Origin of the sequence: Mesorhizobium sp. WSM3224 (genome assembly GCF_000427725.1) — a bacterium.
Classification (GTDB): domain Bacteria; phylum Pseudomonadota; class Alphaproteobacteria; order Rhizobiales; family Rhizobiaceae; genus Mesorhizobium.
Window position 1 is genome coordinate 567,590 of the sequence record NZ_ATYO01000001.1, and the last position, 114,223, is coordinate 681,812.

The 114,223-nt window shown below is 64.1% G+C and carries 99 protein-coding genes, 2 tRNA genes and 1 pseudogene (2 of these 102 cut by a window edge); 54 read left to right on the plus strand and 48 right to left on the minus strand.

The features are described 5' to 3' along the window. Together YU3_RS0102700 and YU3_RS0102710 are read right to left on the minus strand one after the other, a co-directional pair. Positions 1-246, minus strand: the beginning of a protein-coding gene (locus YU3_RS0102700; RefSeq protein ID WP_245273399.1) for a tyrosine-type recombinase/integrase. The gene continues 1,167 nt to the left of window position 1, outside the view; 246 of the gene's 1,413 nt are visible here — the first part of the coding sequence; its start codon is at positions 244-246; its stop codon lies beyond the left edge, outside the window. An 889-nt stretch (positions 247-1,135) separates the two neighbouring features. Further along, positions 1,136-1,212 (minus strand) — tRNA-Pro (locus YU3_RS0102710). A 190-nt stretch (positions 1,213-1,402) separates the two neighbouring features. Between YU3_RS0102710 and YU3_RS0102715 the strand changes: the two genes are divergently transcribed. Then, on the plus strand, positions 1,403-3,640 hold the full coding sequence (locus YU3_RS0102715) for an AGE family epimerase/isomerase (RefSeq protein WP_027164795.1): 2,238 nt from the start codon (positions 1,403-1,405) through the stop codon (positions 3,638-3,640). A gap of 68 nt (positions 3,641-3,708) precedes the next feature. Here YU3_RS0102715 and betB read toward each other — a convergent pair whose 3' ends face one another. From betB to betI, 5 genes are read right to left on the minus strand one after another with little or no spacing between them, the layout of a single operon-like run. Next, complete coding sequence (gene betB, locus YU3_RS0102720) at positions 3,709-5,172, minus strand: betaine-aldehyde dehydrogenase (protein WP_027164796.1); 1,464 nt, start codon at positions 5,170-5,172, stop codon at positions 3,709-3,711. A 48-nt stretch (positions 5,173-5,220) separates the two neighbouring features. Continuing rightward, positions 5,221-6,873 (minus strand): choline dehydrogenase, encoded by a 1,653-nt coding sequence (gene betA, locus YU3_RS0102725; RefSeq protein WP_027164797.1) that lies wholly within the window; start codon positions 6,871-6,873, stop codon positions 5,221-5,223. Next, on the minus strand, positions 6,866-7,870 hold the full coding sequence (locus YU3_RS0102730; RefSeq protein WP_036257709.1) for a threonine/serine dehydratase: 1,005 nt from the start codon (positions 7,868-7,870) through the stop codon (positions 6,866-6,868). Before YU3_RS0102730 ends, betA begins: the two co-directional genes overlap by 8 nt. After that, on the minus strand, positions 7,867-9,396 hold the full coding sequence (gene betC / locus YU3_RS0102735; RefSeq protein ID WP_027164799.1) for a choline-sulfatase: 1,530 nt from the start codon (positions 9,394-9,396) through the stop codon (positions 7,867-7,869). The genes YU3_RS0102730 and betC overlap by 4 nt, the downstream gene beginning before the upstream one ends. Continuing rightward, positions 9,393-9,983 carry a transcriptional regulator BetI gene (gene betI, locus YU3_RS0102740; RefSeq protein WP_027164800.1) on the minus strand — a complete coding sequence of 197 codons (591 nt, stop codon included), beginning with the start codon at positions 9,981-9,983 and terminating at the stop codon, positions 9,393-9,395. The genes betC and betI overlap by 4 nt, the downstream gene beginning before the upstream one ends. Positions 9,984-10,172: 189 nt before the next feature. Between betI and YU3_RS0102745 the strand changes: the two genes are divergently transcribed. The 3 genes from YU3_RS0102745 to YU3_RS0102755 all read left to right on the plus strand — a co-directional run bounded on the left by YU3_RS0102745 (position 10,173) and on the right by YU3_RS0102755 (position 13,323). Continuing rightward, on the plus strand, positions 10,173-11,339 hold the full coding sequence (locus tag YU3_RS0102745; protein WP_027164801.1) for an acetyl-CoA acetyltransferase: 1,167 nt from the start codon (positions 10,173-10,175) through the stop codon (positions 11,337-11,339). A 53-nt stretch (positions 11,340-11,392) separates the two neighbouring features. Continuing rightward, positions 11,393-12,397, plus strand: coding sequence for an asparaginase (locus YU3_RS0102750; protein ID WP_027164802.1), 1,005 nt, complete (start codon positions 11,393-11,395; stop codon positions 12,395-12,397). A gap of 113 nt (positions 12,398-12,510) precedes the next feature. Then, positions 12,511-13,323, plus strand: coding sequence for a methyltransferase domain-containing protein (locus YU3_RS0102755; RefSeq protein ID WP_027164803.1), 813 nt, complete (start codon positions 12,511-12,513; stop codon positions 13,321-13,323). Positions 13,324-13,422: 99 nt separating this feature from the next. On the opposite strand, the gene YU3_RS0102760 is transcribed toward YU3_RS0102755, so the two are convergent. Further along, positions 13,423-14,799 carry a TIGR03808 family TAT-translocated repetitive protein gene (locus YU3_RS0102760; protein WP_027164804.1) on the minus strand — a complete coding sequence of 459 codons (1,377 nt, stop codon included), beginning with the start codon at positions 14,797-14,799 and terminating at the stop codon, positions 13,423-13,425. A 106-nt stretch (positions 14,800-14,905) separates the two neighbouring features. Between YU3_RS0102760 and greA the strand changes: the two genes are divergently transcribed. Further along, a complete protein-coding gene (gene greA / locus YU3_RS0102765) occupies positions 14,906-15,388 on the plus strand; it encodes a transcription elongation factor GreA (RefSeq protein WP_027164805.1) in 483 nt (160 codons plus the stop codon). A gap of 6 nt (positions 15,389-15,394) precedes the next feature. Here greA and YU3_RS0102770 read toward each other — a convergent pair whose 3' ends face one another. The 3 genes from YU3_RS0102770 to YU3_RS0102780 are packed head-to-tail and all read right to left on the minus strand — an operon-like array spanning position 15,395 to position 19,244. Further along, entirely contained in the window at positions 15,395-15,622 is a 228-nt protein-coding gene (locus YU3_RS0102770) for an AbrB/MazE/SpoVT family DNA-binding domain-containing protein (RefSeq protein ID WP_036257713.1), read from the minus strand. A gap of 59 nt (positions 15,623-15,681) precedes the next feature. After that, on the minus strand, positions 15,682-17,805 hold the full coding sequence (gene scpA / locus YU3_RS0102775) for a methylmalonyl-CoA mutase (protein WP_027164807.1): 2,124 nt from the start codon (positions 17,803-17,805) through the stop codon (positions 15,682-15,684). After that, positions 17,802-19,244: a methylmalonyl-CoA mutase subunit beta gene (locus tag YU3_RS0102780; RefSeq protein ID WP_027164808.1), complete on the minus strand. Its 1,443-nt coding sequence runs from the start codon at positions 19,242-19,244 to the stop codon at positions 17,802-17,804. Before YU3_RS0102780 ends, scpA begins: the two co-directional genes overlap by 4 nt. A gap of 255 nt (positions 19,245-19,499) precedes the next feature. Between YU3_RS0102780 and YU3_RS0102785 the strand changes: the two genes are divergently transcribed. From YU3_RS0102785 to YU3_RS0102815, 7 genes are all read left to right on the plus strand, one after another. Continuing rightward, entirely contained in the window at positions 19,500-21,023 is a 1,524-nt protein-coding gene (locus YU3_RS0102785; protein WP_027164809.1) for a helicase HerA-like C-terminal domain-containing protein, read from the plus strand. A 398-nt stretch (positions 21,024-21,421) separates the two neighbouring features. Beyond that, positions 21,422-21,844, plus strand: a complete 423-nt coding sequence (locus tag YU3_RS35910; RefSeq protein ID WP_051333826.1) for an AraC family transcriptional regulator — start codon at positions 21,422-21,424, stop codon at positions 21,842-21,844. Positions 21,845-22,144: 300 nt separating this feature from the next. After that, positions 22,145-22,603, plus strand: a complete 459-nt coding sequence (locus YU3_RS0102795) for a hypothetical protein (protein ID WP_027164810.1) — start codon at positions 22,145-22,147, stop codon at positions 22,601-22,603. Next, entirely contained in the window at positions 22,600-27,159 is a 4,560-nt protein-coding gene (locus YU3_RS38550; RefSeq protein ID WP_027164811.1) for a YadA-like family protein, read from the plus strand. The genes YU3_RS0102795 and YU3_RS38550 overlap by 4 nt, the downstream gene beginning before the upstream one ends. Before the next feature lie 44 nt (positions 27,160-27,203). Further along, complete coding sequence (locus YU3_RS0102805; RefSeq protein ID WP_245273400.1) at positions 27,204-27,743, plus strand: invasion associated locus B family protein; 540 nt, start codon at positions 27,204-27,206, stop codon at positions 27,741-27,743. A 13-nt stretch (positions 27,744-27,756) separates the two neighbouring features. Continuing rightward, positions 27,757-28,482 (plus strand): hypothetical protein, encoded by a 726-nt coding sequence (locus YU3_RS0102810; protein ID WP_027164813.1) that lies wholly within the window; start codon positions 27,757-27,759, stop codon positions 28,480-28,482. Positions 28,483-28,516: 34 nt separating this feature from the next. Then, the gene (locus tag YU3_RS0102815) at positions 28,517-28,996 is read left to right on the plus strand and encodes a DUF4189 domain-containing protein (protein WP_156913296.1); all 480 of its coding nucleotides are present in this window, start codon (positions 28,517-28,519) and stop codon (positions 28,994-28,996) included. 91 nt (positions 28,997-29,087) lie between these two features. Here the strand turns inward: YU3_RS0102815 and YU3_RS0102820 are convergent, their stop codons facing one another. Both YU3_RS0102820 and YU3_RS0102825 read right to left on the minus strand, forming a co-directional pair. Next, positions 29,088-29,735 carry a LysE family translocator gene (locus YU3_RS0102820; RefSeq protein WP_027164815.1) on the minus strand — a complete coding sequence of 216 codons (648 nt, stop codon included), beginning with the start codon at positions 29,733-29,735 and terminating at the stop codon, positions 29,088-29,090. Between the two features lie 34 nt (positions 29,736-29,769). Beyond that, a complete protein-coding gene (locus YU3_RS0102825) occupies positions 29,770-30,393 on the minus strand; it encodes an FMN-binding negative transcriptional regulator (RefSeq protein ID WP_027164816.1) in 624 nt (207 codons plus the stop codon). A gap of 76 nt (positions 30,394-30,469) precedes the next feature. On the opposite strand from YU3_RS0102825, the gene YU3_RS0102830 reads away from it, so the two are divergent. After that, the gene (locus YU3_RS0102830) at positions 30,470-31,897 is read left to right on the plus strand and encodes a PLP-dependent aminotransferase family protein (protein WP_027164817.1); all 1,428 of its coding nucleotides are present in this window, start codon (positions 30,470-30,472) and stop codon (positions 31,895-31,897) included. Between the two features lie 5 nt (positions 31,898-31,902). Here the strand turns inward: YU3_RS0102830 and YU3_RS0102835 are convergent, their stop codons facing one another. Both YU3_RS0102835 and YU3_RS0102840 read right to left on the minus strand, forming a co-directional pair. Next, complete coding sequence (locus tag YU3_RS0102835; protein WP_027164818.1) at positions 31,903-32,724, minus strand: L,D-transpeptidase; 822 nt, start codon at positions 32,722-32,724, stop codon at positions 31,903-31,905. A 172-nt stretch (positions 32,725-32,896) separates the two neighbouring features. Beyond that, a complete protein-coding gene (locus tag YU3_RS0102840) occupies positions 32,897-33,559 on the minus strand; it encodes a haloacid dehalogenase type II (RefSeq protein WP_027164819.1) in 663 nt (220 codons plus the stop codon). A 253-nt stretch (positions 33,560-33,812) separates the two neighbouring features. Between YU3_RS0102840 and YU3_RS0102845 the strand changes: the two genes are divergently transcribed. From YU3_RS0102845 to YU3_RS0102860, 4 genes are all read left to right on the plus strand, one after another. Then, positions 33,813-34,691: a branched-chain amino acid aminotransferase gene (locus YU3_RS0102845; RefSeq protein WP_027164820.1), complete on the plus strand. Its 879-nt coding sequence runs from the start codon at positions 33,813-33,815 to the stop codon at positions 34,689-34,691. Between the two features lie 209 nt (positions 34,692-34,900). Continuing rightward, positions 34,901-35,503 carry a superoxide dismutase gene (locus YU3_RS0102850; RefSeq protein ID WP_027164821.1) on the plus strand — a complete coding sequence of 201 codons (603 nt, stop codon included), beginning with the start codon at positions 34,901-34,903 and terminating at the stop codon, positions 35,501-35,503. Between the two features lie 208 nt (positions 35,504-35,711). Further along, positions 35,712-36,149: a cytochrome c gene (locus tag YU3_RS0102855; protein ID WP_027164822.1), complete on the plus strand. Its 438-nt coding sequence runs from the start codon at positions 35,712-35,714 to the stop codon at positions 36,147-36,149. A 9-nt stretch (positions 36,150-36,158) separates the two neighbouring features. Beyond that, positions 36,159-37,103: a cytochrome c gene (locus YU3_RS0102860; RefSeq protein ID WP_027164823.1), complete on the plus strand. Its 945-nt coding sequence runs from the start codon at positions 36,159-36,161 to the stop codon at positions 37,101-37,103. Positions 37,104-37,125: 22 nt separating this feature from the next. On the opposite strand, the gene YU3_RS0102865 is transcribed toward YU3_RS0102860, so the two are convergent. Both YU3_RS0102865 and YU3_RS0102870 read right to left on the minus strand, forming a co-directional pair. Next, entirely contained in the window at positions 37,126-37,515 is a 390-nt protein-coding gene (locus YU3_RS0102865) for an SET domain-containing protein-lysine N-methyltransferase (protein ID WP_027164824.1), read from the minus strand. Between the two features lie 102 nt (positions 37,516-37,617). Then, positions 37,618-39,717 carry a S9 family peptidase gene (locus YU3_RS0102870; protein WP_027164825.1) on the minus strand — a complete coding sequence of 700 codons (2,100 nt, stop codon included), beginning with the start codon at positions 39,715-39,717 and terminating at the stop codon, positions 37,618-37,620. A gap of 109 nt (positions 39,718-39,826) precedes the next feature. Here YU3_RS0102870 and YU3_RS0102875 point away from each other — a divergent pair, with 109 nt between their 5' ends. Further along, a complete protein-coding gene (locus tag YU3_RS0102875; RefSeq protein WP_027164826.1) occupies positions 39,827-40,195 on the plus strand; it encodes a hypothetical protein in 369 nt (122 codons plus the stop codon). Between the two features lie 419 nt (positions 40,196-40,614). After that, positions 40,615-41,040 carry a MucR family transcriptional regulator gene (locus YU3_RS0102880; RefSeq protein WP_027164827.1) on the plus strand — a complete coding sequence of 142 codons (426 nt, stop codon included), beginning with the start codon at positions 40,615-40,617 and terminating at the stop codon, positions 41,038-41,040. Between the two features lie 60 nt (positions 41,041-41,100). On the opposite strand, the gene YU3_RS0102885 is transcribed toward YU3_RS0102880, so the two are convergent. Next, complete coding sequence (locus YU3_RS0102885; RefSeq protein ID WP_027164828.1) at positions 41,101-41,529, minus strand: SufE family protein; 429 nt, start codon at positions 41,527-41,529, stop codon at positions 41,101-41,103. A gap of 207 nt (positions 41,530-41,736) precedes the next feature. Further along, a complete protein-coding gene (locus YU3_RS0102890; protein ID WP_027164829.1) occupies positions 41,737-42,129 on the minus strand; it encodes a DUF5330 domain-containing protein in 393 nt (130 codons plus the stop codon). A 555-nt stretch (positions 42,130-42,684) separates the two neighbouring features. Here YU3_RS0102890 and YU3_RS0102895 point away from each other — a divergent pair. From YU3_RS0102895 to YU3_RS0102905, 3 genes are all read left to right on the plus strand, one after another. Beyond that, entirely contained in the window at positions 42,685-44,421 is a 1,737-nt protein-coding gene (locus tag YU3_RS0102895; protein ID WP_027164830.1) for a PAS domain-containing sensor histidine kinase, read from the plus strand. Next, the gene (locus YU3_RS0102900) at positions 44,396-45,187 is read left to right on the plus strand and encodes a peptidoglycan-binding protein (RefSeq protein ID WP_027164831.1); all 792 of its coding nucleotides are present in this window, start codon (positions 44,396-44,398) and stop codon (positions 45,185-45,187) included. The genes YU3_RS0102895 and YU3_RS0102900 overlap by 26 nt, the downstream gene beginning before the upstream one ends. 71 nt (positions 45,188-45,258) lie before the next feature. Continuing rightward, positions 45,259-45,606: a DUF1491 family protein gene (locus tag YU3_RS0102905; protein WP_027164832.1), complete on the plus strand. Its 348-nt coding sequence runs from the start codon at positions 45,259-45,261 to the stop codon at positions 45,604-45,606. Here YU3_RS0102905 and YU3_RS0102910 read toward each other — a convergent pair. The 5 genes from YU3_RS0102910 to YU3_RS0102930 form a co-directional block, all read right to left on the minus strand. Continuing rightward, entirely contained in the window at positions 45,603-46,616 is a 1,014-nt protein-coding gene (locus tag YU3_RS0102910) for a DUF2336 domain-containing protein (RefSeq protein ID WP_027164833.1), read from the minus strand. The genes YU3_RS0102905 and YU3_RS0102910 overlap by 4 nt on opposite strands. A gap of 459 nt (positions 46,617-47,075) precedes the next feature. Next, complete coding sequence (locus YU3_RS0102915) at positions 47,076-47,624, minus strand: DUF1254 domain-containing protein (protein ID WP_027164834.1); 549 nt, start codon at positions 47,622-47,624, stop codon at positions 47,076-47,078. Then, complete coding sequence (locus tag YU3_RS0102920; RefSeq protein ID WP_027164835.1) at positions 47,617-48,201, minus strand: DUF1214 domain-containing protein; 585 nt, start codon at positions 48,199-48,201, stop codon at positions 47,617-47,619. Before YU3_RS0102920 ends, YU3_RS0102915 begins: the two co-directional genes overlap by 8 nt. Before the next feature lie 78 nt (positions 48,202-48,279). Next, the gene (locus YU3_RS0102925; RefSeq protein WP_027164836.1) at positions 48,280-50,436 is read right to left on the minus strand and encodes a penicillin-binding protein 1A; all 2,157 of its coding nucleotides are present in this window, start codon (positions 50,434-50,436) and stop codon (positions 48,280-48,282) included. A gap of 159 nt (positions 50,437-50,595) precedes the next feature. Then, on the minus strand, positions 50,596-51,234 hold the full coding sequence (locus YU3_RS0102930; RefSeq protein ID WP_027164837.1) for a TetR/AcrR family transcriptional regulator: 639 nt from the start codon (positions 51,232-51,234) through the stop codon (positions 50,596-50,598). Positions 51,235-51,345: 111 nt separating this feature from the next. On the opposite strand from YU3_RS0102930, the gene YU3_RS0102935 reads away from it, so the two are divergent. Both YU3_RS0102935 and YU3_RS0102940 read left to right on the plus strand, forming a co-directional pair. Then, positions 51,346-53,754: an FAD-dependent oxidoreductase gene (locus YU3_RS0102935; protein ID WP_027164838.1), complete on the plus strand. Its 2,409-nt coding sequence runs from the start codon at positions 51,346-51,348 to the stop codon at positions 53,752-53,754. A gap of 12 nt (positions 53,755-53,766) precedes the next feature. Continuing rightward, entirely contained in the window at positions 53,767-55,320 is a 1,554-nt protein-coding gene (locus YU3_RS0102940; protein ID WP_027164839.1) for a trimethylamine methyltransferase family protein, read from the plus strand. Positions 55,321-55,336: 16 nt separating this feature from the next. Here the strand turns inward: YU3_RS0102940 and YU3_RS41160 are convergent, their stop codons facing one another. Next, a complete protein-coding gene (locus YU3_RS41160; protein ID WP_198021626.1) occupies positions 55,337-55,501 on the minus strand; it encodes a hypothetical protein in 165 nt (54 codons plus the stop codon). A 195-nt stretch (positions 55,502-55,696) separates the two neighbouring features. Beyond that, positions 55,697-57,322, minus strand: a complete 1,626-nt coding sequence (groL, locus tag YU3_RS0102950) for a chaperonin GroEL (protein ID WP_027164840.1) — start codon at positions 57,320-57,322, stop codon at positions 55,697-55,699. Positions 57,323-57,569: 247 nt separating this feature from the next. On the opposite strand from groL, the gene YU3_RS0102955 reads away from it, so the two are divergent. The 3 genes from YU3_RS0102955 (at position 57,570) to YU3_RS0102965 (ending at position 58,680) form a co-directional block, all read left to right on the plus strand. After that, positions 57,570-57,833: a hypothetical protein gene (locus YU3_RS0102955; RefSeq protein ID WP_027164841.1), complete on the plus strand. Its 264-nt coding sequence runs from the start codon at positions 57,570-57,572 to the stop codon at positions 57,831-57,833. Then, the gene (locus tag YU3_RS0102960) at positions 57,830-58,096 is read left to right on the plus strand and encodes a DUF1488 domain-containing protein (RefSeq protein WP_027164842.1); all 267 of its coding nucleotides are present in this window, start codon (positions 57,830-57,832) and stop codon (positions 58,094-58,096) included. The genes YU3_RS0102955 and YU3_RS0102960 overlap by 4 nt, the downstream gene beginning before the upstream one ends. Before the next feature lie 176 nt (positions 58,097-58,272). Then, entirely contained in the window at positions 58,273-58,680 is a 408-nt protein-coding gene (locus YU3_RS0102965) for a DUF3168 domain-containing protein (RefSeq protein WP_027164843.1), read from the plus strand. Between the two features lie 70 nt (positions 58,681-58,750). On the opposite strand, the gene YU3_RS0102970 is transcribed toward YU3_RS0102965, so the two are convergent. Continuing rightward, positions 58,751-59,137, minus strand: a complete 387-nt coding sequence (locus tag YU3_RS0102970) for an ester cyclase (protein WP_027164844.1) — start codon at positions 59,135-59,137, stop codon at positions 58,751-58,753. Positions 59,138-59,362: 225 nt separating this feature from the next. Here YU3_RS0102970 and YU3_RS0102975 point away from each other — a divergent pair, with 225 nt between their 5' ends. The 12 genes from YU3_RS0102975 (at position 59,363) to YU3_RS0103030 (ending at position 73,964) form a co-directional block, all read left to right on the plus strand. Next, complete coding sequence (locus YU3_RS0102975; RefSeq protein ID WP_027164845.1) at positions 59,363-59,662, plus strand: hypothetical protein; 300 nt, start codon at positions 59,363-59,365, stop codon at positions 59,660-59,662. Between the two features lie 62 nt (positions 59,663-59,724). Further along, positions 59,725-60,390: a response regulator transcription factor gene (locus tag YU3_RS0102980; protein WP_027164846.1), complete on the plus strand. Its 666-nt coding sequence runs from the start codon at positions 59,725-59,727 to the stop codon at positions 60,388-60,390. After that, positions 60,374-61,801: an ATP-binding protein gene (locus YU3_RS0102985; protein WP_027164847.1), complete on the plus strand. Its 1,428-nt coding sequence runs from the start codon at positions 60,374-60,376 to the stop codon at positions 61,799-61,801. The genes YU3_RS0102980 and YU3_RS0102985 overlap by 17 nt, the downstream gene beginning before the upstream one ends. A 137-nt stretch (positions 61,802-61,938) precedes the next feature. Then, positions 61,939-62,376 carry a hypothetical protein gene (locus YU3_RS0102990; RefSeq protein ID WP_027164848.1) on the plus strand — a complete coding sequence of 146 codons (438 nt, stop codon included), beginning with the start codon at positions 61,939-61,941 and terminating at the stop codon, positions 62,374-62,376. Positions 62,377-62,486: 110 nt separating this feature from the next. Then, positions 62,487-63,623, plus strand: a complete 1,137-nt coding sequence (gene ccmI / locus YU3_RS0102995) for a c-type cytochrome biogenesis protein CcmI (RefSeq protein ID WP_027164849.1) — start codon at positions 62,487-62,489, stop codon at positions 63,621-63,623. Positions 63,624-63,627: 4 nt separating this feature from the next. After that, positions 63,628-64,068 carry a cytochrome c maturation protein CcmE gene (gene ccmE, locus YU3_RS0103000; protein ID WP_027164850.1) on the plus strand — a complete coding sequence of 147 codons (441 nt, stop codon included), beginning with the start codon at positions 63,628-63,630 and terminating at the stop codon, positions 64,066-64,068. A gap of 2 nt (positions 64,069-64,070) precedes the next feature. Continuing rightward, positions 64,071-66,053, plus strand: a complete 1,983-nt coding sequence (locus YU3_RS0103005) for a heme lyase CcmF/NrfE family subunit (RefSeq protein WP_027164851.1) — start codon at positions 64,071-64,073, stop codon at positions 66,051-66,053. Then, the gene (locus YU3_RS0103010) at positions 66,050-66,517 is read left to right on the plus strand and encodes a cytochrome c-type biogenesis protein (protein ID WP_027164852.1); all 468 of its coding nucleotides are present in this window, start codon (positions 66,050-66,052) and stop codon (positions 66,515-66,517) included. The genes YU3_RS0103005 and YU3_RS0103010 overlap by 4 nt, the downstream gene beginning before the upstream one ends. Before the next feature lie 400 nt (positions 66,518-66,917). Then, a complete protein-coding gene (locus YU3_RS0103015) occupies positions 66,918-68,474 on the plus strand; it encodes a Do family serine endopeptidase (RefSeq protein WP_027164853.1) in 1,557 nt (518 codons plus the stop codon). Between the two features lie 365 nt (positions 68,475-68,839). Further along, positions 68,840-69,514, plus strand: a complete 675-nt coding sequence (locus YU3_RS0103020; protein ID WP_027164854.1) for a response regulator transcription factor — start codon at positions 68,840-68,842, stop codon at positions 69,512-69,514. A gap of 8 nt (positions 69,515-69,522) precedes the next feature. Beyond that, positions 69,523-70,992, plus strand: a complete 1,470-nt coding sequence (locus YU3_RS0103025; RefSeq protein ID WP_027164855.1) for a HAMP domain-containing sensor histidine kinase — start codon at positions 69,523-69,525, stop codon at positions 70,990-70,992. Continuing rightward, positions 70,992-73,964, plus strand: a complete 2,973-nt coding sequence (locus YU3_RS0103030; RefSeq protein WP_027164856.1) for a bifunctional [glutamine synthetase] adenylyltransferase/[glutamine synthetase]-adenylyl-L-tyrosine phosphorylase — start codon at positions 70,992-70,994, stop codon at positions 73,962-73,964. The genes YU3_RS0103025 and YU3_RS0103030 overlap by 1 nt, the downstream gene beginning before the upstream one ends. A 211-nt stretch (positions 73,965-74,175) precedes the next feature. On the opposite strand, the gene YU3_RS0103035 is transcribed toward YU3_RS0103030, so the two are convergent. Both YU3_RS0103035 and pepN read right to left on the minus strand, forming a co-directional pair. Beyond that, complete coding sequence (locus YU3_RS0103035; protein WP_027164857.1) at positions 74,176-76,497, minus strand: PAS domain-containing sensor histidine kinase; 2,322 nt, start codon at positions 76,495-76,497, stop codon at positions 74,176-74,178. A 300-nt stretch (positions 76,498-76,797) separates the two neighbouring features. Then, positions 76,798-79,443, minus strand: a complete 2,646-nt coding sequence (gene pepN, locus YU3_RS0103040; protein WP_027164858.1) for an aminopeptidase N — start codon at positions 79,441-79,443, stop codon at positions 76,798-76,800. Between the two features lie 153 nt (positions 79,444-79,596). Here pepN and YU3_RS0103045 point away from each other — a divergent pair, with 153 nt between their 5' ends. Continuing rightward, on the plus strand, positions 79,597-80,544 hold the full coding sequence (locus YU3_RS0103045) for a DMT family transporter (protein WP_027164859.1): 948 nt from the start codon (positions 79,597-79,599) through the stop codon (positions 80,542-80,544). A 61-nt stretch (positions 80,545-80,605) separates the two neighbouring features. Next, positions 80,606-81,046 carry a hypothetical protein gene (locus tag YU3_RS35920; protein WP_051333827.1) on the plus strand — a complete coding sequence of 147 codons (441 nt, stop codon included), beginning with the start codon at positions 80,606-80,608 and terminating at the stop codon, positions 81,044-81,046. 14 nt (positions 81,047-81,060) lie between these two features. On the opposite strand, the gene YU3_RS0103055 is transcribed toward YU3_RS35920, so the two are convergent. The 3 genes from YU3_RS0103055 to YU3_RS0103065 form a co-directional block, all read right to left on the minus strand. Beyond that, positions 81,061-81,879 (minus strand): helix-turn-helix transcriptional regulator, encoded by an 819-nt coding sequence (locus YU3_RS0103055; protein WP_027164860.1) that lies wholly within the window; start codon positions 81,877-81,879, stop codon positions 81,061-81,063. Between the two features lie 249 nt (positions 81,880-82,128). Continuing rightward, positions 82,129-83,052, minus strand: coding sequence for a uracil-DNA glycosylase (locus YU3_RS0103060; RefSeq protein ID WP_027164861.1), 924 nt, complete (start codon positions 83,050-83,052; stop codon positions 82,129-82,131). A gap of 46 nt (positions 83,053-83,098) precedes the next feature. Beyond that, positions 83,099-83,737 (minus strand): hypothetical protein, encoded by a 639-nt coding sequence (locus tag YU3_RS0103065; RefSeq protein WP_027164862.1) that lies wholly within the window; start codon positions 83,735-83,737, stop codon positions 83,099-83,101. A 252-nt stretch (positions 83,738-83,989) separates the two neighbouring features. Here YU3_RS0103065 and YU3_RS0103070 point away from each other — a divergent pair, with 252 nt between their 5' ends. Together YU3_RS0103070 and YU3_RS0103075 are read left to right on the plus strand one after the other, a co-directional pair. Beyond that, positions 83,990-85,669: an electron transfer flavoprotein-ubiquinone oxidoreductase gene (locus tag YU3_RS0103070; RefSeq protein WP_027164863.1), complete on the plus strand. Its 1,680-nt coding sequence runs from the start codon at positions 83,990-83,992 to the stop codon at positions 85,667-85,669. Between the two features lie 77 nt (positions 85,670-85,746). Next, on the plus strand, positions 85,747-86,343 hold the full coding sequence (locus tag YU3_RS0103075; RefSeq protein ID WP_027164864.1) for a DUF922 domain-containing protein: 597 nt from the start codon (positions 85,747-85,749) through the stop codon (positions 86,341-86,343). Positions 86,344-86,365: 22 nt separating this feature from the next. On the opposite strand, the gene YU3_RS0103080 is transcribed toward YU3_RS0103075, so the two are convergent. The 5 genes and pseudogenes from YU3_RS0103080 to YU3_RS0103105 form a co-directional block, all read right to left on the minus strand. Beyond that, positions 86,366-87,373, minus strand: coding sequence for an endonuclease/exonuclease/phosphatase family protein (locus tag YU3_RS0103080; RefSeq protein WP_027164865.1), 1,008 nt, complete (start codon positions 87,371-87,373; stop codon positions 86,366-86,368). A gap of 288 nt (positions 87,374-87,661) precedes the next feature. Beyond that, complete coding sequence (locus YU3_RS0103090; protein WP_245273409.1) at positions 87,662-89,119, minus strand: AMP nucleosidase; 1,458 nt, start codon at positions 89,117-89,119, stop codon at positions 87,662-87,664. 126 nt (positions 89,120-89,245) lie between these two features. After that, positions 89,246-89,439, minus strand: a pseudogene (locus tag YU3_RS35925) (hypothetical protein). A gap of 49 nt (positions 89,440-89,488) precedes the next feature. Next, positions 89,489-89,623 (minus strand): hypothetical protein, encoded by a 135-nt coding sequence (locus YU3_RS42075; protein WP_280794693.1) that lies wholly within the window; start codon positions 89,621-89,623, stop codon positions 89,489-89,491. 300 nt (positions 89,624-89,923) lie between these two features. Further along, positions 89,924-90,265: a DUF2147 domain-containing protein gene (locus YU3_RS0103105; protein WP_027164868.1), complete on the minus strand. Its 342-nt coding sequence runs from the start codon at positions 90,263-90,265 to the stop codon at positions 89,924-89,926. Positions 90,266-90,701: 436 nt separating this feature from the next. Between YU3_RS0103105 and YU3_RS0103110 the strand changes: the two genes are divergently transcribed. Further along, the gene (locus YU3_RS0103110) at positions 90,702-90,968 is read left to right on the plus strand and encodes a sel1 repeat family protein (RefSeq protein WP_027164869.1); all 267 of its coding nucleotides are present in this window, start codon (positions 90,702-90,704) and stop codon (positions 90,966-90,968) included. 370 nt (positions 90,969-91,338) lie between these two features. Then, positions 91,339-92,460, plus strand: coding sequence for an ABC transporter substrate-binding protein (locus tag YU3_RS0103115; protein WP_027164870.1), 1,122 nt, complete (start codon positions 91,339-91,341; stop codon positions 92,458-92,460). A 51-nt stretch (positions 92,461-92,511) separates the two neighbouring features. On the opposite strand, the gene YU3_RS0103120 is transcribed toward YU3_RS0103115, so the two are convergent. The 6 genes from YU3_RS0103120 to YU3_RS0103145 form a co-directional block, all read right to left on the minus strand. Further along, entirely contained in the window at positions 92,512-94,476 is a 1,965-nt protein-coding gene (locus YU3_RS0103120; RefSeq protein ID WP_027164871.1) for an acetyl/propionyl/methylcrotonyl-CoA carboxylase subunit alpha, read from the minus strand. A 165-nt stretch (positions 94,477-94,641) separates the two neighbouring features. After that, positions 94,642-95,172, minus strand: a complete 531-nt coding sequence (locus tag YU3_RS0103125) for an O-acetyl-ADP-ribose deacetylase (protein WP_027164872.1) — start codon at positions 95,170-95,172, stop codon at positions 94,642-94,644. Positions 95,173-95,174: 2 nt separating this feature from the next. After that, entirely contained in the window at positions 95,175-96,782 is a 1,608-nt protein-coding gene (locus tag YU3_RS0103130; RefSeq protein WP_027164873.1) for a carboxyl transferase domain-containing protein, read from the minus strand. 1 nt (position 96,783) lies between these two features. Continuing rightward, positions 96,784-97,947: an isovaleryl-CoA dehydrogenase gene (locus tag YU3_RS0103135; RefSeq protein WP_027164874.1), complete on the minus strand. Its 1,164-nt coding sequence runs from the start codon at positions 97,945-97,947 to the stop codon at positions 96,784-96,786. Positions 97,948-98,010: 63 nt separating this feature from the next. After that, on the minus strand, positions 98,011-98,661 hold the full coding sequence (locus YU3_RS0103140) for a TetR/AcrR family transcriptional regulator (protein ID WP_027164875.1): 651 nt from the start codon (positions 98,659-98,661) through the stop codon (positions 98,011-98,013). 92 nt (positions 98,662-98,753) lie between these two features. After that, entirely contained in the window at positions 98,754-99,035 is a 282-nt protein-coding gene (locus YU3_RS0103145; protein ID WP_027164876.1) for an acylphosphatase, read from the minus strand. Positions 99,036-99,185: 150 nt separating this feature from the next. Here YU3_RS0103145 and YU3_RS0103150 point away from each other — a divergent pair, with 150 nt between their 5' ends. Further along, positions 99,186-99,674, plus strand: a complete 489-nt coding sequence (locus YU3_RS0103150) for a MarR family winged helix-turn-helix transcriptional regulator (RefSeq protein ID WP_027164877.1) — start codon at positions 99,186-99,188, stop codon at positions 99,672-99,674. A 33-nt stretch (positions 99,675-99,707) separates the two neighbouring features. On the opposite strand, the gene YU3_RS0103155 is transcribed toward YU3_RS0103150, so the two are convergent. After that, positions 99,708-100,820 (minus strand): pyridoxal phosphate-dependent aminotransferase, encoded by a 1,113-nt coding sequence (locus YU3_RS0103155; protein ID WP_027164878.1) that lies wholly within the window; start codon positions 100,818-100,820, stop codon positions 99,708-99,710. Positions 100,821-100,934: 114 nt separating this feature from the next. Between YU3_RS0103155 and YU3_RS0103160 the strand changes: the two genes are divergently transcribed. Then, entirely contained in the window at positions 100,935-102,617 is a 1,683-nt protein-coding gene (locus YU3_RS0103160; RefSeq protein WP_027164879.1) for a sulfotransferase, read from the plus strand. A gap of 396 nt (positions 102,618-103,013) precedes the next feature. Here YU3_RS0103160 and YU3_RS0103165 read toward each other — a convergent pair whose 3' ends face one another. Beyond that, entirely contained in the window at positions 103,014-104,228 is a 1,215-nt protein-coding gene (locus YU3_RS0103165; RefSeq protein WP_027164880.1) for a porin, read from the minus strand. Between the two features lie 449 nt (positions 104,229-104,677). Between YU3_RS0103165 and YU3_RS0103170 the strand changes: the two genes are divergently transcribed. The 4 genes from YU3_RS0103170 to YU3_RS0103185 all read left to right on the plus strand — a co-directional run bounded on the left by YU3_RS0103170 (position 104,678) and on the right by YU3_RS0103185 (position 107,610). Then, a tRNA-Ser gene (locus YU3_RS0103170) sits at positions 104,678-104,768 on the plus strand. Positions 104,769-104,862: 94 nt separating this feature from the next. Beyond that, positions 104,863-105,114, plus strand: coding sequence for a GIY-YIG nuclease family protein (locus YU3_RS0103175; RefSeq protein ID WP_027164881.1), 252 nt, complete (start codon positions 104,863-104,865; stop codon positions 105,112-105,114). A 97-nt stretch (positions 105,115-105,211) separates the two neighbouring features. Next, complete coding sequence (locus YU3_RS0103180) at positions 105,212-106,291, plus strand: porin (protein ID WP_027164882.1); 1,080 nt, start codon at positions 105,212-105,214, stop codon at positions 106,289-106,291. Between the two features lie 242 nt (positions 106,292-106,533). Then, complete coding sequence (locus tag YU3_RS0103185; protein WP_027164883.1) at positions 106,534-107,610, plus strand: site-specific integrase; 1,077 nt, start codon at positions 106,534-106,536, stop codon at positions 107,608-107,610. A gap of 237 nt (positions 107,611-107,847) precedes the next feature. Here YU3_RS0103185 and YU3_RS0103190 read toward each other — a convergent pair whose 3' ends face one another. Further along, positions 107,848-108,747, minus strand: coding sequence for an alpha/beta hydrolase (locus tag YU3_RS0103190; RefSeq protein ID WP_027164884.1), 900 nt, complete (start codon positions 108,745-108,747; stop codon positions 107,848-107,850). Between the two features lie 299 nt (positions 108,748-109,046). Beyond that, positions 109,047-111,086 carry a lytic transglycosylase domain-containing protein gene (locus tag YU3_RS0103195; RefSeq protein ID WP_027164885.1) on the minus strand — a complete coding sequence of 680 codons (2,040 nt, stop codon included), beginning with the start codon at positions 111,084-111,086 and terminating at the stop codon, positions 109,047-109,049. Positions 111,087-111,440: 354 nt separating this feature from the next. Between YU3_RS0103195 and dapA the strand changes: the two genes are divergently transcribed. The 3 genes from dapA (at position 111,441) to YU3_RS0103210 (ending at position 113,632) form a co-directional block, all read left to right on the plus strand. Beyond that, complete coding sequence (dapA, locus tag YU3_RS0103200; protein ID WP_027164886.1) at positions 111,441-112,322, plus strand: 4-hydroxy-tetrahydrodipicolinate synthase; 882 nt, start codon at positions 111,441-111,443, stop codon at positions 112,320-112,322. 25 nt (positions 112,323-112,347) lie between these two features. Beyond that, on the plus strand, positions 112,348-112,827 hold the full coding sequence (smpB, locus tag YU3_RS0103205) for an SsrA-binding protein SmpB (protein ID WP_027164887.1): 480 nt from the start codon (positions 112,348-112,350) through the stop codon (positions 112,825-112,827). Between the two features lie 136 nt (positions 112,828-112,963). Continuing rightward, positions 112,964-113,632: a glycoside hydrolase family 25 protein gene (locus YU3_RS0103210; protein ID WP_245273410.1), complete on the plus strand. Its 669-nt coding sequence runs from the start codon at positions 112,964-112,966 to the stop codon at positions 113,630-113,632. A gap of 62 nt (positions 113,633-113,694) precedes the next feature. Here the strand turns inward: YU3_RS0103210 and YU3_RS0103215 are convergent, their stop codons facing one another. Next, positions 113,695-114,223, minus strand: partial view of a DMT family transporter gene (locus YU3_RS0103215; protein ID WP_027164889.1) — the 3' portion only. 401 nt of this gene lie beyond the right edge of the window; the window shows 529 of its 930 coding nt (coding positions 402-930); its start codon lies beyond the right edge, outside the window — the gene reads right to left on this strand; the stop codon is at positions 113,695-113,697.

Here is a 114,223-nt window from a genome sequence, read left to right on the forward strand (position 1 = left end):
CTTTTCAGCGCGTTCGCGGTCGCCGGTGCCGCCGCAAGCGCTGATGAAGGTTGTGCCGTCGCGGATGAACCAGCCGGCCCGGCTGCGCAAGGCTCCGTTGTGCTTTCTGCTTTCATCGCGCCAGACAAGACGTGTCCCTTTCGAAGTCCTCGACATCTTTTCCTCATATTGGCATTCTTTTCCAGCCATCATTTCGGTGACCAGTCGTCCCGCATCCCGTTCCTTGCGCAGGCCAGGTGCGCCCATGCTTGAGAGCGCGGAAATCCTCCTCGTTGTAGTGCAGGTCCAACTCCGAAAGGGCATCCCTCGGCACGTTCGCCGTTGTCTGGCCGATAGTCACGTCGTGGGTTTCCCGGTAATTTTTAGTGAAAGTGGATAAATGCCTAACTCAAATTATACTCACTAAGATAGAAGCGAACAAGTTTAACTCAACAGATAACACGAGATTTTTTTGGAAAAATATACTTCCTAGGTCGGATATCTAAGCGAATAGCGCAATGGGTCGCATGAGATGTTTGGCGCAGAATATTGGGATGACGGAGGCCGAGGGGAACGGCTGGTCTGCGGGCTCCTCAAGGCCAAGTTGAAGCTGCAGAGCCTGAGCTATGCCGATCTGGCTGATAGCTGGCCGCAATTGAGGCCGAGGAAAAGGACATCAACAACAAGCTTTCGCACGGCCGCCGTATTCTTCGTCCTGCGCCTCAAGGCGATAGGGTCACAGAGACTGAAGTTCGACAAGTTTTGCGAGAAGGTCGCGCCTGCGCCTCGTCGACGCTGCGACGCTGAAGAAGGGGCCGCACGCCACCAGCACTTTTCCGATCGGGTTCGGCTCGCCTTGTCGCGAACGCCGGATCGATCGTGCTGATCGGCTTGGCTGTTTTTTCCCCTCTGAGCTTCGAAATCCAGGAGCTTGCGAACCGAAACATAGTTCTGGCCGTCGAACTGGTAGGGCTGCAGGGCCTCAATCGGGAAAAATGTCGGAGCCGGCTTTGGCCTTAAGTTTCCCCAGCGGCAGGGGTTGTCCCGCTCCTGCCGTTTGCGTGCTGGAGGCAGACCGGGCGGCTGACTGGTTTTTATTTCTGTGGGGAAATCTGTGGGGTAGCGAAAGTCGGTGTCGCTAACCCATTGTTTTTTCTGGTCGGAGTGGCAGGATTTGAACCTGCGACCCCCTCGTCCCGAACGAGGTGCGCTACCAGGCTGCGCTACACTCCGTGACCAGACCGCGGGCTTATAGCTGCCGCTTTCCGATCCTGCAAGCGGCAATGGCAGTCCTTCTGTCGCATTTCCTTTCTTTCGCGAAGCTTGCCTGAATGGCATAGGATTTGGCTGTCGGCTAAAGGGGGACTTAAAGGCTTTATCATAAGTCCGACCCCATCGGAGCCGGATTTTGACAGGGTCGTTCATGAGCCAGCGCATCGTCAGTTTCGTCATGAGTGGCGGCGTCGGTTCGCGGCTGTGGCCGCTGTCGCGCGAGGACAATCCCAAGCAGTTCCATGACTTCTCGGGCGATGGCTCGATGCTGGCCAGGACCTTGCGCCGGCTGGCGGCGCGGTCCCAGGGCGAGACACCGATCTTCCTGATCGCTTCGGAACGCCACGCCGAGCGCGTCCATGCCGACCTTGCCGGCCTCGATCTTGCCGGCGGCGGGCCGCTGTTCGAGCCGACGGGCCGCAATACCGCGGCCGCCGTGGCGCTTGCCAGCCTGCGCACGCTCTCCGAACATGGCGACGAGCTGGTGCTGGCCGTGCCGTCCGACCACGAGATCTCGACGCCTGGTCAGTTCTGGCAAAGCATCGAGGCGGGCGCGGCCGCTGCAAATGCCGGCCGCCTCGTGGTGTTCGGCCTCAAGCCTACTCAACCCGAGACCGGCTATGGCTATATCGAGGTCGGGGCCGACAGGGACGGCGTCTTCGATGTCTCGCGCTTCGTCGAGAAACCCGATCTCGCCACCGCGCAGTCCTATCTCGAGGCCGGCAGTTTCTACTGGAACACCGGCATCTTCCTGTTTCGCGCCGGCGCCATGCGCGATGCCTTCGCTGCCCTCGCGCCGGAGATCTGGCAAGCGACGGAAGCCGCCTACAAGGCGGCGACCAGCGATCTTTCCGGTCTCTATATGCCGCTGGAATTTTACTCGGCCATCCCCTCGACCTCGATCGACTACGCCATCATGGAGCGTGCGAAGGACATCGCCATGGTGCCAGCCGGCTTCCGCTGGAACGATCTCGGCTCCTGGCAGTCGCTGCTGGATGTCGGCCCGTCCGACGGGCAGGGCAACGTCATCGTCGGCGACGTCGTCGCCATCGATTGCGAGAACTCCTATATCCGCGGCGACGGCCGCCTGCTTTCGGCGATCGGCATGAAGGACGTCGCGATCGTTTCGACAGCCGATGCCACGTTCGTCGCGCCGGTCAGCCACAGTCAGCACGTCAAGAAGATCGTCGAGCAGCTGGAGAAATCCGGCCGGCTGGAGACGAGGTTCACGCCGGCGCCCGACCGCGTCATCGAGAGCGGCGCCTGGCAGCGACGCGTGCGCCACTGGCTATTCGACGAGACATTGCCGCTATGGTCGACGTCGGGCGTTGACCAGCACTATGGCGGCTTCCACGAGGCGCTCGGCTTCGATGCCTCAGCGCTGATGAAACCCAAGCGCATGCGCACGCAGGCGCGCCAGGTCTACGCCTTCGCGGTTGCCAAGGAGCGCGGCTGGGACGGGCCGGCGGACCGTCTGATTGCGCACGGCATCGACTTCATGGCCGGTCAGGGCCGCACCGAGCGGGGCGGCTGGGTGCGTACGCTCAACATCGACGGCTCGGTCGCCGATCCGGTCGAGGACGCCTACGACCATTCCTGCGTGCTTCTGGCGCTGGCGCACGCCCACATGTCGGGCCATCCCGCCGCCTTGCGGCTCGGCGAGGAGACGTTTGCCTTCCTCGATGCGCATCTCGAAGACAGCCGCATGACCGGCTTTCTGGAAACCTCCGACGGCGCGGAGGAACGGCGTTCCAACCCGCATATGCATCTGCTCGAAGCTTTCCTCGCCTGGCACAAGGCGACCGGCGAGCGCGCCTATCTGCGCCGGGCCGCGCGCATCATCGACCTCTTCCGCAGCCATTTCTTCGATGCCGAGAGCTGGACGCTGGGCGAATATTTCGATGAGGGCTGGAAGCCGGCGGCGGGCGAGAAGGGGACATGGACCGAGCCTGGCCACCACTTTGAATGGGCCTCGCTGCTGGTCGATTTCGCCGCCCGCAGCGGCCAGAGCGAACTCACCGCCTTCGCCCGCAAGCTTTATGCCTCGGCCATCGCCAACGGCCTCAACCGCGCCACCGGCCTCGCCTATGGCGCGGTCTCCCGCCAGGGCCTGCCGCTCGACACGGTCTCGCGCGGCTGGCCGCAGGCCGAGGCGGTGAAGGCGGCGATCGCACTGGACGGGTCGGGCGGGCCGGATCTCAAGCCCGAGATCGAGGCGCGCGTCGGCCGCCTGTTCCGCTGGCACATCGACCCCGCCCCGCTCGGCCTGTGGATTGACCGCATCGACGAGCGCGGCCGCTCACTGGCGACCGAGGTGCCCGCCAGCATCTTCTACCACCTGGTCTATGCGCTGACGCAGTATCTGGACGGGACTGCGGGGAAGGGATGAGGCGCTGAAGCTGCCAATCTCCCCGCAAGGGGGAATTGGCTGTCCCTCGGCTTTCGCCAATCGCCGGCTCAGTAAGGCGCCGCCACGTCCCCCGTCTCGACATAAACCGCCTTCAGCTGCGAATAATGCGCCAGCGCGGCAAGCGAATTCTCCCGCCCGATGCCGGACTGCTTGACGCCGCCGAAGGGCATTTCCACCGGCGTGAGATTGTAGGCGTTGATCCAGCAGGTGCCGGCCTGCAGCTCGGCGATCACCCGGTGCGCGCGCGGCAGGTCGCGGGTGAACACGCCGGCCGCGAGCCCGAATTCGGTATCGTTGGCGCGCTCGATCACCTCGTCCTCGCTGTCGAATTTCAAGACGCTCATCACTGGTCCGAAAATCTCTTCCTGCGCAATGCGCATGCTGTCGGTGACATTGGTGAACACCGTCGGCTCGATGAAGAAGCCGCCCTCGAAACCTTGCAGCGACGGCACGTTGCCGCCGCAGGCGAGGTTCGCCCCATCCTGCTTGCCGGCTTCGATGTAGGACACCACCTTGTCCTGCTGCGCCTTGTTCACCAGCGGCCCCATCTGCGTTTCCGGGTCGAGCGGATCGCCGATGCGGATCTTCTTGGTGCGCTCGACCAGCCGGTCGACGAAGCGGTCATGGACGCTGCTCTGCACGAAGACGCGCGTGCCGTTGGAGCAGATCTGACCGGTGGAGTAAAAGTTGCCGAGCATGGCGCCGCCGATGGCGTTCTCGAGGTCGGCGTCGTCGAAGACGATCAGCGGCGACTTGCCGCCGAGTTCCATCGTCGCCTGCTTCATCTTCGAGCCGGCAAGCGACAGCACCTTGCGGCCGGTCGGCACCGAGCCGGTCAGCGAGACCTTTGCCACGACGTCGTGGCCGACGAGACCGGCGCCGACATCGCCATAGCCCTGCACGACGTTGAACAGCCCGTCGGGCAGGCCAGCCTCGCTGTAGATCTCGGCCAGCGCCAGTGCCGAAAGCGGCGTGTTCTCCGAAGGCTTGAACACCATGGCGTTGCCCATGGCTAAAGCCGGCGCCGACTTCCAGCCGGCGATCTGGATCGGATAGTTCCAGGCGCCGATGCCGACACAGACGCCGAGCGGCTCGCGCCGTGTGTAGGCAAACGGCCCGCCGAGATCGATCATCTCGCCGTTGAAGGCGGCTAGCGCGCCGGCGAAATATTCGAGACAATCGGCCGCGGAAGGCGCGTCGGCCACCAGCGTCTCCTGGATCGCCTTGCCGGTGTCGAGCGTCTCGATCCGCGCCAGATCGGCGTTGCGGGCGCGCAGGATGTCGGCGGCACGGCGCAGGATGCGGCCGCGTTCGACTGGCTTCAACCGCGCCCAGGCCGGCTGCGCCGCGCGGGCGGCCTCGATTGCCAACTCCAGCACGTTCGGCGTCGCTGAATGCAGCGTCGCGATGGTTTCGCCCGTCGCCGGATAGATCACCGGCAGCGGCGCGCCGCCTTCATCCTCGATGTAGCGGCCGTTGACATAATGCGATGCCGTTGGCTGGGCGCGCATGGCTTTCTCCAGATATTTCGCCGAGCGGGCGGTCTGCCCGACAATGCCCTATCGGTCCGCCACCTGCCAGCGCGGATTGATCCACGGTTCCTGGTTGGATGGCGGCAGCGGCGTGCGGCCGAGGATGTGGTCGGAAGCCTTCTCGCCGGTCATGATCGAGGGCGCGTTGAGGTTGCCGTTGGTCACCCTCGGGAAGATGGAGGAGTCGGCGACGCGCAGGCCCTCGACGCCGATCACCCGGCATTCAGGATCGACGACGGCGGTCAGGTCGTCGGCGCGGCCCATCCTGCAGGTGCCGCATGGGTGGTAAGCGCTCTCGGCGTGGTCGCGGATGAAGGCGTCGAGCTCATCATCCGACTGCACATGGCTGCCCGGCGAAATCTCCTTGCCGCGGAAGCCGTCGAAGGCCTTCTGGCCAAAGATCTCGCGCGTCAGCCGGATGCAGTGGCGGAACTCGCCCCAGTCGTCCGGGTGCGACATGTAGTTGAAGCGGATCACCGGCGTCGTCTTCGGGTCGGGCGAGCGCAGGCTCACCGAGCCGCGCGACTTCGAGCGCATCGGGCCGACATGGGCCTGGAAGCCATGCGACTTCGCGGCCGACTTGCCGTCATAGCGCACAGCCGCCGGTATGAAGTGGTACTGGATGTCGGGGTAGTCGACGCCGGCCTGCGAACGCACGAAGGCGGCCGCCTCGAAATGGTTGGTGGCGCCGAGTCCGGTCTTGAAGAACAGCCACTGCGCGCCGATCAATGCCTTGGAGAAAGGATTGAGCACCGAGTTCAGCGTGATCGGCTTGGTCGATTCCTGCTGGATATAAAGCTCCAGATGATCCTGCAGATTGCGGCCGACGCCCGGCCGGTCGGCGACCACCTGGATGCCGTTTTCCTTGAGATGCGCGCCCGGGCCGATGCCGGACAGCATCAGGATCTTCGGCGAATTGATCGACGACGCCGCCACGATCACCTCACGCCGCGCCTTAACGACCTGAATCTTTTTGTCAGCTTCGATCTCGACGCCGACGGCGCGTTGATTCTCGATCACCACGCGTCGGGCGAAACCCTTGAGCAGGCTGACATTCTTGCGTTTGAGAGCCGGCTTAAGATAGGCGTTCGCAGCCGACCAGCGGCGGCCGCCGAAAATGGTCTGCTCCATCGGCCCGAAGCCTTCCTGCTTGGCGCCGTTGTAATCGTCGGTCAGCTCGAAACCGGCCTGGCGGCCCGCTTCGACGAAGGCGCCGTAAAGCGGGTTCATGCGCGTGCCGCGCTGCACATGCAGCGGGCCGCCATGACCGCGCCAGCCGTCCTCGCCGCCGTTGGCATCCTCCATGCGCTTGAAATAGGGAAGCACATCGGCGAAGCCCCAACCGGCAGCACCTTGTTCGGCCCAGTGGTCGAAGTCGTGCGCATGACCGCGCACATAGACCATGCCGTTGATCGAGGACGAGCCGCCGATCACCTTGCCGCGCGGCGTCGCCAGCACGCGGCCGCCGAGATGCGGTTCCGGCTCGCTGGCGAACCCCCAGTCGTAGAGGCTCATGTTCAGCGGGATCGACAGCGCAGACGGCATCTGGATCAGCGGCCCGAAATCGGTGCCGCCGAACTCGATGACGATCACCGAGTTCTTGCCGTCCTCCGACAGCCTATAGGCCATGGCCGAGCCGGCGGAGCCGGAGCCGATGATGACGAAATCCGCTTCAAGCATTGTTCATATGAGCCATGAAATCGGCGAGCGAGACATTGCCGCCGGTAGCCACAATCAGGACGGTCTTGCCGGCCACATTCACCTTGCCGCCGAGAAGGGCGGCGAGCGATGCGGCGCCCGAAGGCTCCAGCACCAGCTTCATCCGCTCGAAGGCGATCTTCATCGCCCGCCGCACCGAGGCGTCGTCGACGGTGACGCCGCGCACCCCGGCAGCACTCACCGCCGCGAAGGGCGCGTCGCCGGGCTTGCGCGCCATCAGCCCGTCGCAGATCGATTTCGGCCCGATCGGCATCGTTTCGATCGCGCCATGCGCCAGAGACGAGCCCATCCCGTTGAAACCGTCCGGCTCGACGGCGATGATCTTGGTCTTCGGCGACAGATAGTGGAAGGCCAGCGAGACGCCGCCGATCAGCCCTCCGCCGCCGACCGAACAGAACACCAGGTCGGCATGCGCTTTCTTCGCCGCAAGTTGGTCGAGCGCCTCCAGTCCGGCGCCGGCCTGGCCGGCAACGATCTCGGGATCGTCGAAGGGATGGAGCAAGGTGAGGAGCTCGGTTTCGGCGATCTCGCGCGCCTTGGCGGCGGCGACCTCCTCACGGGCGCGGTCGCCATGATCCGTCAGCACCACCCGCGCGCCATAGCCGGCGGTCGCGTCGCGCTTGGCGGCGGGTGCGTCGATCGGCATGACGATGGTGACGGGAATGCCGAGCGCCTGGCCGGCCGCCGCCAGTCCTTGCGCGAAATTGCCGGAGGAATAGGCGACGACCCCCTTTTTCGCCTCATCCGGCGACAGCCGGTTCAGCCGCCAATAGGCGCCGCGCACCTTGAAGGAGCCAGCCCATTGCAGCGACTCCGGCTTGACGAAGATGCGCGCCGCGCCGGTCTCCCTGGCGAGGGCTGCAGATTCCAGCAGCGGCGTCATTTGCGTGGCCGCCGAGGTGACGGCATAGGCCTGTTTCAGGTGGTCGAGGGAGGGAACCAGAACGTCTGCCATCATTCGCCTCGCGGATACCGTTTGCTTTCCTCGAGATTGTCGAGGTTCATGTGATTGCGCATGTAGCGCTCCGATGCCTTCTGCAGCGGCTGGAAATCCCACGGGTAGTAGGCGCCGTTGCGCAGCGCCGGATAGACGACCCAGCGGCGCGCCTGGCTTTCGCGCACCGCGGCGTCGAAGGCGGCCATATCCCAGCGCGCCCGGGCCTTTTGCGTGAACGTGGCGACCAGCGCAGCGTTCGCCGGATCGTCGGCAAGGTTGTCACGCTCGAGCGGATCGGCTTCGAGATCGAACAATTGCGGCGGATCGAGCTCGCAATGGACGAACTTGTATTTGCCGTCGCGGATCGCGACCAGCGGCGCGTAGGAGCCCTCGGCCGCGTACTCGATCAGCACCGGCGCGATGCGCTGCTTGCCGCCGAGAAGCGGCACCAGCGACTGGCCGTCCGTCCAGGGCGCGATTGCCGCGATGTCGATGCCGGCCAGGTTGCAAAGCGTCGGCGTCACGTCGAGATTGGAAACCGGCGCCTCGATGAGGCCGGCCGGCACGCCTTTGCCGGCGATCATCAGCGGCACCCGTACCGAACCCTCGAAGAAGCTCATCTTGAACCACAGGCCGCGCTCGCCGAGCATGTCGCCGTGATCCGAGCAGAACAGGATGGTCGTGTCGTCGAGCATGCGGGTGCGCGCGAGAACGTCCATAAGCTCGCCGAGCTTGTCGTCGACATAGGAGATGTTGGCGAAATAGCCGCGCCGGGAACGGCGCACCTGCTCGGGCGTGATGTCGAAAGAACGGTAGTCGCTGGCGCGGTAGAGCCGCTGCGAGTGCGGGTCCTGCTCGTCATGGCTGATGAACCCGGTCTCGGGGTCCAGCGCCTGGCAATTCTCGTAGAGATCCCAGTACTGCTTGCGCGCTACATAGGGATCGTGGGGGTGCGACAGCGAGACGGTCAGGCACCAGGGCCGTCGGTCCGCGTCGTCCTGCTCCCGCGACAGCTGATAGAGCTTCTGCGTGGCCAGGAACACGACTTCGTCGTCATACTCCATCTGGTTGGTGGTTTCGGCGACACCCGCGCCGGTGACCGAGCCCAGATTGTGATACCACCAGTCGATGCGCTCGCCGGGCCTGCGGTAGTCGGGCGTCCAGCCGAAATCGGCCGGATAGATATCGGTCGTCAGCCGCTCCTCAAAACCGTGCAGTTGGTCCGGCCCGACGAAATGCATCTTGCCCGACAGGCAGGTGTAATAGCCGGCGGCGCGCAGGTGGTGAGCGAAGGTCGGGATCGAGGACGTGAACTCAGCGGCGTTGTCGTAGACCTCGGTGCGCGACGGCAATTGCCCGCTCATGAAGGAGGCGCGGCCAGGCGCGCAGAGCGGCGAGGCGGTGTAGTTGTTGGCAAAACGCGCCGAGCGCGCGGCAAGCGCCTTCAGATGCGGCACGTGCAGGAAATCTGCCGGACCGTCCGGGAAGAACGTGCCGTTGAGCTGATCGACCATGACGATCAGGAAATTGGGTCGCCGGGTGGTCAAGGCAGGCTCCGTCCATTGAGCTTGGTTTCGAGATAGTCCTCGACGAGCGCGATCGCGGTCCGCGCATCGGGCACGCCGTCCTTCAGCGCGCGCCGAATGTAGAGCCCGTCGATCAGCGCCGCGATCGCTTCGGCCACGCGGCCGGCCTCGGCCCTCGGCAGGATACCGGTCAGGCCGCTCATCAGGTTCGAATGCAGCCGCCGCGCATAAATGCGCAGCAACCGCCGCAGCTTGGACGATTTCTGCGCCTCGACATAGAAGGCGAGCCAGGCGGCAATGATCTGAGGCTGGAACTGGCCGTCGGAGAAACTGACGGCGACGACGGCCGAGACTCGCTGGCGCGGCGTGACGGTGTGGCCGAACGCGTGCCTCGTATCGGTGTTGAGCTCGGCCAGGATGTGCCGCATCGTAGCGAACAGCAGCTCGTCCTTGGCGCCGAAATAGTGATGCGCGAGCGCCGACGACACGCCGGCGCGGCCGGCGATCTCCGACATCGTCACGTCCAGCGAGCCGTGCTCGCCGATCGCTGAGATCGTCGCGTCGATCAGCGCCCTGCGGCGCAACGGTTCCATTCCGATTTTCGGCATCTGGGAGATCCGGTTCCGCAGTGAGATTATTTTTTATTGACGGATCAATCAACAAAAAATCGGCGCCGCGATCAACCGATCGTGTCGCTCTGGCCTATCCTTTGGACTGGAAAACGGTTCACTATTGAACAATATTGAATCTCATGCCGCGATCGGACGTGCTAGGCTTCGCGGCAAATGGAGGCTGTTATGACCGCATGCATCGTCGGCTGGGCGCATTCGCGCTTCGGCAAGCTCGAAGGCGAGACGCTGGAGGGTCTGATCACTAAAGTCGCCGTCGAGGCGCTCGACCATGCCGGCATCGGTCCGGACGACGTAGACGAGATCGTGCTCGGCCATTTCAACGCCGGCTTCTCGCCGCAGGATTTCACTGCCAGCTTGGTGCTGCAGGCCGACGACCGGCTGCGCTTCAAGCCGGCGACGCGCGTCGAGAATGCCTGCGCCACCGGTTCGGCAGCCGTCAGGCAAGGCATCCGCGCCATCGATGCCAACGCCGCGCGTATCGTGCTGGTCGTCGGCGCCGAGCAGATGACGACCACGCCTGGTCCCGAGATCGGCAAGAACCTGCTCAAGGCCTCTTACCTGCCGGAGGACAGCGACACGCCGGCCGGCTTTGCCGGCGTCTTCGGCAAGATCGCGCAGGCTTATTTCCAGCGCTATGGCGACCAGTCCGATGCGCTGGCCATGATCGCCGCCAAGAACCACAAGAACGGCGTCGACAATCCCTACGCCCAGATGCGCAAGGATTTCGGCTATGAGTTCTGCCGCCAGGAAAGCGAAAAGAACCCGTTCGTCGCCGGTCCGTTGAAGCGCACCGATTGCTCGCTGGTCTCGGACGGCGCGGCCGCACTTGTGCTCACCGACACCGCGACGGCGCTCAGGATGCGCCGTGCCGTGACCTTCCGGGCCAACGAACACGTCCAGGATTTCCTGCCGATGTCGAAGCGCGACATCCTTTCCTTCGAGGGCTGCGAGCGGGCCTGGGAGCAGGCGCTCAAGAAGGCCGGCGTCACGCTCGACGATCTTTCCTTCGTCGAGACGCATGACTGCTTCACCATCGCCGAATTGATCGAATACGAGGCGATGGGCCTGGCCAAGCCCGGCGAGGGCGCCAAGCTGGCGCTGGATGGCACGACGGCCAAGGACGGCCGCCTGCCTGTCAATCCTTCCGGCGGATTGAAGGCCAAGGGCCATCCGATCGGCGCGACCGGCGTCTCGATGCATGTGCTCACCGCCATGCAGCTTGTCGGTGAAGCCGGCGGCATCCAGGTGCCGGGCGCAAAACTCGGCGGCATCTTCAACATGGGCGGCGCGGCGGTCGCCAACTACGTTTCCATCCTCGACCGGATCAGGTAGAAGCGGCCCGCATTAAAACGGCGCGCCCCATGGGCGCGCGTGCGGGAGGCAACATGACGAATCCGGTTCTGGTCGAAGTCACGCGCGGCGCGGTGGTCGAAAGCGCGCACCGCGGCGCGGTGTCGGTCTTCGACGCCGACGGCAAGCCTGTCTGGGAGATCGGCGATACGGAGCGCCCGGTGTTCCCACGCTCCGCAGTGAAGGCGATCCAGGCATTGCCGCTGGTCGAATCGGGCGCCGCCGACGCCTATGGCTTCGGTAACCGCGAACTGGCGCTGGCCTGCGCCTCGCATTCGGGCGAGCCCGCCCATGTCGAACTGGCCACGGCGATGCTCGCCAAGGCAGGCCTCGACAGAAACGCGCTGGAATGCGGCGCGCATTGGCCCTCGAGCCATGATGCGACCATCGCACTCGCCCGCGCCGGTGGCGTGCCGAACGCCTTGCACAACAACTGCTCCGGCAAGCATTCCGGCTTCCTTTGCACCTGCGTCCACGCCGGCATTGCCCATCGCGGCTACGTCAAGGCCGGCCATGCGCTGCAGGAGATGGTGCGCGACGCCATGCAGTCCGTGACGGGGGCCGCGCATGACGTCGACCATTGCGGCACCGACGGCTGCTCGATCCCCACCTATGCCGTGCCGTTGAAGAACTTCGCACAGGGCTTTGCCCGCATGACGACGGGCAGGGGTTTTTCGCCCGAACGCGCCAAGGCGGCGAAGCGGCTGCTTTCGGCGTGCATGGCCGAGCCGTTCCTCGTCGCCGGCACCGGCAAGGCCGATGTCGCGCTGATGCAGGCAGCACCGGGCCGAATCTTCGTCAAGACCGGCGCCGAAGGCGTCTATTGCGCGGCATTGCCCGAACTTGGCTTCGGCATCGCTTTGAAATGCGACGACGGCGCCGGCAGGGCGGCCGAGGTGACGATCGCCGCGGTGCTGGCAAAGCTGCTGCGCGGCGATGAAGCGCTTGCGGCAAAGCTTACCGAGGTCGCCCATCCTTCGGTCGAAAGCCGCATCGGCGCCAAAGTCGGCTTGCTGCGGCCAACAGCGGCGCTCAACTAGGGGGCGGATTCCTCTTTCGACAAGTATGCTGCTGGCCGCCTCGGTCGAGAACCAGCAAAGGTCGCAGTTTGTATGCTAGCCTCGCGGTCCATCAAACGGGCGGGATGCTGACTATGCTGGAAGCGGACAAGGTGTTTGCCGGGTCGATCCCGGAAAATTACGATCGCCATATGGTGCCGCTGATTTTCGAACCATATGCCGCGGATATCGCGCGGCGGGCGGCGTCCTTCTCACCCGTCGCCGTTTTGGAAACCGCCGCGGGCACTGGGGCCGTCACCCGCGCCTTGGCGCCGAAACTCTCGCCTAGCGCCAGCTACACCGTAACCGACCTCAACCAGCCGATGCTCGACTACGCGGCTTCGCGCCAGGGCCCCGACAGCCGCATCACATGGCGGCAGGCGGATGCCCTGAAGCTGCCATTCGACGATGGCGCCTTCGACCTCGTCGGCTGTCAGTTCGGCGCCATGTTCTTTCCCGACCGCATCGCTGCCTATCGCGAGGCAAAGCGGGTCCTGAAGCCAGGCGGGCATTTCCTGTTCAGCGTCTGGGATCGCATCGAGGAGAATATCTTCGCGGATGACGTGACGAATGCTCTTGCGAGGATTTTTCCGAACGATCCGCCGCGCTTCCTGGCGCGCACGCCGCACGGCTACCACGACAAGGCACTGATCCACAGCGATCTGAAGGCCGCTGGGTTCTCCGATGTGGTGATCGATACCAGAGCCGAGCAGAGCCGCGCACCCTCGCCGCGCGTTCCGGCTGTTGCCTATTGCCAGGGAACCCTTCTTCGCAACGAGATCGAGGCCAGGGAGGCAGGAAGATTGGCGTCCGCGACCGACTACGCCGAATCCGTGATCGCCGACAGGCACGGCAGCGGCGAGGTTGCCGCCAAGATCCAGGCGCATATTATCGTGGCTGTGGCCTAAAGCGCGTCGCGCTGAAACGGATTCAGGCGACGTGCTTTAAGTTTTTGTTTGATGCATGTCGTTGTCCCAGAACCGCTGCGCACTCCTGGGCGACATGCATCAGCTCACCTTGTTGCGCTCGACGGTCAGATGCGCGTAGCCACTATCGCTGGACTTGGCGAGGTCGCCCGTCACCGGATCGGCCCAGCGCTGGCCGATAATGGCGCCGTTCTTCGCGCCGTCTATGACATTGTCCGAGATGACCGCGGTGCCGGAACCTTCGACGACGGAAACGACGATGCCGGTGCCTGCCTGGCGGATGATGTTTCCGGTCGCCACGACATTGCGCAAATATGGCCCCCAGCCAAGCTGCATGCCATAGAGCGGTGCGTTCTCGACGACGTTGCCGGAGACGGTCGTGTCGGCTTCGGCGCTGATGCCGACGCCGAAGCCGGGCGGATCGGCGGTGTAAGGGCCGGTGGTCGAGAGGTTGCGCACGATATTGTTCGAGCAGACCGCCATGCGGCCGCCTTCGTTGAAGTTGACGATCGAGATGCCATTGGCCGCGCCGTCGACCAGATTGTTGCTGAGGATCGCGCCTTCGAATGAAAATTCCGAATAGATCCCGGTCTCGCCCGAGCGCGAGCACGTGTTGCCGGTGATCTGCAAATTGCTGGCGCTGTTGGCGCGCACCGCGGTGAAGGCGCAGTCTGAGACGACGTTGCCGGAGATGATGACATTGCCGGCGCGGAAGGCGTTGATGCCGTTGCCGTTCTGGCCGGTGCCGCCGCTGCGCGCGCCGATGCGCTGGACGCGATTGCCGCTGACGATGGTGCCGTCCTCCGCCGCTTGCCAGCGATGCACCAGGATGCCGCCATTGGCGCAGTCGGAAACGGAGTTGCCGGAAATCTCCAGTCCGCCGGCCTCGACCGAATAGATGCCGGCATCCGCCGCGCCCGAAATATCGGATCGGCCGACACGGCCGACGACATGCTCGAGCGCCAGTCCGTTCTTGCCGCTGCCGGTCACCTGGCAATTATCGATGACGAGATGGGCGACGCGGCGCAGGTCAAGCAGCCCTTGCGAGTAATCCGCCAGCCAGCGGTTGGCGCCGTCGAGAACAAGCCCGCTCAACTCGATGTGCTCGGCCTGTTCGGCCATCATCAGATGGCCGTTGCCGCCATAGACGATGCGCGTCGCGCCGGGCACGCCCGACAGGCGCACGCGGGCCGGCAGCTTGAGGTTTGAGACGAGATAGGTTCCGGGCGGCAGGAATACCGGCTGGTCGCGGTCGCTGGCCTCGGCCAGCAGCTTGGCGAAAGCCTTGCTCTGGTCGTCGACCGCGCCCGGCTGCACGCCGATCTCCGTGGCGTTGATCGACCCGCGCATCGCGGCCATCTCGATACCCGGCAGCGCCTTCGCCGATGCCTTGCCGGCGAAGACGCCGGCGACGGCGAAGCCGGCAGTCTGGGCAAGCAGCGTTCGTCTGTTCAACATCGGCACAGGTCCTGGCGTTTTGCCCTGTATGTCGCAGGAATCGTGCCAAGGCAGACTTGCCGGCAAACCGCTTGTGCAGTCGCCTCGCCAAGCCTAAGTTCGTTGCATGAGCAGAGCTTTTACGCGCGAAGAAGATAGCGAAAACGCCATTGCCGGCGTCGGCGAACGGCCTGTCAGTTCACACCGCAATCTGGTGACGGAGCGGGGCCTCGCGATGATCGAGGACAATCTCGCCGACCTGCGCGACTTGATGGCCAAGGCCGAAAGGCGCGGCGATCGCGAGCGCCTTGCGGTGGTGTCGCGCGACCTGCGCTACTGGACCGCGCGGCGCGAGAGTGCCGAGCTTTCCGTGCCGGAACCGGGCAGCGACGTGGTGCGTTTCGGGATGGGCGTTACGCTGGAAGGCGATGACGGCAAGAAGGTGCACTGGCGCATCGTCGGCGAGGACGAAGCCGATCCATCAAAAGGCAGCATTTCCCATGTCTCGCCGATGGCCGTGGCGCTGTTCGGCAAGAAGATTGGCGAGGTCGTCAAGGTTAACGGCAAGGAATGGGAAATCGTCAAGCTCTCCGACAGGGCCGAGAGCTAGCCGCCTCTACTTTGCCAGCTTCCACAGTGCGGCTTCGTATTTGTCCATGATATCGCGAGCGGCGTCCATCTGACGTTCGACGTTGTCGCGGACTGGCCTCAGAATGACCCCGTCGTCAGTTTCGATGATCTGAAGCTGGTCGCCAACTTGAAGGTTCAAGCTATCGAGCATTTCCTGCGGCACGATGACAGCTCCAGATCCGTCCTCGAGCTCCCGGATGATCGTCTTCACCATAGTCGCGCTCTGGTTGTATTCTGATCATAGAACAACTTTGTTGCTAATTTGGCAAGCTCTCACCGATTGGCCAGCAACCGATCCATCAGCCGGTTCGCCGCTTCCGGGATAACGGTTCCCGGCGGGAAGATTTCCGCCGCTCCCGCCTTGAGCACCGCATCGTAATCCTGCGGTGGGATGACGCCGCCGGCGACGATCAGCGTGTCGCCGTGGCCGAGTTTCTTCAGCGCTTCCTTGAGCTCGGGGATCAGCGTCAGATGGCCGGCGGCCAAAGAGGAGGCGCCGATGATGTCGACATCGTGCCGCACCGCCAGCTTCGCGATTTCGTCCGGCGTCTGGAACATCGGCCCGACGGTGACGTCGAAGCCGAGATCGGCAAAGGCGCTGGCGATCACCTTCTGGCCGCGGTCGTGGCCGTCCTGGCCCATCTTGGCGACGAGGATGCGCGGCTTGCCGCCGGATTTCTTTTCGAACGCGTCGATCTTCTCCTGCAGCCGCTCGAGCGCCGGAGTGTCGCCCAGCGCTTCGCGATAGACCCCGGAGATGGTCTGCACCGCCGCCGTGTGGCGACCGAACACTTTTTCCAGCGCCAGCGAAATCTCGCCGACCGTGGCGTTGGCGCGCGCGGCGCGGATGGCGAATTCGAGCAGGTTCTCGCCGCTTTCGGCCGCGCGGGTGAGGGCCGCCAGCGCGTCCTCGATCGCTGCGACGTCGCGTGTGCCCTTGAGCCGCTGCAGCTTCGCCAATTGCCGGGCCTTCACTTCGGCATTGTCGATCTTCAGCACATCGACTTCGATATCGGTCTGCGGCCGGTGCGCGTTGACGCCGACCAGAATTTGCTCGCCGGAATCGATGCGCGCCTGCGTGCGCGCGGCCGCTTCCTCGATGCGCAGCTTTGGAATGCCTTTCTCGATCGCTGCCGCCATGCCGCCGAGGCTCTCGACCTCCTCGATATGGGCCAGCGCGCGCGCCGCCAGGTCATGCGTCAGCCGTTCGACATAGGCCGAGCCGCCCCATGGGTCGATCATGCGCGTGGTGCCGGATTCCTTCTGCAGGACGAGCTGCGTGTTGCGGGCGATCCGCGCCGAATGGTCGGTCGGCAGCGCCATCGCCTCGTCGAAGGAATTGGTGTGCAGCGACTGGGTATGTCCCTGCGTCGCCGCCATCGCCTCGATCATCGTGCGGGTGATGTTGTTGTAGGGGTCTTGCGCCGTCAACGACCAGCCCGATGTCTGGCAATGGGTGCGCAGCGACAGCGAGCGCTCGTCCTTCGGCGAAAAATTCTTCTTCATCAGGCTCGACCACAGCAGCCGCGCGACCCTGAGCTTGGCGACCTCCATGAAGAAGTTCATGCCGATCGCCCAGAAGAAGGAAAGGCGCGGCGCGAAGCGGTCGATGTCGAGGCCCGCGGCGACCCCGGCACGCGCATATTCGATGCCGTCGGCGATCGTATAGGCAAGCTCGAGGTCCGCCGTCGCTCCGGCTTCCTGCATGTGGTAGCCGGAGATTGAGATCGAGTTGAACTTCGGCATATGCTTGGAAGTGTAGGCAAAGATGTCCGATACGATCCGCATCGAAGGTTTCGGCGGATAGATGTAGGTGTTGCGGACCATGAACTCCTTCAGAATGTCGTTCTGAATGGTCCCGGCCAGATCCTTCTGCGCGACGCCCTGTTCCTCCGCCGCCACGATGTACAACGCCATGATCGGCAGCACCGCGCCGTTCATGGTCATGGACACGGTCATCTCGTCGAGCGGGATGCCGTCGAACAGCTGGCGCATGTCGAGGATGGAATCGATCGCCACGCCTGCCATGCCGACATCGCCGGCGACGCGCGGATGGTCGCTGTCATAGCCGCGATGCGTGGCAAGATCGAAGGCGACCGACAGGCCTTTCTGGCCGGCGGCGAGATTGCGCCGGTAGAAGGCGTTGGATTCCTCCGCCGTCGAGAAGCCGGCATATTGCCGAATCGTCCAGGGCTGCTGGACATACATGGTGGGGTAGGGGCCGCGCACGAAGGGCGGCATACCCGGATATGTGTCGAGATTGTCGAGCCCCTTGAGGTCGCCTTGCGTATAGAGGTGTTTGACGGCGATGCCTTCCGGCGTCATCCGCTGCCCTTTGAGGTCCGTTGGCGCGCGCCGCGGCGCCGACCAGCCGATCTGGCTGAAATCCGGGATCATGATCCGGCCCCGATCGACTGATCGATACGCACTGGAAACAGCGGCTCGCAGGTCGCCACGCCCTCCGTCAGCGCCGGCCGTCGCTCCCGTGGCAGTGTCTCGACCGGCCGCTCGTTTGGCGCGCGATAGAGCGTCGTGCCGACAATGCCGCGTTCGCCCGACCGATAAGCGCCGTTGCGCTTGGCGGCGGCAGTCTGCACGCGGTTCTGGATATGGCCCTGCCGCAGGCTGGCGAGCACGCCGCCCTCGGCCTCGATGCGCTGGAATTCCTCCCAGGCAGCAGCGCAAAGATCGTTGGTCAGCGCTTCGACCGCGCCTGAGCCGCCGGCGGGGTCGGCGACATGGCCGACATGGCTCTCCTCGGCCATGATCAGCTGGGCGTTGCGGGCGACTCGGCGAGCAAAGCCGGCCGGCAGCCCATGCGCGATCGTGTGCGGCAGGATCGAAATTGAATCGGCGCCGCCCGTTGCCGCCGCGAAGGTCGCGATCGCCGTGCGCAAAATGTTGGTCTCCGGATCGGCCATCGTCATCATGCGATAGGAGGTCTCGGCATGGATGCTGGCGGTCGAGGTCGGGATCGAGCAGGCCTCCTGGATGCGCGCCCACAGCTTGCGCAACGCCCGCACCTTGGCCATCGACAGGAACTGGTCCTGATCGACGCTGAGCGCGAAGCCGATATACGGCGCTGCGTAGACGAGAGGCTGGCGCGCCTTCTCGAACATCCTGAGATAGGAGACGGCGGACGCCATCATCGTGCCGAGCTCTTGCGCCTCGGTGGCGCCGGCATTGTGGAAGACGCGGCCGTCGGCCTCTAGCAGCACGCCCGGCACGCCCATCGAGAAGAAATGCGCCAGCGACTGCGGCATCGATTCCTGCAGCGCCTCGATCGAGGTGCGCAGCCGCCCGGTGCCGGCGAAGATCGCTGCCGGGTCGATGCCGAAGGAAAGGTTGAGCTTGGTCGGATCGGACCGGCGGCGGCTCAAGAAAGCGAGCAGCCAGTCGGCCACGGCGCGGCTCCACGGATGCGCGTCGATGCGCACCTGCACGCGGTTCAGCGGCACGCCGTCGAGCACCGTTTCCAGCGCTTGGGCGGTGCGCGGCAGGCCGTAGCCGAAAGCGTTGGGCGCGCCCTCGAAGACAAGCGACAGGCCGGTCGCCCCCTGGGCGATGTCTTCCAGGGCTTGCGCGCTGGCCCGCGCAATGTCCGGGTCGTCGACGCGCTGGCTGACGATCCAGGGAGCTGTCGGATTTGTGCGCGGCAGCGGCTCGGCGGTCGTCGAGCGCTGGCTGAGCGGCTCGATGCGGATGCCGTCATCGGTGTGGGAAACAAGCTTTTCCTCGAAGGAACCGCCGGCGAGCCCCTTTTCCGCCAGCGCCTGCCAACGCTTGGCGTCCGGGTTCGGAAGGTCGACATCCCTGGTCAAGGCGCCGGCGCCCATCGCTCTCCTCGCTTCTCGGCCGCATCAGCCGGATCCAGCCAATCTAAGGTCGGGAACCGGATATCACAATGCATCATCCGTCCGGGTTCTCTTGCGGCCAGCTAACCGATTGCCAAACATGCGCAAGATCCGCAAGCGCCAAGGGCCAAATTCGGAGCCGGCCCAAACTCGATGCTGGCCATTGCCGCCTGCCGATTGCGTTACTATACCTCGGGTGAGGCCTTTGAGCGGAAACAGATTGCGGAGACCGGATATATGGTTGACGAGACCAGCATCTTCATTGGCGCCAGCCGCAAGCCAGACGATTCCTACCAGCGCGCGGAAGAGCTGCTCTTGCGCTATGGCAATCGCCACGGCCTCGTCACAGGGGCCACGGGCACCGGCAAGACGGTCAGCCTGCAGATACTGGCCGAGGGCTTTTCCAATGCCGGCGTGCCGGTCTTCTGCGCCGACATCAAGGGCGACCTTTCCGGCATATCCATGATGGGCGAGGCCAAGGATTTCCTGGTCAAGCGCGCCGAGCAGGTGAAGCTCGATCCTTACCAGTTCCAGGAGTTTCCAGTCATCTTCTGGGATCTGTTCGGCGAGCAGGGCCATCCGATCCGTGCCACCATTTCCGAAATGGGGCCGCTGCTTCTGTCGCGGCTGATGAACCTCACCGAGGCGCAGGAAGGCGTCATGAACATCGCCTTCCGCATCGCCGACGAGGAAGGCCTGCTGCTGCTCGATCTGAAGGACCTGCAGGCACTGCTTGCCAACATGGCCGATCGCGCCGACCAGCTCAGTGCCCGCTACGGCAATGTCACCAAGCCCTCCGTCGGCGCCATCCAGCGCACGCTTCTGGTGCTGGAACAGCAGGGTGCCGCGAACTTCTTCGGCGAGCCGGCGCTGCGCATCGCGGACATCATGCGCACCACGCGCGACGGCCGCGGCGCGATCAGCGTTCTGGCCGCCGACAAGCTGATGATGAATCCCAGGCTCTACGCCACCTTCCTGCTGTGGCTGATGTCGGAGCTGTTCGAGGAACTGCCCGAAGTCGGCGATCTCGACCAGCCGAAGCTGGTCTTCTTCTTCGACGAGGCACATCTGTTGTTCGAGGACGCGCCGAAAGTGCTGATCGACCGCGTCGAGCAGGTGGTGCGGCTGATTCGATCCAAGGGCGTCGGCGTCTATTTCGTCACCCAGAACCCGCTCGATATCCCGGAAAAGGTGCTGGCCCAGCTCGGCAACCGCGTCCAGCACGCGCTGCGCGCCTATACGCCGCGCGAGCAGCAGGCGGTGCGCACCGCCGCGGAGACGTTCCGGCCCAACCCAGACTTCGACTGCGCCACCGCGATCACCCAGCTCGCCACCGGCGAAGCGCTGGTCTCGATGCTGGAGGACAAGGGCGTGCCGGCCATGGTCCAGCGCACGCTGATCCGTCCGCCGTCATCGCGGCTCGGGCCGATCACGCCGGACGAGCGCCGCAAGATCATCGCCGAGAGCCCGGTCGTCGGCCAGTACGACCAGGTCGTCGATCGCGAATCGGCCTTCGAGATGCTGCAGAAGAAAGCGAAGGAGGCGCTGGACGCCGAGGCGCAGGCGCAGCAGCAAAACAGCGGCGGCTCGCGCTGGACCATTCCCGGTTTCGACGACGTCTTGGGAACCGGCGGCAGACGGTCTTCCAACCGCCAGACGGTCGCCGAAGCGGCCATCAAATCGGTGGTGCGCTCGGTCGGTTCGTCCGTCGGCCGCGCCATCGTGCGCGGCATACTCGGCAGCCTGTCGAGAGGGCGCTAGCAGCGCCCCGCGACGGGCGACAGCCCGGCCCTGCAACTACTTCGTTCCGCGAATCGATCCGCTGCCGGCGCGGGACATCCGGCGAGGAACCGTCGCGCCCACGGCGACGGTGCATGGCTGTGTCGCTCGTGGTTACCCTTCGACGATCAAATCTTACCCCGCGACGAACACCGGACATCGACGTCATCTAAACTTTTCGCAAGGTTAGGTTTTCCCTACGGAACCGCAATTTCATGAAATACCAAGCGCGCCAAATCATGGCCTTTGACGTGCAGAAGCCGGGAGGGCAACTCGATAACCGACACTGAATGCGATCACGAATTATTGTGGCTAGGGAACCGAAAGCACCATCTAAGGTTGAACCGAGGCTGCGGGGTTCTGGACGTCAGGAGTCCGAATTGCCGCGTGACCACGATCTGCCAACCTGGTTCCTGGAAATCCCCGCTGAGAGACGTCCGCAACTGAACGCCAAAGGCGGGCTTTCGATCCGCGCCACCCGTCAAATCCTGCAGTTCCTGAACGAGAACTTTTCACGTAAGCTTTCGCTCGCCGACATGGCGGCGGTATGCGAATTGTCACCCTACCATTTCGCCCGGGCTTTTTCCAAGACGTTCGGGGTTTCGCCGCATCAATACGTTCTCGCGCTGCGTCTGGACTTTGCCGAGAAGCTGCTTGCCGACAGGCGCATGTCGATCACGGACATTGCCGATTTGAGCGGGTTCTCGAGCCAGAGCCACCTCACCACCACAATGAAGAAATACCGCAACGTCACGCCCTTGCAGGTGCGGGAGCGGCGGGTTCGTTCGCGGGCCAGTGGGTAATGCATGTCGCCCAAAAGTGCGCAGCGGTTTTGGGGGAACGACATGCATCAAAACAAAGACTTAAAGCGCGTCAGCTGAATTCGTTTCAACGCGACGCGCTTTAGGTGACGCCCACACGCCGCTGGTTAATTTATGGCCCAGCTTATACAAGGTATATCTAAAGTAATTTTGCGTTAACCTCTTGAAGATCTGCTGTATATTTTGAGATGAACAGCAATTTATTGGAATACGCGATTCTGAAAACATGCCTTTCTGCAACAGGTCCGACTATCACGGATTCTAGGTTGGCTGCGGGGGCACATGAGCGACGACAAGGCCATCGGCCGGAGCCTTTCCGAGGAGATCGGCTATTGGCTGGAGTCGGCCTCCAGGACGCTCGAGAAGCGCTACGGCAATAGCGTGCCGCTGGCCAACCAAGACATCCTGCTTGCCCATTATCTTTACGGTCTCACCGCGGTGGTCCATGCGGGCGATGCGCCCGCCGCCCATCTGGCGGCCGTGCGAGCCTATCTTCTTCGGCTCATACCGCAGGAGCGGGTCACGGCGGCACTCCAGGCTGTCCCCGAGGCGGGCGACGCCTGGCTTGAAAACGCGCTCGATCGCGTCGAGGCGGTCGGCGAAAAGCAGGGCCAAGCGCTGCTGCTGGCGCGCGGCGCCGACATCGTCATTCCATTTTCGAGCAGAAACGCTTCGGCGGCAGGGTCGGCGGAACCTGTCGTCATCGAGCGCGACCCACTGAAGGAGGCACTCCGGCAATGAACCTCAAGCAACAACGGACCATCCGGCGCGGATCGGATCGCTTCACCGGAAACTGGGTGTCCGGCGCCGCCGACAGCCGCTCGCTGCGTCGCCGCCTGATGGCGGCGCTGCGCAACGCGCATCGCGTGCTCGGCGTCAGCCGCAGAGGCCTGGGGCTCGGCACGCTGGGCGCCGGCGGGACGTTCGGGGCAGTCGCGACGCTGGGCGCCTTCGCGATCGGCATCGCTGCGACGCCGGCTCAGGCGCAATATCAGGCCGGCGGCGGGTCCGCGACCGCTCCCGAGGCCGTGGCGATCGGCAATGGCTCAACCGCCAGCCTTAACTGGGCCATAGCGCTCGGCTTCCAGGCCCAATCGACGGCGCAGTACTCGGTCGCTATCGGCCGGACCGCGTCGGCCACGGGCCCCGGCGGAGCGGTGGCGATCGGCAGCGGCGCGATCTCAAACAACATCAATACAGTAGCGATCGGCGTCGCCGCCAATGCCGCTGCAGCCGGGGCTAGCGCGCTGGGCACCAATGCCCAGGCCTTGGGAGGAAACTCCACCGCAGTTGGTGTCGGCGCCACGGCCAGCGGCAACTATGCGTTCGCTGGGGGCTACGGGTCCGTCGCCAGTAATACGTATGCGATTGCCCAAGGCTATCAGGCCAACGCAAGCGGCCTGCGCGGCCTCGCGCTTGGATATCAAGCAACGCAGAGCGGAATCGATTCCCTTGCCCAAGGTACCAACGCCAACGCAGGCAGCCAGAATGCCATCGCGATCGGCTTCCAGTCGGTCGCCTCCGACATCAACTCCATCAATATTGGCGCGCGCACTGTTGCAGGATCGGGTGCGACGGCCCAGGGCGCCATCGCCCTTGGCACGGATGTGACAGCAAATCAGCAAAGAAGCGTTGCCATTGGCGTCCTGACCAAAGCAACGGGAACGGGCGCAACGGCGATGGGCAACACCGCCAGCGCCTGGGGCAACCAGTCGATCGCCTTCGGTGTCGGCGCGCAGGCAGGCGTTCAGGCCAACACGGCCCTGCCCAACAGCATCGCCATCGGCACCAATTCGCTCTCTTCCGGCGCTTTCGCCACCGCGATGGGCGCTACCTCGGTTGCGAGTGGCTCAGCCAGCACGGCGGTCGGCAACACGGCCGTTGCCAGCGGCGCAAACGCCTCCTCGTTCGGGTCGGGAGCGAGCGCGGCGGGAGACAATTCCCTCGCCGCCGGGGTCAGCGCCAACGCCAGTGGGATCGCCAGCACCGCTCTCGGCATCGGCTCCAAGGCCAGCGCCACCAATGCCGTGGCGATCGGCAATGCCGCGGTCGCGAATTCTACTGATGCCGTCGCCATGGGCACGAATGCGACGGCGACTGGCGGCAAGGCTGTCGCCATCGGCGCCGGCAACACCGCCTTTGGCGATGGCGCGGTGGCCATCGGCGATCCGAGCTATGCCAGCGGCACCGGCGCCTTCACCGGCGGCGCCAACAACATCGCCAACAGCGACGGCACGGCGACCGCCACCGCGGCCAATACGGCCAACGGCGCTGTCGCGATCGGCAACAGCAACAAGGCGATCGGCCAGGGCTCCGTGGCGCTGGGCAACGGCTCGACCGCGGGCGCTGCCGGGCTTGCCGGCAATGTCGCGCTCGGCAATGGCGCGACCGCGGCTGCAAGCTCCGGCGACGTGGCGCTCGGCTCGGGCTCGGTGACCGCGACGGCAGTCGGCACCAGCGGCACGACGATCGGAACCACGGCCTACAGCTTCGCCGGCACCAATCCGTTGAGCACTGTCAGCGTCGGCGCGCCTGGCGCGGAGCGCACGATCACCAACGTCGCGGCAGGCCGTCTCAACAACGGCTCGACTGACGCGATCAACGGCTCGCAGCTCTTCGCGACCAACCAGCAGGTGACGCAGAACACAGCCGATATCGCCGCCAACACCGCCGATATCACGAATCTCGGCAACACGATCAACAGCATCAACGTCGGCGGCGGCATCAAGTATTTCCACGCCAACTCGACAGCGCCGGACTCTTCGGCGACTGGCACGGACTCCGTCGCGATCGGGCCTGTCGCGACCGCGACGGGGACGAACGCCATCGCGGCCGGCGTGAATTCGAGCGCCTCCGACGCGAACGCCTCGGCCTTTGGCAGCGGCGCCGTCGCATCGGCCCTCGACGCAACGGCGATGGGGTACATATCCAAGGCCTCGGGCCAATACAGCACCGCCGTCGGCGCCAACGCCAACGCTACGGCCACGTCCAGCACGGCGATCGGCCAGAACGCGTTCGCTACCGGCGTTCAAGCGACGGCCCTCGGCGTCGGAGCGAATGCCGGTGCCCAAAACGCGATCGCGCTGGGCGCCCTCTCCGTCGCGAGCAATGCGGGCGACGTCGCGCTCGGCTCGGGTTCCGTGACCGCCGTGGCGGTCGGCACGCCCAATGCGGTGATCAACGGCACCACCTATGCCTTCCAGGGCACCACGCCGACCTCGACCGTCAGCATCGGAGCCCCCGGTGCGGAACGCACGCTCACCAATCTGGCGGCGGGTCGCATCAGCGGTTCCTCGACGGATGCGATTAACGGGTCGCAGCTCTTCGCCACCAACCAGGCCGTCGATGCCATTGGCGCCACGCTGAACAACATCAACGTCGGCGGCGGCATCAAATACTTCCACGCCAATTCGACGCTTGCCGATTCGCAGGCGCTCGGGACAGACTCCGTCGCTATCGGCCCCAACGCCGTTGCCAACAATGCAGGCGACGTGGCGATCGGCCTGAACTCGGCGTCCGGCACCACGACCGTGGTCGGCGGCACGACGATCGGCGGGGTGAACTACACCTTCGCCGGCGGGACGCCGGCAGGCGCGTTCTCGGTCGGCTCGGTCGGTGCCGAGCGCCAGATCCAGAACGTCGCGGCCGGGCGGCTGAGCAACTCCTCGACCGATGCGGTCAACGGCTCGCAGCTCTTCGCGACCAACCAGCAGGTGACGCAGAACACCACCGACATCGCGGCAAACACCGCCGATATCACCGCCAACACCGCCGACATCACCACTCTCGGCAACACGATCAACAACTTTGCCGGCGATACCTCGACCGCCTATACCGACGCCAATGGCGAGGGCATCCGCTATGCGCGCACCAACGACAGCACGCTGCCGGTCACCGACGCCTTCGCTCAAGGGGTAGGCTCCTCCGCCCTCGGCTACCAGGCGACCGCGTCCGCCGGCGACGCGCTGGCGCTCGGCCGCGGCACCCAGGCAAGCGTCACCGGCGGCGTAGCGCTCGGCGCCGGCTCCGTGTCGGACCGCGCGGTCTCGGGCGTATCGGGATCGATCCTCTCCGGCACCGGCCTCATCCCCTTCAACACCACCGACGCGACCTTGCTCGGCGCCGTCTCGGTCGGCACCTCCACCTCCTACCGCCAGATCATCAACGTGGCCGATGGCACCGAGGACCAGGACGCGGTCACGCTTCGCCAGCTCAAGGGCGCGCTGAGTTCCTTCGCGGTGACCGGCACCCAGTACTTCCATGCCAATTCGACCGCTTCGGACTCGCTTGCGGTCGGGGTCGACTCGGTCGCGATCGGTCCGCGCACCACCGTCAATGGCGACAACGGCATCGGCATGGGCAACGGCGCCATCGTGCAGCAGACGGCCCCTGGCGGGATCGCCATCGGCCAGACGGCGACCGTCAATCAGGCCGACAGCATTGCGCTGGGCACCAACTCGACCGCCAACGGTGCCCAGTCGATGGCGCTCGGCGCCGGCGCCACGGCCAATGAACCGGGCAGCGTCGCGCTCGGCGCCGGCTCGACAACGGCGGCGGCGGTCGCCACCACCGGCACCACGATCAACGGCGTCGCCTATACCTTTGCCGGGACAAATCCGACGAGCACGGTGAGCGTCGGCGACGTCGGCAAGGAGCGCACCGTCACCAATGTCGCGGCGGGCAGGATCAGCGACACCTCGACGGACGCCATCAACGGCAGCCAGCTCTTCGCGACCAACCAGGCCGTCGAAGCCATGCAGGGCAGCGTCGGCGATCTCAATGAGTTCGCGGTCCAGTACGACAAGAACGGGGACGGCACCAAGTCCAACTCGCTGACGCTGCAAGGCGGCGACGTGAATGCGCCGGTCGTCATTCACAATGTCGGCGCCGGTACCGCCAACACCGATGCGGTCAACGTCCAGCAGCTCAACACCGGGCTGGCGACCACGTTCGACAACTCCAAGGCCTATACCAACCAGGTGGCCACCACCACGCTGCAGCAAGCCAATGCCTATACCGACTCCAAGCTCAGCCAGCTCAACATGGACATGGACGAGGCTCGCGGCGAGGCGCGGCAGGCGGCAGCGATCGGCCTGGCCGCCGCTTCGCTGCGCTATGACGATCGTCCAGGCAAGCTCAGCGTGGCGGCCGGCGGCGGCTATTGGCGCGGCGAGGGGGCCGTCGCGTTCGGTGCCGGCTACACCAGCGAGGACGGCCGAGCCCGGGCAAACCTCTCCGGCACGACGGCGGGCGGACACTGGGGTGTTGGCGCCGGTGTCAGCTTTACGTTGAACTGAGTGTGCCGATGGCGAGGCACGCGGTCCCCGTATTCGCGATGTGCATGATTTGCCTGCTCCTGTCCGGCCCGCGCGCGGTCGCGCAGGAGCAGGCCCCGTCCGCCTATCGGATCAAGCCGTCCGACGTCGCGGTGCCTCCCGACGTCAAGCTTGGCGAATACCAACGGACCACGCGCCCGTTCGAGAACTGGACGCTGATCTGCGACGAGAACCTGCAGGCCAGGAAGAAGGTCTGCAACATCAGCCAGTCCTTCGTCGACCAGAACCAGGCCCAGATCTTCAGCTGGTCGCTGGCGGCTGACGAGAAAGGCAAGCCCTTCATGATATTGCGAACTCCCAGCGCGACCGGCGCGGGCAGCAAGCTGTCGCTCAAGATTGCTGGCCGCAAACAGCCGCTCGACGTTCAATTGCAGGGCTGCAACGCCTCGGTTTGCGTCGGCTATGTGCCCGTAGGGCCGATGCTTCGCGAGCAGATCGGCAAAGAGACCACCGTCCAGGTTTCCTATTCCCTGCCGTCGGGAGCGACCGTCAGTCTCGATGCCCCGTTCAAGGGGCTCAAGACCGCCCTGTCGGCCATCAACTAGAAAGACTTGTGAGATGACACGCCAATCCATCGAGGAGAGAATCCTGACGCGCTCCCAGTCCGTTCCGCTGCCTGAGCCGCCCGCAGCCGTGCCGCCGGCGCGCTCGTCGGCGTGGCGGATAGTGCGAAACGCCGCGCTGCTCGGCGCGTTCGCCGTCCTCGTCGCGGCGGCGGTCGTCCTGTCGTTCCGCCTCTCACCTGCTCTTGGGACATTCGTGGCCGGCACCGCCTCGGCGCAATCGCAAGCGCCCGTCCAGGGCAAGGCTACGGAGGCCAAGCCCGCGCCGGCGGACGCCGAGGCGGCCAAGACGCCGTTTCAAGCGCATGTGACCCAGGCTGGCGTTCACACCTGCGCCAATCTCTTTACTGCGCTCGGACAGGCTCTCACCGCGGGATCGACCTATGCGGTCCAGACGCAATGGGACAACGCCGCGCCCGACGCCCATGCCGTGCAGGCCGTCGCCGGGATGAGCTACGATCTGCCCAATTACAAGACGCAGGCCGCCGGCGTCGTTTATGCCTCACCCGTCGGCCAGAGCTGCGAGGGCGGCTTTGTGCGCGTGGCGCCGTTCCCGAAGTCATGCCAGGAAGTCGCCACGACGCTGCCGAATGGCAGCCGCATGGCGGACAATCTTTCGAACACGATGCTTTTCAACCTGGCCAACGACGGCGGCCAGGCCCTGCTGGTGCCGACCGGCAATACCTGCATCGTCGTCTCGGTCGCGCACATGGGCGGCTAGAGAGCGCTGCATGCTGGATAGTGCAACCTGGAGCATGAGAATGCCGATCAACCTGCGTCTTTCATTGCCGCTGCTTGCGGCGCTCGCCGGACTTACCATTGCGAGCCATGCAGCGGACCTGGTGGCGCCGCCGCCGGCGCAGACTGGCGAGGAAAAGGGCATCTGGGGGGCGATCGCCTACTCGCCTGGTGACGGCCGGCACGGCTTCTTCTGGGGCGCCGACAAGCGGCAGGAAGCGGAGGACATCGCGCTCAAGTACTGCGAGAATGCGGACGGTAAGGGCTGCAGGGTGGTCGAGGTATTCCGCAACCATCGCCATTGGGACGATGACGACGGCACCGGCTTTCCCTATGAGCATTGCGCGGCGCTTTCGGTCGGCAAGAGCCGTGGCGCGGCGACGCCGTTCTGGGCCGCCGCGTCGGCCACGACCCGCCGCGAAGCCGAGGACAAGGCCACGGCGCAGTGTGGAGGCGACAAGAAGGAGTGCAAGATCCGCGAATGGGTCTGCACCTGACGGCAGGCAACGACGCAGGCAGGCGAGGCATCGTCCGGCGGGCCTGTTGGTCGTGCCGCATGGGCATGCGCCGCCACACCCGGCCGGGCAATCAGACTGGGCGCTTGGCTATGGCAAGGCCGATGCCGAGCGCGATCATCGCGCCGCCGGATGCTTCGCGCAGGCGGCGTATCACGCTGGTGCGCCCGGCCGCGCCGTCCCTGATACGGCTCGCCGCGAAGGCGACCACGACGTCGGCAAGGGTGTTGAGCGTTACCGATATGAAGCCGAGCGCCATGAACTGCAGGGCGACGTGGCCGGCGCCGAGATCGACGAACTGCGGAATGAAGGCCAGGAAGAAGGCGGCCGTCTTCGGGTTCAACGCCTCGACCAGCACGCCTTCGCGAAACGCGCGCCGGGCGCCGACGGCAGGCGCCGGCGTCCCGCCTTCCAGCATTGTCTTTGCCTCGCGGCGGGCGGACTGGAAGGTACGAAAGCCCAGCCAGACGAGGTAGACGGCGCCGATCAGCTTCAGCGCCGTGAACAGCTCCGCGCTGGCGAGCACGAGCGCTGAAACGCCAAGGCTGCCGGCAAGCACGTGTACCATGCCGCCCAGGCCCGTCCCGAAACTGGAGGCTATGCCTTCCGCGCGTCCTCCAGCCAGCGTGCGCGCGGCGACGTAGAAGATGCCCGGCCCGGGCGTGATGGCGAGCAGCAACGCCGCGGCGAAGTACAAGGCGAACTGGGTCAGATCCGGCATGATAGACTCGGGGGCTGCAGGGTGGAGGCGTCGTTTACGATGGAATGAGCGGCGCGACCTCGCGGTCGGAAGGCCGGTCGCTTGCCGCCAGGCCGGCGTGCACGCCGGCACGATCGGCCGCGTTGCGGTTCTGGCTCATCTTGCGCTTGCCTTCGAGCTTCGTGACCGGCATGCGCAGGCCGACGATGCCCTTCAGCTGCGACTGGATGAAATCCGCCGGCGCGTCCGACACGGCCCAGGGCGCTGAGCGCCCGCCTTCATGCAGTTTGGTCAGGCGGGTCACCACCTCGAGCAGCCTGTCGGCGTCCTCGAAGAATTCGATCGGCCCATGCGCGTGGACGGCGATGTAGTTCCAGGTAGGCACCACCTTTCCGGTCTCCTGCTTGGTCTGGTACCAGGCCGGCGTCACATAGGCGTCCGGCCCCATGAACATCGCCAGCCCGTCGCCCAGCGGCGGCACGCGCCATTGCGGATTTGCCCTCGCGACATGCCCATAGATCACGCCATGCTCGCCTTCGGTCTCGTCGAGGAAAAGCGGCAACTGCGTCGCCATCGGCCCATCGGCCGTGGCGGTGACAAGGGTCGCCAGCCGCGCCGCGCGGATCGTGGCCCTGAGGCTCTCCTTATCGTCGTCGCGGAAGGCAGGCGGTATGTACATGGCAAAACTCCTTGCATTGCCGGCGAGAATGCCCGAAGTCTGGCTTGCCTGGAATATCCAGTTTTGAAGGTTTTCGGTGGTCCAGTTGGAGCAGGACGGTATCGGGCGCCGCATCATCGCGACGATCAAGGAGCAGATACACAGCGGCGCCTACCGGCCGGGCGACCGCCTGCCGTCGACGCGGGCCTTCGCTGCCGAATGGGGCGCGTCCCGAACCACGGTGACAGCGGCCTACAGCCAGCTCAATGCCGAAGGCTACCTGATCATCAGCCACGGCGCGCGCGCGATCGTGGCGCCGGGGCTTGAGAAGGCATCGGTGGAAGCGCCTCCCACCAGCGCTCAGCCCCGAAGCCTCTCGGCGTTCGCGCGCCGGCTCCTGGCTCTGCCTCCGCCAGCGGAAGCGCAACCGGCCAAGATTGCGGATTTCCGCTATGGCGACCTGTCCGGGGCGGACTTCCCGGTGCTGGCCTGGCGACGGGCGTCGAACAAGGCCATCCTGCGGCGCCCCGCGCGGCTGCGCTATGGCGATCCTCAGGGATCCTCTGTCCTGCGCAACGCGCTCCAGGCTTATCTCTGGCGCGCCCGCGGCATCAGTTGCACGCCGGACCAGATCGTCATCGTCAACGGCTCGCAGCAGGGGCTAGACCTCTGCGCGCGGCTGCTGCTCGATCCCGGTGACCCCTTTGTGATCGAGAACCCGGGCTATCTGCTTGCCCGTCACGCCTTTGTGGCGGCCGGTGGCGTTGCTCTGCCCATCGCTGTCGATGCGGACGGGCTGAGGACGGATTCGCTGCCGCCGGCCCGTCTCGCTTACGTGACGCCCTCGCATCAGTTTCCGCTCGGCGGCGTGCTTTCGGCGACACGGCGGCGTTCGCTGCTGGCCTGGGCCTCCGCCACAGGGGCCTATCTTGTGGAGGACGACTATGACGGCGAATACCGCCATGACATCAGCCCCATTCCTCCCCTGCAGGCGCTCGACGCGGACACGGTCATCTATGTCGGCACGCTGTCCAAGACGCTCTCGCCCACCTTGAGGCTCGGCTACCTCGTCGTCCCCGTCAGCTTGCGCCGGGCATTCAGCGAGGCGAAGCGCCTGACCGACCGGCACGCCCCGATGCTGGAACAGGACGTGCTGAGCGACCTGTTGGCGAGCGGCGCTTACGAACGCCACGTTCGCAGCATCCGCAGAAAAAATGCCGAGCGCAGGGACATCCTGCTGCAGGCGTTGAACGATCGTCTGGGGACGCATGTCTCGGTCGCCGGAGCCGAGACCGGCCTGCATGTCGTTGCCTGGATGAACGGCATCGATGCCGAACGCGAACCGGCGATCATCGCGGCCGCGCGAGAGGCAGGGCTCGGCCTCTATCCCGTGTCGCCACTTTATGATCCGGGCGGGCCCCAACCGGAAACGGCCGGGTTCATTCTGGGGTACGCCGGGCTTGACGGAGAGGCATTGCGACGCGGCGTTGCGGTGCTGGCCACCATTCTGGCCGAGCACCGCTGACCGGATTAAAAGATTTCGTTGGTCAGCCGCTCCACCGGACCGAGCAGGATCGAGCCGGTCGGCACTCCGTTGTCGATCGGGATGGCCTTACGCTCGGGCATATCGGACACCGGCTCGCCGATATCGGCCGTTACGACGACCGGGGTCTTGTTCGGAACACGGTCGTAAAGGTCGATGATGTCCTGGTTGATCAGGCGCACGCAGCCCGAAGAGACCGACTTGCCGATCGACCACCATTCCGGCGAGCCGTGCAGGCGGTAGAGCGTGTCCTGGTTGCCCTGGAACAGATAGAGCGCTCGGGCGCCGAGCGGGTTCTTCAGTCCGCCTGGCATGCCGCCGTTCTTGGCGCTGAATTGCGTCAGTTCCGGCTGGCGGGCGACCATCTCGTCCGGCGGCGTCCATTTCGGCCACTTCTGCTTCCACTGCACAACGGCATCGCCCGACCATTCGAAGCCCGCGCGCCCCAGGCCGACGCCGTAGCGGATCGCCTGGCCGCCTTCGCGCACCAGATAGAGGAAGTGACCTGTGGTATCGACAACGATGGTGCCTGGACGCTGCCCGGTCGGATCCGGGACGATCTGGCGCAAGAATTTGTGATCGATCTTGTTCACAGGAATGGCCGGCAGGTCGAAGCCATTGTCCGACATTGCGCCGTACATCGTCTCGTAGTCGCCAAGCGGCGGTTCGACATAGGCCGGCGGTGGCGGCTGGACGGGGGCTGGTCCTGGACCGGTGGTGGTGCAGGCGGACACGGCGGCCGAAGCAGCGCCAAGGGCTGTGAAATTGAGGAAGCCGCGGCGGCTTATGCGGAAGGAAGCGTCTGACATGGTTGCCTTTTCTAGGTCTCAATTCGCATGAAAGCATGAATTCGAAGGCACGTCGCCGACGGCATCCATAACAGTCGGCGGCGATAGGCGGTTCCAATTCTGGCCTGAGGGTGGACAGAAAAAGGCGAAGCTGTGACCGTGCCACAGCTGTTGCGCTGCAGCAACACAGGCGTCAGACGCCCGTCAGAAGGCCATCGAGCGAAGGCAGGATCAGCCCTGGCGGAAAGTCGCCATATTCGTCCGGCTGGTTGGTCCGGTTGATCCAGACCGTGCGGAAACCGAACCTCGTGGCGCCGGCTACGTCCCAGCGGTTCGACGACTGGAACGACACCGCGCCCGGATAGAGCCGCCAGCCGGTGACGACCATGTCGTAGACCGAGGGATCGGTCTTGAATTTGCGCACCGCATCGACCGAAAACACATCGTCGAGGATCTGGTCGAGCGCCGCGGATTTGACCGCCGCGTTGAGCATTTCCGACGATCCGTTGGACAGGATGGCGAGCTTCGCGCCCGAGGCCCTGAGCGCCTTCAATACGGCGGGCACTTCCGGGTAGCAGTCGAGCCGCCAATAGGCCTCCAGCAGTTTCGTCCGCAGCGCCGGATCGGCCGAGGGCACCTTGCGCAGCGCAAAGTCGAGCGCCTGCTCGGTCAACTGCCAGAAGTCGGCATATGAGCCCATCAGCGTCCGGACCCAGGAATATTCGAGCTGCTTGGCGCGCCAGATTTCCGACAGCAGCTGTCCATCCGGGCCGATCTCGCCGGCATGGCGGCGCACGGCGGCGTGCACGTCGAACAACGTGCCGTAGGCGTCGAAGACAAAGGCCGCATGGTGCATGAGGAGAGTTTTGCGGCGCGCAGGCCTGCCGCGCAAGCGCTGATTGCGGATTAATGCATGTCGCCCAAAAGCGTGCAGCGGTTTTGGGAAAACGACATGCACAAGAAAGACTTAAAGCGCGTCGCCCGACTCCGTTTCGGTGCGCCGCGCTTTAAGTGCCTCTGGCCTCAACGATTTTTCCCGATGTCGGTTGACGCCGGCCGCCAAAGCATCGTCCTATGCCGGCCTGAAATCATCGATCTGGACGACGAACATGACACTGGCGGCGACGGCGCAAACCGCGACTTGGACCTATGTGGACGGCGATTGGTACGAGGGCAATGTCGCGATTCTCGGGCCGCGCAGCCACGCCATGTGGCTCGGCACCAGCGTCTTCGACGGCGGCCGCTGGTTCGAGGGCGTGGCGCCGGACCTCGAGCTTCATTCGGCCCGCGTCAACGCCTCGGCCGTCGCGCTCGGTCTGAAGCCCTCGATGACGACCGAAGAAATCGTCGGCCTGACCTGGGACGGCTTGAAGAAATTCGACGGCAAGACAGCGGTCTATATCAGGCCGATGTATTGGGCCGAGCATGGCGGCTATATGGGCGTGCCGGCCGATCCGGCCTCGACCCGCTTTTGCCTGTGCCTCTATGAATCGCCGATGATCCCGCCTTCCGGCTTTTCGATCGGCGTCTCGCCGTTCCGGCGCCCGACCATCGAGACCATGCCGACCAACGCCAAGGCCGGCTGCCTCTATCCCAACAATGGCCGCGCCATCCTGGAGGCCAAGAACCGCGGCTTCGACAACGCGCTGGTGCTCGACATGCTGGGCAACGTCGCCGAGACCGGAACCTCCAACATCTTCCTGGTCAAGGACGGCCATGTCATGACGCCGGCTCCGAACGGCACGTTCCTGTCGGGCATCACCCGCTCGCGCACCATCAGCCTGCTCGGCGACTACGGCTTCAAGACCACCGAGAAGACGCTGTCGATCCGCGATTTCCTCGAAGCCGACGAGATCTTCTCGACCGGCAACCATTCGAAGGTCGTACCGGTCACGCGCATCGAGAGCCGCGATCTGCAACCCGGACCAGTGGCCAAGAAGGCGCGCGAACTCTATTGGGACTGGGCGCATTCGACTTCCGCCGCCTGAGCCGGCGGAGCGGTTCACCGTTTCACGGAAATGGCGAACCGCTCTGCCCGTTTATTTTACGCAATACCGAACGGAAAACCGTTTCACACTTTTCCTGGAATTGCTCTAAAAAGTCGTCCGGCGCTCCATTCCGGAGTTGCCCCCACCCGTTCCAGACCTATCTTAGCTCGGTAGCATCACCGGACTTTTTCCTCGAGGGAGTACCATCCATGGCTTTTGAGTTGCCCGCCTTGCCTTATGACTACGAGGCCCTGCAGCCTTACATGTCGAAGGAGACGTTGGAGTATCACCACGACAAGCACCATAAGGCCTATGTCGACAACGGCAACAAGCTGGCCGCCGAGGCCGGAATGGGCGACCTGTCGGTCGAAGAGGTAGTGAAGCAGTCCTTCGGCAAGAATGCCGGGCTCTTCAACAACGCGGCCCAGCACTACAACCACATCCATTTCTGGAAGTGGATGAAGAAGGGCGGCGGCGGCAACAAGCTGCCGGGCGCGCTGCAGAAGGTCGTCGACAGCGATCTCGGCGGCTACGACAAGTTCAAGGCGGATTTCATCGCCGCCGGCACCACCCAGTTCGGTTCCGGCTGGGCCTGGGTGTCGGTCAAGAACGGCAAGCTCGAAATCTCCAAGACGCCGAACGGCGAGAACCCGCTGGTCCATGGCGGCTCGCCGATCCTTGGCGTCGACGTATGGGAGCACTCCTATTACATCGACTACCGCAATGCGCGGCCGAAATACCTCGAGGCCTTCGTCGACAGCCTGATCAACTGGGACCATGTCCTGGAGCTTTATGAGAAGGCGAAAGGCTGATCAATTCGAAGAAAAGCCCCGGCACGCCGGGGCTTTTCTTTTTCGGCCAAGGAGAAACCACAAGACTGCCGGCAAAAACGTCACGGCGAAAGGGAATAATCCCGCCGCGGCGCCCGTTAACGTCTGGAGCAATTCCAGGAAAAGTGTGGAACGGTTTTCCGTCCGGAATTGTGCCGCGAATTCTCTTCACCACCATGGAGCCAATTGAATGAGAAAGCTTGTCATCGCCATCTCTATGCTCGCCTTTGCCGGTTCGGCCGCCTATGCCGATCCGATCAAGGATCGCCAGGCCCTGATGAAGGAGCGCGGCAAGATCGCCGGCCAGCTGTCGAAAGTGGTCAAGGGCGAGGAGGATTTCGACGCCGCCGCGGTGCTGACGACATTGAAGGCCTTACAGGCCAATGCCGAGAAGTTCGACGCCGACACGCTGTTCCCCGCCGGCAGCGACAAGGGCGACACCACGGCCGCGCCGAAGATCTGGGAAGACATGGCCGGCTTCAAGTCCACCGAGGACAAGTTTTTGGCCGACGCAAAGGCCACGGTTGCTTCCCCACCCGCCGATGTCGACGCGCTGAAGGCGCAACTCAACACGCTGGGCGGCGATTGCGGCACCTGCCACCAAACCTACCGGATCAAAAAGAGCTGATCTCCTGACATGGCCTGGCTGAAGAAGCTTGTCGGCGCCGTCATCGTGCTTGGCGGCGCGGCAGCGGCTGCCGGCTGGGTCCTGTCGGCCCCGGTCAGGCTGGACGCCGAGACCGTCGCGCGACTCGGCCCCGGCGACGCCGCCAAAGGCAAGCGCATCTTCTATGCCGGGGGCTGCACTTCCTGCCATGCCAAGCCGGGCGCCAAGGGCGACGCCCAACTGCAACTGGTCGGCGGGCTGGAACTCAAGACGCCGTTCGGCACCTTCGTGCCGCCCAACATTTCGCAGGACCAGAAGGACGGCATCGGCGCCTGGAGCGAGGAAGACTTCGCCAACGCCATGCTGAAAGGCGTTTCGCCCTCCGGCGAGCATTTCTATCCGGCCTTTCCTTACGCGTCCTACGCGCGCATGAGGCCGGCCGACATCGCCGACCTCTACGCCTTCATGAAGACGCTGCCGGCGGTTGCCGGCAAGGCGCCCGATCACAAGCTTTCATTCCCCTTCACCATCCGCCGCGGCATCGGATTGTGGAAGCGGCTTTATCTCAGTTCCGAACCGGTGATCGCGCTGCCCGACGGCGCGCCGGACAAGGTGCTGGCCGGCCGCTACCTGGTCGAGGGACCCGGCCATTGCGGTGAATGCCACACGCCGCGCGATTTCGCCGGCGGCGTCAGGAAAAGCGAGTGGCTGGCGGGCGCCGTGGCCGCCGAAGGCTCGGGCGTCGTGTCCAATATCACTCCCCAGGGCGGCACCAGGGACTGGTCGGAGGCCGACATCGCCAACTATCTCGAGACCGGCTTCACGCCCGAGTTCGATTCCGTCGGCGGCGCCATGGTCGAGGTGCAGCGAAACATGGCGCAACTGACAGCCGACGACCGCGAGGCGATCGCCGCCTACCTCAAGGCCGTCCCGCCGCGCCCGAACGGTTATCCTGCGCGCAAGCCGAAGAGTTAGTCTAGCCGTCGCCCACTCGCATTTACGGGTGGCGGTCGCCCAGGAAGTCGAAGCCACTGTCGAAGAAGTGGTTGTAGTCGCAGGTCAGTTCCTCGCCGGGCGCGATGTCGCGCAGCGCGTAGGTCTCCTCGGGCGAGGAGACGTCGCAGTTCGGCTCGTCGGCGTGGTTCATGTAGCGTGCGTCATCCGCCTCGAAGACGATGTAGTTCGGGTCGCGCCGGTCCGGATAGGAATAGCGGTCGAGGTAGGACTTCACCGGGCCGGATTCGCCCTCATAGGTGTCGACGGGAATGCGCCGGTCGAATCTTGGATCGAGCTTCCAGATCAACGTGCCCTTTGGAATGCGGTGTTTGGCGAAGACGCCGATGCCCTGGATTGGCGATTTGTCGAGATAGACGTCGACGAGCAGCATGACGAACCTTGCAAATGACAGATGGCGCAGCCCGAAAAAGACCGCGACCAGAAACGACGGCGCATTGCGTAGCGCGAGGCCCCTGCGATTGCGAGCGCAAAATCAGGCCTTGCCGGTCACTTTCAAGGCATAGGCGTAAATGTAGGCGATCTCCTCCAGCCGTGAGAAGCGGCCCGATGCGCCGGCATGGCCGGAATCCATGTTGATCTTGAACAGGACCGGGTTGCCGCCCGCCTTGCGTTCGCGCAGCCGCGCCACCCATTTGGCCGGCTCCCAGTAGGTGACCCGCGGATCGGTGAGGCCCGCCAACGCCAGGATCGGCGGGTAGTCGAGCGCCGCGACATTGTCGTAGGGCGAATAGGCGGCGATCGTATTGTAGTCGTCGACCGAGGCGATCGGGTTGCCCCATTCCGGCCATTCCGGCGGCGTCAGCGGCAGGCTGGCGTCGAGCATGGTGGTGAGCACGTCGACGAACGGCACCTCGGCGACTATGCCGCCGAAACAGTCCGGCGCCATGTTGGCGACCGCCCCCATCAGCATGCCGCCCGCGGAGCCGCCTTGCGCCACGATGCGGTCGTGCTGCGTGTAGCGCTCGGCGACGAGATGACGGGCGCAGGCGATGAAATCGGTGAAGGTGTTCATCTTCTTCGCCCGCTTGCCGTCGTCGTACCAGCCGTACCCCTTGTCCTTGCCGCCGCGCACGTGCGCGACGGCGTAGACGAAGCCGCGGTCGACCAGCGACAGGTAGTTGGTGTTGAAGGCGGAAGGAACCGCGATGCCGTAGGAGCCGTAGCCGTAAAGCAGGCAGGGCGCGGAACCGTTCAGCGGCGTATCGCGATGGTATAGCAGGGAGATCGGCACCAACTCGCCATCGGCGGCGGGCGCCACCAGCCGGCGGGTGACATAATGTTCCGGATCGTGGCCGGAGGGCACCTCCTGCGTCTTCAGCAAAACGCGTTCGCGGCTGCGCATGTTGTAATCGAACACCTGCGCCGGCGTCGTCATCGACGAATAGGTGAAACGCATCACTTCGGTGTCGTATTCGTAGGAGCCTGAGAGGCCGAGCGAGAAGGCGTCCTCGTCGAAGGAGATGAAATGCTCCTCGCCGCTGGCGCGCTCGCGCACGACGATGCGCGGCAGGCCGTCCTTGCGCTCCAGCCGGACCATGTGATCCTTGAAGCCGAGCACCGAGAGGATCAACCGGCCGGGCTCATGCGGCACCAGTTCCTGCCAGTTGGCGCGCACAGGATTTTCGACCGGCGCGGTCATGATCTTGAAATCCTTGGCGCCGTCGGCATTGGTGAGGATGAAGAAGATGTCGCCGCCTTCCTCCAGGTCGTATTGCAGGCCGCTTTCGCGCACCGCCACCAGCCTGGGCTCGGCGGATGGGTCGTTGGCCGGCAGAAGCCGATACTCGGATGTCTCATGGTCGTTGATGCCAATCATGATCCAGTCATTGGCGCGCGTGCCGCCGACATCCATGAAGAAGCCCGGATCGGTCTCCTCATGGATCAGCCGGTCGTTCTCAGGCCTGTCGCCGAGCGCGTGGAAGAACACTTTCGACGGTCGATGGTTGTCGTCGAGACGGGTATAGAAGAAGCCGTCATCGCCGGCGTTCCACACCCCGCCACCACCCGTGTCTGGGATCTGGTCAGCCAATTCCTTGGCGCTGGCAAGATCTCGCACGCGCAGCGTGAAGAACTCCGAACCCTTGTCGTCGAAGGCCCACAGCAGCTTCTTGTGGTCGGCCGAATGATCCACACCGCCGAGCCGGAAATAGGCCTTGCCCTCGGCCTCCGCGTCGCCGTCGAGCAGGATCTCGTCGGCGCCGCCGTCGCGCGGCGTGCGGAAATAGCGTGGCTGCTCGCCGCCCTGCCGGAACGACGAGCCATAGGCGTAGGGGCCGTCCTTCATCGGCACCGTCGAATCGTCTTCCTTGATGCGCCCTTTCATCTCGGCGAACAGCTTGCCGCGCAGATCCGTCGTGCCTGCCATCAGTAACGCCTGATAGGCGTTTTCAGCCTCGAGATGGGCGCGGATCCGGCCGTCGAGCAGGGAGGGGTCCCGGAACACGGCCTGCCAGTTGTCGGCTCGCATCCAGGCATAGTCGTCGCCGCGGGTGATGCCGTGATGCGTGTCGGAGACCGGGTGTTTCTCAGCCGTCGGCGGACTGGCGGTCGGGAAGGCGGAAGATTTGGTCATTACGTCTCGCTGCGGAATTTGCTTGAATGACAAATGAACACGCCGCTCAGCGGCGGTTCAAGGGGCGCGGTTCAAGATGGTCTACAGAAGCCAAGTTGAAGGGGGAAAGATGAAATCCTGTGTTTCTATCGCAATGGCCGTTGCCGTCGCCGTGGCAGCTTTGGCTTTTTCCAACCGGTCTCATGCAACGGTCTTTGCCGCCTGGCAAGTGTCGGGCGTGCCGTTCGGCGACACGCTTAATGCACGAAAGTATCCCTCCAACGCATCGCAAAAGCAGGCCGCATATCCGAACGGCACCGTGCTGCAGATGACCGGCCGCTGCACCGGCGGCGTGAACCTGCTCGATATCGCCCGGCAGCCGCAGTGGAAGCAGCGCCTGGCGATCCGCTATCGTTGGTGCGAGCTCTGGCACGATCCCGCACAGAATGGCCATTTCGTCACCGGCTGGGTCTACGGCAAATATATCGCGCCCTATTGAGGGGCCCCGTCACCCCGCCTCGTTGGTTCGGCCATCAAGGCGATGTTTTTGCGCTCCGCTGTGCAACAGGATTCGTCGTGCCGGCGCAACAGGCATCCAAGCATTGGCCAAGCATTGAGCGCTATGTCGAGTGGCGATCGGATGTCTAACACACTGATGACGTAACGTCACCGCATGACGGTCTGGCCAGAAAAATCTCGCGAAGTTACACGGTGCACGAAATTTTGAAGCTGAATCAGCAATATTTGATGAATATCGACGAATATAAATCAATATACGAATTGACTTACTTGCAATGCGGCGCCATTAAGATAAGCGACACGAATCGCAGGGGCTTTCCTGCATGAAATTCGTGCGATGCCCGATCTCGGAAAAAAGGGCGCGGTTTTAGAAACAACTCTCGTTGGGGCTTTAGCATTATGGAAATCGTCGAAACACCTTCGAAAAACGGTGATGCGCTGATCGAGCTGACCGCCGATGTCGTCGCCGCCTATGTCAGCAACAATCCGGTGCCGGTTGGGGAACTGCCGAACCTTATCGCCGACGTCCATGCCGCGTTGGGCCGTGTCGGTGGCTCGCCGGAGCAGCCGTCGGCCGAAAAGCAGAAGCCAGCCGTCAACCCGAAACGCTCGGTCCATGACGACTACATCGTCTGTCTCGAGGACGGAAAGAAGTTCAAGTCGCTGAAGCGGCACCTGATGACCCACTACAATCTCACGCCAGAGGAATATCGTGAGAAGTGGGGCCTGGACGCTAACTACCCGATGGTGGCTCCCAATTACGCGGCCGCCCGCTCGCAACTCGCCAAGAAGATGGGTCTGGGCCGCAAGCGCAAAGGCCGCTGATCGGTCTTCAAGCAGTTCGACGGCGCCCCTGGGGCGCCGTTTGCTTTTGAAGCTCTCGGATCAGGCCGTCTGCTTCAGTGCCGCTTCCGCGTCGCGCTTGATGCGCTTGACCATCGAGCGCAGGCCGTTGGCGCGCTGCGGCGACAGATGCTCGTCGAGGCCGAGCTCCTTCAGCGTCGCTTCGGCGTCGGTGTTCTGGATTTCGCTTGCCCGCCGGCCCGAAAACAGTGCCAGCATGATGGCGACGAGGCCGCGCACGATATGGGCGTCCGAATCGCCCTGGAAGCTGATCACCGGGTCGGCGCCCGTTCCGTGCTCCGTGGTGAGCCACACCTGGCTCACACAGCCAGGCACCTTGTTCACGGCCGTGCGGTCCTCATCGGGAAAAGGCGGCAGGCCCTCGCCGAGCTCGATCACGTAGCGATAGCGATCCTCCCACTCGTCGAGCAGGGAAAAGTCGTCGCGGATCGTCTGGATCGGGGTAGTCATTTGCTTCGCATATAGTGTCCCGGCACTGCCGCGTCACGGAAAAAAGAAAGACGCCGCGGGCGTCGAGAGGTCGGACGGGCCCGCGGCGTTAGAGCAATTCCAGGAAAAGTGCTTAGCGAGTTTCCGTCCGGAATTGCGCCAAACCAAAGAGAGAGCAATTCCAGGAAAAGTGCGTAGCGGGTTTTCCCTCCGGAATTGAAAGAGATCTCAGTTCTTCGCCGTCAACATCACCGGGATGTTGACCTTGGCAGGCAGAACGATGTCCTCGGCGACGCTGCCGGTGGTCGTGACGGAGCCATCCGCGACCTTCGTCTCGGGCGCGCTTGCCTGCCCGGACTGCTGGTCGTCGATCATGGCCGCGGCGATCTTGGCCGTTTCCTTGGCGCGAACGGTAATGGTGTACATGGCCGATTTGCCCGTTTCGCAGACATCGGGCTTACGCTCGCACAGCCCGGCTATGTCGCCGACCGCCTCGCGCGCCGCAAACAGCGCCTGGATCGGCCCGACGCTTTGCTGACCGTCTTCACCCGGGCCAACGCCGAGCGGCAGCGCCAGCAGCACCAGCGAAAACCAGAAAGCCATCCTGATCAGAAAGCCCATGTTACTTGCCTCTCATCCGGGATGGACAGCGCCCATCCGTGGCGGATCATGCATCCATCGGCATGACCTCTTTTTATGGGCACGATAGTGGCACGCTCACGCAAAGGACGGCTTGCACCGAAGCCGCGAATTTTCCTCAAATTTTAGACAAATTCGAAAGGATCGGTTTTGGCATGGACTTATCTCGAATCTCATCGATTGCATTAACTTTACGATAACCATATATCATATTGTTATTAAACGATTTTGTCTCTGAGAGCGGTTAGCCGGGTCAAGTTTCGATCCGTTTTGGCACGGGCCTCACGGCTAACCCGCCGTTTACCATGGCGGCAACTCGGCGTGCTTTGCGGGGTCGCCATCGCAATATTTGCCCTGGGGCGGGCCGCCGGCTTCGCCAGCCTTATCCATTCCTTAAATGCTGGATGCGAGTTTCAAGCCAATTGATGAGTCACCTGCCAGGCAGGGCGTTTTTCACGACCGGGTATGCGTGCGTTGAGTTCGATTTCAGCCAGATATGTTCAATTGCCTGGCGCGGTTGCCGCCGGCTGCGAACGCATGGTTCACCCGATGGTGACGGGTGAGGCAGAACGCCTGCGCCAGCGCCGCTTCATCGGCGTCATGCTTGCCGCGCCCTTCCTCGCTGCCGGCGCCGCGGTCACGCTGGTCACCTCGAGCCTCGGCGCGGCCGTCACCATGGCCGCCATCTTTGCCGCCTTCGGCCTGTGTTGGTTCGCCGCGCTTCTGGTGGCCGCCACCGGCCATATGGCGCTCGCCGGCCGCATGGCGATCGTGTTGGGCGGCCTTGCCCTTGCCGGCGCGATGGCGGCTGCGGGCGGATTGGCCTCGCCGGTCGCGCTCCTTGCCGTCGCATTGCCCGTCGAAACCTGGTGGGTCTCAGGGTCGCGGCGCGCTGCGTTGTCGAGCGCGCTGGCGGCGGTTGGCGCTGTCGTGCTGCAGCCCTTTGCCGGCCAGGTCCTGCCGCTCGGCGAAATCGCCGCCTGGCATTGGTTGCTGCCGCTCGCCTGGGTACTGACGCTGTTGCCGCGTGCCGCCGCCTTCGCCAATCCGGCCAGCTTGCGGCCGGCGGAACCTGCCGGCGATAGCCTCGAGGACGTCATCGACGCCGTCGTGCTGCGGGTCGGGCGCCAGGGAGAAGTGCTCGACGCGTCCGCCAAGGCGCGTTCGATCCTGAAATTGGCGCCGGAGCTCCTGCTCGGCACCGGCCTGTTCGACCGCGTCCATCTTTCCGACCGCGTCGCCTATCTCACCGCTTTGGCCGACATGCGCGAGGGTGCGCCGAAGCGCCGGCTCGAGCTGCGCATTCGCCTGCCGCGCGAGGGTTCCGGCGCGGCCGACAATTTCCGTCCGTTCAGCCTCGAGCTGATGCATGGCGAAGCCGACCGCGACCTCTTCACCCTGGTCTTGCGAGAGAACGAGGATGTGGCTGCGCTGCGAGAGGAGCTCGCGGACGCCAGGGAGGCCGCCGCAGCCGCGGAAGTGGCCAAGGGCCGCTTCCTGGCCGTGGTCAGCCACGAGCTGCGCACGCCGCTCAACGCCATCATCGGCTTTTCCGACATGCTGCTGCATGAGATGTTCGGCGCCTTCAAGGATCCGCGCCAGAAGGAATATGTCGGCCTGGTCAGGGAGTCCGGCCAGCATCTCCTGTCCGTCGTCACCTCGATCCTCGATGTCTCGCGCATCGAGGCGGGCGCCTACGCGACCGAGCTGGAGCCGTTCCGCTTTGTCGAGGCTGTCGACATGTGCCGCTCGATGATGCGGCCGCTGGCCGACGCCAAGAGCATAGTTCTTGCCACGCAGATCGCCCAGGATGCCGGCGAGATCAACGCCGATCGCCGCGCGGTGCAGCAGATCCTGATCAATCTCGCATCGAACGCGGTCAAGTTCACGCCCGATGGCGGCAGCGTGGTGATCGGCGCCAAGCGCGTCGGTACGCGCTTGCATTTCTGGGTGAGCGACACCGGCATCGGCATCGCCGAGGAGGATATGGCCAATCTCGGTAAGCCGTTCATGCAGATCCATAACGACTACACGCGCCGTTTCGAGGGAACCGGGCTTGGCCTGTCGCTGGTCAAGGGCCTGGTGGCGCTGCACGACGGCACGATGTCGATCGAGAGCGCGCCGGGTGAGGGCACCACGGTGACGATCGGCCTGCCGGTGAACGGGCCTAAGCGGCATGCCGGTACGCCTTCCGGCGTGCTGGCCATGCCGGCGGTCAAGCCGAAGGGGGATACAGATGGGGAGAGGAATGGCTCGCTCCGCAAAACGGCCTAAGGTGGTCGAACCCGAGCGCGGCGTCTTTGCCGAGGGCGCGGTTGCCGTCGGTCAATTGATCGCAAGCAATCCGGTTCTGGTCGGCGGTTCAACCGCCTTCCTGGTGACGCTGTTCTATGTGTCCGCCAATGCGCTCTGGTATCAGCCTTTTCCGCACACCAGCGCCTTCTTCGCGACCAGGAGCATCGAGAATTTCCCGCATACCGTCTCCAACGAGCCGGAAACCACCATCAACATCGTGCGCCAGGCGCCGGCGCAGCCTGCGCCGAAGCCGGATCCGGTTGTCCAGCAGGTGCAGGGCATTCTGAAGGACCTCAGTTTCTACGACGGAACGGTCGACGGGCTCTCGGGCCCGGCCACGCGCAAGGCGATCCAGGCCTATCAGCTGAAAGTCGGGCTGCCGGGGTCGGGCGAGGTCGACACAGCACTGCTCGACCAGCTTGGCGCCCGCCAGACGACGGCGGCCATTCCCCACCCGGCGCCGCGGCCGGCCGATGGCGCCGCCAACGCTTCCGCCGCCAGGCCGCCCGTGATCCCGGTCTCTGCGCCGGCCGATGGCGCCACGCAATCGCCCGACGCCCGCATCGTCAAGATCCAGGCCGGCCTCAAGGCCTTCGGCAACAATGACATGCAGCTCGACGGCAAGGTCGGCGCCCGCACCAAGTCCGCGATCAAGGAATTCCAGGCCCTTTTTGGTCTGCCCGAGACCGGCGAGCCGGACGAAGCTGTCTACGTCAAGATGCGCGAGATCGGCCTGACGAACTGAGCGGCGGCAAGATCGTTTTGGTTCCTTCATCCTTGCTGTAAGAAATCGCGCATGCCATCCGGAAACCTCCCATGCGCGTAACCACCGATCTTTGGGTTTCGGCCCTTGTGCGTCGCGTGTTTGGCGCCGGCGGCTTTGCCGCGGTCGTCAAGCGCGGCGCGACCGAGGCGGGCGCCGTCTTCGTGCTGTCGCGCGGGCGTCTGGGGGAGATGGCGCTCTATGGGCCGGCGCCGCAGACGAGCTACGATTCGGCCAGGCCAGACGATCGCTTTTTCACCTTGCTCGATGCCGGCGACGACAGCACGGCTTTCGATGCGCGGCTGGAGCGGGAGAAGAAATTCGATCCCGACATCTGGGTGGTCGAGATCGAAGCGGGAGCCGTTCCGGTCGAAGAGCTGCTTTCGGTGAAGGCTGATTAAACGGATCGGGAGGCTTTGAGGCTGGAGCTCGCCTCTTCGCCGTTCGAGGCATCGCGTCGTTCGGCACTGATCGTGTCGGGCGCCTTGCCGCGGATGGCCGGCGACAAGGTCTCGGCCTTCCAGGCGCGTACCTTGTCGAGCGCCGCCTCGCGGTGCAGCAGCCGGTAGCGGTCGAGGAACAGGCGGATCGCCTGCGGATGCGGAAACTCGCCGGGATAGACCGCAACCGCGATCAGGAACGCCCTGTCTTCGCCGAGGTCGAGAGCGCGCAGCGCCGCAAGCAATGCGGCATAGCTTGGCTGCCCGGTCACTGAGCGGGCAGTCGCGAAGTCGATGTCCAGCGCGTCGGCAAGGGCGGTCTGGAAGAAGGCCGCGTTGCCAGTCAGCGCCGTCTCGCGCAACTTCACATAGGCCGGTTGGCCGAGGAAGGTGTTGACGTCCGCACTTTCGTCGGCCGGGCGCATCATCGCACGCAGGCGGCGCCGAGCATTCTCCGCTGCATCGCCGGGCACGGAACTGGTATCCGCTTTGGTTACGGGTTCTGGTTTCGGTGCAAGCCTGGTGACTGTCTCCGGCGGCCGCGTCTTGACCAGCGTCGGCCTTTCCAGCACGCGGATCAGGTCGGCGATCGTCGGGTTGAGCACCTTGCGGCGCGCAATGGCGCGCGCGTGCGGCAGCCCGTGCCGGCCGATCAGCGCGATGAGGTCGATGTCGCTCAGCGCGTTGGAGCGGGTGAGCAGCGGCGCGGCGATCTCGACCGGCTCTTCGGCCAGCCGCCTGACCAGCGCGGTCGGCGCATATTCGCATTCGGAAAGGGCAGCGGCTACATAGCGGCGCGACTCGACCGAGACCTTGTCGAATAGGGGCAGCGTCAGGTCCTCGAGCTGGGCGATCTCGCGCCGCGAGGGGCGCGTCAGCGAGCAGAAGGCGGACACGGCGGCGCGGAACAGCCTTTCGGCCTTTCCCGCTTCGGTCCGGATAGCGATTTGCCTGAAATCCGAAGATGACACGGAGGATACGCCCGATACTCGACACAATCCTGAACCGCGCAATCCAGCCGCGCCGGTTTCGCAACTTCAGGAAAAACAAACATCAAATTAGCCGCGATCCGTTAGCGCTCCGTTAACCCTCTACGCCTCTTAATCAACTTTGGAGGCGTTGCGTTGTGCTCCGGTCAAACCGAGAGGAATGCGCGAACCATGGGCATGGTCCTGTCTTTTGTGCCGCGAGCGGCACCTGTAAATCGAGCAAGTCACGACACCGCGACGGCGGCGGCGGTCATCATTTTCCCCGGCGTCCGCTACGAATTGCGTCCGCAGGCCAGTGAGAGGCAGCCCGGCAAAGGCAGCTCGGACAAACCTGTCTCGCCGTCACCTTCCTCGCCGCATCACTGATAGCAATTCCGGACGGAAGGCTGGGGCGAAGTCGCCAAGCCCAACCGTTTCACGCTCTTCCTGGAACTACTTGCGTCAATAATCCTGCAATTCGCAGGCGCTCTGCTCGAGGAAGCGTGACACGATCGGCTTCCAACTCTCGTCCGGCACGAAAGCGCGGACGACGAAAATGCCTTCCTCAATCGGCGCCTCGACAAAGATCGCGCCCTGCAAATCCTCCGGGAGATCGCGCCGCACATCGATCATCTGCGCCGGCGTCAGCACCACCGTGTCGAGCTTTTCGCCATTGGCGTTGTGGTCGTTGAAGGAATAGAGGTTGTGTCCACTGCTGTCGTAGACCGACGCCGACCAGAACGGCACGTCGCCCGGCGCCTTGATCCGCACCAGTCCGTCGGCGAGGTCGAAACGGCAGGCGGCCGCATAAAACAGCGGGTCGACCGACTTGACCACCGGCGCGCCGCCGGCCTCGGCGTCCAGCCGCGTCATCTTGTAGAGGTCGGAGGCCATAGCCAGCCGCGACCAGGCATCGCGCTCGGAAAATTCAGGCACCAGGAACAGCACCACGATGTGCACGATGCCGGCGCCGAGCAGGCCGAGGATCAGGGCGTGCAGCAGGCTACGCATCGCAGCCCGCCTTCAGGATGCGCGGCAGCGTCACGTCGGAGAGGCCTGTGCTCGAGGCGATCGGCGTGTCGTAGAAGGTCAGCACGAAGTACATCTTGCCGAAGCCGCCGGTGAGCAGCCAGTTGCCGGGGGCCGGGCGGTTGCCGACGGAGATGACGACGGAATTGTCCGGCTGGCGCAGCACTTCGTAGGACTGCAGCGCCGCCTGCCTCGGCTTGCCGGTGTCGATCACGCCAAGTGACTGGTCGGCGGCATAGAGCGTCCAGAACCGGGCGGTCGGATAACCGTCCTCGATCGTGTAGGCGCATTCGCGTTTCAGCGGCTCGCCGGCATCGTCGCGCTCGGCGACGAAGGCGAGCCCCTCGGCCCGGCCGAGCGCCAGCACGCCCTCGCGCGCCACGCGCGCCTTGGAATAGGGGTCGGCGGCCAGCGTCCCGACTTCGGGGAAAGCGGTCCATTGGCCGATGCGGATTGCACCGACGCCGTCCTGCGCATTGAGCGCATACCAGACGCTATAGCCGCCAAGCCCGATGGCCATGGCAAGCGAAAGCAGCGTCAGGATGGCGTTCTTGAGCATGAGAGCCGCAACAGAGGAGGTTCCCCGGGATATCGCGGCGCGGGGTGCCGTGGCAAGCCGCTTCGCGCGGGGGTGGTTCTAAAGCGCCGAAAGCGTCTCCGGCAGGGTGGGGGCATCGAGCATGGGGGCAGCCTGGAACGTCTTGGTCATGTCCCTCAGCGTCTGGGTGGTGCGGTTGGAAAGCACCGGCGGACGTTCGGCCTCGGCCTGCGCCGCCGCGGCGTCGGCTTCCTTCTTCGCCGCTTCCTCGGCCTTGGCCGCCACCTCAGGATCGACCCATGGATGATCGATGCCAGGGATCGGCTTCAGGTCGATATTCTGGTGCGCATAGACCATCAGCCGCTGCCAGACCATTGCCGGCAGGGTGCCGCCGGTCATTTTGTTGGTCGCCGTGAAATCGTCATTGCCGAGCCAGACGGCGGCCGTGTAATTGCCGGTGAAGCCGACGAACCAGGCGTCGCGATAGGATTGCGTCGTGCCGGTCTTGCCGGCGACGACGATGTTCGGAAGCTGGGCGCGTCTGGCCGTGCCGATAACCGGTACCGCCGCCAGCATGGTGTTCATGTATTTCAGCGCCTTTTCCGACAGCACCCGGTGCGGCGGCGCCGCGTCCTTGGCCCAGTCATAGACCACTTCGCCGGTGCGGGTGACGAGCTGGGTGATGCCATGGCGCGAGCCGACGAAGCCGTTCTGGGCAAAGACGCTGTAGCCGGTCGCCTGGTCCATCACCGTCATGCCGGACGTGCCGAGCACCATGGTCTTGTGCGATTCCAGCGGCGATTCGACGCCCATCGATTCGGCCATCGCCTTGATCGGGCCGATGCCGAGGTAATCCTTGGCGAGCCGCACCGGCACTGTGTTGATCGACTTGGCGATCGCCGTGAGCAGCGTGACATTGCCGGCCGACCCGCCGCTGTAGTTGTGCGGCGACCAGCTGCCCCAGCTGACGGCGCCGCCCGAAACCACCGAGTCCGGCGTGAAGCCGTGCTCCATCGCTGTGGCGTAGACATAGGGCTTGAAGGACGAACCGGTCTGGCGCAGCGCCTTGGTGGCGCGGTTGAACTGCGAGGTGCCATAGTCGCGGCCGCCGACGATGGCGCGCACCGCGCCATTGGTCTCGATCACCACCACTGCGCCTTCGGTGACGTTGTACTCCTTGCCGAACTGGCGAAGGTGGAATTCGACGGACTCCTCTGCCGCCTTCTGGATGTTGGCGTCGAAGGTGGTGTGGGCGACCAGCGAGTGCTGGCCCGGCTTGGCGATCTTCTTCACCTCGTCGAAGGCCCAGTCGAGGAAATAATCCGGGCTCTTCTGCTCGCCGCGGTCGACGACGTCGGCCGGGTGCAGCCGCGCCTGCAGCACCTGGCCCTCTGTCATGAAGCCGGAATCGACCAGGTTGGAGAGCACCACATTGGCGCGCGCGCGCGCCGCCGGCAGGTTGATGTGCGGGGCGTATTTGGTCGGCGCCTTGAACAGGCCGGCCAGCATTGCCGCCTCGGCCAGGTTAAGGTCCTTGACGCTCTTGCCGAAATAGAAATCCGCCGCCGCCTCGATGCCGAACGTGCCGCCGCCCATATAGGCGCGGTCGAGATAGAGCTGCAGGATCTCCTTCTTGGACAGGTTCGCTTCCAGCCATAGCGACAGGAAAGCTTCCTTGATCTTGCGCTCCAAAGTGCGTTCGTTGGACAGGAACAGGTTCTTGGCGAGCTGCTGCGTGATGCTGGAGCCGCCCTGGACCACCGAATTGGCGCGCACATTCTCGAAGATCGCGCGCGACAGGCCGAGTACATCGATGCCGTAATGGTCGAAGAAACGCCGGTCCTCGGTCGCCAGCACCGCCTTGATGACGATGTCGGGCATCTCGTCGACCGGCACGGAATCGCGCTGGATGATGCCGCGCTGGCCGATCTCGTTGCCGTAGCGATCGAGGAAGGTGACGGCGAAGTCGCCCTGGTTGCGCCAGTCGCCGGTGGTGATGTCGAAGGCAGGCATGGCGAGCGCGAGCAGCACCACGAAGCCGCCGGCGCCCATGGTGAAGCCCTCGCTCAGCACCTCGATGATGGCGCGGCGCCAACCATGCACACGGAAACGGCGGGAAAAGATGGTTGCCGCTTCCCAGAATTCGCGCGCCTTGAAACCGATCTCATAGAGCGAGGAATCGAGCCACGCGTCGACGCCGAGCAGCGCCGAAGCGATCCGGCCTCTTCTCTTATGTGGTTTCGAAGGACTTGCCATTCGACTTCCGCCCAACGCACTTTTGCCCGAAAACTGCGTGCGGGCAGTTTCAGGGTGGCACCCTGTCAAACTATTCGACCATTTTATCACCGCTCACAAGGGCAGCGAAGCCACAGCACAAGCTTTGTTGAACGCTGAGGTTGATTGTGCTCGGCAACATCACCGCGCCGCGATGAAGCGCATGAAATGAGCCACATCCGCCTCGCTCGGCTCCAGGCCGGTGAAGGCGCGCAGATAGGCTGCCAGGTGGCTGACGCGCGCCTCGACCGGTTCCTTCAGGTCGAGCACGTAATAGCCGATCTGCATGTAGTAGAGGACGCGGGCGCGGATGAAGGCGTCCTCGCCGTCATAGCCGTGCCGGCGGTACATGTCGCGGATCGCGCTGAGGCGATCGTCGTCCGCCTTGTCGATCATGCGCCGCACGTCGTCGGAGCGGCGCGCCCATTCGCGGACGGCGAAATCGAGCCGCGGGTCGAACAGGCGCTCGTCGGCCCAGCATTCGAACACGTTCAGCACGCCCATGATGATGGTTTCGGCAGAGCGCTGGGCGCGTTCGACGATCGCCTTGGTGTTGGTCTCGTGCCAATGCGCGAGCAACTGGTCAAGCAGGTCCTGCCGGCTCTCGAAATACCAATAGAAGCTGGAGCGTGAGACGCCAAGCTTCTGTCCCAGCGTCAGCACGCGCACGCTTTCGATACCGTCGGAAATCAGCGTTTGCAGCGCGAGGTTGATCCAGTCCGCGCGGGTCACCTTGATATTGCCGAGCGCCGGCTCGTCCCGGGGAGCAGTCATGATCATGCCTGCACAATAGGCACGGCGCGGAGCGGTGCGCAAGCTCTGGACAGAAGTGTCTAGACACATATGTACAGTCTATGTATCGTAAGGGCCTGCAACGAGAGGGAGAGGCTCGTGAAGTCGCATTACCGGGCAGTCGTCATCGGGGGAGGCGTGGTCGGCGCCTCGGTGCTCTATCACCTGGCGCGATTCGGCTGGAGCGATGTGGCGCTCATCGAGCGCGCCGAGCTGACGGCCGGCTCGACCTGGCACGCGGCCGCCGGTTTCCATGCGCTCAACGCCGATCCCAATGTCGCGGCGCTGCAGGACTACACGATCAAGCTCTATCGCGAGATCGAGGCGGAATCCGGCCAGAATGCCGGGCTGCACATGACCGGCGGCGTCAACATGGCGAGCGACCCGCAGCGCTGGGAATGGCTGAAATCGGCCTGGGCGGTGTTCCAGTCGGTCGGCATCGAGACCGCCCGTCTGGTGAGCCCGGAAGAGATCCAGGAAATCTGCCCGATCGTCGATGTCAGCGGCGTGCTCGGCGGCCTCTATGATTCGAACGAGGGCCATCTCGATCCTTACGGCACCACGCATGCCTATGCCGGAGCGGCCAAAAAGCGCGGCGCCGATGTCATCTTGCGCAACCGCGTCGTCGAGTTGCGGCCGCGCGCCGACGGCGGCTGGGATGTCGTCACCGAGAAGGGCACGATCGTCGCCGAACATGTCGTCAATGCCGGCGGCCTGTGGGCCAAGCAGGTCGGCTTGATGGCCGGCGTCGACCTGCCGGTGACGCCGATGGAGCACCACTATTTCGTCACCGAGGACATCCCGGAAGTAGCGGCGCTGGACAAGGAACTCGGCCTCGCCGTCGATCTCGACGGCTTCTCCTACCTGCGGCAGGAGCGCAAAGGCGTGCTGCTCGGCGTCTACGAGCAGAACCCGAAGCACTGGAACATGGACGGCGCGCCCTGGGACTACGGCATCGAGCTGATCCCCGAGGATATCGATCGCATCAGCCCTGAGCTTGCAAAAGCCTATGAGCGCTTTCCATGCCTTGCCACGGCCGGTATCCGCAAATGGGTCAACGGCGCCTTCACCTTCACGCCCGACGGCAACCCTCTGGTCGGCCCGGTCAGGGGACTGCGCAATTACTGGGTCGCCTGCGGCGTCATGGCCGGCTTCAGCCAGGGCGGAGGCGTCGGCAAGTCGCTGGCCGAATGGATGATCTATGGCGAGCCGCAGGCCGACATTTTCGGCATGGACATCGCCCGCTACGGTGCGTTTGCCGCCAACCGCGAATATCTGCGGCAAACCACACGCCAGTTCTATGCCCGCCGCTTCGTCATGACCTTCCCCAATGAGCGGCTGCCGGCCGGCCGCCCGCTGAAGCGGCCCGGCGCCTATGACGGCATGACGGCCGCCGACGCCGAGTGGATGGCATCGTGGGGACTGGAAATCCCGGCCTATTTCGCGCCGATGGGTTTTCGCGAGGAAACGACGCTGAAGCGCTCTAACGCTTTCGACATCGTCGGCGACGAGGTGCTGCAGGTCCGCCGCGCCGCCGGCCTCGTCGATACCACGGCCTTCTCGCGCTACGCCGTGTCGGGCCCTGGCGCCGAGGCCTGGCTCGACCGGCTGCTCGCCTGCCGGCTGCCGACGCCGGGGCGGGCCCGGCTTGCACCGATGCTTGGGTCCGACGGCCGGCTTAAGGGCGATCTCACTGTGCTCAATTGGGACGGCGAGTATTGGATCATGGGTTCCTACTATTTGCGCGAATTCCATATGCGCTGGTTTGAGGCGCATCTGACGGATGGCGTCACGGTCACCGATATTTCCGATGCCGTATCCGGCTTCCTTGTCACCGGGCCGAATGCAAGGAAGATCGTCGAGCGCACCACGCATCGGGACGTCTCGGCGAGGGCCTTGCCGTTCATGGCCTGCGGCGCGTTAGACATCGGCTTGGTTCGTGCCCGGGTTTCCCGGCTGTCGATCGCCGGCGAGCTTGGCTTCGAGATCAATTGCCCGGCCACCCTGCATTCGACCCTGCGCGAGACGCTGCTTGCCGCGGGTGAGGATCTCGGCCTTGCCGAGATCGGTTACTACGCGCTGAATTCGCTGCGGCTGGAAAAAAGTTTTGGCATCTGGTCGCGCGAATTCACGCAAGGCTATACGCCCGGCGAGACCGGGCTCGACCGCTTTATCGCTTTCGACAAGGGCGATTTCATCGGCCGCGAGGCGGCGCTCAAGGAGCGCGAGGCGGGCGTCGCGCGTCGGATCGTGACGCTGGAAGTCGATGCGGTCGACGCCGATGCCAGCGGCTTCGAGCCGGTCTGGCACAAGGGGCGGCGCGTCGGCTTCGTAACTTCCGGAGGCTATGGCTACACGGTCGGCAAGAGCGTCGCCCTGGCGTTGCTCGATGACGATTTCGCCGGGGAGGGGACCGAACTTTCCGTCCACATTGTAGGGGTTGAACGGCCGGCGCGCATCGTCGCGGCCTCGCCTTACGACGCTGAAGGCAAGGCGATGCGGCAATGAGGAGGAACCGCCATGATTGACGAGGCCGCACGTGATCTCAGGCGCGAGCGCCGGCGGGGGCGCACCGGCGAGGCGGGCAGCGAGTCGAGCCGTCATCCGAACTACCGGTCGCTGAAGAACCCCTTCCTGCCGCAGCCGATCTTTTCCGACGACCAGGTGGCGGCCATCCACGATACCGCGCTGCGCGTGCTGGAAGATCTCGGCATCAAGGTGCTGCTGTCCGAGGCGCGGGCGATCTACGCCAAGGCCGGTGCATTGGTCGACGAGGACAGCCAGATGGTGAAGATCGGCCGCGACATGGTCGAGGCCGCGCTCGCCGCGGCGCCGCGCTCGATCCCCGCCCTCGGCGGCGACCGCTCGCGCGATTTGACGCTCGAGCTCGGCTCGATGACCTTCCTGGCCGGATCCGGCGCCCCCAATGTCACCGATCTCGAACGCGGCCGCCGGCCGGGGACGCTCGCCGCCTTCGAGGAATTCATCAAGCTGATCCAGCATTTCGACGTGCTGCATATGCTCGGCCCCTGCGTCGAGCCGCAGGACATCGACAACCGCCTGCGCCACTACGCCTCCAACCGGGCGCAACTGACGCTGTCGGACAAGTTCCCGTTCGTCTTCGCGCGCGGCGCGCCGCAGGTCGAGGATGGTTTCGAGATGATCCGCCTGGCGCGCGGTTTATCCGAGGATCAGTTCCGCGCCGGTGCCTATTGCTACACCGTCATCAACACCAACTCGCCGCGCCAACTGGACATCCCGATGGCGCAAGGCATCATCGATTTCGCCAAGGCCGGTCAGGTCCTGATCATCACGCCCTTCTGCCTGGCCGGCGCGATGGCGCCGATCACGGTCGCCGGCGCGCTGACGCTGCAGCATGCCGAAGCGCTTGCCGGCCTGACGCTTGCCCAGATCGTGCGGCCCGGCGCGCCGGTGGTCTACGGCTCATTCTCGTCCAATGTCGACATGAAGTCGGGCGCTCCGGCCTTCGGCACGCCGGAACATATCAAGGCGACGCTGGGGGCCGGCCAACTGGCCCGCTACACCGGCTTGCCCTGGCGCTCCGGCGGCGGCAGCGCCGCCAACATTTCCGACGCGCAGGCCGCGCATGAGACGCAGTTCGCGCTGTGGGGCTCGGTGCTTGCGGGCGCCACCGTCTGCATCCACTCCGCCGGCTGGCTGGAAGGCGGCCTGAGCGTTTCCCTGGAAAAGCTGATCACCGACATCGAGGCGCTGCAGACCATCGCCGAGCTTTGCGCGCGCACGCCGGGCGATGCCGATGCCATCGGCTTCGAGGCCATCGCCGAAGTGCAGCCGGGCGGTCATTTCTTCTCGGCCACCCACACCATGGCCCGCTACCGTACGGCCTTCTACGAGCCGTTGGTGGCCGACTGGTCGAATTTCGGCAATTGGACGCAGTCCGGCTCGAAGACGGCGACCGAGCGCGCGACCGGCATCTGGAAGCGGATTCTCGCCGACTTTCAGCCGCCGCCGACTGCTGCCGCCACCGCCGATGTCCTCGACGAGTTCATCGCGCGGCGCACCAAGGAAGGCGGCGCCGCCCCGGTGTCGTGACCGCGACAAGCGCCCATTACATTGGGCGCTTGTCGCCGACCTTTTGCGGGTCCTCGCGCACAGTCTCGGCATCGGCTTTCCGGTGCTTTTCCGCGGCAAGCCGGCGGATACGATCGAAGCGGTTCTCCTCGGCTGCTTCAGTCGTCGGCGCGGCAATCGGCTTCGGTGCGAACGTGATCATTCGTCGATCCCTTCCTTTTGGTTGGTATCCGGATCAGCGGTCGAGCTTGTCGGCGCCTGCTGTCGCAAAGCTTGCTTGCGGCAGGGATTGGTTAATGCATGTCGCCCAGAAGTGTGCAGCGGTTCTGGGACAACGACATGCATAAAAACAAAGACTTAAAGCGTGTCGCCTGAATCCGTTTCAGCGCGACACGCTTTAGTAGCCCATGCCGCCGCCGCCGGGAGAAGGCGCTGCATCCTTGGCCGGTATGTCGGTGATCATGGCCTCGGCGGTGATCAACAGCGCCGCGATCGAACAGGCGTCCTGAAGTGCGGTCCGCACCACCTTTGCCGGGTCGACGATACCGGCCTTGATCATGTCGACATAGATTTCGTTCTGGGCGTCGAAACCCCGATTGGGGTCCTTGCTGTCGGACAGCTTGCCGACGACGATCGAGCCTTCGACGCCGGAATTCTCGGCGATCTGGCGGATCGGCGCCTCGAGCGCCCTGAGCACGATCGAAATGCCGGCCGTCACATCGGCATTGGCGCCCGTCAGTCCGGCCAGGGCCGACCTGGCTCGCAGCAACGCCACGCCACCGCCTGGAACAATGCCTTCTTCGACAGCGGCGCGCGTGGCGTTCAGCGCATCGTCGATGCGGTCCTTCTTTTCCTTGACCTCAGACTCGGTGGCGCCGCCGACGCGGATTACCGCGACGCCGCCGGAAAGCTTGGCCAGCCGCTCCTGCAGCTTTTCCTTGTCGTAATCGGATGTGGTTTCCTCGATCTGTCCCCTGATCTGGGCGATGCGCGCCTGGATGTCGGCCTTGCTGCCGGCGCCGTCGATGATCGTTGTGGTGTCCTTGTCGATCAGCACGCGCTTGGCGCGGCCGAGCATGTCGAGGGTGACGTTCTCCAGCTTGATGCCGAGATCTTCCGATATCATCTGGCCGGCGGTGAGCACGGCAATGTCTTCCAGCATAGCCTTGCGGCGGTCGCCGAAGCCGGGCGCCTTGACGGCCGCTACCTTGAGGCCGCCGCGCAGCTTGTTGACGACCAGCGTCGCCAGCGCTTCGCCCTCGACGTCCTCGGAGATGATCAGCAGCGGCCTGCCGCTCTGCACGACGGCTTCCAGGATCGGCAACAGCGCCTGCAGGTTGCCGAGCTTCTTTTCGTGGATGAGGACGTAAGGCTCCTCCAACTCGGCGCGCATCTTGTCGGCGTTGGTGACGAAATAGGGCGAGAGATAGCCGCGGTCGAACTGCATGCCCTCGACGACGTCGAGCTCGGTGTCGGCGGTCTTGGCTTCCTCGACGGTGATGACGCCGTCATTGCCGACTTTGTTCATCGCCTTGGCGATCATGGCCCCGACGGTGTCGTCGCCATTGGCGGCAATGGTGCCGACCTGCGCGATCTCGCCCGAGGACTTGACCTTCTTGGCCCGCGCCTGGATTTCCTTGACCACAGCCGCAACCGCCTGGTCGATGCCGCGCTTGAGGTCCATCGGGTTCATGCCGGCGGCCACGAGCTTGGCACCTTCGCGCAGGATCGAAGCGGCCAGCACCGTGGCTGTGGTAGTGCCGTCACCGGCAAGGTCATTGGTCTTCGAGGCCACTTCGCGCACCATTTGCGCGCCCATGTTCTCGAACTTGTCGGCGAGCTCGATCTCTTTGGCGACAGTGACGCCGTCCTTGGTGATGCGCGGCGCCCCGTAGGCCTTGTCGATGACGACGTTACGGCCCTTGGGGCCGAGCGTCACCTTGACCGCGTTGTTGAGGAGCTCGACGCCGCGCAGCATGCGGTCGCGGGCATCGGTGGAGAATTTAATTTCCTTGGCGGGCATGATTTTTTCCAGTTCGGGCCGCCATAGCTGGCTGCTGCCTTCTTATAGACCTGCTGGCACTCGATAGATAGGAGTGCCAAAAATTATTCGTGGGCATCGGAAAATATTGAAAAGTATTAATTTGAAGATCGGATCCAGTGATTCGAACGGATCAAAATATCTAGAAAATTGAAATTTCAGTTGTGAATAACTATCTTAACAGGTGAATTCATTTCGCTGCGCCAGCCGTAAAAAGGAGATTTCGACGATGGCCGAAGGCAGTCAAACCATTATGGAAAAAGCTGAAGCCCGCTTCCTGGAAAAGCAGAAGAAAACTGTGGAGCGAAACAAGGCAACGGCTGAGTATCTGTCTGAGGCGAAGGCCAGGACGATCAAGACGGCAAGGCTGAGGGAGTTGCGGCTGGCCAAGGAGGAGGCCGACCGTGTTGCCGAAGCCTTGAACCCTGCGCCGAAAAAGAAGCGGGCACCGCGGACGGTGAAGAAGGCCGATTCGACGGAGGTAAAATCATGAGCCTTACATTCCCCAACCGAAGCCGCAGCTATGACGAGGCTGGCAGACGAATTCGCTTCGTCGGCCATGACGGCATGTTCCAGATCTCCTTCTCTGTCGCCGCGGATGCCATTTCCAATGCACCGCCAGGAACGGCGACCGCCGAAGCAACCTATCTGGCGGCCTTCGACACGGCTTCCGGCTCCATCCATGACGTCGCCAGCAAGGCCTACGCCCGCACTCGCAAGAGCATATATGTGCTGACCGCCGCCGATTTCGGCTGATTGGGGCCTATTTCGCCTGAATTGGATTGTGACGTCTTTTGATTGCCGCACGCTATCCGACAGATGTAGACGGTGTCAGGCCTGCGACCGGCTGGTCGCGGAAGCCTCGTGATCTGGCGCCGCAAGTTGAAGGTGGTTACGTTGCGCCGCGAAGGCTTGGTGGCGAAGGGAGAGAAATGACGACGCCTGACGATTTGATGCAGGCCTTGTTCCTGCGGCTGAAGACCGACGCCTCGCTGTCGGCGCTGCTGGGCGGCATCGGCCTGCTCGAAAGCGCAAGCGACAAAGCGGCATTTCCCAACGTCACTTACGGCCGCACCAGCGCCTTTGACCTCGAGACCGGCGCCGACGATGACAGTGACCAACTCGTCACCTTTCACATCTGGTCGAAGGCCCAGGGCGAGGCCGAGACACGCCTCATCATGGACAGCATCAGGTCGCGCCTCGATGGCGCGGCGTTTTCCATCGGTTCGCGCGGCCAGACCCGCCTGTCGCTGGAATTCGCCGAAGCCCGCTACGACGAGGACCTTGCGGTCCATCATGGATTGCTGCGCTTCCGCGCGTTGACCCAGGACGCAGCCTGAGAAGCTGGCGCTACGCAATTCCAGGAAAGTGCGTTGCGGTTTTTCGTCCGCAATTGCGTAAAACAAATACCTAAAGCTGCGCCTGGATGGCGGCCTTGTCGATGACCGACCAGACCTCGCTTATGCGGCTGTCGTGGAATTCGTAGAAAACGTTCTCGGCGAAAGAAACGCGCTTGCCGTGGACGGGCAGGCCGAACAGCATGCCCTTGGGATGGCAGTCGAAATGCAACCGGGCCGCCACGCGCGGCGGCTCCGAAATCAACAGTTCGATATTGAATCGCAGGTCGGGAATGGCCTCGAAATCACTCTCCAGCATGCGGCGATAGCCCGATAGCCCGATCGTCTCGCCGTTGTACTGAACCTCCTCGCCGACGAAGCGGCCGAGATTACCCCAATCCTGGTCGTTCAGGCAGGCGATGTAGTCCCGGTAGAGATCGGCGATATCCTCGCGCGCCATCGCATGCTCCTATGGTTGGTGCGGGCTGTCCTACACTAGCTAGGGCAGGGCGGAGAATCCGCATCCAAAAAGCGTAGCGGATCGAATGGTTTTCCGGCTATGAATTCAAAGCCCGGCTCGAGGGAGCCCCGGCATCGGCACTCGCGCAGGGGGTATTGCGGGCATGGATTTTCGGCCGTTCACTGTTCATTTCACGTTCAGCCCGTATGCGTTAGAACCGTGATCATGAAAAACCTTGGCCCTCCTCTCCGCAAAGCAGTACTGGCGCTTGCCGCAGCCGGCCTCTTTGCGTCGCAGGCGATCGCCCTGCCGCTCGTCGAGCCGTCGGTCGATCAGCCGGTCGTGCTCGCCACTGGTGATTGCTATGCCATCGGCCAGCAGGTCGCTGCGCAGAATGGCGGCACGCTGGCCAAGGCGTCGCAGGCAACGCGAGGCGGCCAGCAGGTCTGCGTCATCGTCGTGCTCGTCCCCGGCAAGGACGGCCAGCGTCCGCGCCGCTCGGAAATCGTCGTTCCGGCGGGCTGACCCTGTCGTTTCCCAGGCCGGCGGAATCGGCCTATACGTCTACCCAACAACAGGCTTCAACCATGCGCGTGCTCGTCGTCGAGGATGACAAGGATCTCAACCGGCAGTTGGCCGATGCGCTGGTCGATGCCGGCTATGTCGTCGACCGGGCCTATGACGGCGAGGAGGGCCATTTCCTTGGCGACACCGAGCCTTACGATGCCGTCGTCCTCGACATCGGCCTGCCGCAGATGGACGGCATCAGCGTCGTCGAGCGCTGGCGCCGCGGCGACCGCAAGATGCCGGTGCTGATCCTGACCGCACGCGACCGCTGGAGCGACAAGGTGGCTGGCATCGACGCCGGCGCTGACGACTATGTGACGAAACCCTTCCACATCGAGGAGGTGCTGGCGCGGGTGCGGGCGCTGATCCGGCGCGCGGCCGGCCATGCCTCGTCGGAACTCACCTGCGGGCCTCTGCGCCTCGACACCAAGGCGTCCAAGGCCGATGTGAACGGGGTGCCGCTCAAGCTCACCTCGCATGAATTCCGGCTGCTCGCCTACCTGATGCACCATATGGGCGAGGTGGTGTCGCGCACCGAGCTGGTCGAGCATCTCTATGACCAGGATTTCGATCGCGATTCCAACACCATCGAGGTGTTTGTCGGCCGGCTTCGCAAGAAGATGGGCATCGACATGATCGAAACCGTGCGTGGCATGGGCTATCGTATGCGTGAACCGGAGGCGTGACGCGGAACCGCTGCAGCCAACCATAAGCCCCCGGCCTTCGAAGCTGCGGCTTTGGCCGCGCTCGCTGACCTTTCGCGTCATCGCCTTTTCGACCATCTGGGCGATCCTGACGCTGGTCGTCATCTTCACTCTCATCACCACGCTTTACCGCCAGGCCAGCGAGCGCGGCTTCGACAGCCTGCTTTCGGCGCATCTGTTCAACCTGATCGGTTCGGTCGGCATTTCCGACAACGGCGCGCTGACCGGCTCGCCCGACCTCGGCGACCTGCGCTTTTCCGAGCCGAATTCCGGCTGGTACTGGTCGGTGGAGCCTGCCTCCGAAGGCGTGCATGGCGAGATCCATTCCTCCTCGATGACGACGTCGATCCTGTCGCCCAGCGTTGCCGAGGTTCCCTTCAACGCCACCTTCCAGCGCAGCTACTCGACCGAAGGTATCAAGGGCGAGGAGCTCACGGTGTTCGAAAGCGAGTTCGTTCTCGACGCCAAGAACCGCGCCGCCCGTTTCCGCGTCATGGGCAACCACAGCGAGCTCGAGCAGGAGATCGCCAGCTTCCAGCGCCGCCTGCTCACCTATCTCTCGCTGTTCGGCGTCGGCATGATCGCTATCAACGCCATCGCCATCCTCTTGGGGCTCCAGCCTTTGCGCCGGGTCCGCAATGCGCTCGCCATGGTGCGCGAAGGCACGGCGCAGCGCCTCGACGGCAGCTTCCCGGCCGAGATCGAACCGCTGGCCAGCGAGACCAACGCGCTGATCGAGAACAACCGGCGCATCGTCGAGCGCTCGCGCACCCAGGTCGGCAATCTTGCCCACTCACTGAAGACGCCTTTAGCCGTGCTGATCAATGAGGGCCGCGCGCTCGGCGGCGCCAAGGGCCAGCTGATCGCCGACCAGGCCGCCTCGATGCAGAAGCAGGTCGACCATTATCTGCAGCGCGCCCGCGTCGCCGCGCAGCGCGACAGCGTCGTTTTCCGCACGCCGGTTTCGCCGCTGGTCGAGCGCATGGTGCGCGTGCTGCAGAAACTCAACCCGCAAACGCGGCTGACGCTGTCGCTGCCGCCGGCCGAGATCGTCTTTGCCGGCGAGCGCGAGGATCTGGAGGAATTGCTTGGCAATCTGCTCGACAATGCGATGAAATGGGCAAAGAGCGCCGCTGCTGTTTCGGTCGCGCTCTCGCCGGGAATGAGCAACCTGTTTGAAATCGTTATAGAGGATGATGGCCCTGGCATTCCCGAGGACAGCGCGCGGGAAGTGTTGAAGCGTGGCAAGAGGTTGGACGAGACGAAGCCGGGAACAGGGCTCGGGCTGGCCATTGTCGCAGACCTCGTCAACGAGTATGGAGGCTCGCTGGCGCTGGAACGGTCCGGCATGGGCGGCTTGAGGGCGGTGGTGAGATTGCGGAGCCTTCATTGATGTTTTTTATCGATTTGCGTCTGGCCGCTGGTGGTCAAATTTCCGACAAATATCAACACTATGGCCGTGCAAATCCTTTGATGGCGCGGCCCCCAGTCCATCCAGTTCCATCCCGCTCGAGAGGACCGGTTGCCGGCATGAAGATCCGCGTCGCGCTCGTTTCCGCCCTGCTCGCCGTTTCCGGCTGCACGACGCTGGGCAGGGGTGGTCCAACCTCCCCGGTCACGCCTGTTTCGACGCCGCCCGCCGGCGGCAAGGTGTCGACCAGCATCGTCTCGGCGATGAATGGCGGGCTTGTCGGCGGATCGATCGGCTCGGGCCTCAGCGATGCCGAAAAGCGCAAGGGGCTGGAAGCGGAATACAAGGCGCTGGAATACAACACCAGCGGCCAGAAGGTGACGTGGAAGAGCGACAACTCCTCGCATTATGGCGAAGTCGTCGCCGCCCAGCCTTACCGGGTCGGCTCGCAGGATTGCCGCCAGTACACCCACACCGTCTACACCAGCGGCGCGGGCGTCACCGCGCGTGGCACCGCTTGCCGCAATTCCGACGGCAGCTGGACGCCGCTGACCTGACAGGTTTCGAACGAAATCAGGCCGACGGCCGACGGCCGACGGTGCGGCCGTCAAAGCGTCGCAGTATGCTTGTGTTGGCAGGGCAAGGCTCTGCCTTTATTGGAAGAGCCATGCTGTTCTGGGTCATAGCCGCAATCCTCACGCTGGGCGCCAGCCTGGCGGTGCTTCTGCCGCTTGCCGGCGGTATGAAGGGCGCGTCGCCGGCGGGCGATCACGACCTCGAAGTCTATCGCGACCAGCTTTCCGAGCTCGACCGCGACATGGCGCGCGGCCTGATCCAGCCGGGGGAGGCTGAAGAAGCGCGTGCCGAGATCGGCCGCCGCATCCTGCGTCTCGGCACGGCCGAGCGAACGGTCGCCGCCAATCCCGGCCCCTCGCGCAGCGCAAGATTGGTCGCCAGCGTGGCCGTGCTTGCGGTTCCGCTGCTGAGCTGGGGGCTCTACGGGGTGCTCGGCTCTCCCGATTTGCCCTCGCAGCCGTTGGCCGAACGTCTCGCCAAGAACCCGGCCGATTCCTCGGTCGACGAACTGGTTGCGCGCGCGGAAGCCCACCTTGCCGCCAATCCGTCTGACGGCAAGGGCTGGGACATTCTGGCGCCGATCTATCTTCGCCTGCAGCGCTTCCCTGACGCGGTGACTGCCTACCGCAACGCCATCCGCCTCGACGGCGACAGCGCGGTGCGCGAGTCAGGCCTCGGCGAGGCGATCGCGAGTGCGGCCGGCGGCATCGTTTCGGCCGACGCTCAAAATGCCTTCGAGGCGGCCCTGAAGCTCGATCCGGCCAACGCCAAGGCGAATTTCTACCTGGCGGTCGGCCTCGCCCAGGAAGGCAAGAAGGCCGACGCTGTTGCCGCCTGGCAAAAGATGCTCGGCCAGCTTGCGCCGGATTCGCTTTGGCGCAGCGCCGTCCAGCAGGCGCTGAGCGAGGCGGGCGAGCCGGCCGTCGCCTCGGGTACACCGGCGAATGGGCCGGATGCGCAACAGGTGGAAGCCGCGCGGCAGATGTCGCCGCAGGACCGGCAGGCGATGATCGAGACCATGGTCGCGGGCCTCGACGATCGCCTGAAGCAGAATCCCCACGACGAGGAAGGATGGATGCGCCTCATTCGTTCCTATGTCGTGCTCGGCAGGGCCGACCAGGCGCGCGAAGCGCTCGGCCGCGCTGTCGCCGCCTTTGGGGCGGACAGCGAACAGGCCAAGAAATTCACCGCCTTCGCCGCCTCGCTCGGCGTGACGGCGACGGAGTAAGGCAATGACGCGCAAGCAGAAGCGAATGTCTGTGATCCTGGCGGGGCTGGCTTTCCTCGCCGCCGCGACCGGGCTCACCTTCTATGCGCTTGGACAGAAGGCGTCCTATTTCTACATGCCGGCCGATCTTGCCGCAGCAAGCGTGCCGCCCGGGCAGCGCATACGGCTCGGCGGTCTGGTCGAGAAGGGCACCATCGTGCGCGGGCAGGGCGCCACCGTCGCCTTCTCGGTCACCGACGAGCAGAAATCGGTCAAGGTCACCTATACCGGCATCCTGCCCGATCTGTTCCGCGAGGAGCAGGGCGTCATCACCGAGGGCGCTTTCGGACCCGACGGCGTGTTTGTCGCCGACAGCGTTTTGGCCAAGCATGACGAGCGCTATATGCCCAAGGAAGTCGCCGACGGCCTGAAGGCAAAGGGCGTCTGGCAGGAAAGCACGAACTGACAATGGTAGAGACCGGACATTTCGCCCTTGTTCTTGCCTTTGCGCTGTCCCTGGTGCAGATGCTGGTGCCGCTCGTCGGCGCCCGCACCGGCAACCAGCGGCTGATGGCGGTTGGCGGTCCGGTCACCGTCACCGGCTTTGCGCTCACTGCGCTGTCCTTCGCCGCGCTTGCGAGCGCCTATGCCGGCTCCGACTTCTCTGTGGCGAGCGTGTGGGAGAACTCCCATTCGCTGCAGCCGATGATCTACAAGATCACCGGCACCTGGGGGAACCACGAAGGCTCGATGCTGCTTTGGGTTCTGATCCTGACCTTCTTCGGCGCGCTTGTCGCCGTCTTCGGCAACAACCTGCCGGCAACTTTGAAAGCCAATGTGCTGGCTGTGCAGGGCATGATCGGCGCCGCCTTCTTCCTGTTCATCCTGGCGACCTCCAATCCGTTTACCCGCCTCAATCCGGCGCCGATCGAAGGCCGCGACCTCAACCCGGTCCTGCAGGACCTCGGGCTCGCCATCCATCCGCCAATGCTCTATCTTGGCTATGTCGGCTTCTCTATCTGCTTCTCCTTCTCGGTCGCGGCGCTGATCGAAGGCCGCATCGACGCCTCCTGGGCGCGCTGGGTGCGGCCGTGGACGCTGGTCGCCTGGATGTTCCTCACCGGCGGCATCGCCATGGGGTCCTACTGGGCTTATTACGAGCTCGGCTGGGGCGGCTTCTGGTTCTGGGACCCGGTCGAGAACGCCTCCTTCATGCCGTGGCTCGCCGGCACCGCGCTGCTCCATTCGGCCATCGTCATGGAAAAGCGCTCGGCGCTCAAGATCTGGACGCTGCTGCTTGCGATCCTCACCTTCTCGCTGTCGCTGCTCGGCACCTTCCTGGTGCGCTCCGGCGTGCTGACCTCCGTGCATGCCTTCGCCACCGATCCGGCGCGCGGCGTCTTTATCCTGTGCATCCTGACGCTGTTCATCGGCGGCTCGCTGGCGCTGTTTGCGCTGCGAGCGTCGCGGCTGACGGTGGGCGGCCTGTTCCACCCGATCTCGCGCGAGGGTGCGCTGGTGCTGAACAACCTCTTCCTGACCACCGCCACCGCAACCGTGCTCGTCGGCACGCTCTACCCGCTGGCGCTGGAGGCGCTGACCGGCGGCAAGATCTCGGTCGGCGCGCCATTTTTCGACCTGACCTTCGGCCCGCTGATGCTGCCGCTGCTTGCGATCGTGCCGTTCGGCCCGCTACTCGCCTGGAAGCGCGGCGATGTGATTGCCGCCTCGCAACGTCTGATGGCGGCCTTCGCGCTGGCGATCGCCGCTATGCTGGTCACGGGCCTGTTCATCGACGGCGCCTCGGTGTTCGCCGCGCTCGGCGTCGGTCTCGCTGTCTGGCTGGTTGCCGGCGCGCTGACCGACCTTGCCGTCAAATCCGGTGTCGGCTCTGTGGCGCCGGCCGTCATGCTACGCCGCTTCGCCGGCCTGCCGCGCTCGGTTTTCGGCACGGCGCTTGCCCATCTCGGCCTTGGGCTGACCATGCTCGGCATCGTTGGCACGCTTTGCTTCGGCACCGAGAAAATCCTCTCGATGCGCCCCGGCGAGACGGTGGAGCTCTCCGGCCACACGCTGCGCTTCGAAGGGCTCTCCCCGCGGAAAGGCCCGAACTTCACCGAGGATCGCGGCCGCTTCCTGCTGATCTCGGATGGCAATGAAGATGGCGAGATCACCTCGGCCAAGCGCTTTTATCCGGTGCGCCAGACGGTGACGACGGAATCCGGCATCAGGACGCTGGGCTTGAGCCAGCTTTATCTGTCGCTCGGCGACGAGAACAATGATGGCTCCGTCGTCGTGCGCCTCTGGTGGAAGCCGCTGGTGACGCTGATCTGGGGCGGCGGCCTGGTGATGATGGCGGGCGCTGCCATGTCATTGCTCGACCGCCGCCTGCGCGTCGGCGCGCCGGCAAGGCGGCGCAAGCCAGCCGCCGCCTTGGCGAGCCCGACATGAGGGCAAGGTTTTCACTCGCCCCGCTGGTCCTGCTGCTGGCGCTGTTCTTCGCCGGCTCCGCCTTGGCGGTGAAGCCGGACGAGGTGTTGCAGGATCCGGTACTGGAGGCGAGGGCGCGCGCGCTGTCCGAAGGCCTGCGCTGCATGGTCTGCCAGAACCAGTCGATCGACGAATCCGATGCCGACCTTGCCCGCGACCTGCGCATCCTCTTGCGCCAGCGCCTTGTCGCCGGCGACACCGACCAGCAGGTGATGGACTACATCGTCTCGCGCTATGGCGAGTTCGTGCTACTCAAGCCGCCCTTCAGCCTGCGCAACGCGCTTTTGTGGGGCACGCCGGTGCTCCTGCTTCTGGCCGGCGGCCTGTTCATCTTGTTGAGCGCCCGGTCGCGGCGTCCAGCGGCGGACGACAGCACCCTGAGCGCCGAGGAACAAACGGCGCTTGAAAAGATATTGCATAACTGACGCACGAATTGCAGACCTCTGAGGTTGGTCGAACCCCCCGTGCGTCGCCATCCACGGGCGGAGCAAGGAGCGAAGCGACACGGCGCAGACCCGAGGATCCATTCCGTGACTTCGAGGCGTCGCGGCCGTCCAGAATTCTGCTCCGTGGCAGCCCTCGCGCCAGGTAACGGCATGGATCCCAGAGTCTCCGCGACGGAGCTTTGCTCCTGCTTCGCCCTGGAATGACGACGCCGCAGGTACTTCTACCAAGCATTCGAGCGCGGCAGACCCGTGGTCATCGTCGCCAACATTACAAAACTTTCATGTACCGGAAATGGCCCCGTAATGTGCGGCTCACTAATCCTCTTGCCCGAGGATGCTTCGCCTGAGCGCATCCGCGTCGATAGAGGATAAGAACCCCATGAATATTGCCCCCAATTCATACTCCCGCACCCGCAAGCGTCTGATGGCGGCTGCAGCGTCCCTGGCCGTTATCGGTGCGGTCGGCGCGGGCGCGCTCGCCACCGGCACCGCACCGGTGCTGGCCGATGCCGTGCGTGTCGAAGCCCCGCAGATGCCGAGCTTCGCCGATGTCGTCGAGCGCGTCTCGCCGGCGGTCGTCAGCGTCAAGGTCAAGGCCAAGATCCAGCCGACGGCCGACGACGGCTCCGACGATCAGGACGGCTTCGACAACCTGCCCGACAATCCGCAACTGCGCCAGTTCTTCAAGCAGTTCCGCGGCTTCGGCGATCAAGGCCAGGGTGGCCAGTTCGGCATGCGCCGCTTCGACCACCGCAACCATGGCAATGGCCAACCGCGCCCGGTCGCTCAAGGTTCGGGCTTCTTCATTTCCGAGGACGGCTACCTCGTCACCAACAACCACGTCGTCTCGGAAGGTTCGGACTTCACCGTCGTCACCAATGACGGCAAGGAACTCGACGCCAAGCTGATCGGCACCGATCCGCGCACCGACCTCGCCGTGCTGAAGGTCGATGGCGGCGGCAACAAGTTCACCTATGTCGACTTCGCCGACGATTCCAAGATCCGCATCGGCGACTGGGTGGTTGCCGTGGGCAATCCGTTCGGCCTCGGCGGCACCGTCACCGCCGGCATCGTATCGGCCCGCGGCCGCGATATCGGCGCCGGCCCCTATGACGACTTCATCCAGATCGACGCCTCGGTCAACCGCGGCAATTCGGGTGGCCCGACCTTCAACCTCAACGGCCAGGTGATCGGCATCAACACCGCCATCTTCTCGCCGTCGGGCGGCAGCGTCGGCATCGCCTTCGACATCCCGGCCTCGACCGCTAGGCAGGTCGTCGAAGATCTGATGAAGAACGGCTCCGTCCAGCGCGGCTGGCTCGGCGTCGAGATCCAGCCCGTCACCTCCGACATCGCCGAATCTCTCGGCCTGAAATCGGACAAGGGCGCGCTTGTCTCCAGCGCCCAGGATGCCGGTCCGGGCAAGAAGGCAGGCATCGTCGCCGGCGACGTTATCACCCAAATCGACGGCAAGGATGTCGCCTCGCCGAAGGAACTCGCCCGCATGATCGGCGCATTCGCGCCGGGCAAATCGGTCGATGTCACCGTCTGGCGCAACGGCAAGGACGAGACGGTCAAGGTCGACCTCGGCACGCTGCCCGCAAGCGACAAGCAGGCCTCGAACGACGACAACAACAAGCAGTCGGCGCCCGCCGCCAAGGCCGATACGCTGGCCGATCTTGGCCTGACCGTCACCAAGGCGGAAAACGGCAAGGGCCTGGTGGTCACCGACGTCGATCCCGACAGCGACGCCGCCGACCGCGGCATCCAGCCGGGCGACGTCATCACCTCGATCAACTCGAACGATGTGAACACCACCGACGACGTGTCGAAGGCCATGACGGATGCCGCCAAGGCCGGCCGCAAGGCGGTGCTGATGCAGATCACCCGCGACGACTCGAACCGCTTCGTGGCGCTGCCTGTCGGCAAGGGCTGATCTTTAGCTTCGTTTGACGCAATTTCAGGAAAACCGCTTCACACTTTTCCTGGAATTGCCCTGGCGACTTTTCCCTGCGGCGGCATCAACACCCCCGAGCCGTCGCCGGGAAAACATGGGGCCGAGCACGTAAGTCAGTCACCGTGTTTCGCTCCTGGCGGCAGCGGGTTTCCCATCACCCGCTGCCGCTTTATCGCATGTCGCCCAAAAGTGGGCACCGGTTTTGGGATCACGACATGCGGAACGAAACGCATGTCGCCCAAAAGTGGGCACCGGTTTCGGGAAGAAGACATGCGACTAATGAAGGCAAGGCAAGAAGAATGGCTGCCCCTCAAACTTCCAATGAAATCGCGTATAACGGTCCCATGAAGATTCTCGTCATGGAAGACGATCGCGAGGCAGCGGATTACTTGCAGAAAGCCTTCGCCGAGGCGGGGCACACCGCCCATGTCGCCGGCGACGGCGAGACCGGATTCGCGCTTGCCGATGCCGGCGACTATGACGTGATGGTGATCGACCGCCTGATGCCGCGCCGCGACGGCCTGTCGGTGATCGCGGCACTTCGCTCTCGGGGCAACACCACGCCGGTGCTGATCCTGTCGGCGCTGGGCGAGGTCGACGACCGCGTCACCGGACTGCGCGCCGGCGGCGACGATTACCTCACCAAACCCTACGCCTTTTCCGAATTGCTCGCCCGCGTCGAGGTGCTGAACCGCCGCGCCGGCGCGCGCGAGTCCGAGACCGTCTACCGCGTCGGCGACCTGGAGCTCGACCGGCTGTCGCATTCGGTCAAGCGCGCCGGGCGCGAGATCACGTTGCAGCCGCGCGAGTTCCGCCTGCTCGAATATCTGATGCGCCACGCCGGCCAGGTGGTGACGCGCACCATGCTTCTGGAAAATGTCTGGGACTATCATTTCGATCCGCAGACCAACGTCATCGACGTCCACGTCTCGCGCCTGCGCGGCAAGATCGAAAAAGGCTTCGACAAGCCGATCCTGCATACGATCCGCGGCGCCGGCTATATGCTGAAAGGCGGGTAAGGCCGATCATGGCTCTTTCCCTGCCGGCCATCATGAGGACGACGGCGGCTCGGCTTTCGGCGCTGTATTTCCTGCTTTTCGCTCTCTGCGCCGTGCTGCTGGTCTTCTACATGACGTCGCTGTCGGCAAGCATGCTGACCACGCAAACCAAAGACACCATCAATGATGAGATATTAGGTTTGGGCCGCGCCTACCAGAACGGCGGCCTGCCATTGCTGGTGCGCGTGGTCGAGGGCCGCTCGCGCCAGCCCGGCGCCAACCTCTACCTGATTGCCGATGCCAACGGCCAGATCCTGACCGGCAACGTGCAGAGCCTGGAGCCGGGGGTCATCGAGACGGAAGGTTGGACGACCGAACCCTTTTCCTACCAGCGCTTCGGCGAGGGCGAGCTCGACCGGTTGCGCAGCGGAGACCAGACCGCGCCGCAGGCCGGCGGGGGCGGCGCGCAGTCCGAGGGTGAGAAGGGCCACAACGCCATCGCGCTGGTGCTGAGGCTCCCCAACCAGATGATCTTGCTGGTCGGCCGCGACCTCGGGGAGCCCGAACGCTTCCGCGCCGTCATCCGCCGTTCGCTGACCTTGGCGCTTGGCATGATGGGCCTGGGCGGCATCCTGATCTGGTTCTTTGTCGGGCGCGCCGCGCTGAAGCGCATCGACAGCGTCTCGGACGCCAGCCGCCGGATCATGGGCGGCGACTTGTCCGGACGGTTGCCGGTCACCGGCGCCGGCGACGAATTTGACCGCCTGTCGGAAAATCTCAATTCGATGCTGGCCAGGATCGCCATGCTGAATGAGGGGCTGAAGCAGGTCTCCGACAACATCGCCCATGACCTGAAGACGCCACTGACCAGGCTGCGCAACCGCGCCGAAGCGACGCTTGCCGGCAGGCATAAGACGCAAGACTACCGCCAGGCGCTGGAAGGCACGATCACGGAGTCCGACCAGCTCATCAAGACGTTCAACGCCATCCTGATGATCTCGCGCCTGGAGGCCGGCTATTCCTCGGAACAGACCGGTCCCGTCGATCTCGCCGCCACGGTGAGCGATGTCGTCGAGCTCTACGAGCCGGTGGCGGAGGAAGCGGGCGTCACGCTGGAGGCGACCGCACCCGCGGCCTTCACGATCAACGGCAACCGCGAGCTGATCGGCCAGGCGCTGTCCAACATCGTCGACAACGCCATCAAATACTCGACCGACGCTGCCGAGACGCCGAAAGTGCGTGTGGCGCTGGAACGCGCCGGAAGCGAGATCAAGCTTACCGTCACCGACAACGGCCACGGCATCCCGGACAACGCCGACCGTGCCCGGGCCACCGAGCGCTTCGTGCGCCTGGAAAAGAGCCGCTCGCAACCGGGCTCGGGCCTGGGCCTCAGCCTCGCCAAGGCGATCATGACTTTCCACAACGGACGGCTTGATCTTTTGCCCGCCAATCCCGGATTGTCCGTGGTCATGAGTTTCCCGCTACGGGAGACGCATTGATGGCGAGGACAATGGCGAAGAAGAAGGTCGAATGGCGGCTTAGCCCGACACTGGCGCTCCGGCCGCTGGATGCCGATCGTGCCCGGCGCGAACTGTCGGAAATCGCCGATGCCGCCGAGGAAGAGGGGCTTTCCCGTCTCGCCGCATTCCTGGCGGGCGAAGGGCCGCTGCAGGACACGCTGGCGGCCGTCTTCGACCTCTCGCCCTTCCTGCGCGATGTGGCGCGCCGCCGGCCGGCAATTCTCGACACGCTGTTCGACCAGACGATCGAAACGCGGCTCGGCGCCATAGGCGAGGCGATCGGCGGTGCGGCCAAGGCGGACGATGCATCGGAACCGGGCCTGATGAAGGCGCTGCGGCAATGGAAGGCCGAAGCGCATTTCCTGATCGCGCTGGCCGATCTTTCAGGCGAGGCGCAGACCTCCGTGACGGTGCGCCGCCTCAGTGATCTCGCCGACGCCTGCACACGCGCCGCCGTCGATTTCCTGCTGCTCGACGCGCATCGGCAAGGCAAGCTCAAACTGCCGTATCCGGTGGAACCGGCCAAGGATTCGGGCTGGATTCTACTCGGCATGGGCAAGCTCGGCGCGCATGAACTGAATTTTTCCTCCGACATCGATCTCGTCGTCTTCTTCGATCCGGAGGCGCCGGCAATCGTCGATCCGCTCGATGCGACGGAGCTGTTCGCGCGCCTTACCCGCCGTCTCGTGCGCATCCTGCAGGACCGCACCGAGCACGGCTACGTCTTCCGTACCGATCTGAGGCTGCGCCCCGATCCCGGCTCGACGCCGCTGGCGATCCCGGTCGAGGCAGCACTTCGCTATTACGAGGCGCGCGGCCAGAACTGGGAACGCGCCGCCATGATCAAGGCGCGGCCGGTTGCCGGCGACCTTGCCGCGGGCGCGGCCTTCCTCAAGGAATTGCAGCCCTATGTCTGGCGCAAATACATGGACTACGCGGCGATCGCCGACGTCCATTCCATCAAGCGTCAGATCCATGCCCACAAGGGCCATGGCGAGATCGCGGTGAAGGGCCACAATGTCAAACTCGGCCGCGGCGGCATCCGCGAGATCGAGTTCTTCGTCCAGACCCAGCAGCTCATCGCCGGCGGCCGGTTTCCCGAACTGCGTGGCCGCGAGACGGTGCCGATGCTGGCAGCGCTTGCCGCGCGCGGCTGGATCACCGCCGATGCGCGCGATGCGCTCACGCGCCAATACTGGTTCCTGCGCCGTGTCGAGCACGCCATCCAGATGGTGGCGGACGAGCAGACGCACATCCTGCCGGACAGCGACGAGGAACTGGAACGCATCGCGCTGATGCTGGGTTTTGCCGGCGAGGTGGAATTCACGGAGGCGTTCCGCGCCTCGCTACAGCAGGTCGAGCGCCATTATGCGGCGCTGTTCGAAACCGCGCCCGAACTCTCGGCCGGCGTCGGCAACCTGGTCTTCACCGGCGATGTCGACGATCCCGACACACTGCAGACGCTGGATCGCCTGGGCTTCCAGCGGACGAGCGACATCTGCCGCGTCATCCGCGGCTGGCATTTCGGCCGCTACCGCGTCACCCAGTCGGCGGAGGCGCGCGAGAGGCTGACCGAACTGACGCCGGCGCTGCTGAAAGCCTTCGGTCAGACGCGGCGCGCCGACGAGGCGCTGATGCGCTTCGACGAGTTCCTCGCCGGCTTGCCGGCTGGCATCCAGCTTTTCTCGCTGCTGCAGTCGAACCCGGCGCTGCTGAAGCTGATGGCAACGATCATGGGCGCGGCGCCACGGCTTGCCGCCATTATCACGCGCCGCCCGCACGTCTTTGACGGCCTGCTCGATCCGGCGCTGCTGACAGAACTCCCTGAACGCGCCTATCTCTCGGCGCGGCTCGCCGCCTTCGTCGACGGCGACCGCGCCTATGAGGATGTGCTCGACCGCCTGCGCATCTTCGCCTCAGAGCAGAAATTCCTGATCGGCGTGCGCCTGCTAGCCGGCTCTATCGATCCGGCGCGGGCGGGGCGCGCCTTTTCGGACCTAGCCGACCTCACCATCGGGGCGGCACTTCAAGCGGTGATCGCCGAATTCGCGCTGCGCCACGGCAGGATCGAAGGCGGCAGGGTGGCCCTGCTCGGCATGGGCAAGCTCGGCAGCCGCGAGCTCACCGCCGGTTCGGATGTCGATCTCATCCTGCTCTACGACCATGACCCGGACGCCGAGGACTCCGACGGCGAGAAGCCGCTGGCGCCTTCGCACTACTATACCCGCATGACGCAGCGCCTGATCGCCGCCGTTGCGGCGCCGACGGCTGAAGGCGTGCTCTATGAGTTGGACCTGCGTCTGCGCCCGTCAGGCAACAAGGGGCCGGTCGCCACCCATATCGACGCGTTCAAGAAATATCAGCGTCACGATGCCTGGACCTGGGAGCACATGGCGCTGGCGCGGGCCCGCGCCATCGGCGGCGACGCCGAACTCTGCGCCGAACTCGATGACGAGGTGGCCGCGGTGCTGGCGCAGCCGCGCGACTCCGCCAAAGTGAAGGCGGATGCCTCCGAGATGCGGGGATTGATAGACAAGGAGAAGCCGCCGCGCGATCTCTGGGACATCAAGCTGATCCCCGGCGGGCTCATCGATCTGGAATTCATTGCCCAGGTCGCGGTCATCACCGGCGGGATCGAACCGGGCAGGCGGGCAACGGCGACGGCGGACGTGCTGGCGCGGCTGGCCCCCGGTTTCGCGGCCGCCGATGTGCGTGAAGAGCTTGGCGAGGCCTACCGGCTCTATCTGGCGCTGACCCAGATGATCAGGCTTTGCCTCACCGGCGAGTTCCAGCGCGACGATGTCCCGCCGGGGCTTTCGGATCTGCTCTTGGCGGTCACCGACCTGCCGGATTTCGCTGTGCTGGAAGCGCATCTCAAGGAGACGTCGCGGAAGGTCAGGAAGGACTTCGACCTTTTGCTTCGCGCGGGCGCGTCGATCTCACGAGATTGACCTAGGCCTCATTTCTTCGCGCCCCCCTCTATCCTACCGGACATCTCCCCCACGAGGGGGGAGATTGGCGGCTTCGGCGCCTCGCTCATTCCTGCAACTTTGGAGATTGGCGAAAGCCGGCGTGACAGATGATCTCCCCCCAAGTGGGGGAGATGTCCGGCAGGACAGAGAGGGGCGCTGTCCCGCCAGCGTTACAGTTTTTCAACGAAACTCAGGCCGCAGCCTTCACCGAAAGCGGGGCTTTCTTCAGCGGAATGCGCACCGACACGATGGTGCCGACACCTTCGGTCGAGCGGATCTTCAGCGCGCCGCCCTGCAGCTCTGCCAGCGAGCGCGAGATGGCGAGCCCAAGACCCGAGCCGGTGTGGTTCTTGGAGAACTGGTTCTGCACCTGCTCGAAGGGTCGGCCGAGCTTGCTCAACGCCGGCTTGGGGATGCCGCAGCCATTGTCCTCGATGGTAAGCACCAGCGCGCCCGAGGCGTTGCGCGCCCGCACCATGATATGGCCGCCCTGTCCGGTGAATTTCACTGCGTTGGAGAGCAGGTTGATGGCGATCTGCTTGATAGCGCGGCGGTCGGCGTAGAGCCGCATCGAGTCGGCGATGCGCGTCTCGACATTGATCGACTTTTCCGCCGCCTGCAGCGAGATCACCCGCACCGTTTCCTTGATCAAGGGGCAAAGGTCGATCTCCTCGCGGTCGAGCGAGAACTGGCCGGCTTCGATCTTGGACATGTCGAGAATGTCGTTGATGACGCCGAGAAGGTATTTGCCGCTGCCGTTGATGTCGGTTGCGTATTCCTCGTAACGCTCGGAGCCGAGCGGCCCGAACAAGCCCTGCTGCATCAGCTCGGAGAAGCCGATGATGGCATTGAGCGGCGTGCGCAATTCATGCGACATGTTGGCGAGGAACTCCGACTTGGCGCGATTGGCTGCCTCGGCGCGCTCGGTTTCCTTCATGTATTTGCGGTTGAGCTCGACCAGTTCGCTGGCACGTTCCTCTTCGGCGCGGCGCGCAAGGCTGAGATCGTGGATCGTCGCCATCAGCCGGCGCTCGCTGTCGACCAGCTTTTCCTGATGCAGCTTGATCTGGGTGATGTCCGAGCCAACCGAGACGATGCCGCCGTCGCGGGTCCTGAGCTCGTTGACCTGCAGCCAGCGGCCGTCGGCGAGCTGACGTTCGAAGCTGACGCCGCCCTGCGGACCGTTGGCATTGGCGAGCCTGCGCTCCGAGGCGAAGGCCAGCATCCGCTCCTCCAGCGCGTCGCGAACGACGCCCGGCACGACGTCGCGGTCCGACAGCCCGTTGTCCTTCTGGAACTTCGAATTGCACATGATCAGCCGCTCAGCGGCATCCCAAAGCACGAAGGATTCGTTGATGTTCTCGATCGCGGTCCTGAGCCGCATGTCGGCCGCTTCCGAACGCAGCGCCAGATGCCGCTGCTCGGTGACGTCGACGGCGATGCCGATCAGTTGGATCTCCGGGGCTTGCGGGTCGATCACCTGCGCGCGGGCCCGCATCCATACCCACTGTCCGTCGGCGTGGCGCATGCGGAAAACCTGGTCGATATGGTCGATCTCGCGCTCGACGATGCGGTTGGCGAGTTCGAACAGGTCGCCGTCGTCGGGGTGGATGATCTCGTCGACCGCGCCGAAGGAGAGCATGGATTCGCAGGGCTCGTAGCCCAGCATGTCGTACATCGAGCGCGACCAGTACATCTTGCCGCGCACCATGTCCCAGTCCCACAGGCCGCAGCGGCCGCGCACAAGCGCCATGTCGATGCGCTGATGCGCCTCGAGGTAGATGCGGTCCGCCGCCTGGGCGCGCGCCGCCTGGCCGAAATAGGCGTAGAGGATGACGATCAGCACGCCCGCCGTCAGCACGAACAGTGTGACGTTGAGCGACACCGACTTGCGCCAGCTGTCGAACACCGCTTCCTGCGGCACCAGCACGGCGGCTGCGTGTCTGTGATCGTCGGCGAGGCTGACGGCGGCAAACCAGTCCTGTCCGCCGATGCTCACATCCATCACGCCGGCGCGGTCGCCGAACATGAACAGCGGTTGCCCGCCCAGCACGAGGCTGTCGAGCGTGCGGCCCTGCCAGCCCGTCGACAATGGCGAGACGGCAACGACCTTGAAAGCGGCGTCGGTGATGGCAAGCACATGCGCACGGCTCATGGCGCCCTGGCGGCTGGTGCTTTCCAGAAGGCTGATGGCATTGGCGCCGGCCGCGTTGGGGTCCGCGGTGATCGCCTGCGCCATCCGCCCGGCGGCCAGCGCCAGCACCGCCTTGGCGTTGCGCTCGACCTCGTCATGCTCGTTCATCAGCGACAGGAAGCGCAGTGCCGCGATGACGACGAGGAAAACGACGATCAGCGCCGGGATCGATCGGCGCAGCAGCGGCTCGGCGGCCAAGAGCCGCTGATAAGTGGGTTCGGCGATCAGGCGCGCATTACCAGCAAGTCCGTCGCTCCTTGCCTTACGCCGCGCAAAAGCCTTCCCTCCGGGCGCGCCCCACGCGTCCGCCTTGGCCATAAATGGCACTCCCCGATCTGCCGTATACTTGGATGATCCGGCTACGCCGCACGCCCGAATCGCCATTAAAGAATCAAAGCTGATTCGCCTTGTCCAGAGGCGCGGGCGAAAAAGATTAAAAGTTGATTGAAATTTGTCGTTTCGCCTTCCCTTCTCCCCTTGTGGGAGAAGGTGGATCGGCGCGCAGCGCCGAGACGGATGAGGGGTGCTCCAGCGGAGTGAGAAGTGGGTGTTCCCTGGAACACCCTCATCCGTCGCCTTCGGCGACACCTTCTTCCACAAGGGGAGAAGGAGAGGGCGCTACGCCAACGTCCGCTCCACGATATCGCGCAAATCCGCCGACAGGTTTTCGACCTTCGCCATGTCGAGCAGCGCTTCCCTGGCCTTGGCTTGCCGTGCGGGCTCCAGCGAGCGCCAGGATCGCAGCGCCGTTGCCAGCCTTGCCGCCACCTGCGGATTGCGCTTTTCCACCTCCAGCACGGTCTCGGCGAAGAAGCGGTAGCCTTCGCCGTCGGGGCGGTGGAAGCCGGTCTGGTTGGCGCTGGAGAAGGTGCCGATCAATGAACGCACCCGGTTCGGATTGGCGATCGAGAAGGCAGGGTGCTGCATCAGTGTCCGCACCTTGTCGATGGTCTTCGCGCCGGGCACGCTGGCCTGGATCTGGAACCATTTGTCGAGCACCAGCGCGTCGCCGCGATAGCGGGACTCGAAGGCAACCAGCGCCTCCTCGGCCTCCGCCGTGCCCGAATGGCGATGCGCCAGAACGGCGAGGGCAGCGGCGCGGTCGGTCATGTTGGTGGCGGCAGTGAAGTGCCGCACGGCGAGGGCGGTGCCTCCCGGCAGCAGCGAAAGATAGTCGAGCAGGATGTTGCGCAGCGCCCTGCGTCCGGCGCTCGCCGCGTCCGGACTGAACGGACCCTTGTCGGCAAGGCTGTCATAGAGCGCCAGGAAGGCCTCGCGGTTTGCCTCGGCGATCGCCCGCGCCAGCGCCTCGCGCGCGGCAAGAATGGCGTCGGGGTCGATGCCCTTGCCGATGTCGCGGGCAATGTCGGCCTCGCCGGGGAGCGCCAGCGCCAGCGCCCTGTAGGCCGGCTCGAGCGTCTCGTCGCCGGCGATCCTGCCGGCAAGCTCGGCGAGCCGCGCCGCAAAGACCGGCTGCCTGCCACCGAGGATCTGACGGAAGGCGGCGATCAGCGCGTCGGTCAGCAGCGTGTTGAACGCCTGCCAACGCGAGAAGGCATCGCTGTCATGCGCGGCGAGGAAGAACTGGTCGTCGGCCTTCTGCTGCACCGACAGCGTGATCGGCGCCGAGAAGCCGCGGTTGAGCGACACCGAAGGCCGTTCTGAAACGCCCAAGAAGCGCACCGTGTGCCGACGCTTACGGATATGGATGACGCCGTCATCCACCGTTGCGCCCTCGACGGCTGTCCAGACGACCGGCTTGCCGCCGGCGCCGACCAGGCCGAAGGCCAGGGGAATATGCATCAGCCGCTTGCGGCTTTCCGACGGCGTCGGCGGTACCGACTGCTCGATCTCCAGCGTGAACTCGTTGGCGGCCGGATTGTGCGCGGAGCTCACCGTCAGGTTCGGCGTGCCGGCCTGATGATACCAGAGCGCGAATTGCGCTAGGTCCCGCCCTGAGATGTCTTCGAACACTTTCAGGAAGTCCTCGATTGTCGCGGCCTCGCCGTCATGCCGCTCGAAATAGAGGTCCATGCCGGCGCGGAAGGTTTCCGGCCCGAGGATGGTGCGGATCATGCGCACCACTTCGGAACCCTTCTCATAGACGGTCGCCGTGTAGAAATTGTTGATCTCGCGGTAGCGGCGCGGCCTGACCGGATGCGCCAGCGGGCCCTGGTCTTCAGGGAACTGGTGCGCGCGCAGCGTGCGCACCTCGGCGATGCGCTTCACCGCCCGCGAGCGCTGGTCGGCGGAGAATTCATGGTCGCGGTAAACCGTCAGGCCTTCCTTCAGGCAAAGCTGGAACCAGTCGCGGCAAGTGATTCTGTTGCCAGTCCAATTGTGAAAATATTCATGCGCGATGATCGCCTCGATATTGGCGAAATCGGCATCCGTCGCCGTCTCCTCGTCGGCCAGCACATATTTGTCGTTGAAGACATTGAGGCCCTTGTTCTCCATCGCGCCCATGTTGAAGTCGGACACGGCGACGATGTTGAAGACGTCGAGGTCGTATTCGCGGCCGAAGGCTTCCTCGTCCCATTTCATCGAGCGCTTCAGCGCGTCCATCGCGTAGCCGGCAAGACGCTCCTTGCCGGGCTCCACATAGATGCCGAGCTCGACGTTTCGGCCAGACATGGTGGTGAAGCTGCCTGCCACCTTGCCAAGCGCGCCGGCCACCAGCGCGAAAAGGTAGGAGGGTTTGGGGAAGGGGTCGTGCCAGACCGCGTAGTGCCGGCCGTTGGCGAGCGCGCCGCTGTCGACGGGATTGCCGTTTGAAAGCAGCAGCGGCGCCTCATTGTGCGGGGCCTCGATGCGCACGGTGTAGACCGACAGGATATCGGGACGGTCGAGGAAATAGGTGATGCGGCGAAAGCCCTCGGCCTCGCATTGCGTGCAATAGACGTTGTTGGAGCGATAGAGGCCCATCAGTGCCTCGTTGCGCGAAGGCGCGATCTCGGTCTCCAGGCGAAGCTCGAAGCGCGGCGCTGCCGGCGGTTTCGGGATCGTCAGCCGGTCCGGTGTCGCCTCATAGTCGCTGGCCTGAAGCGCATGCCCGTCGACGGCAACGCCAAGCAGCGTCAGCCCGTCGCCGTCGAGCATCAGCGGCGCCGACGCGGCGACGCCCTCACGCCGCTCGATGGTGAGCAGCGCGGTGACGAGGGTGGCGTCCGGCGACAGGCGGAAGTCCAGACTGACCCTGGGGATGAGATAATCGCTGGGGCGATAGTCTTCTAGCTTGAAGACATGGCCGGTATCGGTGCGCATTCCGTTGGTTTTCCGATCGATTTCAAGCGGACAGCAGTCTTTGCTGGTCCAAGAATTTTGAGGTGCGCGCTCTTTACACGAAACGGCCACTCGACAAAACTGCGCAAAGGCCTCATTTGCGGCTTCGTTTTCCGACCATCCTCACGAGGCACGATGACCGTCGATCATGCCGTCGGCCACAACACGCTGCGCGGCATTACGCTGAAGATCATCTCGGTGACGATCTTCGTTGGCATGCAGACCTGCATCAAGGCGGCCGGCGACGTGCCCGCCGGGCAGATCGTCTTCTTCCGCTCCTTCTTCGCCATCTTCCCGATCATTGCCTTCCTGGCCTTCAAGGGAGAGCTCGCCACTGCATTCACGACCAGGCGGCCGTTCAACCATATTGCGCGCGGCGTCGTCGGCGTCGGCGCCATGGGGCTTGGCTTCTTCGCGCTGACCAGGTTGCCGCTGCCGGAGGCCATCACGCTGAACTACGCCCAGCCGCTGCTGGTCGTGGTGTTCTCCTCGGTTTTCCTCGGCGAGACGATCCGCGTCTACCGCTGGAGCGCGGTTGCGGTCGGCCTTGCCGGCGTGCTGATCATCTCTTGGCCGGAACTGACGCTGCTCAATTCCGATCAAGGCCTCGACGACCAGGAGGTGCTGGGCGTCATGGCCGCGCTGATCGCCGCGGCGATTTCGGCCGTCGCCATGCTTCTGGTGCGCAATCTCGTCCAGACGGAGAAGACGGCGACCATTGTGTTGTGGTTCTCCTCGACGGCTTCGGTGCTGTCGCTTTTCACGCTGCCCTTCGGCTGGCAGGCGCTGACGCCGATGCAAGCCGCGCTGCTTGTGGTCGCGGGCTTCGGCGGCGGGCTCGGTCAGATCCTGATGACGGCGGCCTACCGGCATGCCGAAGCCTCGGTCGTGGCGCCCTTCGAATACACCTCGATGATCCTCGGCGTCGCCGTCGGCTATCTCGTGTTCGGCGACGTGACCTCGCTCAACACGCTTATCGGCGGCGTGATCGTCGTTGCCGCCGGCATCTTCATCATCTGGCGCGAACGGCAACTCGGCCTGGAGCGCACGCGCACCAGGACAGCCGCGCCGCCGCAGGGGTGAACGAGACCGCCGTCATATCGACAAGTTCACCGATGTTTCTCAAGTCCATGAGAGATTGAAAATGAGTGACAAAGAGCGTCCTTACGTCCTTCACACGAACCGAGAGCTGGCGATGATGCTCGCCGGTGCCAAACCGTTGGCGGTGTTCGCTCACGAGAAGGTCGACGGTTTTGAGAAATCCGACGCGCTGGCCAATCAGGATTTCGCACCACACGTCGCAGCTGGGACGCTTTCGGAGCATGTGAGGACGAGAACGATATCCCTGCCGAGCGGTACTGCGGTGGATATCGATTACTGGTTCTACACGCTCAAAGGCGAAGAATGGCGGGTCGAAGCATATTGGCTGCTTATCGATTTCCTCCACCGCAGGGCCTGGTGCCCGCAATTCGAATGGTTGGAAGGAAGGCTGCTCGGGTACACCGATCAGGAGAACATCCACCATCTTTTGCGGAGATATCCGGCGGACCCGTGGGTTGCCGAGATTTGCAAGCCACGAAACTGAGGATCGGTCGGCGTCTAGCCATCCATCGCGTTGGTCCGTTCCTTCGCGAGCCGCACCAGCACCGCCCGGGTCTGCTCATCCGCCGGGAAAAACGATTCGATCGCCAGTTCCGACAGGGTTACGTCGAGCGGCGTGCCGAACACGGTGATCGTGCTGATGAAGGACAGCACGGTATCGCCATGCGCCAGCCGCAGCGGATGCACGATGCCGCTTGGCTCGACCGGCGCCGGCCGGCTGCTCTTCAGGCCGGACGGATAGGTGCGCAACTCGCGCTCCAGCTCGATCAGCGCCGGGTCGCCGGTCGCGTCGTTCTGGTGCTTCAGCCGCTCCAAAAGATGTGCCCGCCATTCCGCCAGGTTGACGATGCGCGGCGCCACTCCGCCCGGATGGAGACTGAGCCTGAGTACATTGACCGGCTGCGCGAGCAGCGACGGCTCGGAAATATCCGCAAGGAACGGGGCGATCGCCGCATTGGCCGAAACGAGGTTCCAGAGCCGGTCGACTGCGAGCGCCGGAAAAGGCTCGTGACCCTTGAGCACGGTCTCGACCGCGGCCATCGCCGGAGCCAGCGTTTTGTCGCTCAGCGGCTTCTCGCTGAAGCTCGGCGCGAAGCCCGCGGCGAGCAGCAACTGGTTGCGCTGGCGCAACGGGATCGACAACTGCTCGGCCAGATGCAGCACCATGTCGCGCGACGGCTGGGCGCGGCCGCTTTCGACGAAGGAGAGATGCCGCTGCGAGATATCGGCCTCCGTGGCGAGGTCGAGCTGGCTCATTCGCCGCCGCGTGCGCCATTCGCGGATCAGGCTGCCAGCGGAGATGTCGGATGTGGTCATGGGTGAATGACTAGGGCGACGAGCGGCACAATTCAATTACCTGGGAGGTTATAGCTTCATCTTCCCTTCTCCCCTTGTGGGAGAAGGTGGATCGGCGCGCAGCGCCGAGACGGATGAGGGGTGCGTGAAGCAACGCAGCATAAAATAATCCAGCATTTTCAAATTCTTGTGCCTTTGAAGTGGCGATCCTTTCAGCACCCCGCATCCGACCGAGCTTCGCTCGGCCCCCGCAAGGGGAGAAGGGGAGGTTCATGCCAACCCCTTCAGCTTAGCCTTCACCTCGAGGAAATCCCGCCAGGCCAGCTTCTTGTGCGCAGGCGTCCGCAAGAGATAGGCCGGATGCAGCGTCGGCATCGCCGGAATGGCTGTGCCCGAAGCCGTCGTGTGCACTCGCCAGTTGCCGCGCAAGCGCAGGATTCCCTCGGTCGTGTTGAGCAGCGTCTTCGCCGACGGACCGCCGAGATTGACCAGCACTTTTGGATTGACCAGCTCGATCTGCCTTTCGATGAAGGGCCGGCAGATTTCGGTCTCGTGCGGCGTCGGCGTGCGGTTGCCCGGCGGCCGCCACGGAATGACGTTGGCGATATAGGCCGAGCTGCGGTCGAGGCCGATCGCCCCAAGCATGCGGTCGAGCAGCCGGCCGGAGCGGCCGACAAAGGGCAGGCCTTCAAGGTCCTCGTCGCGGCCCGGGGCTTCGCCGACCAGCATCAGGTCGGCATTGGGGTTGCCGTCGGCGAAGACCAGGTTCTTGGCGGTGAATTTGAGATTGCAGCCGTCGAAGGCGGCCATGTGCTGGCGCAGTTCGTCGAGCGTCGCGGCACTTGCCGCCAGTTGCCGCGCAAGCAGCGCCTGTGCCTCGTCGGGAACGGCCGCGGCCGCCGGCATCCGCGCGGGCGCGTCCGGAATATTGCTCGCGTCGAGCCTCGATGGCGGTGGCTCTGGCGCCTTGGATCGCTCCGGAGCCCGTTCAGGCGCCGGGCTGCTCTCGGGTCTGGGCTCGCGATGCGGCGCGGCTGGCGTCCGCTCGGCAGGCCTGCGCTCGGCGGACCTTGCCGTCGGTTCGGCAAACCGGTTGATCGGCGCGTCTTCAAGCGCATCGTCGACACCGGCGCTGGCATAGAAGGCGAGCAGTTCGGCGATCTCGGCAGGTGTGCTGGGGGAAGCGGCAGTCATGGCGCCACCATCGTCCGCGCGACGCCGATTTGCAACCGCGCAGAGATCATCCGGTGGGGATGCGCGGATCCTGCACGACGTAAAACGTCCAGCGCGGCGTGTAATCGGTGATCAGGAAATCGAAAGTCGCCGTCTTCAGCGGATCGACCTTGCCGTTCCTGAACAGCAGCTGGTCGTAAGGTTCGAACTTACGCTCGAAATCGGCGAAGTTGCTCGACCAGATGTTGTCGGGCGTCTTGTTGCGCTGGTCGAAGGAAAAGCCATCGCCGAACACGCTCGGCTGGTCGAGGATTTCCTGCAGCTCGAACTGGAACTCCACCCAGGGCAGGGCGCTGTTGTTGAGCACGTCGATGCGCATATACATCACGCCGTTGGCGACCTGGCCGGCCTTGCCGAAGGGTTCGATCGGCTTCGTCGCGCGGATGGTCAGCGTCACCGGCGTCGCCGTGTTCAGCTCCTCCTTGATGATCAGCGGGTCTTCCTTGGTGCCGATGCCGGAAGCGCCGGTGATGCGGAAGCCGCCCAGCTCGTCGGAGAATGAATAGGCGCCGGTCGCCCAGACCTTCACCGGATCTGCCTGCGCCGGCGCGGCCAAAAAGAGGAGCGGAAGAACCGTGCGCCAGGCCAAGCCGGGCGTGAAGAGCAAGCGCTTCAATGGAAAGCCGGGCGGCTCTGGATTGCGCATGCGGCCAAGTATTGCCGATAACCAAGCCGTCGAACAATTAAAAACATGCGGGCAACGCCTGGCCTGCCAACCGATTGGCGCTGGCCTATGCTTTGGCTCAGGTCGAGCCATGGCCCGTTTTCGCGTGAAAACCGCGACTTTTTGTCGAAATCGGCGTTGTCACGTCAGCGCCGGTTTCGCGTCGCGAATTGATGCGCTATGCAGCGCGTGAGCCAGCAGAATGCGAGAACGTGGCGAGCCAGTGAGGGGCCGATGAGCGAAATCGAACGCGAGAGCATGGAATTCGACGTGGTGATCGTCGGCGCAGGCCCCGCCGGCCTTGCCGCCGGGATCCGTCTGAAGCAGCTCAACCCCGACCTTTCCGTCGTCGTCCTGGAGAAGGGCGGTGAGGTCGGCGCGCATATCCTTTCCGGTGCCGTTGTCGATCCGATCGGTATCGATCGCCTTTTGCCGGGCTGGCGCGAGGAAGAGGGCCATCCGTTCAAGACGCCTGTCACCGACGATCACTTCCTGGCGCTCGGGCCTGCCGGCTCCTTCCGCCTGCCCAACTTCCTGATGCCGCCGCTGATGAACAATCACGGCAACTACATCGTCTCGCTCGGCAATGTCTGCCGCTGGCTGGCGGCCAAGGCTGAGGCGCTGGGCGTCGAGGTCTATCCGGGCTTCGCCGCGACAAGCCTCGTCTACAACGACGCCGGCGCCGTCACCGGCGTCATCACCGGCGACATGGGCGTCGAGAAGGACGGCACGCATGGCCCGGCCTACGCGCCTGGTATGGCGCTGATGGGCAAATATGTGCTGATCGGCGAGGGCGCGCGCGGCTCTCTGGCCAAGCAGCTCATTGCGAAGTACCGGCTTGCCGACGGCCGCGAGCCGGGCAAGTTCGGCATCGGCCTCAAGGAACTGTGGCAGGTCAAGCCCGAGAACCACAAGCCTGGTCTCGTGCAGCATTCCTTCGGCTGGCCGCTCGACATGAAGACCGGCGGCGGCTCGTTCCTCTACCATCTCGAGGACAACCAGGTGGCGGTCGGCTTCGTCGTTCACCTGAACTACAAGAACCCCTATCTCGCGCCCTTCGAGGAATTCCAGCGCTTCAAGACGCATCCGGCGATCGCCGGCACCTTCGCGGGCGCCAAGCGCATCGGCTATGGCGCGCGCGCCATCACGGAAGGCGGTTGGCAGTCCGTGCCGAAGCTGTCTTTCCCCGGCGGCGTGCTGATGGGTTGTGCTGCCGGCTTCGTTAACGTGCCGCGCATCAAGGGTTCGCACAATGCGGTGCTATCGGGGATGCTGGCGGCCGAGCATGTGGCCGAGGCGATCGCCGGCGGCCGCGCCAATGACGAGCTCGCCTCCTACGAGGACGCCTGGCGCGGCACCGACATCGGCAAGGACCTGAAGAAGGTGCGCAACGTCAAGCCGCTGTGGTCGCGCTTCGGCACCATTGTCGGCGTCGGCATCGGCGGGTTGGACATGTGGCTGAACACGCTGTTCGGCTTCTCGCCCTTCGGCACGCTGAAGCACGGCAAGGCCGACTATGCCACGCTTGAGCCGGCCGCAAAACACGAGAAGATCGCCTATCCGAAGCCGGACGGCGTGCTGACCTTCGACCGGCTCTCCTCGGTGTTCCTCTCCAACACCAACCACGAGGAAAACGAGCCGGTGCACCTGATCGTCGGCGACATGGCGCTGCAGCAGCGTTCCGAGCACGATGTCTTCGCCGGTCCCTCGACCCGCTACTGCCCGGCCGGCGTCTATGAGTGGGTGGACAAGGACGGCAACGCCGCAGCCGATCCGTCGGCCAAGGACGTGCGCTTCGTCATCAACGCGCAGAACTGCGTCCACTGCAAGACCTGCGACATCAAGGACCCGAACCAGAACATCGACTGGGTGCCGCCACAAGGCGGCGAAGGCCCGGTCTACCAGGGCATGTGAGCCGCGCCTTATCCGCCAAGGCCGTTGAAGCCGCGCGCCGATTATGGTCTGCTTCGCGTCCAGACAAGGAGGCGGATATGCAGCGGATCAGCCTGGCGATATTAGCTGCTGCCGGCGTGCTTTTTTGCGAGGCCGCTGCCGCCGGCACCAAGCTGACCGTGCATGTGCGCACCTACGATGTTGCCGGCAAGACCGGCGCGGAACTGGTCGAGGCGATGGACGGCCTAGGGCCGAGGCACGGCCATGCCACGCGCGCCATCGCCGAGACGGGCTACGCCGTGCATTGGAAACTCGATGTGACGCGCGACAACGGCATCTGCCGGCTGCGCCAGGCCGACGGCACGATCGACCTGACCTACACCTTTCCGCGCCGCACGTCGCCGTCCGGCCCGGCCCTGCGCAAGCGCTGGGATCGTTTCCTGGCGGGCGTGCGCCAACATGAGCGCACCCATGGCCGCATCGCCAAGCAGATGATGCGAGCGACCGAGACGGCGCTTGCCGGGCTCGAGCGGCAGGACAATTGGTTCTGCACCGGCCTTCGCTGGGACGCCAGGCGCCGCATCGACACGATCTATGCCGACTACGAGGCCAGGCAGAACGCCTTCGACGCCCGCGAGCATCGCGACGGCGGCCATGTCGAGCAAATGGTCAATGCGTTGATAGGGAAGCCCTGAAGGCTGGGCCCATTCGTCCTATTCAGCTTCGCGGTCTGTCCGGCGCGTCGTTCGCCGCTAGCGCCGATCTGTGCTCGTCCTCGGGCGCGTCGGACCGCAGCGTGAATTCCACCAGCACCGGCAGATGGTCGGAGCCGGTATCCTCCAGCCGGGCCGCCGACAGGATCGTCACCCCGCCCTTGCTGAACACATGGTCGATCGGCAGGCCTGCATAGCGGCGCAGGAAGTCCGGCAGCGTGCGGTGGATCCAGGTCGGGCCGACCGACGGCATGAGCGTCATACCGCTAAGCCGCGCCACCCGCCGCACCGCCGCGCTCCACGGCACGGCATTGCAGTCGCCGGCCATGATCGCGGTCTCGCCGAGCCCGGCCAGGGATTCAGCCAGCTCGCCGATCTGCCAATATTGCTCGTTCGGCCACGGCCAGCTCAGATGGATCGCGGCGACGTCGACCGGAATGCCGCCGAAATCGATCGTGGCGGTCGCCATCGCCCCGCGCGGCTCGCAACGCGGCGCGGTACCGGCCGCGAAGGGCCGGCGCGACAGCAGCGCGACGCCGAATATGCCGTTGGGATAGTCGCAAAGGATGCGATAGGGGTAGGCGCTGGCAATATAGCCGAGCTCTTTCGCCCACATCCTGGACACTTCGTCGAGCGTGATGACGTCCGGATTGGTCCGGCCGATCAACGACAGAACCTTCTTCGGCGTCGGGTTGTTGAAGCGCAGGTTCATCTGCAGCAGGCTGTAGACGATCCGGTCGGCCGGCTTTGCGACGGCCTGTTGCGGCGACAATCCGGGCAGTGCGCTCATCGTCGTGGCGAAGCAGGCAATGGCGAAGACCAATGCCGCGACCGCCTGCAGCCGGTAGAAGGACGCAAGCAGCAGTGACAGCGCGAGCAAGGCCGTCAGCACGCTCACATGCATGCGGAAATGCGAGACGGAATCGAAAGCCGGATGCAGCGCGCCGAAGAACCCGGCCAGCAGCGCGGCCGAGCATGCCATCATCGCCAGGAATGTCAGCTGAGCCATCATGCTCAAGCGCGTGCCGCCCGTTGTCATTTGCTCCGACCGCCCGACATTTCACCGTTTCACGGAAACGGCGAAATGCCCTGTCTCCTTGTTCTGACGCAATTCCAGACGGAAAACCGCTTCGCACTTTTCCTGAAGTTGCTCCAGGCTATCCGTTCGGATCGCTTATCGGCCAAATTACGGCCAAGCAAGACGGCGGATTGCCTCGCCGGTCGCTTGCCGGCGCCTAAGAGCAATTCCAGGAAAAACGTGTAAACGGTTTTCCGTCCGGAATTGCGTCAAACCAAAGCGCTACTGGAATGCTGTTTCGGAAAAACTTCTGAGCTTGCGCGAATGCAGCCGCTCCATCGGCATTTCGGCGAGCTTCTCCATCGCCTTGATGCCGATGGTGAGGTGCTGCGCCACCTGCCGCTTGTAGAACTCGGTCGCCATGCCGGGCAGCTTCAGTTCGCCGTGCAGCGGCTTGTCTGAGACGCAAAGCAGCGTCCCGTAAGGCACGCGGAAGCGGAAGCCGTTGGCGGCGATGGTGGCCGATTCCATGTCGAGCGCGATGGCGCGCGACTGCGACAGCCGCTGCACCGGTCCGCGCTGGTCGCGCAGTTCCCAGTTGCGGTTGTCGATGGTGGCGACGGTGCCGGTGCGCATGATGCGTTTCAGGTCGTAGCCGGAAAGGCCGGTGACTTCGGCGACTGCTTCCTGCAGCGCCACCTGGATTTCGGCCAGCGGCGGGATCGGCACCCAGACCGGCAGGTCGTCGTCCAGCACATGGTCCTCGCGCACATAGGCATGCGCCAGCACATAGTCGCCCAGCGCCTGCGTGTTGCGCAGGCCTGCGCAGTGACCCAGCATCACCCAGGCGTGCGGCCGCAGCACCGCGATATGGTCGGTGATCGTCTTGGCATTTGAAGGGCCGACGCCGATATTGACCATGGTGATGCCGCCATGGCCGCGCTTCTTCAAATGATAGGCCGGCATCTGCGGCAAGCGCTGCGGCGGCGTGCCTTCGGAAACCGTCGCCCCGTTCCCGGTCACGACATTGCCCGGCTCGACGAACTCGATATAGCCGCTGTCGCCACTGGCCATCAATTCGCGGGCGCGGGCGACGAATTCGTCGATGTAGAACTGGTAGTTGGTGAACAGCACGAAGTTCTGGAAGTGATGTGGGCTGGTCGCCGTGTAATGCGTCATGCGGTGCAGCGAATAATCGATGCGTTGCGCGGTGAACGGCGCCAGCGGCCGCGGCTCGCCGAAGGCCACCTCGAAAGTGCCGTTGGCGATCTGGTCGTCGGTGCCGTCGAGATCCGGCACATCGAACAGGTCCCGGATCGGCCGCTTGATGCGCTCGGCGGCCGCGCCGTCGACATAGGTGCCTTCCAGGAAGGCGAAATGCAGCGGGATGGGCGTCGTCGATTCCGACACCGTGACTGTCACCCCGTGATTGCGCATGATGAGGCGAAGCTGCTCGATGAGATAGTTCTCGAACAGTTGCGGCTGGGTGATGGTGGTGGCGAAATTCCCGGGCGTCGGCATATGGCCATAGGCCTGGCGCGAGTCGACCTGGCTGAACGAGGTCGTGGTGACGCCGATCTGCGGATAGAAGGCCCGGTAGCGCTTGCTCTCGTCGCCGCCGGCGGCAAGTGCTGCGAAGGAATCGCGCAGGAATTTGGTGTTGCGGTCGTAGAGCGTCTGCAGCGCCGCGACGGCCTTTTTGGCGTCGTTAAAGCTCTGCTTGCCGAAAGGCTCCGGCATGACGACCGATTCGATGGCTTGGGGGTAGATTCGCTTTTCCATGTCTCAATATAGAGACTCAGGAGAGCGCTTGGGAGGGGGAGACAGGCTCGAAGCGACGCGAGGCGTCGTTTTTCTGGCGCCGTGTTATCCGCGCTGCAGGCTGATCAGCAACACGAAGCCTACGCTGGTGTTCCTGTGCGGCGGCGCCTCGATCCTGTTGCCTGTGTTGGCGCGCATCACGGCACGGCCAGCACCGGGACGGCGAGCAGCATCAGGATGAGCATCGCCCGCGGCAGCAGCCGGAGGATCTTCGTTGCGTTGTCGGCGATGCGGTTCATTTTGGTGGTGCCCCGTTTCCAGCTTGGTCGTTTCAGCGGTTGAATTGGTTCATGAAGCCGAGAACACAGGCGCCGGCCGTTCCCACGAGCGGGCCGTATGACCGACCTCCGCCACCAGGATGGCGAAGAGCATGCCGAACAGGCTCATCAGCAGGCAGACGATGGTGAAGCGACGGGCAAGCATTTCTCTCTCCTTCAATGCGGGAGAAAATGCCGGAATGCCCCTGAACCGGTTCTGAGACCGGTATTCATCTGCGGTTCAAATTGATTGACGAGGTCTTGAACTGGCCTCGCGGGTAATGCATGTCGCCCAGAAGTGTGCAGCGGTTCTGGGACAACGACCTGCATCAAAACAAAGACTTAAAAGCGTGTCGCCTGAATCCGTTTCAGCGCGACACGCTTTAGGCCCGGTCTGGCGAAGCGCTGCCGCTGCAAAAGAAAACGGGGCCGCTCGGGCCCCGTTTCGGATAGTCTGGAATTGCGATCAGAGCTTGTGCCAGGTCTGGCTTTTGCAGATCAGGCCGCCGAGCACGCAGCCGCTCATCTTGAGCGAGGTGCCCGACAGCGTCGCCTTGCCGGAATAGGTCTTGTCATTCGCCGGGTCTGTGATGCTGCCGGCGTACTTGTTGTCGCCGGCCGCTTTCAGTGAGCCGATAGTCTTGCCGGCATATTTGCCGTCTTTGAGCGTGATGGAGAAAGAACCGCTGCCGCCGATCGCCGCGGTGTCGCCGGCCTGGGTCTTCCAATTGCCTTCGATCGGGTCGGCCCATGCGGCGCCCGCCATGATCAAGGTGGCCGCCAGGGCCAAGCTCATCTTTCGAAACATCTTGTCCACCTCCCTATGGGGTCGCGGCGGGTTCCGGTCCGCCTTCCTGCCCCTTACGCAAAGGTAAGCTAATCCAGCTCCCGCCAAAAAAAAAGCGGTGCCGCCGCGGAAGGTTGTAAGGATTTTCGCGCTCGCCATTGTCCGGAATAAACGAAGTTCGAAAAACGCTTCGGTTTCCGTGGTTAGCGAAGTCTTGATTCCGGCCTCGGCAATTTTCATCGAATTTGATGCAAAATGGCGCAAACGCTGGATTCCCATGCTTAACGAATTTTCGCGTTTACCTCTTGTTTTAGCTTTGTTTTCCTCAAATTAAGCACGCCATTTAACGACGGATTCAAGGCCAGCCGTCATCCTCGAAAGCATCGAAAGAGCGGCCCACCCCAAGGGACACCAAGGGAAAAGGAGGCAGCTCTCGGGAGCCAGACAGGGGATTGAAATGGCACGTTTTGAAATGCTTGAAGACGGCTTCGGCGCCATGGGGGCAACTGCCCAGGCCGACATTCTTTTCGAACTGGGCATGATGTATGCGACCGGCCGCGATTGCGAGACCGACGTCGTTGCCGCCCACAAATGGTTCAACATCGCCGCCATCAAGGGCTCGGCCCGCGCCGCCGAACTGCGCTCGGAACTGTCGGCCACCATGTCGAAAGTCGAGATCGCCACGGCGCTGCGCGAAGCCCGCGAATGGATGACGATGCACTGATCTTGAGCGTGCAACGCTCAAGACGTCTATTGGGACAAGGCCGCGAAAAGACGGCCGGCTCAAAAAACCAAGAATGCGGCAGACCAACGCGTCAAAGCTGCGCAGGAACAGGGAAGCGAGCGGGTTTTAGGCACGGGGGCGTCTAGGAAACTCGACTGCAAAAGCCGCGACTGACCGAAACAAGGTCGGCGCGGCTTTTTGCATTAAGCACGGTAATCACAAGGCGTGTGGCCCAAGAAATCCTCACCGGAATGAACCAAAACCTTCCGCATTGTCCTCTCGACAGTTTCAGCGAAGGGTGAAATTGTCCCGGCTCTGTGGAAGAAGCGCGGCCAGGTCGCCGCGCGCAAGTGGAGGAGTTCTTATAGTCATGAAAAAATTGGGTATTTTGAGCGCGGCCGCACTTGGCCTGATGTTGAGCGCCCCGGTTGCCTTCGCCGACGACATCACCATTTCGGTGGTCGGCCCGATGACCGGCCAGCTCGCCACCATCGGTGACCAGTTCAAGCAGGGCGCGCAGGCCGCCGCCGACGCCATCAACGCGGCCGGCGGTGTCAACGGCTCCCAGGTCAAGCTCGACATCGAGGACGACCAGTGCGACCCGAAGCAGGCTGTCTCGGTGGCCAACCGCATCGTCGCCAACGGCGTCAAGTTCGTCGACGGCCATGCCTGCTCGGGCTCGAGCATTCCGGCCTCGGCCGTCTATGCCGAAGCCGGCACGCTGATGATGAGCCCGGCCTCGTCCAATCCGGTGCTGACCGACGCCGCCGCCAAGTCCGGCTGGCCGACCATCATGCGTCTCTACACGCGTGACGACGCGCAGGGCGCTTTCATCGGCCCGTGGATCGCCAAGAAATACGCCGGCAAGAACGTCGTCGTTCTGCATGACAAGAGCGCCTACGGCCAGGGCGTTGCCGATGCCGTGAAGGCGACGATGAATGCCGGCGGCCTCAAGGAGGTCGACTATGAAGGCATCAATGCCGGCGAGAAGGACTATTCGGCCCTCGTCACCAAGCTGAAGGAACTGAAGGCCGACGTCGTCTATTTCGGCGGCTACCACCCGGAGGCCGGCTTGATCCTGCGCCAGGCGGCAGAGCAGAACGTCAAGTTCCAGCTGATCATGCCGGACTCGATCGCCTCGCCGGAATTCTGGCAGGTCGCCGGCCCGGCCGGTGAAGGCACCCTGTTCGTCTTCCCGTCGGATCCGCAGTCGAAGCCCGAAGCGAAGGACGCGGTCGCCAAGATCAAGGCCGGCGGCTTCACGCCGGAAGGCTTCACGCTGTTCTCCTACGCCGTGATCCAGGCCGTCGCGGAAGGCGTCAAGCGTGCCGGCTCGGATGATCCGGCCAAGGTTGCCGAGGCGTTGAAGAACGGCAAGCCGTTCAGCACCGTGGTCGGCGACGTCACCTTCGACGAGAAGGGCGACTTGAAGAACGCCAGCTACGACATCAACCAGTGGCACGACGGCAAATACGCGCCGATCCAGCAGTAATCGATCCTGCAATCGAGGAAATGGCCGGGCTCGTTCCCGGCCATTTTTCTTTCAGACCTGCCCGTCCTCGACAAAGCGCACCAGCACCGTGCCATCGCTGACCTGCGCGCCCTCTGTCGTGATCTCGGCGATCACCCCGTCATGCGGGGCGGCGATCATGTGCTCCATCTTCATCGCCTCGAGGATCAAAAGCGGCTGGCCCTTGATCACGGCATCGCCCGCCGCGGCGCGCACCAGCTTGACCAGCCCCGGCATCGGGGCGCGCAGGCTGCCCGAGGCGGCCCCTGCCTCGTCCGCCCTGGCCAGCGGATCAGGCACCGTGAACGTGTAGCCCACTGCGCCTTCGAAGACGGTGACGTGACCGGGCCAGCGTGCCGTGTGCGGCATGGTCCTCAGGTCGTGTGTGTTCACCGCGTCATGCGGCGCCTCCAGCGCCACCTGGAAGCGGCCGTCCGGCCGTGCCGAAACCCGCGCCAGGATGTTCTCCTCGCCATAGCGCAGCCGGATGCGGCGCGAGAGCGTGTGGAAATGCGCATAGCCTGAAAGCGCGGACCACGGATCGGCGGTCGGACCGGGCGCGCCGGCGTCCGTCGCGGCCAGTGCCGCCGCGGCGACAGTTTCGTCGCCCGGCGCGGGAATGGCTGTAAGCGCCTCCTGATGGCGGCCGATCAGCCCGGTATCGACATCGCCCGCCGCGAAATCGGCGTCGGCCGCGAGCGCTGCCAGGAAGGCGGTATTGACGATCGAGCCGGCCACTTCCGTCCGCGCCAGCGTCTCGCGCAGCGCGCCGAGCGCGGTAGCACGGTCCTTGCCGTGCACCACCAGCTTGGCGATCATCGGGTCATAGAAGGGCGAGATCGCATCACCGGCACGCACGCCGGCCTCGATGCGTATCGCGGCACCTTCCGGCGCCGCGTCGGGGAATTTGAGATGATGCAGCGTGCCGGTCGCGGGCAAGAACCCTTTCGCGGCGTCCTCGGCATAAAGGCGCGCCTCGAAGGCGTGGCCTGACAGAGTGATTTCATCTTGCGTCTTCGGCAGCTTTTCGCCGGACGCTACGCGAAGCTGCCATTCGACGAGGTCGACGTCGGTGACCATCTCGGTGACGGGGTGCTCGACCTGCAGCCGCGTGTTCATTTCCATGAACCAGAAGCGGTCGGCCTTGAGCCCCTGGGAGGCGTCGACGATGAATTCGATCGTGCCGGCGCCCGAATAATTGATCGCCTTGGCTGCCGTCACCGCGGCGTCCGTCATCGCCTTGCGCAGCGCGGGCGTCATACCGGGGGCAGGGGCCTCCTCGATCACCTTCTGGTGGCGGCGCTGTGCCGAGCAATCGCGTTCGTAAAAATGCACCGCGCTGCCGAAATTGTCGCCGAACACCTGGACTTCGATATGGCGCGGCTTGTCGACGTATTTTTCCACCAGCACGCGATCGTCGCCGAACGCCGCTTTCGCCTCGCGCCGCGCTCCGGACAGCGCTTCCGAGAAATCGTCGGGGCGGTCGACGCGCCGCATGCCCTTGCCGCCCCCGCCGGCGCGCGCCTTGATCAGCACCGGATAGCCGATCTCACGCGCCTTGGAGGCAAGCAGCACGATCTCCTGCGCCGCGCCGTGATAGCCCGGCACCACCGGCACGCCGGCGGTTTCCATCAGCCGCTTGGCGGCGTCCTTCAATCCCATCGCGCGGATCGAGGCGGCGGATGGGCCGATGAAGACGAGGCCTGCCGCCGTCACCAGGTCGACGAAGTCGGGGTTTTCCGACAGGAAGCCGTAGCCGGGATGGATCGCCTCGGCGCCGGTGGCAAGTGCCGCGGCAACGATCCTGTCGCCGCGCAGATAGCTCTCGCCGACGGGCGAGGGGCCGATATGCACTGCCTCGTCGGCCATCTCGACATGCAGGGCGCGGGCATCGGCATCCGAATAGACGGCCACCGTGCGCACGCCGAGCTTGCGGGCGGTGCGGATGACGCGGCAGGCGATCTCGCCGCGATTGGCGATCAGGATCTTGCCGAACATGGAGCCTCCGCAGCCGGAACTTGCCTCGTGCGCCGGCGATCCTTGGCGCTGTCCCGCCAGCTTCTCCGGGCAAGCGTTCTTCCAACGTGATGGACCTCCCCCTTACCAAGGGAGTGCTCCAACGGGAGCGAAATTGTCTCTTGAACAAGATTTTGGCCCATAAGTTCAGCCTCCCCCGATGCCAGCAACGGCTTGCCGGTAGAACTCGGCCGTCTGGTCGTCGAAACAGCAGAAGGTAATAACCTCCGGCAGTGTATTTTGCCGCAGGAAGTCGCTTACGACACCGACGGCGATCCCGGTCGCTTCGTCTTTCGGAAAGCGGTAGATGCCGGTTGAGATCGCGGGGAAGGCGATCGTGCGGCAATCATGCGCGTGGGCGATTTCGAGCGAGCGTCGGTAGCAGGAGGCGAGCAGCTCGGCCTCGCCGTTGCCCCCGCCCTGCCAGACCGGCCCGACGGTGTGGATGACATAGCGCGCCGGCAGGCGATAGCCTTTGGTCAATTTGGCGTCGCCGGTCTTGCAGCCGTGAAGCATGCGGCATTCGGCCAGAAGCTCCGGACCGGCGGCACGATGAATGGCGCCGTCGACGCCGCCGCCACCAAGCAGCGAGGTATTGGCGGCGTTGACGATGGCGTCGACCGCGAGCTTGGTGATGTCGCCGGTGTGAATGCGGATCCTGTCACTGACGCCGCTCATCGTCACATCCTGAACACGCCGAATTTCGTTTCCACAATGCCGGCATTGAGCGCCGCCGAGAGGCTGAGCGCCAGCACCTCGCGCGTCCTGGCCGGATCGATGATGCCGTCGTCCCATAGCCTTGCCGAGGAATAGAGCGGGTGGCCCTCATGCTCGTATTTCATCAGGATGGGTTTCCTGAATTTCGCTTCCTCGTCGGCGCTCCACGCACCGCCCTTGCGCTCGATGCCTTCGCGCTTGACCATGGCGAGCACGGCCGCCGCCTGCTCGCCACCCATCACCGAGATGCGCGCGTTCGGCCACATCCACAGGAAGCGGGGCGAATAGGCGCGGCCGCACATGCCGTAGTTGCCGGCGCCGAAGGAGCCGCCGATGATGACGGTGAGCTTGGGCACGCGTGCGGTGGCGACCGCCATCACCAGCTTGGCGCCGTCCTTGGCGATGCCGCCGGCCTCGTATTTTCGCCCGACCATGAAGCCGGTGATGTTCTGTAAAAAGATCAGCGGAATGCCGCGCTGGCAGCAGAGCTCGATGAAATGCGCGCCCTTCAGCGCGCTTTCGGAGAACAAGACGCCATTGTTGCCGATGATGCCGACCGGCATGCCGTGCAGATGGGCAAAGCCGGTGACCAGCGTCGTGCCGTAATTCTGCTTGAACTCGTCGAACTCCGAACCGTCGACGAGGCGGGCGATCACCTCGCGCACGTCATAGGGCTGGCGCAAATCCGTCGGCACGACGCCGTAGAGCTCGTTCGGATCATGAAGCGGCGGTGCAGGTTTCTGCAGATTGAGGCTTACCGCCTTGTTCCGATTCAAGTTCTTGATGATACGCCGGCAAATGGCCAGGGCGTGCTCGTCATCCATGGCGTAGTGGTCGGCGACGCCGGAAAGCCTGGTGTGGACATCGGCGCCGCCGAGCTCCTCGGCGCTGACATCCTCGCCGGTGGCGGCTTTCACCAGCGGCGGGCCGCCAAGGAAGATGGTCGCCTGGTTGCGCACCATGATCGTCTCGTCCGACATCGCCGGCACATAGGCGCCTCCCGCCGTACAGGAACCCATGACGCAGGCGATCTGCGGGATGCCGGCCGCCGACATGTTGGCCTGGTTGTAGAAGATGCGGCCGAAATGCTCGCGGTCGGGGAACACCTCGTCCTGGTTGGGCAGATTGGCGCCGCCGCTGTCGACCAGATAGACGCAAGGAAGGTTGTTCTGCAGCGCGATCTCCTGCGCGCGCAGGTGCTTTTTCACAGTCAGCGGATAATAGGTGCCGCCCTTCACCGTGGCGTCGTTGACGACGACCATAACCTCGGTTCCCTCGACGCGGCCGATGCCGGTGATGATGCCGGCCGCCGGAATGTCCTCGCCATACATCGACCATGCCGCGAACTGGCCGATCTCGAGGAAGGGCGAGCCGGTGTCGAGCAATTGCGCCAACCGCTCGCGCGGCAGAAGCTTGCCGCGCCCCTGGTGTCGCTCGCGCGCTTCATCGGACCCGCCGCGTTCGACGCCCGCCGCCTTCTCGGCAATGTCGGCGACCAGCGCCCGCATGCGCTCGGCATTCGCGCTGAAGGCGTCGGAGGCGGGGGAGATTTGGGTTTGCAGTGTGGCCACGTTAAACCCCCTCCGCCATGATCTCGCGCCCGATCAGCCAGCGGCGGATCTCGCTGGTGCCGGCGCCGATCTCGTAGAGCTTGGCGTCACGCAGCAGCCTACCGGTGGGATAGTCGTTGATATAGCCATTGCCGCCGAGCAATTGCAGCGCGTCGAGCGCCATCTGCGTCGCCTTCTCGGCCGCGAACAGAACGCAGCCGGCGGCGTCCTTGCGGGCGGTCTCGCCGCGGTCGCAGGCGGCGGCCACGGCATAGACATACGCCCGCGCGGCGTTCATCGTCGCATACATGTCGGCAAGCTTGCCCTGCACCAGCTGGAACGTGCCGATCGGCTGGCCGAACTGCTTGCGCTCGTGGACATAAGGCACGGCGACGTCGAGACAGGCGGCCATCAGCCCGATCGGCCCGCCGGAAAGCACTGTCCGCTCATAGTCGAGCCCTGACATCAGCACCTCGACGCCGCGCCCTTCCTCGTGCAGCACGTTCTCGAACGGCACCTCGACATTTTCGAACACCAGCTCGCCGGTGTTGGAGCCGCGCATGCCCAGCTTGTCCAGTTTCTGCGCCACCGAAAACCCGGCCATCTCCTTTTCCACGATGAAGGCGGTGATGCCGCGCGAATGACGCTCCGGATCGGTCTTGGCGTACACCACGAGCGTCCCGGCATCGGGACCGTTGGTGATCCACATCTTGGAGCCGTTGAGCACATAGCGGTCGTTGCGCTTTTCGGCGCGCAGCCGCAGCGACACGACGTCCGAGCCGGCGCCGGTCTCCGACATCGCCAGCGCGCCGACCGTTTCGCCCGAGCAAAGGGCCGGGAGATATTTCTCCTTCTGCGCCGGGGTGGCCCAGCGGTTGATCTGGTTGACACAGAGGTTGGAGTGCGCGCCGTAGGAGAGGCCGACCGAGGCCGAGGCGCGCGAAATCTCCTCCATCGCCACGACATGCGCGAGATAGCCCATGCCGGTTCCGCCGAAATCAGGGTCGGCGGTGATGCCGAGCAGGCCGAGCGCGCCGAGCTCGCCCCAAAGCTGCGCCGGAAACTCGTTTGAACGGTCGATCTCCGCAGCGATCGGCGCGATCCTGTCCTGGGCGAAGCGCCGAACGGTGTCGCGCAGCGCCTCGATATCGGCATCAAGCCCGAAGTTCAGCGTGTTCGTGTACATGGCGTTCCTCCCTGCGCATGATCCGAAATCGACTTCGATTTTCGGAGCGGATCATGCGCGAAATCAAAGTGCTACGGCGTCCTTTGCGCGTTCGAATGGGCGCGCGCCGCTGTAGGCGTCGATCTTCGCGCCGACGAGCCGCATTGTCATCGAAAGATATGTCGTGGTGACTTCGGCGACCGACAGCCGCTCGCCGGGCCGGAACCAGACGATGACGCCGGTCATCATCTGGATCAGCGCCATGGCGGTGAGCCCGGTGTCGTCGATCTCGAAGCGGCCGGCCTCTGCGCCGTCGCGCAGGATCATGCGCAATTCCTTCTCATAGGCCGTGCGCATCTTGAGGATCTGCGTCAGCCGCTCATGCGAGAGACTGCGCAGTTCCATGTTGGAGACATGGGTGGCGTGACGCCGCTCGATATGGAAAGCGATGTGGTTCTCGACATAGGCGGCGAGCCGGGTCACCGGATCAGCCGCGACCGGCCGCGCTGTGCTCCAGGCCTCGATCAGGCCTTCCATATGCTCGCGCATCAGCGTGAACAGAAGGTCTTCCTTGGTCGGGAAATAGCGATAGAGCGCGGCTGCCTGCACACCGACCTCCGCCGCCAGCTGCCGCATCGACATCGCCTCGTAGCCGAGGCGCGCGATCAGGCTGATCGCCGCCTCGCGGACGGCCGCTTCAGTCTTTTCCCCGTCGGAGCCTGTTGTCCGTGCCATATGCGCCTCAATGCCAAGACATTAATAAAACGAACGTTCAATTAATTCAAGTGCCGCCAACCTGGCGCCATGTTGGAAGGCCCTAGGTCGATCTAAACGATGATCCTGAAGTCCGCGGGCGCGTCGTCCGTCGCTTCCTCGACCGCGACCTCCGAGACCAGCGCGCCTCGCGGCCCTTGCCACAGGCGTTCGATCATCGCCGTGACCGCAGCTTCGGCGCCGGCAATCAGCACGGTGACCGAGCCGTCGCGCTCGTTGCGCACCCAACCCGTCAGCCCAAGACGCATGGCTTCGCCGCGCGTCCAGACGCGGTAGCTCACGCCCTGCACCGTACCGGAAACGCGCGCCCGAACGGCTCTTTGCTCACCTTGCATCATCCGCTCCAGAACCTTTCCCATCAATCTGGAGCAGCATAGGTCAAATGCAACGGGCTTTGAGAGGCAGGGGGCTCGTCAATCAAATGATTGACCAAGTCAACTAATAACGGAATTATCGGCGCGCAACGTCTCTGAGAGGAGATATGCATGCCGCACGAAGCCCTGGTCCATGAGATTCGCCGCTTCAACCGGTTCTATACCGACCTGATCGGGCTGCTCGATGAGACCTTGATGCAGAGCCCTTACACGCTGGCCGAAGCCCGCGTGCTGTTCGAACTCGGACGCAAGGCCCGACCAGCCGGCGGCCGGGCCGGCTTCCTGGCGCGCATGTTTCATCTCGATCTCGCGCCGGTCGCGTCCGAACTGGCCGGCGAACTGCATCTCGCCCCCGCCTATCTTCTGAGGGTCCTCCGGAAATTCACCGCCAAGGGGTTGGCTGAAATCCGCGATGGCCCGAAGAACGGGCTGCGCGTTCTTTCACTGACCACGCGGGGCGAGGCCGCGCTGGTTGATCTCGAGGCGGCGACGAACCGCGACCTTGCCCGCCTGGTCGTCAAACTCGAGGACAAGGAAGCCGCGGAGCTTTCCGATGCGCTGAACCGCGCGACGCGCCTGCTGGCAACCGCAGGAATGTGAAATTGACGACGCGCTTCTCGGGAAGCGGGTTGGTCAGTTGCCCCGCGCCGCCGCCAGCGCGCCCGGCAGTTCCTCGGTGAAGATATCGAGTTCGTGGTCGAGCCCGACGCTGACCCTGACGCAGCGGTCGAGCACCGGCACCATCGGCTTGCGGATGAAGACGTCGCGTGACAACAGGCCCTGCATCACCTTCAGCGCGAAGGCGCCGTCGCGGCCGCAGTCGATGGTGACGAAATTGGTCGCCGACGGCAAAGGCTTCAGGCCGTTCTGCCTGGCAATGGCGGAAATGCGTTTGCGGCCAGCGGCCACGCGCGCCACCACCGACCGCAGGTAGTCCTGATCGGCAAGCGCCTCGAGGCCTGCGATCTGCGCCATGCGGCTGACGCCATAATGGTTGCGGATCTTCTCGAAGTCGCGGATCACCTCGGCCTCGGCCACGGCGTAGCCGCAACGTATGCCGGCCAACCCGTAGGCCTTGGAGAAGGTGCGCATGCGGATGACGTTGGGCCGCGAGACATCGATCGGCGGCAGCGCCGAGGCCGGTCCCAGCTCGCCATAGGCCTCGTCGAGTACCAGCATGGTGGTTTCCGGCAGCGCCTCGATGAAGCGGACGAGGTCCGGCGCCTCCCACCAGCTCCCCATCGGATTGTCGGGATTGGAGAGATAGACCAGCGGCGCCTTTTCGCTCGCGACCTTGCTCAGAAGCCCGTCCAGGTCTTCCTTGTCGTTGGCATAGGGCACCGTCACCAGGCGGCCGCCGACGCCGGCGATATGGAAGTTGAAGGTGGGGTAGGCGCCGAGCGAGGTCACCACGGCATCGCCAGGCCCGACATACATGCGCGCCACCAGGCCGAGCAGGCCGTCGATGCCCTCGCCGCCGACCACGTTTTCGATGGCCACGCCGTGGTGAGCGGCCGCGGCTACCTTCAGATCGTAATTGTCGGGATCGCAATACATCCACTGGTCGCGGGCGGCGCTCTCCATGCGGGCGATGACGCGCGGCGAAGGCCCGAAACTGCTTTCATTGGCGCCGATGCGGGCCCGGAAGGGCCGGCCGCGCTCACGCTCCTGCGCCTCCGGCCCGACGAACGGCACCGTGGTGGGAAGCGCGCCGATGATCGGCGTGAGGGAAGGGCGCTGGCGCATGGCATAGGCTCGCGTGAGAGGAGCGTTCTTGCTAGCGCGGCGGCTGGGCGGGGGCAAGCTTGGGGAGCGTACCCGAGACTGGATTCTTTCCCGGCTTTTTGCTAGCGAGGTTCAATGAACAATCGTCTACCGCCCGCCTGGGCAAAGCACCTCAAGTCTGGTCCCGCGCCGAAGCCGCGCTTGTCTCAAGCAAATCTGACAATGGCAAAACCGCCCGTGCGCGCCGCCAGTGACGCGCGTGCGCGGGCTGACGACCAATTGCTGATGCAGGCCTATGAACATCAGCAAGCCAAACGGCTGAATGAAGCACAGGATATATGCCTCCAGGTGCTGGCTCGAACGCCAAACCATCCGCTGGCTCTCTACATCATGGGCACCGTTTACCTGGGCTACGACGACGAGGCGGCGCTGCGCTATTTTGGACGTGCGATCGTCGAAGAGCCTAAGAACCCTTATTACCATCTCAGCCTCGGCGAGGCCTATGGCAAGCTGAGTGAATATTCGGCAGCGATCAACCATATCCAGTATGCCTTGGAAGTGCAGCCGGATCTTGTAGAGGCGCTTTGTGCCTTGGGGCGCGTTTACACGCAGTTCGACAAGCCTGATCTGGCTGTGCCGCTGTACGAAAAGGCGCTGAAGATCAACCGCGATCATCCCAACGCGCTGATCGGAATAGCGGCCGCGCTCACTGGCCTTGGGCGCATGGAAGAGGCCGCGTCCTATCTTAAGGAGGCGATCGAACGCCGTATCGACCTGGCGGCCGCCTACTACGACCTTGTGCAAACCCGAAAGTTCACGGAAGAGCCCGCCGAACTCCAGTCGATCTTTCGCGAGCTAAGCAGTCCGGGACTTAAGCCGGAGGCTAGAGCCAGTCTTAACTACGCCGCCGGTAAAGTGGAGAACGACCTCAAGCGCTACGCGGAAGCCTTCGACCACTTCAAGAAGGCGAAGCAGGCGGAAGGTTACAAATTCGACATCAATCAGTATCGTCGTTTCATTGACTTGACGATTGAAACCTTCACGCCGGAGCTATTTTCAGCAAGGTCTGGCTATGGCAACCCTTCCGAGGCGCCTGTGTTCGTGGTGGGCATGCCACGCTCGGGAACCACGCTTACCGAACAGATATGCGCCAGTCATCCCGAGGTTCACGGCGCGGGAGAGTTGAGCAAACTGAGGCGGGTGGCGAATGCAATCGGTCTGCAACCCTCGGCCTCGGATTTCAACAAACCGATCACGACGATCACCGAGGGCTTGTCCAGGACGTTAGCCGAAGAGCACCTTTCCTATCTGCGGGAGCGTGGTCCGACTGCGCAGCGCATCATCGACAAGATGCCGCACAATTTCGAATTGATCGGCCTGCTTACGCTTCTGTTCCCAAATGCGCGCATCGTTCATTGTCGCCGCGATGCCATCGACAATTGCGTCTCATGCTATGTCCTGCCCTTCAGCTCGGCGCACAGCTACAACACGGACCTGCAGGCGCTCGGCCTCTACTATCGCGAGTACGATCGCTTGATGCGTCACTGGAACGAGGTTTTCCCAGGCCGCATCTTCGAAAATCGCTATGAGACGCTTGTCGACGATCAGGAGGCACAGTCGCGCCGGCTTATCGATTATCTGGGGCTGCCTTGGGATGATGCCTGCTTGCGCTTCTTCGACAGGGAAGGGGCGGTCACCACACCCAGCCGCTGGCAGGTCCGTCAGCCGATCTACAAATCCTCCGTGAAGCGCTGGAAGAATTTCGAAGGCGAAATAACCCCTCTGATCGAAGCCTTGGGTGACTTGGCCGTCACCTGATCTTCGGCAAAGCCGCGGTAAGGGCATGGCGGTGCGCCAGGAGACCACCGCGTTGAAAGCGCGTCGGTGGTTTTGTTCCCTTATGGGCCTGCCGTTCGGTAAAGCGATTCCGACAAATCGATAACGCCGCGCGTCTTTGCGGACGCAAGGTGGCTGCCGCGCTCAGTTGCAGCATTGATCTTTTCGGAGATTGACTTCCGTCAGATCCCGGGCTGCCCGCCTATTCCACGATGTCCGGCGGTTTTGGCCCGGAACGGCGTCAAAACAGGCAGCGGGTTAAGCGGGTTGTCGAACTGGCCGCCATGGTTGCGGCACTCCCCGCCCGGGATGGCTCCCAACGAAAAAACCCGGCGGTTGCCCGCCGGGTTTTCCTGGTCATCCCAGAAATATCCGGTCTTAGAAGTCGCGCTGGAAGCGGAGGATGCCGCCGACGCTGTTCTTCTTGGTGGCCGGCGTCCAGGCAAAGTTCTCCGGACCAGCATCGCCGAAGCGACCCGCATGCAGGTAGTCCACTTCAGCCGTGATCGTGAAGCCGGGAACGGCGGTGTAGGCAACGTTTGCCGCCACGCCGACATTCTTCCAATCGTCAGCCGAAGCCTGGATGTTGAACGAGGCCTTCTCGCTGAACTTGTAGGAGCCGCCGCCCCACACAGCCCAGTTGCCGCCCCACGGCTTGTAGAAGCCGCGACCGCCTGCGTAGGTGACGTAGGTGGTGTCGCTGAGATTGTCGTCCGTGCCATAGCCGGCCATGATGAACAGCGACAGGGCGTCGCTGACATTCACGTCCAAGCGGACCTTGCCGGACACTTCCTCGTAGTTGCTGTCATAGGCGATGACGCCGGTGATCGCGCCCCAGCCCTGCGTCCACTTCACGCCACCGACGATGTGCGGAACATAGGAGTCGATCGCGCCCGCGCCGTAATAAGCGCCGTAGTTGGCGGCGGCACCAAGACCAACGCCGGCAGGATCCCTGAGAGTTCCGGCGCCCGCGCCTTCTTCGAGCGAGACCACCGCCGAGAAGCCGTTGCCGGCGTCGAAGTAGTACTGCACGACGTTGGTGTCGAAGCCGCCATAGGGGATGAGCGTATCCTGGATGACGTTGCCGGCATAGCCGATGAACGTATCGTAGGCCGATTCGTCCTTACCGACGCGCAGGCCACCGAGCTGGATCCAGGCGAAGTTCAGCGAGGTGCTGTTGCCGGGGGCGTTGACGTATGGGGCAGTGTCGCTGTTGCTGTTGCCGAAGTTCCAGCGGGTCTCGGTGTAGGTCTTCAACGTGCCGAGCTCGGTTTCCTGGCCGGTCCAGGTCTTCAACGTGAAGCGGGCGTTCTTCTTCCAGGTGCCCTGGCTGTCGCCGTCCTTGACGTCGCCGCTACGAGCACCGTCGAACGAGCCGAGGTCGCCGCCGGCGGCATCGTAACGGATGTAGCCGCCGATGCGCAGGCAGGTTTCGGTGCCCGGGATGTAGAAGTAGCCGGTGCCGTAGACGTCGCAGATCTTGACGTATTCGGCCGGTTCCGGCTCGGCGACGGTCACCGCGTCGGCGGCGCGAGCACCGGAAACTGCGACGAGGGCCGCAGCTGAGCCGAGAAGAAGGCTCTTGATGTTCATTTTCTGACCTCCAGTCAAAAGTTAAAAAACGGGTCTGGGTATTTTTTGCTGAAGGACAGCGTTCCCTGCCCCATCCCCACTACCGAAAAAGATGCGCACCGCGCCGCTCCTTCAAAGCTGACATTACCCATGAGCCGGCGGCGTTCAACCACGATCGTATCGGCGCGAGCGCTGTCCGGACGCTATCCCCGGGTGTTGTTGCACAAATGACACGATTTGGCCTCACTCCGAAAGTTCTCGTTAACCATCGAGCCCGTTGAGGCACTTGAATCCGGGCGATTCCGGCAAAGCGTCGACAGAATTGCGGCGGGCCGGCGAGTCGGAGGCCGGGCAATTGCCGCAGAATCGCCACCTGGAGCGGCGGCAACGTATGGGCTTGCGGATTTTTCGCCGATTATGGCGCCGGCTTGTTGATTGTGCCGGCGCTTTTCTTTATCCACCGGCGCGACGGAGAGGTGGCCGAGTGGTCGAAGGCGCTCCCCTGCTAAGGGAGTAGAGGTCAAAAGCTTCTCGTGGGTTCGAATCCCATCCTCTCCGCCACCCTACGCCCTGCGGGCTTCGGGTGGCAGGCCACCCGGAACCGCATTTTGGGCGTAGGAGTGTCGCCCGAAGCTACGAAGTAGCGTAGGGGACCATGTGGTACGTCTATTTCCTGCAGCTCCATAACGCCGATGTCTATGTCGGATCGACCAGCGACCTCCGGCGCCGTTTCGAATCGCATCAATCAGGACAGGCGACTTCGACCAAGGCTTATCTGCCTGTCACCTTGAAGGCTTATATCGCGGTTGAAACCGAGGCCAACGCACGGCAACTCGAGCAATATTTCAAGACCGGATCTGGCAAGGCGTTCGCCAACAAGCGTTTTTGGCGGACAGAGCCTTACTGACGGGGTTAGGATTTATCCATTTGAAATAAAAGAGAAAACGGCTCGATAAGCTGCTTTTTCTCGGCCTCCACCCCCGATTCTGACTGGAGGTCAGAAAATGAACATCAAGAGCCTTCTTCTCGGCTCAGCTGCGGCCCTCGTCGCAGTTTCCGGTGCTCGCGCCGCCGACGCGGTGACCGTCGCCGAGCCGGAACCGGCCGAATACGTCAAGATCTGCGACGTCTACGGCGCCGGCTACTTCTACATCCCTGGCACCGAAACCTGCCTGCGCATCGGCGGCTACATCCGTTACGACATCGGCGTGGGTGAAGTTAACGGTCACACGGACGTGGCGGATCGCATGGGCGACGGCCTCAACGACACCTACCACAAGCTGGCCCGCTTCGCGCTGAAGACCTGGACCGGCCAGGAGACCGAACTCGGCACGTTGAAGACCTACACCGAGACCCGCTTCAACTTCAAAGATGGCTGGGATGAAGAAGAGGCCGGCAGCACTTCGTCGCTGAATTTTGCCTGGATCCAGATTGGCGGCCTGCGCGTCGGTAAAGACGAAACGGCATTCCAGACGTTCATCGGTTACGCCGGCAACGTCATCGACGACGATATCGTTGTTGACGGTCCGTACGATACCAATCTGATCCAGTACTACTTCGACGCCGGCAACGGCTTCTCGGCCGTGGTATCGCTGGAAGATGGTTCTGGGGACGACACGATCGACAGCTACGTTCCGCATGTCGTCGGTGGCGTGAAGTACACGCAGGGCTGGGGTGCGATCTCCGGCGTCGTCGCCTATGACAGCAACTACGAGGAAGTGACCGGCAAGGCCCGCTTGGACGTGACTGTCAACGACGCCTTGTCGCTGTTCATCATGGCCGGTTACGGCACTGGCGATGACAATGTCTTCAGCGGCGGTCATGACTTCTACAAGAAGTGGGACGGCAGCTGGGCGGTCTGGGGCGGCGGCTCCTACAAGTTCAACGAGAAGACCTCGTTCAATGCTCAGCTTGCGTATGATGAGGGCAAGAAATTCGCGCTGGCGGCAAACGTTGCCTACACCGCGGCTCCTGGCTTTACGATCACGGCCGAAGTCGACTACGTCAACGAGGCCTCCAGCATCTATCACCCCGTCAGCGATGACGCGTTCGGCGGTGTCCTGCGCTTCCAGCGCGACTTCTAAGGGCTGGCTTTGTACAAGTGAAATCCAGCCCGGGCGCCACAACGCCCGGGCTGTTTTGTTTTCGTGACTGGGCACGGGCAAGCAGAAGGAAAAGGGGGGTTCGATAGCTGAACAAAGTCTGCGCGGACGATTTCGTGGGATCTGCAATCTGCGGATGAAATCGATTTGTCAGACTAATCTCTTGAAAGGACGCCTCCGAACGGCTAGGGCTGGCCCTATCCACTGGGGGGTGTGGTCGAAAAATGTCAAACGAAGCGATTCAAGAGGGGGAGTCCTCTGCCCACTTTGCGGTTTTTTCTTCTCAAAATTCGAGTTTTAGGTACACCTACAACAAGATAAGAGAAGTAAAATCGTACAGGGTCGGGGAGCTTTTTGCAGCATATCGAGATATACTCTGGGATGACGGGCGGCATAAATATAATGTCAGCTCCTTCATTGGTGAAATAGACGAGATCCTCCTCGGAGAGCGTTTCAGCACCTTCGACCAGAGCACCCTGGACAACCTCATCGGCACCTTGCGCCAGCGCGGCAACAGCAACGCGACCATCAACAGAAAGATGGCCGCCCTCAGCAAACTGCTGCGCAAGGCTCACAAGATGGGGGATATCCACAGCTTGCCCGAATTCCGCCGCCAGAAGGAGCGGGCGGGACGGATTCGTTTCCTCGAAAGGGACGAAGAGGCAAGGCTGTTCGCGGCGGTCAGGAGCCGCAGCGAGGATGCCTACAGGCTCTCCGTCTTCCTGGTCGATGCCGGCTGCCGCCTCGGCGAGGCGCTCGGCCTGATCTGGAACGACATCCAGGAACATCGGGTCTCATTCTGGATCACGAAGTCCGGCCGCAGCCGCACCATTCCGATGACCGAACGCGTCAAGGAAGTGATCAAGCTGCCGCCGGACACCGAAGGACGCCGGCCTAAGGGCCCGTTCACCAAGCTCACCCAGGCGCAGTACCGCGCGATCTGGAACGAGGCGAAGGCGGAAGTCGGTCTCGGCGCCGACGATCAGGTGGTGCCGCACATCCTGCGTCACACTTGCGCTTCACGGCTCGTTCAAGGCGGCATCGATATAAGGCGCGTCCAGATGTGGCTGGGCCATCAGACGTTGTCGATGACCATGCGTTACGCGCATCTGGCCACCAACGACCTCGACGGCTGTGTCGTCGTGCTGGAGAAGCCGCGCGTCATCGAGGCGGCCAACGGCAAGGAAAGCTCCGTCTTTTCATCTCCGGTGACAACGCCGTCGCCCGCGAAGCCGGCGCGCAAGCCAAAGAGCAAGGCGGCAGCGATCAAAGTGCCCCGGAAAAGCTCCAAGGCGAATTAGCGCTGGCTCCCCCTTCTCCCCCCCTTCTCCCCTTGTGGGAGAAGGTGGCCGCGGAGCGGCCGGATGAGGGGTGCTCCAGGGAACGCCAGCGCCTCACTCCGCTGGAACACCCCTCATCCGTCTCGGCGCTGCGCGCCGATCCACCTTCTCCCACAAGGGGAGAAGGGGAGGCGCGCGATTGCCCATCGGACTGCCTATACTTATGCGGCGTCTCGCGACCCGGTTCTATTCTTGAATTTACTTTTGCCGAACCTTCCGCTCCGCCCGATCGAGAAACCCACCTATCGCCTCCGGCAAACCGCCGGTCTCCAGGAAAGGCGCATGGCCCTGGCCTTCTACGGTGATCGATTCCATGCCGGGATGACGTCTGCGCATCTCGTCGAGCGTCGCCACGGACAGAAGTTTCGAGTTGGCGCCGCGAATGGCAAGCAGCGGAACGGCGGCAAGCGCCTCGAACTGCGGCCATAGATCCGGCAGCGGCTTGCTGAAGTCGATGCCGGCCAGCGTGTCGACCAGGGCCGGATCGAAATCCGGCACCCAGCCGGCTTCCGTCTCGCGCAAGATCGCAGCCACCATGCGTGCCCAGTCGATTTCGGCGAGGCCTGGGAAGTCGCCACCATGTGTGTGCCGCTGCGACGCCACTGCCTCGGCGAAGGTCTTCGGTTTCGGCGCGCGCTCGAGGTAGGAGCGGATATGGGCAAGGCCTTCGGCCTCGATCACCGGGCCGATGTCGTTGAGCACGACGGCCTTCAGCACGGCCGGCTTCAGCGCGCCGAGCACATGGATGATCAGCCCGCCGCGCGAGGTGCCGATGAAGGCGGCCTGTTCGATGCCAAGCGCGGACAGCGCGGCGAGCACGTCGCCGGCTTCGACTCCGACATTATAGTGGCCGACATCGGGATCGTGGTCGGATAGCCCGCGGCCACGATAGTCGAAGGCGATGACCTTGCGCGGCCCGTCAGCTCGTCGTGACAGATAGAGAGCCAGTTCATGGAAGTCGCGCGCGTTGCGGGTGAGGCCGGGCAGGCAGACCACTGGCCAGGCACCGGAATTCGCCTCGCCATAGATGCGGGCATGGAGCTGAAGCCCATCCGGAGCGCGATAGAAGAAGTCGGAGAAACCCTGGTCGCTGGACATAAGCATTCTTGCGATTATCGGATCCTCTCCGACTGCTACAGTCGAGAGGGGCCGTCAATCCAGGGGCATCGAAATTTCGAGGCACGGCGGGACAGCACCCCCCTCTGTCCTGCCGGACATCTCCCCCGCAAGGGGGGAGATCAGATGTCGCCAGCCGCTTTCGCCAATCTCCAACGTTGAAGAGAGGGAGCTGGCGCGCGAACTGCCAATCTCCCTCCTTGCGGGGGAAATGGCCGGCAGGCCAGAGGGGGGTGTGACGGAACTCGATCGAACGAAATTGTCATGCTAAAACGGCACGCTCAACCCCGCCCGTTCACCAGATCCCCCACGATGTCGTATTTGCCTGAAACACGCATCTTGTAGACCTCGTAATTCTCCATCACGCGCTGCACGTAACTTCTTGTTTCCGTGTAGGGAATCCGCTCGATCCAGTCGACGATGGCGTCCACGTCCTTGCCGCGCGGGTCGCCATATTTCGCCACCCACTGGGCGGCGCGGTTGGGACCGGCATTGTAGCCGGCGAAGGTCAGCACATAGGAGCCGCCGAAGCGGTCGAGCTGCTCGCCGAGAAAGGCCGAGCCCAGCGTCGCATTGTAGCCGGCATCGCTTGTCAGCCGCGCCTGCGAGAACGTCATGCCCGCCTTCTTCGCCAGTTGCCTGGCCGTGCCCGGCATCAGCTGCAGCAGGCCGCGCGCGCCGGCACTGGAAACGGCACCAATATTGAACTCGCTTTCCTGGCGGGCAATGGCATAGGCGAGCGCCTTGCCGGATCCGGATATATTGGCCGTATCGGGAATGACGCCGAGCGGATGCGACAGCGCCCCGACATCGATGCCGCGCTGGGCGGCGATCTTGCCGACCTTCAGCGCCATGAAGTGGTTGCCCTGCCTTTCGGCCAGCACCGCCAGCAGCGCCAGCTCGCCTGGGCTGGTCAATTGTCCGGCGAGGTCGCGATAGAGTGTCTCGGCATAGCGGTCATAGCCGGCTTCCTGCAGTCGCTTGATCGCGCTGACCGCCTCGCGGCCGTCAAAGCTCAGGCGGTCGGCCGCGCTCGGTTTTGGATAGACGATGTTGAGAGTCCTGAGGCCTACACGCTCGCCGGCGAGCTGGCCGTAGAAGGTCGTGCCGTAGCTGGCTGCGCGCGTGAAATAGTCCTTCGCATTGCCCGGGCCGCCAACTTCCGCCGCGCGGCCGAGCCAGTAATAGGCGCGCGAGAGCGACACCGGCCCCTGGGCGAACTCGGTTATGCGCGTGAAATGCGTGGCGGCGGTCGCCGGGTCGTTGAGGCCGCGCAAGGCGTACCAGCCGGCATGGAATTCAGCTTCGGCGGCGTTCGGTGGGCTCTCGGCGGCGTGCATGGAGACGATTTTGTAGGCGGTCTTCATGTCGCCCTGGTCGACCAGCTCGCGTGAGAGCACGCGGCGCTCGACCCACCAGGCATCGGGATCCACCAGCGAATCGCGGTCGGTCGGCGCTTTCATCACGACAGCAGCGGCATCGGCGAATTTCTGCTGCTTGCGCAGATATTCCGCCTCGGCGAAGAAATATCCGGCTGAGCGCTGCGCCGCCGGCACCGCCTTCAACAGCTTGGCGGCATTCTTGTCGCCTTTGTCCGCCGCGGCCCAGGCATCCGCCAGGGGCTGTGCGCCGGCGAGGCCGGCGACGCGCAGGGCCGATGACGGCCGGTCGGCATAGAACATCCGCTCCATGCGGTAGCGATGGTCGGCCGCCGGGATCAGCGTGCCGAACTCCTTGATGACGGTCGCCTCGTCCTTTGCCTCCAGCTTTTCCGTGCGCCAGAACGGCACCAGCGCCGACCGCGCCGCGGCCTGGTTGCCAAGCGCCACTTGCGAGCGGGCAAGGATGATCACGCCCTCCGGCGTCAGCGGCTGGCTGCGGCCGAAGGCCTGCACCACTACTTGCGGCGGCGGATTCTCGCGATAGAGCGCGCGCTCGCTGTTCTTGCGCAGCGCGATCGTGCCCGGCCATCCCGGCAGCATCTTGGCGGCATCGGCGATCTCGCCGCTCGGCACCTTGTCGCCGCCGTAAAGCGCGATCGCCCAGGCCAGGATATGCCGGTCGAGCGAAATGGCGGGCAGCGTGTCGCGCGCGTTGCGCGCCCCGGCGATGTTGTTGGCGGCGAGCGCATCGAGCCCGCTCTTCAACTGGGCAATGCTGTCCGAAGGGGAGGGCTGCGTCTGGCCGGGGGCCTGCGGCGAGTCGGGCATCGGGATCGAGGCCGTTGCGCGCACCTCCACGCTGCCGCCGATCGCCATGGTGGGCGTCAGCGCGGCGATCGCGCCGAGAAGCGCGAAGATATGAGGCCGCCTCGTCGGCATTGTTGCAATCCTAGCACATCGTCAGCAGGCGCGGGGGACTTCGGAGCCCGAGCGAGAGCCTAAACTTAGGTCGTGAAGGGCCCGTAAACAAAAGGTTATCGAGGCCGTTCGAATTGCGCTTGCTGGCACTAAGCCGATGCTTGCCGCTAAACCATGTCGAGACTATGGTGCGCGGCTTCGCTTTCGGTTAGAAGGCGCGCAAATAAGATACCGATGCATGTCGCCCAAAAGTGGGAACCGGTTTTGGGGCAACGACATGCATAAACCAACGAAAACGCATGTCGCCAAAAGTGGGAACCGGTTTTGGGACAACGACATGCATAAACCGACAAAGTTCCAAGGAGTTTGGACGACATGCTGAGAGGCTCGCTGACCGCGCTCGTCACACCGTTCGAAAAGAGCGGGCGTTTCGACGAGAAAGCCTTTCGCGCCTTCGTGGAATGGCAGATCGCCGAAGGCACCAAGGGCCTCGTTCCGGTCGGCACCACCGGCGAGTCGCCGACGCTGTCGCATGACGAGCACCGCCAGGTCGTCAAGGTCTGCATCGAGGTGGCCAAGGGCCGGGTTCCGGTCGTGGCCGGTGCCGGCTCCAACAACACCGAGGAAGCGGTCGGGCTGGTGCAATACGCCGAAAAGGCCGGCGCCGACGCTGCCCTTGTCGTCACGCCTTATTACAACAAGCCCACGCAGCGCGGCCTTTATGAGCATTTCGCTGCCGTCGCCAGGGCGACCAGGCTGCCGATCATTATCTACAACATCCCGCCGCGTTCGGTGATCGACATGACACCGGAGACGATGGGCAGGCTGCGTCACGACTTCAAGAACATCGCCGGCGTCAAGGACGCGACCGGCAAGGTCGAGCGCGTCTCCTTTCAGCGCATGCACTGCGGCAAGGATTTCATCCAGCTCTCGGGCGAGGATGCATCGGCGCTCGGCTTCAACGCCCATGGCGGTGTCGGCTGCATCTCGGTCACCTCGAATGTCGCGCCGCGGCTGTGCGCCGAATTCCAGGAAGCGACGCTCTCCGGCGACAGCGCCAAGGCGCTCGACCTGCAGGATCGGCTCCTGCCGCTCCATGAGGCGATCTTCATGGAGCCTGGCGTTTCCGGATCGAAATACGCGCTGTCGAAGCTGGGCAAGGTCGAGAACGTGGTGCGTTCGCCGCTGGTGACGGTCGAGGCTTCGACCGCGGAAAAGATCGACGCGGCGCTGAAGCACGCCGGCTTGATTAATTAGCGATGAGGCGCCACCTCTCCGCATCATGAATCAAGTCAAGAAAGCCGACCCCAACAACAGGACGGTCGCCGAAAACCGCAAGGCGCGCTTCAACTACGAGGTGCTCGACACGATCGAGACCGGCTTGGTGCTGACCGGCACCGAGGTCAAGTCGCTGCGCCAGGGCCAGGCCAACATCCAGGAGAGCTACGCCTCGACCGAAGGCGGTGAGATCTGGCTGATCAATTCCTATCTGCCGGAATATCTGCAGGCCAACCGCTTCAACCACGAGCCACGCCGGCGCCGCAAGTTGCTGGTCTCGAAGCGCGAGATGGCCAAGCTTGCGCAAAGCGTCGACCGCGAGGGCATGACGCTGGTGCCGCTGAAAATCTATTTCAACGATCGCGGCCGCGCCAAACTGCTGCTCGCGATTGCCCGCGGCAAGAAACTGCACGACAAGCGCGAGACCGAAAAGCAGCGCGACTGGTCGCGCGAGAAGGGCCGGCTGCTGAAGGAGCGCGGCTAGAGCAATTCCAGGAAAAGTGTATAGCGGTTTTCCGTTCGGAATTGCGTGAACACAGGTCGGCTATATCGAGGCAAAGCGGGCAGGGAGCCAAGGCTTGAGGAACCGCTTGATTGTCCTGGTTCTGGCTTTCGCTTTTTTGGCGGCTGCCATCTGGGCGGAAGGCCTTTTTCGACCTCGCGCTTTCCCACCGGATCGTGGCGAATTCCCCATAAGAGGCATCGACGTTTCGCACCACCAGGGCAAGATCGACTGGCAGCGCGTTGCGGCCAACGATGTCGCCTTCGCCATCATCAAGGCGACCGAGGGCGGCGACCACGTCGATGATACTTTCGCCGAGAATTTGCGCCAGGCCCGCGCAGCGGGTCTCGCGGTCGGCGCCTATCATTTCTTCACTTTCTGCCGCCCGGGCGCCGACCAGGCGAAGAACTTCATCTCGGTGGTGCCGCGCGGCGAACCGCTTTTGCCGCCGGTCGTCGACATCGAAATCCACGGCAATTGTCCGCATCGGCCTTCGCCCGCCGAGCTGAACGCGGAACTCCTTGCATTCCTGGGTCCGGTCGAGGCCACCTATGGCAAGCCGGCCATCGTCTACATCACCGACGAGGCCGGGCCGGCCTATGCCGCTCATATTCCGGTTCGCCAGCGCTGGCTGCGCTCGATTTCGATGCCGCCGAGGGGGGAGGGTTGGGTCTATTGGCAATATCTCGATACCGGCCGTGTCGACGGCATTGATGGCGACGTCGACCTGAATGTGCTGAAGGGCGGGCCGGCGCGGCTATCAGAGCTGTTTGCGCCGACGCCGTGAGGCGCCTTGGTCGCAATCTCGAATCTGTTTCGGCAGTATTTTGCGTTTATCGCTGAAAAGGCTCACGATCCGCCCGACGCTGGCGCACTCAGGCTTACGCTGGCGGCGCGTCTTCCGACCGCCGAGAAGGCCATTCCCGCGGCCATGATCGCGATGGCTGCGAACTGGACCGCCATCGGCGTTTCGCCGAGCACCGCCATGCCGACAATCACCGTGGCGATCGGTATGCCGGGCAGGAACAGCGATGCCGTCTGCGGCCCCAATTGCCGGACGATGTAAGTGTAGAGGAACATGGCTGCCGCGCCGGCCAGGATCCCCTGGATCACGATCTGGCTGGCGATCTCCGTGGCCGCCGCGGCATGGATTTGGCTCGGTGCCAAGAGATAGAGAACCGGCAACGGCAGGCACGACAGGAGCACCACCGCAGCCGTCGCCGTGACCGGATCGGTACGCCAGAGCCGCACGAGAACGGCATAGGCCGAAAACATGAGGCCCGATCCGATGAACAGCACGTCGCCGATGACGACGCCGCCGGCGCCGTCACGCGCCGCCCCGATGAACAGCAACAGCCCGGCGATGATCGCGACGACG

Excerpts from the sequence above, each read along its gene's own strand:
- YU3_RS0102715 (WP_027164795.1), top strand. The coding sequence starts at position 1,403 with ATGAGCCAGCGCATCGTCAGTTTCGTCATGAGTGGCGGCGTCGGTTCG.
- betB (WP_027164796.1), bottom strand. The coding sequence starts at position 5,172 with ATGCGCGCCCAGCCAACGGCATCGCATTATGTCAACGGCCGCTACATC.
- betA (WP_027164797.1), bottom strand. The coding sequence starts at position 6,873 with ATGCTTGAAGCGGATTTCGTCATCATCGGCTCCGGCTCCGCCGGCTCG.
- YU3_RS0102730 (WP_036257709.1), bottom strand. The coding sequence starts at position 7,870 with ATGATGGCAGACGTTCTGGTTCCCTCCCTCGACCACCTGAAACAGGCC.
- betI (WP_027164800.1), bottom strand. The coding sequence starts at position 9,983 with ATGCCGAAAATCGGAATGGAACCGTTGCGCCGCAGGGCGCTGATCGAC.
- YU3_RS0102745 (WP_027164801.1), top strand. The coding sequence starts at position 10,173 with ATGACCGCATGCATCGTCGGCTGGGCGCATTCGCGCTTCGGCAAGCTC.
- YU3_RS0102750 (WP_027164802.1), top strand. The coding sequence starts at position 11,393 with ATGACGAATCCGGTTCTGGTCGAAGTCACGCGCGGCGCGGTGGTCGAA.
- YU3_RS0102755 (WP_027164803.1), top strand. The coding sequence starts at position 12,511 with ATGCTGGAAGCGGACAAGGTGTTTGCCGGGTCGATCCCGGAAAATTAC.
- YU3_RS0102760 (WP_027164804.1), bottom strand. The coding sequence starts at position 14,799 with ATGTTGAACAGACGAACGCTGCTTGCCCAGACTGCCGGCTTCGCCGTC.
- greA (WP_027164805.1), top strand. The coding sequence starts at position 14,906 with ATGAGCAGAGCTTTTACGCGCGAAGAAGATAGCGAAAACGCCATTGCC.
- YU3_RS0102770 (WP_036257713.1), bottom strand. The coding sequence starts at position 15,622 with ATGGTGAAGACGATCATCCGGGAGCTCGAGGACGGATCTGGAGCTGTC.
- scpA (WP_027164807.1), bottom strand. The coding sequence starts at position 17,805 with ATGATCCCGGATTTCAGCCAGATCGGCTGGTCGGCGCCGCGGCGCGCG.
- YU3_RS0102780 (WP_027164808.1), bottom strand. The coding sequence starts at position 19,244 with ATGGGCGCCGGCGCCTTGACCAGGGATGTCGACCTTCCGAACCCGGAC.
- YU3_RS0102785 (WP_027164809.1), top strand. The coding sequence starts at position 19,500 with ATGGTTGACGAGACCAGCATCTTCATTGGCGCCAGCCGCAAGCCAGAC.
- YU3_RS0102795 (WP_027164810.1), top strand. The coding sequence starts at position 22,145 with ATGAGCGACGACAAGGCCATCGGCCGGAGCCTTTCCGAGGAGATCGGC.
- YU3_RS38550 (WP_027164811.1), top strand. The coding sequence starts at position 22,600 with ATGAACCTCAAGCAACAACGGACCATCCGGCGCGGATCGGATCGCTTC.
- YU3_RS0102805 (WP_245273400.1), top strand. The coding sequence starts at position 27,204 with ATGATTTGCCTGCTCCTGTCCGGCCCGCGCGCGGTCGCGCAGGAGCAG.
- YU3_RS0102810 (WP_027164813.1), top strand. The coding sequence starts at position 27,757 with ATGACACGCCAATCCATCGAGGAGAGAATCCTGACGCGCTCCCAGTCC.
- YU3_RS0102815 (WP_156913296.1), top strand. The coding sequence starts at position 28,517 with ATGAGAATGCCGATCAACCTGCGTCTTTCATTGCCGCTGCTTGCGGCG.
- YU3_RS0102820 (WP_027164815.1), bottom strand. The coding sequence starts at position 29,735 with ATGCCGGATCTGACCCAGTTCGCCTTGTACTTCGCCGCGGCGTTGCTG.
- YU3_RS0102825 (WP_027164816.1), bottom strand. The coding sequence starts at position 30,393 with ATGTACATACCGCCTGCCTTCCGCGACGACGATAAGGAGAGCCTCAGG.
- YU3_RS0102835 (WP_027164818.1), bottom strand. The coding sequence starts at position 32,724 with ATGTCAGACGCTTCCTTCCGCATAAGCCGCCGCGGCTTCCTCAATTTC.
- YU3_RS0102840 (WP_027164819.1), bottom strand. The coding sequence starts at position 33,559 with ATGCACCATGCGGCCTTTGTCTTCGACGCCTACGGCACGTTGTTCGAC.
- YU3_RS0102845 (WP_027164820.1), top strand. The coding sequence starts at position 33,813 with ATGACACTGGCGGCGACGGCGCAAACCGCGACTTGGACCTATGTGGAC.
- YU3_RS0102850 (WP_027164821.1), top strand. The coding sequence starts at position 34,901 with ATGGCTTTTGAGTTGCCCGCCTTGCCTTATGACTACGAGGCCCTGCAG.
- YU3_RS0102855 (WP_027164822.1), top strand. The coding sequence starts at position 35,712 with ATGAGAAAGCTTGTCATCGCCATCTCTATGCTCGCCTTTGCCGGTTCG.
- YU3_RS0102860 (WP_027164823.1), top strand. The coding sequence starts at position 36,159 with ATGGCCTGGCTGAAGAAGCTTGTCGGCGCCGTCATCGTGCTTGGCGGC.
- YU3_RS0102865 (WP_027164824.1), bottom strand. The coding sequence starts at position 37,515 with ATGCTGCTCGTCGACGTCTATCTCGACAAATCGCCAATCCAGGGCATC.
- YU3_RS0102870 (WP_027164825.1), bottom strand. The coding sequence starts at position 39,717 with ATGACCAAATCTTCCGCCTTCCCGACCGCCAGTCCGCCGACGGCTGAG.
- YU3_RS0102875 (WP_027164826.1), top strand. The coding sequence starts at position 39,827 with ATGAAATCCTGTGTTTCTATCGCAATGGCCGTTGCCGTCGCCGTGGCA.
- YU3_RS0102880 (WP_027164827.1), top strand. The coding sequence starts at position 40,615 with ATGGAAATCGTCGAAACACCTTCGAAAAACGGTGATGCGCTGATCGAG.
- YU3_RS0102885 (WP_027164828.1), bottom strand. The coding sequence starts at position 41,529 with ATGACTACCCCGATCCAGACGATCCGCGACGACTTTTCCCTGCTCGAC.
- YU3_RS0102890 (WP_027164829.1), bottom strand. The coding sequence starts at position 42,129 with ATGGGCTTTCTGATCAGGATGGCTTTCTGGTTTTCGCTGGTGCTGCTG.
- YU3_RS0102895 (WP_027164830.1), top strand. The coding sequence starts at position 42,685 with ATGGTTCACCCGATGGTGACGGGTGAGGCAGAACGCCTGCGCCAGCGC.
- YU3_RS0102900 (WP_027164831.1), top strand. The coding sequence starts at position 44,396 with ATGGCTCGCTCCGCAAAACGGCCTAAGGTGGTCGAACCCGAGCGCGGC.
- YU3_RS0102905 (WP_027164832.1), top strand. The coding sequence starts at position 45,259 with ATGCGCGTAACCACCGATCTTTGGGTTTCGGCCCTTGTGCGTCGCGTG.
- YU3_RS0102915 (WP_027164834.1), bottom strand. The coding sequence starts at position 47,624 with ATGCGTAGCCTGCTGCACGCCCTGATCCTCGGCCTGCTCGGCGCCGGC.
- YU3_RS0102920 (WP_027164835.1), bottom strand. The coding sequence starts at position 48,201 with ATGCTCAAGAACGCCATCCTGACGCTGCTTTCGCTTGCCATGGCCATC.
- YU3_RS0102925 (WP_027164836.1), bottom strand. The coding sequence starts at position 50,436 with ATGGCAAGTCCTTCGAAACCACATAAGAGAAGAGGCCGGATCGCTTCG.
- YU3_RS0102930 (WP_027164837.1), bottom strand. The coding sequence starts at position 51,234 with ATGATCATGACTGCTCCCCGGGACGAGCCGGCGCTCGGCAATATCAAG.
- YU3_RS0102940 (WP_027164839.1), top strand. The coding sequence starts at position 53,767 with ATGATTGACGAGGCCGCACGTGATCTCAGGCGCGAGCGCCGGCGGGGG.
- YU3_RS41160 (WP_198021626.1), bottom strand. The coding sequence starts at position 55,501 with ATGATCACGTTCGCACCGAAGCCGATTGCCGCGCCGACGACTGAAGCA.
- groL (WP_027164840.1), bottom strand. The coding sequence starts at position 57,322 with ATGCCCGCCAAGGAAATTAAATTCTCCACCGATGCCCGCGACCGCATG.
- YU3_RS0102955 (WP_027164841.1), top strand. The coding sequence starts at position 57,570 with ATGGCCGAAGGCAGTCAAACCATTATGGAAAAAGCTGAAGCCCGCTTC.
- YU3_RS0102960 (WP_027164842.1), top strand. The coding sequence starts at position 57,830 with ATGAGCCTTACATTCCCCAACCGAAGCCGCAGCTATGACGAGGCTGGC.
- YU3_RS0102965 (WP_027164843.1), top strand. The coding sequence starts at position 58,273 with ATGACGACGCCTGACGATTTGATGCAGGCCTTGTTCCTGCGGCTGAAG.
- YU3_RS0102970 (WP_027164844.1), bottom strand. The coding sequence starts at position 59,137 with ATGGCGCGCGAGGATATCGCCGATCTCTACCGGGACTACATCGCCTGC.
- YU3_RS0102975 (WP_027164845.1), top strand. The coding sequence starts at position 59,363 with ATGAAAAACCTTGGCCCTCCTCTCCGCAAAGCAGTACTGGCGCTTGCC.
- YU3_RS0102980 (WP_027164846.1), top strand. The coding sequence starts at position 59,725 with ATGCGCGTGCTCGTCGTCGAGGATGACAAGGATCTCAACCGGCAGTTG.
- YU3_RS0102990 (WP_027164848.1), top strand. The coding sequence starts at position 61,939 with ATGAAGATCCGCGTCGCGCTCGTTTCCGCCCTGCTCGCCGTTTCCGGC.
- ccmI (WP_027164849.1), top strand. The coding sequence starts at position 62,487 with ATGCTGTTCTGGGTCATAGCCGCAATCCTCACGCTGGGCGCCAGCCTG.
- ccmE (WP_027164850.1), top strand. The coding sequence starts at position 63,628 with ATGACGCGCAAGCAGAAGCGAATGTCTGTGATCCTGGCGGGGCTGGCT.
- YU3_RS0103005 (WP_027164851.1), top strand. The coding sequence starts at position 64,071 with ATGGTAGAGACCGGACATTTCGCCCTTGTTCTTGCCTTTGCGCTGTCC.
- YU3_RS0103010 (WP_027164852.1), top strand. The coding sequence starts at position 66,050 with ATGAGGGCAAGGTTTTCACTCGCCCCGCTGGTCCTGCTGCTGGCGCTG.
- YU3_RS0103015 (WP_027164853.1), top strand. The coding sequence starts at position 66,918 with ATGAATATTGCCCCCAATTCATACTCCCGCACCCGCAAGCGTCTGATG.
- YU3_RS0103020 (WP_027164854.1), top strand. The coding sequence starts at position 68,840 with ATGAAGATTCTCGTCATGGAAGACGATCGCGAGGCAGCGGATTACTTG.
- YU3_RS0103025 (WP_027164855.1), top strand. The coding sequence starts at position 69,523 with ATGGCTCTTTCCCTGCCGGCCATCATGAGGACGACGGCGGCTCGGCTT.
- YU3_RS0103030 (WP_027164856.1), top strand. The coding sequence starts at position 70,992 with ATGGCGAGGACAATGGCGAAGAAGAAGGTCGAATGGCGGCTTAGCCCG.
- YU3_RS0103035 (WP_027164857.1), bottom strand. The coding sequence starts at position 76,497 with ATGGCCAAGGCGGACGCGTGGGGCGCGCCCGGAGGGAAGGCTTTTGCG.
- pepN (WP_027164858.1), bottom strand. The coding sequence starts at position 79,443 with ATGCGCACCGATACCGGCCATGTCTTCAAGCTAGAAGACTATCGCCCC.
- YU3_RS0103045 (WP_027164859.1), top strand. The coding sequence starts at position 79,597 with ATGACCGTCGATCATGCCGTCGGCCACAACACGCTGCGCGGCATTACG.
- YU3_RS35920 (WP_051333827.1), top strand. The coding sequence starts at position 80,606 with ATGAGTGACAAAGAGCGTCCTTACGTCCTTCACACGAACCGAGAGCTG.
- YU3_RS0103055 (WP_027164860.1), bottom strand. The coding sequence starts at position 81,879 with ATGACCACATCCGACATCTCCGCTGGCAGCCTGATCCGCGAATGGCGC.
- YU3_RS0103060 (WP_027164861.1), bottom strand. The coding sequence starts at position 83,052 with ATGACTGCCGCTTCCCCCAGCACACCTGCCGAGATCGCCGAACTGCTC.
- YU3_RS0103065 (WP_027164862.1), bottom strand. The coding sequence starts at position 83,737 with ATGCGCAATCCAGAGCCGCCCGGCTTTCCATTGAAGCGCTTGCTCTTC.
- YU3_RS0103070 (WP_027164863.1), top strand. The coding sequence starts at position 83,990 with ATGAGCGAAATCGAACGCGAGAGCATGGAATTCGACGTGGTGATCGTC.
- YU3_RS0103075 (WP_027164864.1), top strand. The coding sequence starts at position 85,747 with ATGCAGCGGATCAGCCTGGCGATATTAGCTGCTGCCGGCGTGCTTTTT.
- YU3_RS0103080 (WP_027164865.1), bottom strand. The coding sequence starts at position 87,373 with ATGATGGCTCAGCTGACATTCCTGGCGATGATGGCATGCTCGGCCGCG.
- YU3_RS0103090 (WP_245273409.1), bottom strand. The coding sequence starts at position 89,119 with ATGCCGGAGCCTTTCGGCAAGCAGAGCTTTAACGACGCCAAAAAGGCC.
- YU3_RS42075 (WP_280794693.1), bottom strand. The coding sequence starts at position 89,623 with ATGCTTGCCCGTCGCTTCACCATCGTCTGCCTGCTGATGAGCCTGTTC.
- YU3_RS0103105 (WP_027164868.1), bottom strand. The coding sequence starts at position 90,265 with ATGTTTCGAAAGATGAGCTTGGCCCTGGCGGCCACCTTGATCATGGCG.
- YU3_RS0103110 (WP_027164869.1), top strand. The coding sequence starts at position 90,702 with ATGGCACGTTTTGAAATGCTTGAAGACGGCTTCGGCGCCATGGGGGCA.
- YU3_RS0103115 (WP_027164870.1), top strand. The coding sequence starts at position 91,339 with ATGAAAAAATTGGGTATTTTGAGCGCGGCCGCACTTGGCCTGATGTTG.
- YU3_RS0103120 (WP_027164871.1), bottom strand. The coding sequence starts at position 94,476 with ATGTTCGGCAAGATCCTGATCGCCAATCGCGGCGAGATCGCCTGCCGC.
- YU3_RS0103125 (WP_027164872.1), bottom strand. The coding sequence starts at position 95,172 with ATGAGCGGCGTCAGTGACAGGATCCGCATTCACACCGGCGACATCACC.
- YU3_RS0103135 (WP_027164874.1), bottom strand. The coding sequence starts at position 97,947 with ATGTACACGAACACGCTGAACTTCGGGCTTGATGCCGATATCGAGGCG.
- YU3_RS0103140 (WP_027164875.1), bottom strand. The coding sequence starts at position 98,661 with ATGGCACGGACAACAGGCTCCGACGGGGAAAAGACTGAAGCGGCCGTC.
- YU3_RS0103145 (WP_027164876.1), bottom strand. The coding sequence starts at position 99,035 with ATGCAAGGTGAGCAAAGAGCCGTTCGGGCGCGCGTTTCCGGTACGGTG.
- YU3_RS0103150 (WP_027164877.1), top strand. The coding sequence starts at position 99,186 with ATGCCGCACGAAGCCCTGGTCCATGAGATTCGCCGCTTCAACCGGTTC.
- YU3_RS0103155 (WP_027164878.1), bottom strand. The coding sequence starts at position 100,820 with ATGCGCCAGCGCCCTTCCCTCACGCCGATCATCGGCGCGCTTCCCACC.
- YU3_RS0103160 (WP_027164879.1), top strand. The coding sequence starts at position 100,935 with ATGAACAATCGTCTACCGCCCGCCTGGGCAAAGCACCTCAAGTCTGGT.
- YU3_RS0103165 (WP_027164880.1), bottom strand. The coding sequence starts at position 104,228 with ATGAACATCAAGAGCCTTCTTCTCGGCTCAGCTGCGGCCCTCGTCGCA.
- YU3_RS0103175 (WP_027164881.1), top strand. The coding sequence starts at position 104,863 with ATGTGGTACGTCTATTTCCTGCAGCTCCATAACGCCGATGTCTATGTC.
- YU3_RS0103180 (WP_027164882.1), top strand. The coding sequence starts at position 105,212 with ATGAACATCAAGAGCCTTCTTCTCGGCTCAGCTGCGGCCCTCGTCGCA.
- YU3_RS0103185 (WP_027164883.1), top strand. The coding sequence starts at position 106,534 with ATGTCAAACGAAGCGATTCAAGAGGGGGAGTCCTCTGCCCACTTTGCG.
- YU3_RS0103190 (WP_027164884.1), bottom strand. The coding sequence starts at position 108,747 with ATGTCCAGCGACCAGGGTTTCTCCGACTTCTTCTATCGCGCTCCGGAT.
- YU3_RS0103195 (WP_027164885.1), bottom strand. The coding sequence starts at position 111,086 with ATGCCGACGAGGCGGCCTCATATCTTCGCGCTTCTCGGCGCGATCGCC.
- dapA (WP_027164886.1), top strand. The coding sequence starts at position 111,441 with ATGCTGAGAGGCTCGCTGACCGCGCTCGTCACACCGTTCGAAAAGAGC.
- smpB (WP_027164887.1), top strand. The coding sequence starts at position 112,348 with ATGAATCAAGTCAAGAAAGCCGACCCCAACAACAGGACGGTCGCCGAA.